Annotated in this window: 93 protein-coding genes, 3 tRNA genes and 1 pseudogene (2 of these 97 cut by a window edge); 37 read left to right on the forward strand and 60 right to left on the reverse strand. The window is 61.1% G+C overall.

Translation table 11 applies throughout. The features are described 5' to 3' along the window. The 3 genes from FY528_RS01340 to FY528_RS01350 all read right to left on the reverse strand — a co-directional run. Positions 1-1,234: the 5' portion of a type I restriction endonuclease subunit R gene (locus tag FY528_RS01340; RefSeq protein WP_149069186.1), read on the reverse strand. It extends 1,610 nt beyond the left edge of the window; only the first 1,234 of its 2,844 coding nucleotides appear in the window; the start codon lies at positions 1,232-1,234; its stop codon lies beyond the left edge, outside the window. 78 nt (positions 1,235-1,312) lie between these two features. Beyond that, complete coding sequence (locus tag FY528_RS01345) at positions 1,313-1,849, reverse strand: MOSC domain-containing protein (protein WP_149069187.1); 537 nt, start codon at positions 1,847-1,849, stop codon at positions 1,313-1,315. Between the two features lie 467 nt (positions 1,850-2,316). After that, a complete protein-coding gene (locus FY528_RS01350; RefSeq protein ID WP_149069368.1) occupies positions 2,317-3,018 on the reverse strand; it encodes a VIT1/CCC1 transporter family protein in 702 nt (233 codons plus the stop codon). Between the two features lie 105 nt (positions 3,019-3,123). On the opposite strand from FY528_RS01350, the gene FY528_RS01355 reads away from it, so the two are divergent. Further along, positions 3,124-3,780 (forward strand): Dps family protein, encoded by a 657-nt coding sequence (locus tag FY528_RS01355; RefSeq protein WP_149069188.1) that lies wholly within the window; start codon positions 3,124-3,126, stop codon positions 3,778-3,780. Positions 3,781-3,851: 71 nt separating this feature from the next. Here the strand turns inward: FY528_RS01355 and FY528_RS01360 are convergent, their stop codons facing one another. Continuing rightward, complete coding sequence (locus FY528_RS01360) at positions 3,852-4,316, reverse strand: low affinity iron permease family protein (protein ID WP_149069189.1); 465 nt, start codon at positions 4,314-4,316, stop codon at positions 3,852-3,854. A gap of 302 nt (positions 4,317-4,618) precedes the next feature. On the opposite strand from FY528_RS01360, the gene FY528_RS01365 reads away from it, so the two are divergent. After that, a tRNA-Leu gene (locus FY528_RS01365) sits at positions 4,619-4,700 on the forward strand. Between the two features lie 75 nt (positions 4,701-4,775). On the opposite strand, the gene FY528_RS01370 is transcribed toward FY528_RS01365, so the two are convergent. From FY528_RS01370 to FY528_RS01390, 5 genes are all read right to left on the reverse strand, one after another. Further along, positions 4,776-6,359, reverse strand: a complete 1,584-nt coding sequence (locus FY528_RS01370; protein ID WP_149069190.1) for an NFACT RNA binding domain-containing protein — start codon at positions 6,357-6,359, stop codon at positions 4,776-4,778. A 36-nt stretch (positions 6,360-6,395) separates the two neighbouring features. Continuing rightward, the gene (locus FY528_RS01375; protein WP_149069191.1) at positions 6,396-6,920 is read right to left on the reverse strand and encodes a hypothetical protein; all 525 of its coding nucleotides are present in this window, start codon (positions 6,918-6,920) and stop codon (positions 6,396-6,398) included. A gap of 92 nt (positions 6,921-7,012) precedes the next feature. Continuing rightward, on the reverse strand, positions 7,013-7,780 hold the full coding sequence (locus FY528_RS01380) for an MBL fold metallo-hydrolase (protein ID WP_149069192.1): 768 nt from the start codon (positions 7,778-7,780) through the stop codon (positions 7,013-7,015). A gap of 121 nt (positions 7,781-7,901) precedes the next feature. Then, on the reverse strand, positions 7,902-8,279 hold the full coding sequence (locus tag FY528_RS01385) for a response regulator (RefSeq protein ID WP_149069193.1): 378 nt from the start codon (positions 8,277-8,279) through the stop codon (positions 7,902-7,904). Positions 8,280-8,341: 62 nt separating this feature from the next. Then, positions 8,342-12,385, reverse strand: coding sequence for a PAS domain S-box protein (locus FY528_RS01390; RefSeq protein WP_149069194.1), 4,044 nt, complete (start codon positions 12,383-12,385; stop codon positions 8,342-8,344). Positions 12,386-12,523: 138 nt separating this feature from the next. On the opposite strand from FY528_RS01390, the gene FY528_RS01395 reads away from it, so the two are divergent. Both FY528_RS01395 and miaA read left to right on the forward strand, forming a co-directional pair. Continuing rightward, positions 12,524-13,660 carry a glycosyltransferase gene (locus FY528_RS01395; RefSeq protein WP_187631947.1) on the forward strand — a complete coding sequence of 379 codons (1,137 nt, stop codon included), beginning with the start codon at positions 12,524-12,526 and terminating at the stop codon, positions 13,658-13,660. Positions 13,661-13,671: 11 nt separating this feature from the next. Then, positions 13,672-14,619 carry a tRNA (adenosine(37)-N6)-dimethylallyltransferase MiaA gene (gene miaA, locus FY528_RS01400; protein ID WP_262383877.1) on the forward strand — a complete coding sequence of 316 codons (948 nt, stop codon included), beginning with the start codon at positions 13,672-13,674 and terminating at the stop codon, positions 14,617-14,619. A gap of 192 nt (positions 14,620-14,811) precedes the next feature. On the opposite strand, the gene pfkA is transcribed toward miaA, so the two are convergent. Then, positions 14,812-15,783 (reverse strand): 6-phosphofructokinase, encoded by a 972-nt coding sequence (gene pfkA / locus FY528_RS01405; RefSeq protein ID WP_149069197.1) that lies wholly within the window; start codon positions 15,781-15,783, stop codon positions 14,812-14,814. A gap of 268 nt (positions 15,784-16,051) precedes the next feature. Between pfkA and FY528_RS01410 the strand changes: the two genes are divergently transcribed. Further along, positions 16,052-16,453 (forward strand): tellurite resistance TerB family protein, encoded by a 402-nt coding sequence (locus FY528_RS01410; protein WP_232066344.1) that lies wholly within the window; start codon positions 16,052-16,054, stop codon positions 16,451-16,453. Positions 16,454-16,470: 17 nt separating this feature from the next. Here the strand turns inward: FY528_RS01410 and FY528_RS01415 are convergent, their stop codons facing one another. The 4 genes from FY528_RS01415 to FY528_RS01430 all read right to left on the reverse strand — a co-directional run bounded on the left by FY528_RS01415 (position 16,471) and on the right by FY528_RS01430 (position 19,310). After that, positions 16,471-17,682 carry an aspartate aminotransferase family protein gene (locus tag FY528_RS01415; RefSeq protein ID WP_149069199.1) on the reverse strand — a complete coding sequence of 404 codons (1,212 nt, stop codon included), beginning with the start codon at positions 17,680-17,682 and terminating at the stop codon, positions 16,471-16,473. A 100-nt stretch (positions 17,683-17,782) separates the two neighbouring features. Beyond that, positions 17,783-18,262: a hypothetical protein gene (locus tag FY528_RS01420; protein WP_149069200.1), complete on the reverse strand. Its 480-nt coding sequence runs from the start codon at positions 18,260-18,262 to the stop codon at positions 17,783-17,785. Positions 18,263-18,291: 29 nt separating this feature from the next. Continuing rightward, complete coding sequence (locus FY528_RS01425) at positions 18,292-18,726, reverse strand: hypothetical protein (protein ID WP_149069201.1); 435 nt, start codon at positions 18,724-18,726, stop codon at positions 18,292-18,294. Positions 18,727-18,764: 38 nt separating this feature from the next. Further along, complete coding sequence (locus tag FY528_RS01430) at positions 18,765-19,310, reverse strand: RNA polymerase sigma factor (protein WP_149069202.1); 546 nt, start codon at positions 19,308-19,310, stop codon at positions 18,765-18,767. A 426-nt stretch (positions 19,311-19,736) separates the two neighbouring features. Here FY528_RS01430 and FY528_RS01435 point away from each other — a divergent pair, with 426 nt between their 5' ends. Beyond that, positions 19,737-20,087, forward strand: coding sequence for a hypothetical protein (locus tag FY528_RS01435; RefSeq protein WP_187631948.1), 351 nt, complete (start codon positions 19,737-19,739; stop codon positions 20,085-20,087). A 75-nt stretch (positions 20,088-20,162) separates the two neighbouring features. Beyond that, positions 20,163-20,810, forward strand: coding sequence for a zinc ribbon domain-containing protein (locus FY528_RS01440; protein WP_222931772.1), 648 nt, complete (start codon positions 20,163-20,165; stop codon positions 20,808-20,810). A gap of 149 nt (positions 20,811-20,959) precedes the next feature. Here the strand turns inward: FY528_RS01440 and FY528_RS01445 are convergent, their stop codons facing one another. Next, the gene (locus FY528_RS01445; RefSeq protein WP_149069204.1) at positions 20,960-21,691 is read right to left on the reverse strand and encodes a DUF481 domain-containing protein; all 732 of its coding nucleotides are present in this window, start codon (positions 21,689-21,691) and stop codon (positions 20,960-20,962) included. 480 nt (positions 21,692-22,171) lie between these two features. Here FY528_RS01445 and FY528_RS01450 point away from each other — a divergent pair, with 480 nt between their 5' ends. After that, a complete protein-coding gene (locus FY528_RS01450; RefSeq protein WP_149069205.1) occupies positions 22,172-22,729 on the forward strand; it encodes a hypothetical protein in 558 nt (185 codons plus the stop codon). Between the two features lie 105 nt (positions 22,730-22,834). Here FY528_RS01450 and FY528_RS01455 read toward each other — a convergent pair whose 3' ends face one another. From FY528_RS01455 to FY528_RS01490, 8 genes are all read right to left on the reverse strand, one after another. Further along, the gene (locus FY528_RS01455) at positions 22,835-23,791 is read right to left on the reverse strand and encodes a transketolase family protein (protein ID WP_149069206.1); all 957 of its coding nucleotides are present in this window, start codon (positions 23,789-23,791) and stop codon (positions 22,835-22,837) included. 63 nt (positions 23,792-23,854) lie between these two features. Next, positions 23,855-24,529: a phytanoyl-CoA dioxygenase family protein gene (locus FY528_RS01460; protein WP_187631949.1), complete on the reverse strand. Its 675-nt coding sequence runs from the start codon at positions 24,527-24,529 to the stop codon at positions 23,855-23,857. A gap of 89 nt (positions 24,530-24,618) precedes the next feature. Further along, complete coding sequence (locus tag FY528_RS01465; protein WP_149069208.1) at positions 24,619-26,025, reverse strand: vWA domain-containing protein; 1,407 nt, start codon at positions 26,023-26,025, stop codon at positions 24,619-24,621. A gap of 89 nt (positions 26,026-26,114) precedes the next feature. Further along, positions 26,115-27,017: a transketolase gene (locus FY528_RS01470; RefSeq protein ID WP_149069209.1), complete on the reverse strand. Its 903-nt coding sequence runs from the start codon at positions 27,015-27,017 to the stop codon at positions 26,115-26,117. Positions 27,018-27,121: 104 nt separating this feature from the next. Continuing rightward, positions 27,122-27,571 (reverse strand): thioredoxin-dependent thiol peroxidase, encoded by a 450-nt coding sequence (gene bcp, locus FY528_RS01475; RefSeq protein ID WP_149069210.1) that lies wholly within the window; start codon positions 27,569-27,571, stop codon positions 27,122-27,124. Between the two features lie 84 nt (positions 27,572-27,655). Next, positions 27,656-28,240: a lipocalin family protein gene (locus FY528_RS01480; protein ID WP_149069211.1), complete on the reverse strand. Its 585-nt coding sequence runs from the start codon at positions 28,238-28,240 to the stop codon at positions 27,656-27,658. A 162-nt stretch (positions 28,241-28,402) separates the two neighbouring features. Then, a complete protein-coding gene (locus tag FY528_RS01485; RefSeq protein WP_149069212.1) occupies positions 28,403-30,409 on the reverse strand; it encodes a M23 family metallopeptidase in 2,007 nt (668 codons plus the stop codon). Between the two features lie 120 nt (positions 30,410-30,529). Further along, on the reverse strand, positions 30,530-31,144 hold the full coding sequence (locus FY528_RS01490; protein WP_149069213.1) for a fumarylacetoacetate hydrolase family protein: 615 nt from the start codon (positions 31,142-31,144) through the stop codon (positions 30,530-30,532). A gap of 199 nt (positions 31,145-31,343) precedes the next feature. On the opposite strand from FY528_RS01490, the gene FY528_RS01495 reads away from it, so the two are divergent. Further along, positions 31,344-32,138 (forward strand): M48 family metallopeptidase, encoded by a 795-nt coding sequence (locus tag FY528_RS01495; RefSeq protein WP_149069214.1) that lies wholly within the window; start codon positions 31,344-31,346, stop codon positions 32,136-32,138. Between the two features lie 15 nt (positions 32,139-32,153). Next, positions 32,154-32,726 (forward strand): hypothetical protein, encoded by a 573-nt coding sequence (locus FY528_RS01500; protein ID WP_149069215.1) that lies wholly within the window; start codon positions 32,154-32,156, stop codon positions 32,724-32,726. A gap of 154 nt (positions 32,727-32,880) precedes the next feature. Here the strand turns inward: FY528_RS01500 and FY528_RS01505 are convergent, their stop codons facing one another. Continuing rightward, a complete protein-coding gene (locus FY528_RS01505; protein ID WP_149069216.1) occupies positions 32,881-33,576 on the reverse strand; it encodes an alpha/beta fold hydrolase in 696 nt (231 codons plus the stop codon). A gap of 15 nt (positions 33,577-33,591) precedes the next feature. Next, entirely contained in the window at positions 33,592-34,977 is a 1,386-nt protein-coding gene (locus FY528_RS01510) for a UDP-N-acetylmuramate--L-alanine ligase (RefSeq protein WP_149069217.1), read from the reverse strand. 371 nt (positions 34,978-35,348) lie between these two features. Between FY528_RS01510 and dnaB the strand changes: the two genes are divergently transcribed. Continuing rightward, positions 35,349-36,965, forward strand: a complete 1,617-nt coding sequence (gene dnaB, locus FY528_RS01515; RefSeq protein ID WP_149069218.1) for a replicative DNA helicase — start codon at positions 35,349-35,351, stop codon at positions 36,963-36,965. A gap of 158 nt (positions 36,966-37,123) precedes the next feature. Here the strand turns inward: dnaB and FY528_RS01520 are convergent, their stop codons facing one another. Together FY528_RS01520 and gltB are read right to left on the reverse strand one after the other, a co-directional pair. Next, on the reverse strand, positions 37,124-38,599 hold the full coding sequence (locus tag FY528_RS01520; RefSeq protein ID WP_149069219.1) for a glutamate synthase subunit beta: 1,476 nt from the start codon (positions 38,597-38,599) through the stop codon (positions 37,124-37,126). A 33-nt stretch (positions 38,600-38,632) separates the two neighbouring features. After that, positions 38,633-43,183: a glutamate synthase large subunit gene (gene gltB / locus FY528_RS01525; RefSeq protein WP_262383878.1), complete on the reverse strand. Its 4,551-nt coding sequence runs from the start codon at positions 43,181-43,183 to the stop codon at positions 38,633-38,635. A 224-nt stretch (positions 43,184-43,407) separates the two neighbouring features. Here gltB and FY528_RS01530 point away from each other — a divergent pair, with 224 nt between their 5' ends. After that, complete coding sequence (locus FY528_RS01530; RefSeq protein WP_262383879.1) at positions 43,408-43,764, forward strand: winged helix-turn-helix domain-containing protein; 357 nt, start codon at positions 43,408-43,410, stop codon at positions 43,762-43,764. Positions 43,765-43,856: 92 nt separating this feature from the next. Here the strand turns inward: FY528_RS01530 and FY528_RS01535 are convergent, their stop codons facing one another. The 4 genes from FY528_RS01535 to FY528_RS01550 all read right to left on the reverse strand — a co-directional run bounded on the left by FY528_RS01535 (position 43,857) and on the right by FY528_RS01550 (position 47,864). Next, positions 43,857-44,594 (reverse strand): hypothetical protein, encoded by a 738-nt coding sequence (locus tag FY528_RS01535; RefSeq protein ID WP_262383880.1) that lies wholly within the window; start codon positions 44,592-44,594, stop codon positions 43,857-43,859. A gap of 131 nt (positions 44,595-44,725) precedes the next feature. Then, positions 44,726-45,487 (reverse strand): LytR/AlgR family response regulator transcription factor, encoded by a 762-nt coding sequence (locus FY528_RS01540; RefSeq protein WP_149069220.1) that lies wholly within the window; start codon positions 45,485-45,487, stop codon positions 44,726-44,728. A 159-nt stretch (positions 45,488-45,646) separates the two neighbouring features. Further along, the gene (locus FY528_RS01545; RefSeq protein ID WP_149069221.1) at positions 45,647-46,714 is read right to left on the reverse strand and encodes a sensor histidine kinase; all 1,068 of its coding nucleotides are present in this window, start codon (positions 46,712-46,714) and stop codon (positions 45,647-45,649) included. A 127-nt stretch (positions 46,715-46,841) separates the two neighbouring features. Further along, positions 46,842-47,864 carry a fasciclin domain-containing protein gene (locus FY528_RS01550; RefSeq protein WP_149069222.1) on the reverse strand — a complete coding sequence of 341 codons (1,023 nt, stop codon included), beginning with the start codon at positions 47,862-47,864 and terminating at the stop codon, positions 46,842-46,844. A 174-nt stretch (positions 47,865-48,038) separates the two neighbouring features. Here FY528_RS01550 and FY528_RS01555 point away from each other — a divergent pair, with 174 nt between their 5' ends. The 6 genes from FY528_RS01555 to FY528_RS01580 all read left to right on the forward strand — a co-directional run bounded on the left by FY528_RS01555 (position 48,039) and on the right by FY528_RS01580 (position 55,982). Next, positions 48,039-48,383, forward strand: a complete 345-nt coding sequence (locus FY528_RS01555) for a winged helix-turn-helix domain-containing protein (protein WP_149069223.1) — start codon at positions 48,039-48,041, stop codon at positions 48,381-48,383. Positions 48,384-48,479: 96 nt separating this feature from the next. Next, positions 48,480-51,050 carry a TonB-dependent receptor gene (locus tag FY528_RS01560; protein WP_149069224.1) on the forward strand — a complete coding sequence of 857 codons (2,571 nt, stop codon included), beginning with the start codon at positions 48,480-48,482 and terminating at the stop codon, positions 51,048-51,050. 205 nt (positions 51,051-51,255) lie between these two features. Continuing rightward, positions 51,256-51,828 (forward strand): Crp/Fnr family transcriptional regulator, encoded by a 573-nt coding sequence (locus FY528_RS01565; protein ID WP_149069225.1) that lies wholly within the window; start codon positions 51,256-51,258, stop codon positions 51,826-51,828. A gap of 287 nt (positions 51,829-52,115) precedes the next feature. Then, positions 52,116-52,655: a (2Fe-2S)-binding protein gene (locus tag FY528_RS01570; RefSeq protein WP_149069226.1), complete on the forward strand. Its 540-nt coding sequence runs from the start codon at positions 52,116-52,118 to the stop codon at positions 52,653-52,655. Between the two features lie 73 nt (positions 52,656-52,728). Then, complete coding sequence (locus FY528_RS01575; protein WP_149069227.1) at positions 52,729-53,751, forward strand: FAD binding domain-containing protein; 1,023 nt, start codon at positions 52,729-52,731, stop codon at positions 53,749-53,751. Beyond that, positions 53,748-55,982, forward strand: coding sequence for a xanthine dehydrogenase family protein molybdopterin-binding subunit (locus tag FY528_RS01580; protein WP_149069228.1), 2,235 nt, complete (start codon positions 53,748-53,750; stop codon positions 55,980-55,982). The genes FY528_RS01575 and FY528_RS01580 overlap by 4 nt, the downstream gene beginning before the upstream one ends. A gap of 136 nt (positions 55,983-56,118) precedes the next feature. Here the strand turns inward: FY528_RS01580 and FY528_RS01585 are convergent, their stop codons facing one another. Beyond that, positions 56,119-57,018, reverse strand: coding sequence for an alpha/beta hydrolase family protein (locus FY528_RS01585; protein WP_149069229.1), 900 nt, complete (start codon positions 57,016-57,018; stop codon positions 56,119-56,121). Between the two features lie 421 nt (positions 57,019-57,439). Here FY528_RS01585 and ygiD point away from each other — a divergent pair, with 421 nt between their 5' ends. The 3 genes from ygiD (at position 57,440) to FY528_RS01600 (ending at position 61,438) form a co-directional block, all read left to right on the forward strand. Next, positions 57,440-58,273: a 4,5-DOPA-extradiol-dioxygenase gene (gene ygiD, locus FY528_RS01590; protein ID WP_149069230.1), complete on the forward strand. Its 834-nt coding sequence runs from the start codon at positions 57,440-57,442 to the stop codon at positions 58,271-58,273. A gap of 45 nt (positions 58,274-58,318) precedes the next feature. After that, positions 58,319-58,504, forward strand: coding sequence for a hypothetical protein (locus FY528_RS01595; RefSeq protein ID WP_222931773.1), 186 nt, complete (start codon positions 58,319-58,321; stop codon positions 58,502-58,504). A 285-nt stretch (positions 58,505-58,789) separates the two neighbouring features. Further along, positions 58,790-61,438: an MGH1-like glycoside hydrolase domain-containing protein gene (locus FY528_RS01600; protein ID WP_149069232.1), complete on the forward strand. Its 2,649-nt coding sequence runs from the start codon at positions 58,790-58,792 to the stop codon at positions 61,436-61,438. Between the two features lie 128 nt (positions 61,439-61,566). Here FY528_RS01600 and FY528_RS01605 read toward each other — a convergent pair whose 3' ends face one another. Continuing rightward, positions 61,567-61,806, reverse strand: coding sequence for a hypothetical protein (locus FY528_RS01605; protein WP_149069233.1), 240 nt, complete (start codon positions 61,804-61,806; stop codon positions 61,567-61,569). Between the two features lie 266 nt (positions 61,807-62,072). After that, entirely contained in the window at positions 62,073-62,933 is an 861-nt protein-coding gene (locus FY528_RS01610; protein ID WP_149069234.1) for a hypothetical protein, read from the reverse strand. 104 nt (positions 62,934-63,037) lie between these two features. Here FY528_RS01610 and FY528_RS01615 point away from each other — a divergent pair, with 104 nt between their 5' ends. Next, entirely contained in the window at positions 63,038-63,991 is a 954-nt protein-coding gene (locus FY528_RS01615; RefSeq protein WP_149069235.1) for an ABC transporter ATP-binding protein, read from the forward strand. Next, positions 63,988-65,559 carry an ABC transporter permease/substrate-binding protein gene (locus FY528_RS01620; protein WP_149069236.1) on the forward strand — a complete coding sequence of 524 codons (1,572 nt, stop codon included), beginning with the start codon at positions 63,988-63,990 and terminating at the stop codon, positions 65,557-65,559. The genes FY528_RS01615 and FY528_RS01620 overlap by 4 nt, the downstream gene beginning before the upstream one ends. Positions 65,560-65,610: 51 nt before the next feature. Here FY528_RS01620 and FY528_RS01625 read toward each other — a convergent pair. The 8 genes and pseudogenes from FY528_RS01625 to FY528_RS01660 all read right to left on the reverse strand — a co-directional run bounded on the left by FY528_RS01625 (position 65,611) and on the right by FY528_RS01660 (position 75,793). After that, positions 65,611-66,394, reverse strand: a pseudogene (locus FY528_RS01625) (pirin family protein). A 188-nt stretch (positions 66,395-66,582) separates the two neighbouring features. Next, complete coding sequence (locus FY528_RS01630; protein WP_149069237.1) at positions 66,583-67,041, reverse strand: ankyrin repeat domain-containing protein; 459 nt, start codon at positions 67,039-67,041, stop codon at positions 66,583-66,585. A 105-nt stretch (positions 67,042-67,146) separates the two neighbouring features. Further along, complete coding sequence (locus FY528_RS01635; RefSeq protein ID WP_149069238.1) at positions 67,147-68,511, reverse strand: T9SS type A sorting domain-containing protein; 1,365 nt, start codon at positions 68,509-68,511, stop codon at positions 67,147-67,149. A gap of 103 nt (positions 68,512-68,614) precedes the next feature. After that, the gene (locus FY528_RS01640) at positions 68,615-69,661 is read right to left on the reverse strand and encodes a bile acid:sodium symporter family protein (protein WP_149069239.1); all 1,047 of its coding nucleotides are present in this window, start codon (positions 69,659-69,661) and stop codon (positions 68,615-68,617) included. Between the two features lie 101 nt (positions 69,662-69,762). Next, on the reverse strand, positions 69,763-71,055 hold the full coding sequence (locus FY528_RS01645; RefSeq protein ID WP_149069240.1) for a PepSY-associated TM helix domain-containing protein: 1,293 nt from the start codon (positions 71,053-71,055) through the stop codon (positions 69,763-69,765). Positions 71,056-71,165: 110 nt separating this feature from the next. Next, positions 71,166-73,721 (reverse strand): TonB-dependent receptor, encoded by a 2,556-nt coding sequence (locus FY528_RS01650; protein WP_149069241.1) that lies wholly within the window; start codon positions 73,719-73,721, stop codon positions 71,166-71,168. A 319-nt stretch (positions 73,722-74,040) separates the two neighbouring features. Then, positions 74,041-75,093 (reverse strand): LLM class flavin-dependent oxidoreductase, encoded by a 1,053-nt coding sequence (locus FY528_RS01655; RefSeq protein ID WP_149069242.1) that lies wholly within the window; start codon positions 75,091-75,093, stop codon positions 74,041-74,043. 58 nt (positions 75,094-75,151) lie between these two features. Continuing rightward, entirely contained in the window at positions 75,152-75,793 is a 642-nt protein-coding gene (locus tag FY528_RS01660) for a CatB-related O-acetyltransferase (protein ID WP_149069243.1), read from the reverse strand. Between the two features lie 269 nt (positions 75,794-76,062). Between FY528_RS01660 and FY528_RS01665 the strand changes: the two genes are divergently transcribed. Then, positions 76,063-76,833, forward strand: coding sequence for a sulfite exporter TauE/SafE family protein (locus FY528_RS01665; protein WP_149069244.1), 771 nt, complete (start codon positions 76,063-76,065; stop codon positions 76,831-76,833). A gap of 123 nt (positions 76,834-76,956) precedes the next feature. On the opposite strand, the gene FY528_RS01670 is transcribed toward FY528_RS01665, so the two are convergent. Then, complete coding sequence (locus FY528_RS01670; RefSeq protein WP_149069245.1) at positions 76,957-77,451, reverse strand: DUF4890 domain-containing protein; 495 nt, start codon at positions 77,449-77,451, stop codon at positions 76,957-76,959. A 349-nt stretch (positions 77,452-77,800) separates the two neighbouring features. On the opposite strand from FY528_RS01670, the gene FY528_RS01675 reads away from it, so the two are divergent. Beyond that, a complete protein-coding gene (locus FY528_RS01675) occupies positions 77,801-78,844 on the forward strand; it encodes an SDR family NAD(P)-dependent oxidoreductase (RefSeq protein WP_149069246.1) in 1,044 nt (347 codons plus the stop codon). A gap of 161 nt (positions 78,845-79,005) precedes the next feature. Here the strand turns inward: FY528_RS01675 and mutM are convergent, their stop codons facing one another. The 4 genes from mutM to FY528_RS01695 all read right to left on the reverse strand — a co-directional run bounded on the left by mutM (position 79,006) and on the right by FY528_RS01695 (position 83,807). Beyond that, positions 79,006-79,827, reverse strand: a complete 822-nt coding sequence (mutM, locus tag FY528_RS01680; RefSeq protein WP_149069247.1) for a DNA-formamidopyrimidine glycosylase — start codon at positions 79,825-79,827, stop codon at positions 79,006-79,008. A gap of 153 nt (positions 79,828-79,980) precedes the next feature. After that, positions 79,981-80,880 (reverse strand): PhzF family phenazine biosynthesis protein, encoded by a 900-nt coding sequence (locus tag FY528_RS01685; RefSeq protein WP_149069248.1) that lies wholly within the window; start codon positions 80,878-80,880, stop codon positions 79,981-79,983. Between the two features lie 119 nt (positions 80,881-80,999). Beyond that, entirely contained in the window at positions 81,000-81,884 is an 885-nt protein-coding gene (locus FY528_RS01690) for a M48 family metalloprotease (RefSeq protein ID WP_149069249.1), read from the reverse strand. 129 nt (positions 81,885-82,013) lie between these two features. Continuing rightward, on the reverse strand, positions 82,014-83,807 hold the full coding sequence (locus FY528_RS01695; RefSeq protein WP_149069250.1) for an ABC transporter ATP-binding protein: 1,794 nt from the start codon (positions 83,805-83,807) through the stop codon (positions 82,014-82,016). Positions 83,808-84,239: 432 nt separating this feature from the next. Here FY528_RS01695 and FY528_RS01700 point away from each other — a divergent pair, with 432 nt between their 5' ends. Continuing rightward, positions 84,240-86,021 (forward strand): glycoside hydrolase family 15 protein, encoded by a 1,782-nt coding sequence (locus FY528_RS01700; protein ID WP_149069251.1) that lies wholly within the window; start codon positions 84,240-84,242, stop codon positions 86,019-86,021. 508 nt (positions 86,022-86,529) lie between these two features. Here FY528_RS01700 and FY528_RS01705 read toward each other — a convergent pair. The 3 genes from FY528_RS01705 to FY528_RS01715 all read right to left on the reverse strand — a co-directional run bounded on the left by FY528_RS01705 (position 86,530) and on the right by FY528_RS01715 (position 89,160). Beyond that, positions 86,530-88,704, reverse strand: a complete 2,175-nt coding sequence (locus tag FY528_RS01705) for a bifunctional alpha,alpha-trehalose-phosphate synthase (UDP-forming)/trehalose-phosphatase (RefSeq protein ID WP_149069252.1) — start codon at positions 88,702-88,704, stop codon at positions 86,530-86,532. 200 nt (positions 88,705-88,904) lie between these two features. After that, positions 88,905-88,976: transfer RNA gene (locus FY528_RS01710), tRNA-Glu, on the reverse strand. A gap of 112 nt (positions 88,977-89,088) precedes the next feature. Next, positions 89,089-89,160 (reverse strand) — tRNA-Glu (locus FY528_RS01715). Between the two features lie 315 nt (positions 89,161-89,475). Between FY528_RS01715 and gap the strand changes: the two genes are divergently transcribed. The 4 genes from gap to FY528_RS01735 all read left to right on the forward strand — a co-directional run bounded on the left by gap (position 89,476) and on the right by FY528_RS01735 (position 92,465). Next, positions 89,476-90,483 carry a type I glyceraldehyde-3-phosphate dehydrogenase gene (gap, locus tag FY528_RS01720; RefSeq protein WP_149069253.1) on the forward strand — a complete coding sequence of 336 codons (1,008 nt, stop codon included), beginning with the start codon at positions 89,476-89,478 and terminating at the stop codon, positions 90,481-90,483. A gap of 107 nt (positions 90,484-90,590) precedes the next feature. Then, a complete protein-coding gene (locus FY528_RS01725) occupies positions 90,591-91,469 on the forward strand; it encodes a diacylglycerol/lipid kinase family protein (protein ID WP_149069254.1) in 879 nt (292 codons plus the stop codon). A 108-nt stretch (positions 91,470-91,577) separates the two neighbouring features. Then, a complete protein-coding gene (locus FY528_RS01730) occupies positions 91,578-91,922 on the forward strand; it encodes a translation initiation factor (protein ID WP_149069255.1) in 345 nt (114 codons plus the stop codon). Positions 91,923-92,036: 114 nt separating this feature from the next. Then, entirely contained in the window at positions 92,037-92,465 is a 429-nt protein-coding gene (locus tag FY528_RS01735) for a DUF1622 domain-containing protein (RefSeq protein ID WP_149069256.1), read from the forward strand. On the opposite strand, the gene kdsB is transcribed toward FY528_RS01735, so the two are convergent. Continuing rightward, positions 92,462-93,217 carry a 3-deoxy-manno-octulosonate cytidylyltransferase gene (kdsB, locus tag FY528_RS01740; RefSeq protein ID WP_149069257.1) on the reverse strand — a complete coding sequence of 252 codons (756 nt, stop codon included), beginning with the start codon at positions 93,215-93,217 and terminating at the stop codon, positions 92,462-92,464. The two genes, FY528_RS01735 and kdsB, sit on opposite strands and share 4 nt — an antisense overlap. Before the next feature lie 213 nt (positions 93,218-93,430). Between kdsB and FY528_RS01745 the strand changes: the two genes are divergently transcribed. From FY528_RS01745 to FY528_RS01755, 3 genes are all read left to right on the forward strand, one after another. Further along, a complete protein-coding gene (locus FY528_RS01745) occupies positions 93,431-94,501 on the forward strand; it encodes a LysM peptidoglycan-binding domain-containing protein (RefSeq protein WP_187631950.1) in 1,071 nt (356 codons plus the stop codon). 101 nt (positions 94,502-94,602) lie between these two features. Next, positions 94,603-95,361 carry a TIGR02757 family protein gene (locus FY528_RS01750; RefSeq protein WP_149069259.1) on the forward strand — a complete coding sequence of 253 codons (759 nt, stop codon included), beginning with the start codon at positions 94,603-94,605 and terminating at the stop codon, positions 95,359-95,361. Positions 95,362-95,589: 228 nt separating this feature from the next. Beyond that, the gene (locus FY528_RS01755; protein ID WP_149069260.1) at positions 95,590-98,013 is read left to right on the forward strand and encodes an endonuclease MutS2; all 2,424 of its coding nucleotides are present in this window, start codon (positions 95,590-95,592) and stop codon (positions 98,011-98,013) included. Between the two features lie 135 nt (positions 98,014-98,148). Here FY528_RS01755 and FY528_RS01760 read toward each other — a convergent pair whose 3' ends face one another. From FY528_RS01760 to FY528_RS01790, 7 genes are all read right to left on the reverse strand, one after another. After that, a complete protein-coding gene (locus tag FY528_RS01760; protein WP_149069261.1) occupies positions 98,149-100,446 on the reverse strand; it encodes a phospholipase D-like domain-containing protein in 2,298 nt (765 codons plus the stop codon). A gap of 231 nt (positions 100,447-100,677) precedes the next feature. Further along, positions 100,678-101,709, reverse strand: a complete 1,032-nt coding sequence (gene murB, locus FY528_RS01765) for a UDP-N-acetylmuramate dehydrogenase (RefSeq protein WP_187631951.1) — start codon at positions 101,707-101,709, stop codon at positions 100,678-100,680. A gap of 75 nt (positions 101,710-101,784) precedes the next feature. Then, the gene (locus tag FY528_RS01770) at positions 101,785-102,795 is read right to left on the reverse strand and encodes a Brp/Blh family beta-carotene 15,15'-dioxygenase (RefSeq protein ID WP_149069262.1); all 1,011 of its coding nucleotides are present in this window, start codon (positions 102,793-102,795) and stop codon (positions 101,785-101,787) included. Between the two features lie 101 nt (positions 102,796-102,896). Beyond that, the gene (locus FY528_RS01775; protein ID WP_149069263.1) at positions 102,897-103,670 is read right to left on the reverse strand and encodes a bacteriorhodopsin-like; all 774 of its coding nucleotides are present in this window, start codon (positions 103,668-103,670) and stop codon (positions 102,897-102,899) included. A 235-nt stretch (positions 103,671-103,905) separates the two neighbouring features. Next, entirely contained in the window at positions 103,906-105,303 is a 1,398-nt protein-coding gene (locus FY528_RS01780; RefSeq protein WP_197748861.1) for a sugar MFS transporter, read from the reverse strand. 50 nt (positions 105,304-105,353) lie between these two features. Further along, positions 105,354-105,932, reverse strand: coding sequence for a Zn-dependent protease (locus FY528_RS01785; RefSeq protein ID WP_149069264.1), 579 nt, complete (start codon positions 105,930-105,932; stop codon positions 105,354-105,356). Between the two features lie 45 nt (positions 105,933-105,977). Continuing rightward, a complete protein-coding gene (locus FY528_RS01790) occupies positions 105,978-106,646 on the reverse strand; it encodes an aquaporin (protein ID WP_149069265.1) in 669 nt (222 codons plus the stop codon). Between the two features lie 204 nt (positions 106,647-106,850). Here FY528_RS01790 and FY528_RS01795 point away from each other — a divergent pair, with 204 nt between their 5' ends. Further along, positions 106,851-108,035 (forward strand): THUMP domain-containing class I SAM-dependent RNA methyltransferase, encoded by a 1,185-nt coding sequence (locus FY528_RS01795; protein WP_149069266.1) that lies wholly within the window; start codon positions 106,851-106,853, stop codon positions 108,033-108,035. Positions 108,036-108,072: 37 nt separating this feature from the next. Here FY528_RS01795 and FY528_RS01800 read toward each other — a convergent pair whose 3' ends face one another. Continuing rightward, on the reverse strand, positions 108,073-109,251 hold the full coding sequence (locus FY528_RS01800; RefSeq protein WP_187631952.1) for a dienelactone hydrolase family protein: 1,179 nt from the start codon (positions 109,249-109,251) through the stop codon (positions 108,073-108,075). A gap of 180 nt (positions 109,252-109,431) precedes the next feature. Between FY528_RS01800 and FY528_RS01805 the strand changes: the two genes are divergently transcribed. Then, positions 109,432-111,324, forward strand: a complete 1,893-nt coding sequence (locus tag FY528_RS01805) for an alpha-amylase family glycosyl hydrolase (protein ID WP_149069268.1) — start codon at positions 109,432-109,434, stop codon at positions 111,322-111,324. Positions 111,325-111,489: 165 nt separating this feature from the next. Here the strand turns inward: FY528_RS01805 and FY528_RS01810 are convergent, their stop codons facing one another. Then, the gene (locus FY528_RS01810; protein ID WP_149069269.1) at positions 111,490-111,834 is read right to left on the reverse strand and encodes a four-helix bundle copper-binding protein; all 345 of its coding nucleotides are present in this window, start codon (positions 111,832-111,834) and stop codon (positions 111,490-111,492) included. Between the two features lie 158 nt (positions 111,835-111,992). Between FY528_RS01810 and recQ the strand changes: the two genes are divergently transcribed. Beyond that, complete coding sequence (recQ, locus tag FY528_RS01815; protein WP_149069270.1) at positions 111,993-114,263, forward strand: DNA helicase RecQ; 2,271 nt, start codon at positions 111,993-111,995, stop codon at positions 114,261-114,263. A 182-nt stretch (positions 114,264-114,445) separates the two neighbouring features. Continuing rightward, positions 114,446-114,575 carry the 5' end (the start) of a DUF2306 domain-containing protein gene (locus FY528_RS01820; protein WP_149069271.1) on the forward strand. 575 nt of this gene lie beyond the right edge of the window, so 130 of the gene's 705 nt are visible here — the first part of the coding sequence; the start codon lies at positions 114,446-114,448; its stop codon lies beyond the right edge, outside the window.

Genomic DNA, 114,575 nt, shown 5'->3' on the forward strand with positions numbered 1-114,575 from the left:
CTTCCCAGCGCTTCTTGCGGGTGAGGCGCTCCACGTGCTGTACCGGCAGGCCCTTTTCCACCGTGGCCCCCTGCTGCGACACGACGGTGCTGAGCAAGTAAATGTCAGAGCCCACGTTGACGCCGTCCACCACGGCGCGCTCGTGGCTGTACTCCATCACCAGGTTGCGGTTGAAGAAGCCGAAGGTCTGCTTGGCGGGCGTGGCCGTGAGGCCGATGAGGTGGGCGTCGAAGTACTCCAGCACCTGCTGCCACACGTTGTAGATGGAGCGGTGGCACTCGTCAATCACCACAAAGTCGTAGGTCTCGGGCGGAATGGCCGGGTTGTAGGCCACTTCCTTGGGCCGCACCGTGGCCATAGCCGCGGCTGACTCGAAACTCGACTCTTCCTCGTTGCCGGCTTCAAACTCGGCCTCGCCCCGCAGCATGGAGTACAGGCGCTGAATGGTGGTAATGGTGACCTTGCTGACCGAGTCGAGGCGGTTGGAGGTCAGGTTCTGGACGTTGTAGAGGTCGGTGAACTTGCGGCCGTCGTCGGGCGTCACGTACTGCTGAAACTCGGTCAGCGTCTGACGGCCCAGGTTGCCGCGGTCCACCAGAAACAGGATGCGCTTGGCCCCGGCAAACTTGATGAGGCGGTAGATGAGTGATACGGCCGTGAAGGTCTTGCCCGAGCCGGTGGCCATCTGAATCAGGGCCCGGGGCCGGTCGTGCTTAAACGACTCTTCCAGGTTGCGGATGGCTTCTACCTGGCAGTCGCGCAGGCCGGTAGTAGTCAGTGCGGGCAGGCTCTGCAGGCGGCGGCGCAGGGTCGTGTCGCCGTCGGCCAGCCAGGCGCGCAGGGTTTCGGGCCGGTGGAAGCTGAACACGTTGCGGGAACGGGGCTGAGGGTCGCGCCAGTCGCAGAAGCGCACCTCGTCGCCGTTGGCCTCGTAGCCGAAGGGCAGCTGGTCGGCAGCCCGCTGCACAAACTTAGTGGTGCTGGTTAGGTAGCGCACCGTTTGCTCGGCTACGGCCGTGAGGGAGGTGCCCTCGGGCTTGGCCTCGATAATGCCCACCAGCTTGCGGTCTACGAACAGGGCGTAGTCGGCTGGGCCGGTACTGGTCTGGAACTCCCGAATGGCTATGCCCGCACCCGCGCTGAAGTTCTGCTTACCGCTGTCGAAGATGTGCCAGCCCGCAGCCTGGAGCTGCTCATCAATAATCTGGCGGGCGCGTTGCTCGGGGGTAAGCATAGAAAGTAAGATAGGGTAGTCAGGATCCGCTTGGGGCAAGGAAACAAACTTACCGAACGGAAGCCGTAGTACCCACTTTTATTCCGCGGCTTTGTCGCCTGCCCCCACTACCCGCACCGCGTCGCCCACGCGCAGGGTGCCGCCTTGCACGATGCGGGCGGTGAGGCCCCCGTGCCCGCGCATAGCGTTGTAGCCCCCGGGGCCCAGCTCTTCTTCCATGCGGGAGCAGGGGTGGCACTCGCCGGTAATTTCGAGCACCACTTCCTCCCCCAACTGAATGCGGCGGTTTTTCAGGGCCAGCAAATTCAGCCCGCTCACCACCAGGTTGCGGCGCAGGCGGCCGGGGTCCACGGCCTGGGGCAGGCCCAGGTAGCCCGCCACGGCCGCCAGGTGCTCGTACTGGATGAGCGTAATCTGCCGCTTGCCGCCCGGCTTGGGCCGGGCGTGGTCGCCCACGAGGGAGCGGTCGGTTTCCACCATAGCTTCGGTTACGCTGAGCAGGGGCTCCCGCCGGGCCGGGCGCAGGCCAATCCACTCCACGCGGCCGGTTTGGGGCAGGGTCGCCAGCAGCTGGGCAATTTTCGATTTATCGTCGCCGAAGAAAGGGAAAGCCATGTGGTTAATGTGCTAATGTGATTTGAATGTGCTGATGTAGGTTGAATGTGGAAAATGTGGGTCGCTTCGCTAATGTGCTAATGTGATAAATGTGAGGCGCTAATGGGTTAGAAGCTAGAAAACTCCCCTCCTTTTGGAAGGAGGGGTGGCCGGAGGCCGGGGTGGTTGAGCTAGAATTAGAAAGCCAGCGTTAGTTGGTCGTCTATACAGGTTCTTAGCGCGGGCTGTTTAGTAGCTCCAGCTGTCGTTCTGAGGGCGGAACCACCCCGGCCTGCGGCCACCCCTCCTTCAAAAAGGAGGGGTGCTAACTTTTTAGCTTCTAGCCTTAGCCGTTCCCCACATCGATGCATCAGCACCTTAGCACATTTCTTACATTCTCCACCTTAGCCCATTAATCACATTAGCGAAGCGCCCCCACATTAGCACATCAGCCCATTAGCGAAGCGACCCCACATTAGCGAAGCCCATCACCCCCCAATCCAGCGGGCGACGAGGAAGGCGGCGCCGGCGGCCAGGGCCCCGATGCCGGCCATGCGCAGGGCCCCTAGTACGGGCGGCTGGCCGGTGAGGCGGCTTTTCAGGTAGCCAAATACCAGCAGGCAGAGCAGCGTAATCACCGCCGACCAGAGCAGCCCTTCCCGGGGCGTGGCCGTGAAAAAATAGGCCGTGAGGGGCACCAGTCCGCCCAGGGCGTAGGCCAGCCCAATGGTGAGGGCACTTTTGCGGGCCTGCTGGGGGTCGGGCTTTTCCAGGCCCAGCTCATACTTCATCATAAAGCGCACCCACTGGTCGGGGTCGGCGGTGAGTTCTGCTACGGCCTGGGCGCGGGTGGCGGGGGAGAGGCCCATTTCGGCCAGCAGTTCGTCTACCTCGGCGCGCTCCACGTGGGGCACTTCGGCTACTTCGCGGTACTCGCGGGCTAGCTCGGCCTGGTAGTGCTCTACCTCGGTGCGCCCGGCCAGGTAGCCGCCCAGACCCATGGCGATGGAGCCCGCCACAATTTCGGCCAGCCCCGCCGTAATGACCAAGCCCGACGAATCCACCGCTCCGCTCAGGCCCGCGGCCAGGGCAAAGGGCACCGTGAGCCCGTCGGAGAGGCCAATGACGATATCCTGGAGCATGGCCGAGCTGGTGAGGTGCTCCTCGGGGTGCGGGTGCTGGTGCTTCATGGCCGGAAAGTAAGCAGATTCGCTCAACCTCCCCGGAAAGCTTGCGTAAGAAAAGCTCGGCCGCCGCGTATCGTACCCGGCGCCTCTCATTCCCCGAACCCCATCATGGCAACCAAAACCACTGCTCCCAAAAAGCCCGCCGCCCAACAGAAAGCAGCTGCGGCTTCCTCGTCCGCCAATGGCCAGGCCGCTGCCCCCAGCGTGCAGCCCATCCTCAACCAGCAGTTCAACGCTCCCGCGCCCCTGCAGAAGTACGGCACCGTGTCGCAGCGCCTGCCCATCGGCCTCGACGCCAAAACCCGCCAGGAAAGCGTAGATATGCTCAACCAGCTGCTGGCCGATACGTGCTCCATCCGCGACATGTACAAAAAGCACCACTGGCAGGTAGTGGGCCCCACCTTCTACCAGCTGCACCTGCTCTACGATAAGCACTACGAGGAGCAGGATGCCCTGATTGACATGATTGCCGAGCGGATTCAGATCCTGGGCGGCGTGGCCGTAGCCATGGCTGCCGACGTAGCCGAGCTGACTACCATTCCGCGCCCCCCCAAAGACCGCGAAGAAGCTCCCGTGCAGGTGTCGCGCCTGTTGGAGGCCCACCAGATCATCCTCAAGAACTGCCACGACTACGCCAAAAAAGCCGACGACGCCGGCGACGACGGCACCAACGACCTGGTGGTAAGCAATGTGCTGCGCACCAACGAGCTGCAGGTGTGGTTCGTGTCGGAGCACGTGGTGGATACCCCGCTGGCCCGCTCGTAAGGGCGGTTCGCTTACGGCATAGCAAAAAGCCCGGCCATTGAGGTCGGGCTTTCTGCTTTTTTGGGGGCTGCTCAGGCCCGGTGGGCGGCGCGCTTTTCGGCGTGGTTTTCCTCGGCTTCCTCCACCGAGTGCGTTTTGCCTAGGTCGCGGTCGGCCTTGGCTTTTTCGGCCAGCAGGCAGAAGTACTGGTGCAGGAGCTGGATTTCGTGTTCCGTGAAGTCCTGGGCGTTGATGAGGCGGTTGCTGGCGCCCTTGGTGGCCGCCAGCAGCTCGTTCAGCTTCAGGTGCATGACCAGGGAATCCTTGTTTTGGGCGCGCTGGATGAGAAACACCATCAGAAAGGTGATGATGGTGGTGCCGGTATTGATGACGAGCTGCCAGGTTTCGGAGTAGTGAAACAAGGGCCCCGTGACGGCCCACACCAGCACCGTGCCCACGGCCAGGCAGAAAGCCAGGGTAGAGCCAACGAACTGGGTAATGTGTTCGGCCAGGCGGGCAAAAACGGACTTTGGCGCGGGAGTCTGGGGCGTAGGCATACAGCAGAAATAAAGGAAAAAGACAGAGCGAACTGCGGCGGGTAATAACGTGTCGCCGCTCAAAATGCCGAGTTAGCACGCGGGCATGAAAGAAAAATGAATAAAGGGATAGTCAGGGCTTGTGGCTGAGTATGAGCCGCAAGAGTCGGAAAAAGATAGGGTAGTGGCCCCTTTTCCCCAAAAAAAAGCAAGCCAGGCTTGCACTGGTATACCGCAGTGCCTACTTTTGCCCTCGCTTCGCCGCCTCACCGAAGCCGAAAACAACGGTTTTCGCCCTGCTTACCGACTTCGCCTATTCCTTTGCGCACGTGGTGAAACTGGTAGACACGCCATCTTGAGGGGGTGGTGCCTTCGGGTGTGGGAGTTCGAATCTCCCCGCGCGCACGCAAATAGTTACACGTCCCGCTTTGGCCCTGCCGAAGCGGGACGTGTTGTTTTACGTCAGTTCACCCCCGGCAGCTACTCCCGCTCAAAGGGGTTGGCGGGCACTACCAGCAGTACTTTTTCCCGCTCCACGGCCACCGAGCCTGCCACCGCACCTTTGGGCTTGCGCACAAACTTCTTGGGCGTGATGGTAACCGGGCAGAGCGAATCGTTCTTGCGGCGGGAGTACCAGGCGGCCAGCTGCGCGGCGCGCTCCTGCACGGGTTCCGGCACGGGGTGGCCCGGCCGCTGCCGAATCACGACGTGGGAGCCGGTTACGTCTTTGGCGTGCAGCCAGAGGTCGTCCTTGTGGGCGTAGCGCTGGGTGAGCAGGTCGTTATTCTGGGCATTGCGTCCCACCAAGATGGTAAAGCCGCTGTCTTCAAATACTTTGAACGGCAATTCCTGGGTGGGCTTGGCCACGGTGGCGGCATCTAGGCCGTGCTGCTTGCGCCAGGTGCGCAGAGTGCGCAGTTCATCGGCAGGTAAGGCGGCCAATTCCTCCAGGCGCTCCAAGGCCTCCAGCGCTTCGGTCTCGCGACGGTCGGCGCGCTCCTGTAGCTGGCGGGTTTCGAGCTGCTGGTTTTTGGCCTTGCGGTAGAGGTTCTGGGCGGTGCGCTGGGGTGTTTCGGTGGTTTTGAGCTTGATCGTGCGCGTCTCGCCGGTCAAGTAATCTTCGACCTCCACCTGAGCGGCCCCGGGCTGAATGTGGTGCAGGTGGGCCATAATCAGGTCGGCGGTGTGGCGGTAACCGGCCTCGTGCTCCAGGGCATGCAGGCGGCGGCGGGCATGGGCGGCGCTGGTGCTGGCCTCGTCGGCGCGCTTTTCGAGCAGCTGGCGCACCTGGCGCAGCTCCGTCTCGTAGGCCCGGCGGCCCTGCAGCAAGGGCACAAAGCGGCGCAGCGCTGCTATGGGGTTATCAGCCGGCAGCGTGGCTTCTACTTCGCCTACGGGCAGCAAGCTCAGGCGGGTGCGCCCGGCCAGCCGAATCAGGTAGAAAGCGGCGGGCTGCTCCAGCTCCGGTACCACCCGCTGCACCATGGCCCATTTTTCAGCTAAAGGTGCTTCGTTGTAGCCCTGGGCGCGCAGGTACACGGGCGGCAGGTCGCCGAGGCTGGGGTAGGCCTTCAGCGGGTTTGCCTCTGGGCCTTGGCTGGGCACTGTCACCGGGGTTTCTGCCGGAGTTGCAGCCAAGGGGTGCAGCTCCGCATCGGGGCTGTAGCGCTGATGAAACAGCTCGGCCGGGGCATCGGGCGCGGGGCGAAATACGGCGTTGGGACGGGTACTATACAGCTTGAAGAGGAGGGTGGCTCCGCCCCGGAAGTTGAACTGCAGCACGCGGTCCTGGGGCCAGGTCTGCACGGACTCCACGGCCAACCCCAGCAGGCCGGGCAGCAGATCTACCGAGTTCTGACGGGCGCGGTGAAAGGTTTCGGGCAAGGCCAGCAGGGGCCCGGCCGCCGCTAAGTGGGCTTTCAGCCAGAACTCCTGCGTGCCATTGGTCAGACCAATCACCAACTCATCCTTTTCCTGCGAAAAGCACGTGGCTACGGTATAGCCCGCTAGTTGCCGGGTAAGCGCCGGGGCCAATTGCCGCAGAAAGTAATAGTTAATGTGCATAAGTAGAGAAGAGCGGATCAGGCAGCCCGGCTGTTTTTAGCGGGGTAAGCCAAAATTTACGGGAAGAAATAAGGTGTCCTGGGTGGCGGCTGCGGCGAAACGTAACGTGCCGAGCGTACGGATAGTTGACTGCTCTAGTAAGCGGACAGATTCAGCTGAGTACTCGCTACCGTCCTTACTGAACTCTTTGCTAACCAGCGTAGCAGCTAAGGTGCCATCTGGTTTGATAATGAGCTGAAAAACGAACCGTGCGTAAGAGGCGAGGGATTCATACGTTTTAATATTCTGATACACGAAAGCATCCGGCAACCGTATTCGCCCGGATACCGAGTGCAGAAACGCTCGGTACTCCGCCAGCTGCTTGGCCGAATCGGCGGTTTGCCAGTAGCGGGGGAATAGCGCCAGCGCGCGGTAGGTATTAGAGTTGTACGGCGTAACGGGTTTGTGTACAATCAGCGGGGTGCCCGGGCTGGTATACATGCTTTCAGTAGGGCGTTGCGCCCAGCCGGAAAAAGTACAGCCAAGCAGGCTAATTACGAGGTATGCTGGTTTACCAAGCATGACTTTACTTGCCTAACGGTTGGCCGGGCAGAATCTTGCAGGAATTTACACTCGGCCCCACTGCTCTGGGCCCCAGCACTGATATTGCAGGGTTATAGGGCCAACCGCAGCCCGTCGTACGCCAGCCGGATAAACGAAGGCAACGTGGCTTCTACCTCGCGGTGGCGGCCCAGCTGGTGGCTGATGTGGGTGAGGTAAGCCCGCTTGGGCGCCAGGTCCGTGAGGATATCCACGGCTTCCTGCAGGGTGAAGTGCGAAATATGCTTTTCGTGGCGCAGGGCGTTGAGCACAATCACCTCCGAGCCGCGCATCTGCTCCAAAGCCTCGGGCGAGAGGTAGTTGGCGTCCGTCACGTACGTAAAGTTACCGACGCGAAACCCCAGCACCGGCAGCTTGTAGTGGAGGGCACGAATGGGCTCAAACGGCACGCCTTCTACCAGGAAAGTTTCCGTGTCGCTCAGAATGGGCTGCAGCTGCACCTGCGGGATACCCGGGTAGCGGTGCTCGGCGAAGATGTAGGCGTACTCCTGCTTGAGCTGCTCCAGCACCCGGGGCTCGGCGTACACGGGCATGTCCTGCTGCTGGCGGAAGTTGTAGGCCCGAATGTCGTCGAGGCCGGCGGTGTGGTCTTTGTGCTCGTGGGTGAATACCAGCGCATCGAGGTGCTGGATGTACTCGCGCAGAGCCTGCTGGCGGAAGTCGGGGCCCGAGTCGATGATGATGCTTTTGCCCTGTACCTGCAGATGCACCGACACCCGCAGCCGCTTGTCGCGGTAGTCGAGGGAGCGGCACACGGCGCACGGGCACCCAATCACGGGCACCCCCTGCGAGGTGCCGGTTCCGAGGAAGGTAATCTGCATACTGGAAAAATGGGGACTTGGGGTCTTGGGGACTTAGGGTCTTGGTTGACGTTCTGAAAAACAATGTTTCGTTGAACAGATACCAAGACCCCAAGTCCCCAAGACCCCAAGTCCCCGAAAACTAACCTACATACTGCTTCACCACGCGCACCAGGGCGTCGAAATCGAGGGGCTTGGGCAGGTAGTCCGTCACGCCGGCCTCGCGGAACTGCTCCATGGAGTAGTTGTTGGCGTTGCCGGTAATGGCAATAACGGGAATAGCGGCAATGCGCGGGTCAGTGTGCCGACGGATTTCGCGGGTGCACTCCATGCCGTCTTTCACCGGAATGTTGATATCCATCAGTACGCAGTCAATGTCCTGGGACTCGACCTGCTTCATTACTTCGCCGCCGTTCTTGGCGGATACAATTTTATATTTCTGTAATTCCAGAATTTTCTTGGTCAGATTCAGAATTACGGAGCTGTCTTCGGCAATCAGAATCGTCTTATAGTCGGCCATGAGAAAGAAAGAAGTAGGGGATGGGGAGAGGTGAGTGAGCGGGTCTTAGGTAACGGTATTGGCTACGCTACGCCGGTCAGGGTAACGTAGGTTTCTGCAAAATGGCGGAAAAATTCTTGAAGTAGTACAAAGTCCGATTTTACTTGGGATAAATGGCCCTGGCGGATGTCGTGCTCCAGCTTTTTGGCCATTTCCCCTAACTGATTCAGGCCAAGCGTGAAGCCCGTGCCTTTGAGCTGGTGTACGTGGGGTAAAATCTTGGAAAACTGGTCTTCCTGCAGCAGGGCTGCCGATTCTTCCAGCAGCTGACCGGCTTCCTGCTCGAAGTCGGCGTAGAGCTGGGCGGCAAACTCGGCGCCGCCCAGTTCCTGCAACTGCTGCAGGACTTCCACGTCCAGGGCCGCGGCCGCGGCTACTGCGCCCGTAGGCTCGGGCCCGGCTACGGCTACCGGTACGGGGGGCTTTTCGCCCGGGGCGCGCCAGCGGACCAGCACGCTGTACAAGTCCTGCGTTTTCACCGGCTTCGATACGTAGTCGTCCATGCCTTCCTGCACGAAGCGTTCGGCATCTTCCTTCATGGAATAAGCCGTCATGGCCACCACGGGCGGGCACTGGTCGCCCAGCTGCCGCCGAATTTCGCGCATGGCCGTTACCCCGTCCATTTCCGGCATCTGGATGTCCATGAAAATGAGGTCGTAGCGGGTGCCGCCGGTGGCGCGGGCAATGGCCTCGAACCCGTCGCCGGCCACATCAATGCGGCAGCCCAGTTTTTCGAGCAGGCGCTCGGCCACTTTCTGGTTGATGGGGTTGTCGTCGACGAGCAGGACCTGCGGGGCCGTGGCAAACCGCTCAATTTCCAGCTGGCTCCGGTCGCGGGAAGACAGGCGCTGCTGCACAATTTCTTCCTCGTTGAGGGCCACCTGGCAGCTGATCTCAAACCAGAAGGTGCTGCCCTTGCCCAGGCGCGACTCCACCCCAATCTGCCCGCCCAGCATCTCGGCCAGCTGCTTGCTGATGGCCAGGCCCAGGCCCGTGCCGCCAAAGGCTTTGGTGGCGCCGTTGTCGAGCTGGGTGAAGTTGGTGAACAGCAGCTTGGCATTTTCCTCCGTGATGCCGATGCCGGAGTCCTGCACCTCAAACCGCAGCGTGTAGTCGTCCCCGGTTTGGGCGCGGGTGGTCACGGCAATGTGCACCCCGCCCTCGGGCGTGAACTTGATGGCGTTGGAGGTCAGGTTGCTCAGCATCTGCAGCAGGCGCGTTTCATCCGTCCGGATAAAGCGGGGCGTATCCTCGCTCACGTGGTAGGTGAAGAGCAGGTCCTTCTGCTGGGCGCGGTTCGCAAACAGAGAGTGAATCTTGTCGAGCGTGTAATACAGGTCGATGCCAGTGAGGTGAAGCACCAGCTTACCCGCCTGGATTTTCGACAGGTCCAGAATGTCGTTCAGGATGGCCAGCAGCGCGTCCGAGGATTTGCGCAACGTATCCACGTAGTCTTCCTGCTCGGGCGAGGACACCGTCTGATGGAGCAGGTCAATCATGCCAATGATACCGTTCATGGGCGTGCGCAGCTCGTGGCTCATGTTGGCCAGAAACTGCGTTTTGGCGTGCAGAGACGTTTCGGCCTCGTCCTTGGCGCGGCGCAGGTCGTCCTGCATCTGCTTGAGCTCGGAGATGTCGCGCCCAATGCCCTCAGTGCCCGCCACGCCATCCTTCACCCGCCGGGCATTGATGAGCACACTGACCGGGTAGCCGGTTTTGTGGCGCATATCGATTTCGTAGTTGCGCACTTCGTTGAGCTCGGCAATGGCCTTGAGCAGGGCCGCCCGGTCGTTGGCATCCATGTAATAGTCCATGATGGGCGTGCCAATCACCTCCTCCGGGGTGTAGCCCAGCATGTCGTACACCGAGGGGCTGACCAAGGTGAGAATACCCTGTCCGTCGGTGCGGTAGTACACATCCTGGAACGACTCGAAGATGGCGCGGAACTTCTCTTCCTGGGCCACCAGCTCCAGCTGGGAGTTTTTCTTGTCGGTGATGTCGTGGGCAATGCCCGAAATTTCCTCGAACGTGCCATCGTCGAGGTAGATGGGGTTGAGGTAAATCTCGCGCCAGGATTCCTGCCCCCGGGCGTCGCGCAGCTGCACCTCAAAGCGGCGCGGCTGCCCCTGAAAGGCCTTGCGGTAGTTTTCCACGAACGCCGAACGGGGTGCCGAGTCCATCATCGTCACGTCGGCCTGCATCAGGTTCACGTTCAGGGTGGGGTATACGCCGTTGCGCCGCAGGAAATACGCAGCGTAGTTGCGGTTGAAGGAGGTAAGGCGGGCCTGCATATCCACCGACCACATCAAGTGGTTGCCGCTCTCGAAGATGGCGTTCAGGCGGGCGTTCTGCTTGTTGATCTGCACCTCATTGCGCTTGCGCTCAATGGCCAGGGCCACCTGGTTGGAGATAAAGTGCAGAATCTCGATGTCCGAGGAAGCATACGCGTCGGCTTTCTGGTAGTCCTGCACGGCAATGATGCCGATGATCCGCTCGCCCACGCTCAGCGGGGAGCAGAGCATTACCTCGGGCATGGAGCCAAAGGCCGTGATGGTGCCGTTGCTGATCAGGTTCTGCAGATCCTCGCGCAGCAGGTACTGGGGCCGGCCCGTGCGGATGATGTACTCGGAAATACCCGAGGAAAACGGCCGCGACATCAACGCCTTTTCGCCCTGGGTAAACTGGTCGACGAAGTAGGCAAACTGCAGCTGCGTGCGGTCGTCGTCGCAGAGGGCAATGTAGAAGTTGTTGGTTTCAATGATTTTGCTCAGCTCCCGGTGGATGGCCCCGTACAGGGAGTGCAAGTCCTTGGCGCTGATGGCTAGGTTGGCAATGCTGTAGTACACTTTCTGGAGCCGCTCAGCCTTGATGCGCTCCGTGATATCGTGCAGGATGGCGCGGGTAGCCACGGGCTCATCGTCCTGCCAGGAGCAGGAAATGGAGCCGATGAGGTGCACGGGCTTGCCGGTTTTGGTCAGAAACACGGTTTCCAGCTTGTTCACCTTTTCGCCCTTGTACAGGTTGCGCAGCTGGTACATCAGCTTGGCCTTGTAGTAGGGGTGCACTACATCGGCGAGGGTGAGGCTGGGCAGGTCTTCGTCCTCGTAGCCCAGCTTTTCCTTCCAGGCCTTGTTCACGAACAGGAAGCGGTTGTCCACGCTCAGGTTCTGAATCAGGTCGTGGGCATTGTCGAGAAAGTCCTGGAGGCGGTTGCGGTTGTCGCTCAGGGCGCGGGCCGTAATCTGGCGGTCCGTCATGTCGCGGCCCACCAGGAACACGCCCGTAATCTGCTCGGCCGCGTCGTACACAAACTCGGCGTGCCAGAACACCATGCGCTGCTGCCCCGATTTGGTGGGAATGGCCCGCTCGTAGTAGTCCTGCAGGCGCCCGGAGCGCATACTGGCTTCAAACGTTTCGAGACGCATGGACCGCTCCTCGGGCAACGCAAAAAAGTCGTGGTAGAGGCCGCCCAGCACTTCGGCCCGGGTGTACTCGGTGTATTCCAGGAAGTAGTCGTTGACGTCCAGCACCCGGCCATCGGGGGCCAGCAGCACGTAGCTCAGGCCCGCCCGGCTCAGTAGGTCGCGCAGCTGCAGGCGGCTATGCTCCCGCACCAGGGCGGGATTTGGGGTGGGCGGCTGGCCTTCCCCGGTCGACAGGCTGCGCAAGGTGAGCTGCACGCGCGGGCCGGTGGGCAGCTCTACCCGGTGCAGGGTGGTCCAGGTGGTCAGCTCCGAATGGTCGGCCCGGTGCCCCTGCCAGCTTTTAGAAAACGGCTGCCCCGTTTGGGCCGTGGTCAGAATAGCCTGCCGGAGTTCCTCGGCCGACGACCAGGCATTTTCCGGCCCATTTTCCCGGCTGGCCATGAAGCCCACGAGCCCCGAGGAAAGCAGCACCGGTCGGGTGGTGCCCAGCAACCCCAGGGCAGTCCGGTTGCAGTCTACCAGCGTGGCCTGCTCGTCGTAGAGCAGAATAGCATCGTTCGCGCCATCGAAAAGAGCCTGATACAGAGGCTCCTGGTCGGGGGCTGAGGCAGCCAGGGCAGCGGACGGAGGACGGGTGGCCATGCAGGAAAGAAAGGTCAGAAGAGCAGCGTGGGTGAACTGGGCGCTGTGCGGGAGTGGTTGACTGCTTAAATTTGTCAAAATATCCCGAATCCGCCGTGTGCGGCCGCCGAATAATGCGGAGTCTGGATGAGTTCCGCCATGCCCCGTCTCCTTTTTGCCGTCACCACCGACCTGAACTACGACCAGCGGATGCAGCGCATCTGCGGCTCCTTGGCCGGGCAGGGGTATACGGTGCTGCTGGTGGGCCGGGCACTGCCCCAGTCGTTGCCGCTCACCCCGCAGCCGTACCAGCAGCACCGCCTGCGCTGCTGGTTTACCAAGGGGAAGCTGTTTTACCTGGAATTTACCTTGCGGCTGCTGGCGTACCTGCTTACCCAGCGTGCGGCAGTCTGGTGCGCCATCGACCTGGACACGGCCCTGCCCGTGTGGCTGCGGGCCCGTCTGGGCGGACAACCTTTCGTATACGATGCCCACGAGCTGTTCACGGAAATGCCCGAAGTGGTGCGCCGCCCGGCCGTGCAGTGGGTGTGGCGGCAGGTAGAAAAGTTTATTGTGCCCCGGGCCTCGTTGGCCTATACGGTGGGGCCGGCGCTGGCCGCCGTTTTCCGGCAGCGCTACGGGCGTACTTTCGAGGTGATTCGCAATATCAGCCGCCTCACGGTGGAGGCGGCTCCGCCCGTGCCCAACAACAGCCTGATTCTGTACCAAGGAGTATTAAACGAAGGCCGAGGGCTGGAGGCGCTGCTGGAAGCCATGCCGAACGTACGGGGTCAACTGGTTTTGTGCGGGGAGGGCGACTTATCGGTGGAGCTGCGGGCCCGCGCGGCGCAGCTGGGTTTGCTGGCCAGCGGCAAAGTTTCCTTTCGCGGGTATGTGCTGCCCGCGGAGCTGCGTCAGCTTACCCGACAGGCCCGGGTAGGGGTGCTGCTGCTCGAAAACCGGGGGCTGAGCTACTACTACTCCCTGGCAAATAAGTTTTTCGACTACCTGCACGCCGGCGTACCGCAGGTGGTTATCGACTTCCCCGAGTACCGGGCCCTGAACGCCCAATGCCCGGTAGCCGATCTGGTGCCCGACCTGCAACCCGCCGCCCTGGCCGCTGCCCTTACCCGCCTCCTGCCCGGCGGCGACGAGGCGCACTACCAGGAGTTGGCCGATAATTGCCGCCAAGTGCGCACCACGCTCAACTGGCAGCAGGAAGAAATGCACCTACTGGCCTTATACGACGCGCTGCTGCCGGGGCAGGTCCCACTCACATCGACCAGAAACTCCTGATGCCAATTCCCGTGCTGCCACAGAAAGAAAACGCCCCTGCCCAACCTACTCTACTGGTTATTTCCGGCCCTACGGCGGTGGGCAAAACGGCCTTGTGCGTGCGCCTGGCCCAGCAGCTGAAAACGGAAATTGTGTCGGCCGATTCGCGCCAGTTCTTTCGCGAGCTGACGATAGGCACGGCCAAGCCCACGCCGGCCGAGATGCAGGGCGTGCCCCATCACTTCATCGACTCGCACTCCATTCTGGAGGACTACAACGCCGGCCGCTACGAGCAGGATGCCCTGGCGGTACTGGACCGGCTGTTTGCGCTGTACCCGGTCGTTATCCTCACGGGCGGCTCCGGGCTGTACCTGCAGGCCGTAACCGAAGGCTTCGACGATGTGCCGAAGGTGGCGCCGGAAGTACGGGAGCAGCTGCACCAGGAGTTGGCGGCGCAAGGGCTGGAACCTTTGGTGGCCGAGCTGGCCCGCCTCGACCCCATCACGTACCAGCGTATCGACCGGCAAAACCACCAGCGGGTGGTACGGGCCCTGGAGATATGCCGCGGCACCGGGCAGGCGTTCAGCTCCTTTCATCAGGCCGGAGCCGCCCCGCGGCCTTTTCGTACGGTGAAGGTGGCACTGACCCGGGAGCGGGAGGAACTGTACCAGCGCATCGACGAGCGGATGGACCAGATGCTGGCCCAGGGCCTGGAGGCCGAAGCCCGTGCCTTGTACCCGCACCGCCACCACAACGCCCTGCAGACCGTGGGCTATAAGGAGCTGTTCGACTACTTCGACGGGCACTATGACTACGCCGAGGCTGTGCGCCTGCTCAAGCGCAACACGCGGCACTACGCCAAGCGCCAGCTCACCTGGCTGCGCCGGGATACCGACTACCAGTGGCTGCACCCGGATCAGGCCGAAGCTGCCATTGGGCCAATGCTGATGTCTGCCTCTAATCTCCCCGCCGGCTTGTAGTCGGCGTGTTACAGCCAGCGGAGGGCGCTAGGCCAACCCAGCGCGGTTCTGCTGTTCAACGTTAGCGCCAAGGTCTCACGCATGCTTGACATAGCTCGAAATAGCTAAGACGAAGCCTGAATATTGAAAAGTCAGTTGCATGACTGCTCCCAATATTCAGGCTTCGCCTTGGCTATTTCGCGAAAGCAGAATCTATACGCTCAGGATATCCACCATGCGCATAAAGCTTTGGTTGATGAGTTTCTTCTTGTAGATGGTGTCTTTGAAAGGCGTGTACACCAGCTTGCGGTCCACAATACCGGCCATGACGTTGCGCATGCCGTTCATCAGGCCTTCCACGGCGGCAATACCGATCTGCGAAGCCAGCATACGGTCGGCGGCGGAGGGGGCACCGCCGCGCTGGATGTGGCCAATGATGGTTACGCGGGTGTCGAGCTGCGGAATAGCAGCCTTCACCTGCTGGGCGACCAGGTGGGCGTTGCCTTCCTCGTCGCCCTCAGCCACCACTACGATAAATGAGGTCTTGGACCGGTCCCAGCTGGTGCGCAGGCTGTCGATGACGGCTTCGGTGGACAGCTTGGTTTCGGGAACCATCACAATTTCGGCCCCGCCCCCGATGGCGCAGGGAATAGCAATGTAGCCTGAGTCGCGGCCCATTACTTCCACAAAAAAGCACCGGTCGTGCGAGTCGGCCGTATCCCGGATTTTGTCGATGGCCTCCAGGGCCGTGTTTACGGCCGTGTCGTAGCCGATGGTGTAATCGGTGCCGTACAGGTCGTTGTCGATGGTACCCGGCGCGCCCACGGTGGGAATGCCGAATTCTTCCTCGAAAAGCGTTGCCCCGGTAAAGGTGCCGTTGCCACCGATGGCCACCAGGCCCTCAATGCCGTTGTTGACGAGCTGGTCGAAGGCCTGCTGGCGGCCTTCCTTGGTCATGAACTTCTGCGAGCGGGCCGATTTGAGAATGGTGCCGCCCTTCTGAATGGTATTGGACACCGAGGCCGAATCGAGGCGGACAAACTCGCCTTTAATCATGCCGCTGTAGCCGCGCATGATGCCGTATACTTCAATTCCGTGGTAAACGGCCGTGCGGACCACGGCGCGGATACAGGCGTTCATGCCCGGCGAATCGCCGCCGCTGGTAAAAACTCCTATTCGTTTCATTGTTCAGGTGCCAAGTACTAAGCAGATGGGCCAGGCAGTCAGGCCACGCAAATGCTGCGAAGTACGTTAAAATCAACTTGGAAATTGTAGAGTTAGCTATTTTTTCAGCAATTGCGTATTGCTTGCTGACGGCCGGACTGCTATATTCCCCATCCTGTCCTATGCCTGTTGCAGCCGTCTAGTCTTCCTCATTTTCACCGTTTTAAGCATTCCCACTGCTATGTTTGGTTTTTTCGAAAGCGAACAGACAAAAAAAGTCAAAAGCCATTTGGCCAACCTGGCTGCGCTGGCCAAAGCCGATGGTCACATCGATGAGCGCGAGATGAACTTCATTGTGGCAGTGGGGAAGAAAAACGGCATGCGCGCCGATGATGTACGCTCCATTGTGGCCAGCGCCACCGACCGCGCCATGCTGGTGCCCGACAATGATTCGGAGCGGTTTGACCAGATTTTTGACCTGGTAGACATGATGCTGGCCGACGGCGTGGTGGACGACCACGAAATGGACTTTTGCATCGATATGGCCGAAAAGCTGGGCTTCCGCAAGGCTATAGTAGGCGTGCTGGTGCGCAAGATTTCCCTGGGCGTGAAAGATGGCCTGCCCCGCGACCAGATCAAGGAAGAGTCGCAGAGCTTTCTAAACTACAACGAAGGTCTGGGCCAGCACTAAGCTGGCCCGTAGCTGCCTTACGCAGCCCCCTGCTCTTGGCCCGTAACGAAGGATACGGCGCGGAGTAGGGCCACGCAGGCCTGTTCTATTTCCGCGTGGGTGATCGTAAGCGGGGGAGCAAGGCGCAGAGAGTTGTCGCAGAACAGAAACCAGTCCGTGAGGATGCCCTCTTGGGCCAGGGCACGGTCGATAATCGGCTTGAGCACGGCAAACGAATCGAATTCCACGGCCATCAGCAGGCCACACCCGCGTACTTCCCGAATGGCCGGGTGCCGCATAAGCCGCCGAAACAGGGCGGCTTTTTCCGTTACGCCCGCCAGCAGTTGCTCCTCCTGAATCACGCGCAGCGTGGCCAGCGCCGCCGCGCACGATACCGGATGCCCCCCGAACGTAGTCAGGTGCCCCAAAATGGGGTTGCTCTTGAAGCCGGCCATGATTTCCTGGGGCGCAATGAAGGCCCCGATGGGCATGCCGCCGCCCATGCCTTTGGCGGTGAGCAGAATATCGGGCTCAATGCCAAACTGCTCGAAGGCCCAGAAGGTACCGGTACGTCCAAAGCCACACTGAATTTCGTCCAGAATCAGCAGGGCGCCCACCGCCGTGCAGCGCTGGCGCAGCGCCGTAAGGTAACCGGCCTCTGGTACCCGCACACCCGCCTCTCCCTGCACCGTTTCCACAATCACGGCTGCCGTGTGCTCGGTAATCAGCTGCAGGCCTGTCAGATCGTTAAACTCGATATGCTGCACGTCGGGCAGCAGGGGACGGTAGCTGCGCTTGAAGTCTTCGGAGCCCGTGACGGACAGCGCCCCCTGGGTAGAGCCATGGTAGGCGCGGTGGCAGCTGACCAGACCGGTGCGGCCGGTATGGCGCTTGGCCAGCTTGAGGGCCCCCTCCACGGCTTCGGTGCCGGAGTTGGTGAAGTAAACGGAGTCGAGGCGGGCCGGCAGGGTTTGGTGCAGGGCGTGGGCCAGCTCGGCCGGCGGGGCCTGCACCAGCTCCCCGTACACCATCAGGTGCAGGTACTTATCGAGCTGGTGCTGGATGGCCTCTAGCACGCGGGGGTGGCGGTGCCCCACGTTGCTGACGCCGATGCCGGAAATTAAATCCAGGTAAGGCCGCCCGTCGGGGCCGTACATGAACACGCCTTCCGCCCGCTCAATTTCAAGCAGCAGCGGAAAGTCAGAGGTTTGGGCCTGATGACGCAGGAATAATTGGCGTGGGGTGAGCATATGGAAGTAACAGCGTGGGGCCGCAAAGGTACACCACGACTGACCGGGACCCGAAAAAGGCTGCCGAGGCAGCCTTTTTCATGTTTTCAGTAACGTTAGCTTATTCGTCCAGACCACCCGGTGGCGGCCCGGGCCGCCCGCCACGCCGGTCGGCCACGCGCTGCAGCACTTCCTTGGTGAACTGCCGCTCGGCAATAAACAAACGGGCCGTTTGCCGGAGGCTGATGACCTTCTGAAACCGCTCCACGTAGTCTTTCTCCAGGTCGACTTCCTGCTGGCGCAGGGCCAGCACCTGCCGGATATTGTCGCGCAGCTGCTGGTCGGTGAGGGCATCGGGGTTGTCGGTGCGCAGCTGGCGCTGGCGGCGGTTCAGGTCCCGGCGCTTGTCGCTGTACTCGTTGTACACCGGCCAGAAGCGCTGGGCCTGGTCCTGGGTAAGGGCCAGCTTATCGGTGAGGTAGGCAATTTTAGCGTTTTCCAGCTGACTAAGCCGCTCGCCGCGGCGGCCGGTCTGCGCCTCCGATGCCAGCGGCAGGATCAGCAGCGTCAGGGCCAGAGTAAGGTATTTGAGGTAGCTCATGGGGTGAGAGGCAAGTTGGAATGAGTAACTTATAGATAGGCTTCGTCGATGGGAAGGGCGTCCAGTTCGCGCTGTACCTCGGCCGGTGTAGCCTCCAGGTAAGCGGTGTTGCTGACGGCCACGGCGGCCGGTAACTCGGCCAGGTCGGCCAGGGTTAGGCGTTGGTCAGTTGCCAGCAGGTATTGGACCAGCTCTTCCTGGGGAACCTGAGCCAGCGACGACGTTGCCGCAGGTGCCGGGCTCAGAAAAAAGGATGCGGCAAAGCCACCCAGCACCACTACGGAAGCCAGGGCCGTGCGCAGCGGCGCCGACAAGGCCGAAAGCCAGCCCCAGGCCGGGGCCGAAGCCGGCTGCACGCGCTGCATCAGGCGGGTGGGCAGCTGCTCAAAATAGCGGTCTGGGGGAGGCGTTAGCGGCGGGTGGGGCCGGCGCCGGTGTTCGTCCAAACGGAAAGGCGTGTTCATGGGCGGTTAGAGAGGCGAAAGGCCCCGGGGTTTAATCGTTAAGAGAAATGTTCGTTCACGTACTGCTCCACTTTTTTGGCGGCATGGTGATACGAGGCTTTGAGCGCGCCTACGGAAGTGCCCGTTACGTCGGCCATCTGCTCGTAGGGCATTTCATCGTAGTAGCGCAGGTTGAAGACCAGCCGCTGTTTGTCGGGCAGGCGCAAAATGGCTTTCTGCAGCTTCAGCTCCACTTCGTCGCCGGCCAGCTCTTCGTCGGCTTCCAGCTTTTGCGCCAGCTCGGCGCCTACGTCGTTGAGGGGCAGAAAGAATTTGCGCCGCTTGCTTTGCAGAAAGCTCAGACACTCGTTGGTAGCAATGCGGTAAATCCAAGTATACAAGGAGGCATCTTGGCGAAAGTTCTCCAGGTGGTTCCACACCTTCACGAAGGTATCCTGCACCAGGTCGTCGGCATCCTCGTGGTCGACCACCATTTTGCGCACGTGCCAGTACACCTTGCTTTGGTACTTGCGCACCAGCTGGTTGAAGGCCACGTTGCGGGAGGCCGGGTCATGGAACTTGCTGAGGATTTCCTGGTCTTCCAAGCAGGTGAAGGTAGGGGAGAGATGGCGGAGCGTGGGGGTTAGAGACGGTTGATGGGAGTGGGTTTAATTCGGTTAAGTAATTTTTCAGAGGCTTGACTAGATATTGCCCGCTTCGGACCATCTTACACGGGATAGTATTTACTCGAATAATACGCCGCAAAGGTATTCTATGAGCCTGCTTGCTTGCTGCTTTCGCTACTTAGGCACCGTTAGCCTATTGCTGCTAACTTTTCACGTTGTAGCGCAACCTGCCTTACTCAACAGCCTGCCTTCAGCTCCGGCGCAACAGCAACTTGTGACGACTGCCCCAGCTGGAATTCATTGGTACCATGTGACCAAGATAGAAATTGAGGATGCCCGACCGCAAGTATCTGCCCGGCAGTTGAAGTTGCCCCTGTTTTCGATGCCTGGCCAATTGGACCAGGTATGGCCCGTCCTAACACCCGACAACAGGCTCGTATGCAAACGTTGTTGCGCAATGGCTTTCACGGCGACGCTGGCACTCCTGCAACTACCTTGCGGTGTCATATCCGCGAAGCCTACCAACTATTTGGAGCTACACTTATAAGCGAAAATTTAGAAATACGAATAAGTATCCAGTTGGATCTACTGGACGCTGAGGGCAAGCTTATCCAAAGTGTTATCAGGGATGAAAGTGTATTCCGTCGCCTTAATGATGTTAAACATAAGCCCTTAGAACAATTATACCAGCTGACGCTGGACGCCGCCGCATTTAATGGTCTCAAGCTTTTGTTGGTACAAACCCAACCTGAGTAAACTAGTGTGCCCAGCAATAGAACAGGCTGAAGGGAATCCGTATTTTCGCCCCGCCTACTACTTCTACCCACTGCTATGAGCAATATGATTCAGTTCGTCGCCAATCACGACGACCTCAGCACCGACAAGGGCTTCCAGTTTAAATTTTACTGCGACAAGTGCCGCAACGGTCACATGTCGCGGTTTGTGCCCAACAAGGTGGGCATTGCCGGGGAGTTGTTGCGGGCAGCGGGCAGCTTATTCGGGGGCCATTTCTCCGATGCCGGCAACGCGGCCTACCATGTGCAGCGCGCCATCGGCGGCAAGGCCCACGACGACGCCCTGGAAACGGCCGTACAGGAAGGCAAAAATCACTTCAAGCAGTGCACCCGCTGCGGCCACTGGGTGTGCCCCGATGTGTGCTGGAACCACTCGGCTGGTCTATGCGAAGACTGTGCCCCCGACGAGCAGGAAGAGCTAACCGCCCAACAGCGGCAGGCGGCCCGGGAACAGATTCACACCAAAACCCGGGAGCAGGACTACACCAAAGACCTGGATTTCCTCGGTCGCGCCAGCCTAGTACAGTGCCCCAAGTGCAGCGCCAAGCTAGCCCCTGGCCAGAAATTCTGCCCCGAGTGCGGCACCACCAACGCGGCGGCCACCAAAGCCAAGTTCTGCGGCGACTGTGGCGCCGCCGTCAAAGCCGAACAGCGCTTCTGCGCCGAGTGCGGGGCCAAGCAGTAAGGATAAAATAAACTGAGTAGTCATGCAGAGGCCGGAGGCGGAGGCGAAGCATCTCGCACGCTGACGTTGTGGAGGTAATCCATATATCAGCACCCAAGATGCATCAGCCTCCGGCCTCTGCATAACGATTACTACTTCTATTGTTCAACCTATTTCGTGCTGTAGGCCACGCCCACGGTCACGTTGGTATTATCGTTGGGTTTGCCTTCCAGCACGCGGCTTTCAAAAGTATAGTTGTAGGTGCCCGTGATGGCGAAGCGAGGAGTGAAGCGCAGGGCTAGCGTCGTGAGCTGGCTGAAGCGGTAGTCGTCGAAGTTCTGCAGGTTGGGCAGGTAGAACGTGTTGGCCGTGAGGCTGAAGATATGGTAGTTGTATGCCACCTTCAGGCGGGCCGAGCTGCGCGTGACAAAGCGGCTGGAGTTGTCCTGAAAATACGTGGCCTCCCGAATGATGAGGTTGCTCAGGGCTACCTCGCGCCCTAGTGAATCCTGGTAAAACGCCCAGCCGGGCCCGGCACCCAGCTGCGTGCGGTTATCGATGCCGCGCAGGTTGCTGCGCTCGTAGCCCCCGATGCCGTAGAAGCGGAAGTGGCCTTTCCAATAGTAGGGCGTGGCGTTGAGCAGAAATTCCCGCTCCTTGAGCCGCCGGTCCTGCTTGCCGAAGGCAAAGCTGCCTATCACCGGTGCTCCGAAGTGCATGCCGCGCAGCAGCGTCACATTGTGCACCGTCGAAAACAGCGCCCGGTTCACGCCCCCCGAGGTGTACTGGCCCGTCAGCTGCCCGCTGTAGCGGATGATGGTAGTGTCGGGCCGTTGGGCTAGGGCGGGGGAGGCCGCACCACTAAGTAGCAGCAGGAAAGTAGTAAACAAGTAAAAACGCATCGGAGGGCAAGCCGCAAGAGAGGCTTGTCGGCAAAGGTAGCCTTGGGCGGAATGGCCTTTACTACACGGTGGAAAAAGTCAAAAAGTCTGGGCTGATTGCTCGCTCATCTATTTGTTTGAAGGACCGTGATTAGTAGGGCCGAACAGGGAGCGTAGCTTACGAATAGTTCGCCCAGGCCGCTCACCGGGTAGGCATCTGCCAGCCCGGTCAGGCTGCATTATTTTCCACCATTCTGAAAGCGAGTACGGATTTATTCGACGTTTGCTGGGGTACAGTAGCCCCACTCAACTCGTGGGTCTCTGCTGATTAACTACTTTGTGGGGCACGCTGCTGTATGTTTGCTTTATGCAAGTACATTGCGCACTAAAGAGCGGTTTACGAAACGTGTATACGACTGTATCCTCGTATATACAGCTGTTATCGTTTGGGTATAAATCGGTTAATCAGGCAGTCTAAAATCGGGTTACATGGACAAGAGGATGTTCTTTAAGATTCGTTTATATAGTACAGCAATAGTAACATTTGCGATATGGTCGCTCTTAGCTTGGGATTATTCTCATGGCGGAGTACCAAGCCATCATATTTTGAACAATAAAGACTTGCCGGGAATCTCAAATTGGTGGGGCGGACTGTTACTGCCTTGTTTAACCTGGTTTCTGGTATACCGTGTTCAAAAAATGATTACTCATCAAAATGAGCCCTATGAAACGTCGGATTATCAACAGTATGTACTTTACAGGTTCGCTGGTGCGCTAATATTCGGCGTGCTGCTATCTGTCTTTTTTAGCTTTGGCTATACAGATCTAGCAGGCAACATGATTCTGCTGCTTTTCCCGGCAGCACTGTTCTTTCAACTTTATCGGGCAGAGTGTCTTCTTGGCTTTATTATCGGAATGACCTATACCTTTGGTGGGGTTCTTCCAGTTGGTATCGGTTTGATATTTGCGTTAATAAGTGCAGTATTATATTTATTGATTCGACCTGGAGTGTTATATATAGCAATGAATGTTGCTCGGAAATTATCGGCGAATAAATAAAACTCCTGAAAGGAAGGAATATTCTTTAAAAGGAATATTCTTTAAAAAAGAGGATCCTGCAATATAAAATAGCAGGATCCTCTTTTTTAAAGAAGCCGTACTAGCTTATTTCCGGCGGGCCATTACTTTTTCTACGGCGCGCACGATGGCGGCTTCGTTGAGCTCGTACTTTTCCATCAGCTGGTCGGGCGTGCCGGACTCACCGAAGGAGTCGTTTACAGCCACCATTTCCAGGGGCAGGGGCTCCTCGCGGGCCAGCAGTTGGGCAATGGAGTCGCCGAGGCCGCCGTTCATCTGGTGCTCTTCGGCCGTTACCACGCAGCGCGTCTTGCGCGCCGATTCCAGCACCAGCTGCGCATCCAGGGGCTTGATGGTGTGGATGTTGATGATTTCGGCGTTGATGCCTTTCTCCGCCAGCAGCTTGCCAGCCAGGATGGCCTTCCAAACCAGGTGGCCCGTGGCGAAGATGCTCACGTCGGCACCTTCGTTCAGCACAATGCCCTTGCCGATTTCAAACTTCTGGTCGGCGGGGGTGAAGTTGGGCACTACGGGGCGGCCAAAGCGCAGGTACACGGGGCCTTCGTGCTCGGCAATGGCCAGCGTGGCCGCCTTGGTCTGGTTATAGTCGCAGGGGTTGATGACGGTCATGTGGGGCAGCATCTTCATCAGCCCGAGGTCCTCCAGAATCTGGTGGGTGGCGCCGTCTTCACCCAGCGTAAGGCCCGCGTGCGAAGCGCAGATCTTCACGTTCTTGCCCGAGTAAGCAATGCTCTGGCGGATTTGGTCGTACACGCGGCCGGTGCTGAAGTTAGCGAAGGTACCGGTGAAGGGAATTTTGCCCCCGATGGTGAGGCCGGCAGCCAGGCCCATCATGTTGGCCTCGGCGATGCCTACCTGGAAAAACCGCTCGGGAAAGTCCTTCACGAAGGCATCCATCTTCAGGGAGCCAATGAGGTCGGCGCAGAGGGCTACCACATTGGGGTTGGTTTTGCCTAGCTCGTGCAGGCCCGCGCCAAAGCCGCTGCGGGTATCTTTCGATTCGGTGTAGGGGAAGTCTTTCATTGAGTTGGGACTTGGGGGCTTAGGGACTTTATTTTGTAATGGTTGACGCGCATTGCGCAGGGTTCAGGATAAGGGCAGCTCTTCCCGCCACTGCAAGCCTGCGGGCAGTTCAGCGGCGCTGAACTCCAGATGGATGACCCGGCGGGGGCGGGAGCTGGTGCTGCGGTTGGACGCGTGAAGCGTAAGGGGCTGCATCAGCATAACGCCACCTGCGGGAACGTCGCAGGTTACGGCGTGAGGCGTAAAAGCAGGGTGCTGGTCGTTGGGAATGACGCCGTGGCGGTGGGAGCCGGGCACCACGCGCAGAGCGCCATTGGTGGCGTCACAGTCGTCGAGGTGCAGGCGCAGGGTGATGATGCTTTCCAGGATTTCGCGCGGTGGCAACACGGTGGTTTTACCACTTTTCGTGCTCCAGGGGCCAAATCCAGGTAAGTCAAGCCGTCGGTCTACGGCTACCATCACATCCTGATGCCAGGCCACCAGCCAATTGGAGTCAGCCGGTTTATCAAAGTAAATGGCCTTAACGAGGTGTGGTACCTGATCGGGAAACAAGGAAGCCAGCACCGTCCGAAGCTGGGGCGTCAACAGTAGCTCCTGTAGCTGGGGCAGTTCGCCCAGCAGGTTGCGGATGGCAAATACATCCTGGCTGCGGCGGAAGTTGGGAGAGGACGCTTCGGCCGCTTCAATGTGGCGAAGCAGGACCGCTATTTCCTCGGGAGAGAAGACGTTCGGCAGCATAGCATGGCCAGCCGTAGCAAGTTGAGCGGCCACTTCAGCTGCCTCAGATTCAGTTGAGCTACTGTTCGCTATTTCCTTTAGCTGCACGCTCATTTTCCGAAAATGCTAACCGACGTGGTTTGGCCGGATTTGATGGTGAAGGAGCGCGTGTCGGTGAACTTGCTGCCGGTGGCCGTGCTGGTGCGGAACACCAAGCGGTAGGTGCCCGGCTGCATGGGTAGGTTGATTTTGCTGCTGGCGCCCTCGGGCAGGTTGTAAAGCCAGGTTTGCGTATCGTCGGAGTTCAGGCGGTAGATGCTGCCGTAGCCTTTCAGGTCGCTGATGATGTTGAGTGTGCCGGGAGCGTCGTAGGTAACCACCGTTTCGCGGCCCTGGGTGATGGTGACGCGGCGCAGCTGGCGGGGCAGCGTGAGCAGTTCAACCTCGTAGTTGCCGGCCAGCAGCTTCTGGCGGGTGCCAAAGGAGCGGGAAATGAGCGTGGCCGGGTTGCCGGCCTGCCGCACCACGGCCTGCACGCGCCCGTAGGGGTTGGGCGTGAGCTGGGGACCTTGCAGCACCAGCGTGCCCTGAGGAACTTTGAAGTTAAGCACGTTGGCCTTGCCGGGCTTGATGGCCAGATTCTGGTGACGCACGGCGGGCACGGTGTTAATCACCAGGTCGTAGCTCTGCAGCGGGTCCACGTCCAGCACGTCGGGCTGGCCTTTCTGGTCGCGCCAGTGAATGTAGTTGTACTCCGGCGTTTCCGTCACGTTGTTGATGAACGTCATATTCACGTTCGACTCCACGCCCCGGCCCAGGTCGTCGGTCAGGTTCACGGCCACAGTGGTGCGGGCTAGTGTCTGGGCAATGACGTCGTTGAGAATCGTGCGGAACGTCTTCACGTCGGCGGCATTGTAGTAGGTGCCCAGGCACTCCAGCTGCTTGCCAAACTCCCGCTCGGCCCCAATGCCAATTACGAAAGGCTTGAGGAAGATGCGCTTGCGCTGCAAAGCCAGGGACGTAGCGCACGGGTCGCCCTTGCACGACTCTAGCCCGTCGGTAATCAGGATAAGCACGTTGCGGGCGGCCTTATCGGCCGGAAAGTCACCGGCCGACTGCTGCAGAGAGTAGGTGATGGGCGTGTTGCCCTGGGGCTTCAGCTGCTGCAGCCGCTGCTTGATGGCCCCCGCATTTTTGCGCGCAAACGGTACTTCCAAGCGCGAGTCTTCGCAGTTGTTTTCCTTGTTGTCGTGCTGGTGCCCGTAGGCTCGCAACGCCAGCTCCAGGTTGGGGTAGGCGTTCAAGGAGTCCACCATCTTGGAGAGCAGATCCTTGGCAATGTCCCAGCGCTGCTGCCCTTCCCAGGGTGCCTGCATCGAGCCCGAGGCATCCAGCACAAACAGGATGCGGGTGGTGCGGGGCTGGGTGGAAGGCGGCGCCTGCTGGGCACGCAGCGGCCCGGCCAGCCACAGCCAGCCAGTGAGCAGCAGGAACAGGGTGCGAACGGGGTGGGACATAGGGCTACGAAGCGCGGCAAACGGTGGCGGAAGCAGCAGAAGCCCGGCTTGGCTTCTGCTGCCGCTCAGAAAGCAGTGTCTACAAAAAACTAGTAGTCCCCGGCCTTTTCTACAGCCAGCTGCTGCAGGGCAATTTCCAGCTGCTCGTTGTTGGGCGCTACGCCGTGCCACTTATGGGAACCCATCATGAAGTCGACGCCAAAGCCCATCTGCGTATCCATCAGCACCAGCACGGGCTGGCCCTGGCCGAGCAGGCTTTGCGCTTCTTCAATGGAAGGCAGCAGCTTCTCGAAGTCGTTGCCGTCGGTTTCGAGCACGCGCCAGCCGAAGCTTTCGAACTTGGCGCGCAGGTCGCCGAGGTGCATTACCTTGTCCGTAGGGCCGTCAATCTGTTGGCCGTTGCGGTCTACGAAGGCAATGAGGTTATCGACTTTGTGGTGGGGCGCGTACATGGCCGCTTCCCACACCTGGCCTTCTTCCAGCTCGCCGTCACCCATCAGCACAAATACCGTCCGGTCGTCGCCATTCAGCTTCTTCGCCTGGGCCGCGCCGGTGGCCACGCTCAGGCCCTGGCCCAAAGAGCCCGAGGCGATGCGCACGCCGGGCAGGTGCTCGTGGGTGGCGGGGTGGCCCTGCAGGCGGGAGTTGAGCTTGCGGAACGTAACCAGCTCGCTTACCGGGAAGTAGCCCGAGCGAGCCAGCACCGAGTAGAACACCGGCGAAATGTGCCCGTTCGACAGGAAAAACAGATCCTGGTTGCGGCCATCCATGTCAAACGGCTGGGGCGTGTGCTTCATCACCTTGAAAAAGAGCGACACCAGCAGGTCCGTGCAGCCCAGGGAGCCGCCGGGGTGGCCCGAGTTGACGGCGTGCACCATGCGCACGATGTCGCGCCGCACCTGGGCGGCAATCTGTTTCAGCTCGGCTACCGAAGTGCTGGCCGAGGGGGCGGAAGTGGCGGATGAAGCGGCGAAAGACGTATCCTGCGACATGGGGTCGGGTTGAGAAATGGGGTTAGGAAAGCAAAGGTAGGAAGTTGGCCCGGCTGGGCCACGCACAAAAAAAGCCCCACCAAACGGGCGGGGCTTTCAACAGATTATAGGAGCTGAGCCGTGTGGTTTTTGGTGTCGACTTTCGTCAATACTTTTTCAATGCGGCCCTCTTCATCAATGACAAACGTGTAGCGCATGGTGCCCATGTACTTGCGGCCATACATGGATTTCTCCTGCCACACGCCATAGGCTTCTACCAGGCGCTTATCCTCGTCGACCAGCAGCGGGAAAGGCAACTCGTACTTGGCCGCAAACTTCTGGTGCGACTTTTCCGAATCGATGCTCACGCCCAGCACCTGGATGCCGGCCGCCAGCAAAGCGGGGTAGTTGTCGCGCAGGTTGCAGGCCTGAGCCGTGCACCCGCTGGTATCGTCCTTGGGGTAGAAGTAGAGGGCCACTTTGCGGCCCGCGTAGTCTTGGAGGCGGTGCAAGGCACCGTGTTGATCTTTGGCTTCGAAGGCGGGAGCCCGCTCGCCAACTTGGGGTACTGCCATGCCACGAAGGTAGGGCAGAAGATTGGCTTTTGCCAGCCGCCGGCTGACTTCGCCCCCTGGCTACGGCGTGGGCCATTGGTAAATCTAGGGTTTGCCGGCTACGGGCTGGGGCGTATAAATCAGGTTCTCCACTGGGAAGCCCAACTCTTTAGCGCGGGCGACAAGCTGGTCGCGGAGGTTGCGCTCCAGGTGGGGCGTGCGGCTCAGCAGCCACAGGTTTTTGCGGCTGGGTTCTCCCACCAGGGCATAGCGGTAGTCGGAGTGGTCGAGGGCCAGTATCCAATAGTCGCCCTCGAAGGGCCAGAAGAACTGCACCTTCAGGCGGGCATTGCTGGAATCTACGGCGCGGGCCACGGCCGTAGCCGTTTCCGCCGGCCCGTTCAGCCCTTCTTTGTGGCAGGTATTGCGCACGTTGACTTTGCCATCGGGGCGCAGCTTGTACTCGGCCGTCACGTGTTGGCAGCCTTTCTCGAAGCGAGTGGGCAGGCGTGCAATTTCGTACCAGAGGCCGGCGTAACGGTGCAAGTCTACGTGGGCCACGGTGGGCAGGGGCGGGTGCAGCTTGCGGCGGGCGTAGGCATACACGGCAACTCCGGCAGCAATAGTGGCAGCCGCGCCAGCTAATAACACAGGCTGACGGCGTTTGGGGAATTTGGGAATCGAAGCCATAGACGCAGAATGAATCAGAGCCCAACTATACGCAGAATCGGACGGGAAGTAAAGCTTGGCTTTCGGTCAGCCTGTTAGCAGTCTGTTTCTACAAGACGGAGCAGCATACAAAGCAAAGGGGCCGCATTATGTGCGGCCCCTTTACTGATTCCTGACGGGCTATTACAGCGTCATGCTAATGACTTTTTCATTGCCGGCCATATCCCGCAGGGTGAGGGTAGCTGGGCCGCGCAGGGGCGGGCCCAGCTTGTCGTCGCGCTCCGAGAACAGGGTGGAGTTCTTGTGCTCAAAACGCAGCATCCGAAACTGCCCATTTACTTCCAGCCGGTAGCTGGCCAGGCCCGAGAGGTCGTCGCCAACCTTGAACACGACGCCCGCCGCGCCCTTGCTGACCAGCCGACCCGAGGGCGGCGTCTTATCGGTCACCAGCTTAAACTGGCCGAAGATGCGGGTGTTGAAGCTAAACTGCTCCCCGTCCCACTGGCCACTTTGCCAGATGCGCGCGTTGCCCCGAATCAGGCAGGCCGCCGTGCGGGCTTTGTCGGCTACCGGGGTTTCGGGTTTGAGCGTGACGCGCATGGCTTCCTGCACGGGCGTCACGGCGCTTTGCACCCGCCACAGTCCGTCTTTGTACGTCGTTTGCAGGTAGAGCGTATCATAGGTGGTGCGCGGCCCAAACGCGAGGTTGATGTAGGGCGTGGCAAACAGCTGCTCCTGTCCGGCCGGAATGGCCGCTACCCGGTCGAAAACCTGAGGCCGCCGCAGGCCGGGGAAGTTGATGGAATCGGGGAGGCCGGCGCGCAGGTCGTAGAGGTACACAGTGCGGCTCTGGTCGGTGTAGCTGGGGCGCAGCTGGCGCTGCCGGCTGCCGCGGGTGAGCGTGACGTTGGGGGCCTGGCGGGAAGTATCATCCACGGTCACGCGCAGAATATTGCGCAGCACGTCGTAGCGCAGGGTGGGCTTGCGCACAGCGGCACTGCGGGTTTGCCAGTATTCGGGTTCCTGGCCGCGCAGCACCAAGTGCAGGGGCGTGGCATTGCCGTAAGCATCCTCCAGGCGCATTACCACGTCGTACACCTTGCCGGCTTCTACCCGCAGCTTGCCTTTGCCCGGGCCGGTTTTGTAGATGCGCATCTGGTTGCCGTCATCCACCCACAGCTTTTCCAGGGTGCGGCGCGAGGTCATCAGGTACTCGTAGTCGATGTGCTGGTTGACTTCCCGGGTTTCGGTGGGAAAGCCTACGCCGTTGATGACGTGGAAATAGAAAGGCTGGCCGTTCACGCTCACGGCCACGCGGTACAGGCCATTCTTGTTCCAGGCCTGGTCGAAGCGGTCAAACGCCTGCAGCAGCAGCCCGACGGTGCCGAAGGCCGGAATGGTGTCGGGCACTGTATAGCCCGCGCCGGGGGTGCCGGTGGGCGTAAACAGGCGCTTCTCAAACCGGCCCTGCACCCGGGCATCGATGCTGAGGGGCTCCACGGCAGCGGCCACCACAGTAGGGGAAACGTGGTCCTGAATTTCGGAAAAGCCGCCCCACTGCAGGGGGTTCAGCTGGTTGTCCTGGGCGTCGCGCACTTCCCAGTGCAGGTGGGGGCCCGCCGAGCCGCCCGTGTTACCGGATAGGGCTACTACTTCCCCCCGCTTCACCGCAAACTGGCCCGGCTGAAAGAACAGCTCCAGCTCGTAGGTCTGCTTCTGGTACTGCTGGCGGCGGAGCTCATCGGCTACCGGCCCCCGAAAATGGTTGAGGTGCCCGTACACCGTGGTCAGCCCGTTGGGGTGGGTGATGTAGAGCACATTGCCGTAGCCAAAGGAGCTTTGCTTGAGGCGGGAAATGTAGCCGTCGGCGGCAGCGTACACGGGCAAATCCACGCGCCCATCGGTTTTGATGTCGAGGCCACCGTGGAAGTGGTTGGGGCGCAGCTCGCCCATGCTGGCGGCCAGAAAGTTTTGCTGGCCGGGCTTGATGGGCAGCAGGAAATAGTCTTTGGCTACTGCCACGGCGGTAGGCGCGTCCACTGCCCCGGGTGCGGTGGCGGCTGGCTTGGGCTTTTCGGTAGAATCGGGCTCCTGGCCACCGCAGGAAGATGGGCGCAGGCCCATCAGCAACAGAAAAGGCAAGGCCACGCCCAGCAAGCGGTGCGACCGGGAAGTCAAGAAATCAGGCATTCAAGCAATAGGTAAGCGGCTCGCACAAAGCAACCCGGGTTTGGGGCTTCAACGAAAAAAACGGCGGAATAGGATACAGAAGGCCGCCTGGTCCCAGAAAAAGTCCCAGGCGGCCTGCCCTTATTTCACGGCCAGATCAAACATCTTCTCTTCCCCGATAAACCCGGCCAGCTGGTCGCCGATGCGCACCGGGCCAACGCCGCTGGGGGTGCCGGTGAAAATCAAGTCCCCCATTTTCAAGGTGATAAACCGGGAGATGTAGCTGATGATCTTGGAGAAGTCGTGTAGCATCAGGCCGGAGTTGCCCTGCTGGCGTACCTCGCCGTTCACCTCCAGCCGGAAGGCAATGTTCTTTAGGTCGGGGAAGGCGGCCACGGGTTTGAACTCCTGGGAAATGGGGGCCGAGCCATCGAAGCCCTTGGCCAGCTCCCAGGGCAGGCCTTTGCTTTTGAGCTTGCTTTGCAGGTCGCGGGCCGTAAAGTCGATGCCCAGGCCGATGGCATCGAAGTAGGTAGGGGCAAATTTTTCTTCGATGTTCTTGCCGTTTTTGCAGATGCGCAGCACCAGCTCCACCTCGTGGTGAATGTCCTGGGAAAAGTCGGGCAGGAAGAAGGGCTGGTTGCGCTGGAGCAGGGCCGTATCGGGCTTGGCAAAGATGACGGGGGCGTCGGGCGTTTCGTTTTGGAGCTCGGCTATATGTTCGGCGTAGTTGCGGCCAATGCAAAGGATTTTCATATCGGAGGACTTGAAGTCGGGGGAAAGCCAATAAACGAAGGTATCAGAACGAAAGGCAAGACCCTAAGCCCCTAAGCGCCCAAGACCCCTAAATCAAACATTTTGCCCGCTGCTTCACGTATAGCACCCCACGAAACCCAAGGGCCCGCAACGGGGTACCCGTCGGGCTTCTTTCCACGCTTTTCCTAGCTTCGTTCCCATGTTTAAGAAAATTGCTTTGGCCGGGTGCCTGTTTATGGCAGCCGCCTGCTCCACTGTTCCCATCACCGGCCGCCGCCAGCTCAGCCTGGTTTCTGAAACGGAAATGAATACCATGGCGGCCCAGGAGTACCAGAAAGTATTGGTTTCCAGCCGAGTGGTATCCAGCGGCGCCCAGGCCGCTATGGTGAAGCGCGTGGGCCAGCGCATCCAGCAGGCCGTGGAGCAGTACTTCCGCCAGCAGGGCCAGCAGGCCCAGCTTGAGGGCTACGCCTGGGCGTTTAACCTCATCGACGACAAGCAGGAAAATGCCTGGTGTATGCCCGGCGGCAAAGTAGCCGTGTACACGGGCATTCTGCCCATCACCCAGGACGAAAACGGCCTGGCCGTGGTTATGGGCCACGAAATTGCCCACGCCGTAGCCCGCCACAGCTCCGAGCGGATGAGCCAGCAGATGGCCGCCCAGGGCCTGGGCACGGTCGTGTCCACGGCCGTAGGCCAGAATCCCTCGGCCACGCAAAACGTGTTTCTGCAGGCCGTCGGCGTTGGCGGCCAGATTGGGCTGCTGAAGTTTGGGCGTAACCAAGAGTCGGAAGCCGACCACCTCGGGCTGATTTTCATGGCCATTGCCGGCTACAACCCTGATGGGGCCGTGCAGTTCTGGCAGCGCATGGATGCCCGCGAAAACTCTGCTTCGCCGCCCGAGTTTCTCTCTACGCACCCTTCCAACGGCACCCGCATTGCCGACATTCAGAAGGAGCTGCCCGAGGCCCGCAAGTATTACACCGCCCGCTAATTGCCGCCCGCTCACATGTACGTTCCTTCCTTCGGTCACACTACCCGGCTCTTGACGGGTTTGCTCCTGCTCTCGGCGGGCCTGCTCAGCAGCTGCGAAACTTCCCGGCGGCAGGCCTTTCCCGAGGTCAGCTCTCCGGTGAACGACCCCACCAAAACCGAGCAGCGCCAGCTGGAAGCTACTAGCAAGCTGGTGGCCGAAATTGCCGAGGGCAAAACCCAGTACTCCGTTCCGCGCGACCAGCTTACCCGCAACTTCATCCGGGAGTTTGGCGATGGTACGGTGGTCGACAAAGTGGTTATCCGAAAAGTGCAGGAGAAGCCCAAGGATGCCCCGATATACTATCTGGTGGGCCTGGGTTTGAAGGATGGCATGTTCCGCGGAATGGCCATTCCTCTGCGGAAATCTACCGACAACTCTCTGTACTTAAGCTCGAACACGGAGCGGTATATTCTGCAGGGTACGGGCTGTACGTTCTGCTTTTTCAACTTCCAGGGCAATAAAATCGTGGGTACTACCTGCGAGGAAAACACCGGCGGCTCCTCCTGCGACCTGACGGTGAAAGACAACAACACCTTTTTCCGCTAAGCCATGCTCAGCCGCAAATGGATTCTGCGCCTTTCGCTCACGGCGTTGGCTCTGCTCGTCACCACCGACAAGCGCCGGCCCAAGCCCGGACCAGTGACCGATAAATAAAGAAGGCCCGCCAATTGGCGGGCCTTCTTTATGCAGCAACTTAAACCTAAAACTGCCCGGCAAACTGCGCCACGCGGGAAGCCAGCAAATCGGGGTTTACCTTCTCCAACGGGTGCGGCGTGTTCATGATGATTTCGAACGCGGCCTGGGGCAGGTAGCTGGCGAACTGCTGGGAGGTATCTACCCCGGCCGTGGTATCCAGCTCACCCACCAGCACCTGCACGGGCACTTTCAAGGTACTTAAGTTAGCCTGGGTGAGTGGGGGCGCGTCGCCGAGGCCCCGCATGAGCGCGCTGGTGGCTTCCAGCAGCGCAGGCAGGGAAGTAGGCGCGTGCAACTCCTCTAAATGAGCCGCGTACTGCGGCACCTTCGCGCGCATCTTCCCGGCATCCAGAAAAGCCGTAGCCTGCGCGGCCATGGCTGGCGACCAGCCAAACGTAGTTCCCAGCGTAGTGATGCTGCGAAAGCGTGCCGGAGCCTGAGTGGCCGCTACCAACGCCGCGTAGCCCCCCATGCTGTAGCCGAATACGTGGGCCGCCTCCCAACGCTGCTCGTCCAGAAATCGAAGGATTTCGTCGGCGAAACCAGCCATAGAAAATGTGCCGGCTTCCAGCGGCTGGCCGCCGTGCCCACTGAAGCTGAGCGTGCGTACGTCGAAGGCCGCTGCCAGCTGGCGGGCCAGGGGTTTCAACTGCTTTTCCGAGGCCAGGGCACCGTGCAGCAGGAGCAGGGAAGGTTTCATGGGGGCGGGTAGCAGTTACTTGGTGACTTCAGCGGCTAGCTGATTCAAATCCAGCCCATCAAACGTGCCCGAGGACATCATCAGCAGGTTGGCGTTTTGCCAGTTCTGGGCATGCAGGAAGGCGGCCAGCTCCCGGCTGTCGGTAAACACGCGCAGGTCGGGGCGCTGGAAGGCCTGTTGCACCGCCTCGGGCGGCAAGGCGGGCAGGCGCTTGTGCTCCAGCACGTGGGGGTTAAAGTACACCACCGCCACGTCGGGCGTGTCGAAGGTGTGGGCGTACTGGGGCAGAAAGGCCGGGTTGAGGGAGCTGAAGGTGTGCAACTCCAGGCAGGCCACTAGCTTGCGCTCCGGGTACTGCTTTTTGAAGGCTGCCGCCGTGGCTTTCAGCTTGCTGGGCGCGTGGGCAAAGTCCTTGTACACTACCGAATCGTGGCCTTCCTTCACCAGCTCCAGCCGCCGGGCCGCGCCTTTAAAGGTGCCCAGGGCCTCGTAAAACTCCTTGGCCTTAATGCCCAGCTGCTTGCACACTTCCTTGGCCGCCGAGATGTTGCGCAGGTTGTGCTCCCCAAACACCTGGATGGGTACTTCCTCGTCCTTTTTGTTGAGCAGGAAGGTTTTGCCGTTGCGAATCACGTGCTCGTGCGGGCCGTAGCCGATGTACTTCACGTCGGGTGAGCTGGGCACCGTCACCAGCTGCACCTGCTCGTCGTCCTGGTCGTAGATGAGCACGCCGGCCTTGGGCGTCATCTCGGCAAAGATGCGGAACTGCTCCCGGTACACTTCCTCCGTCGGGAACACGTTGATGTGGTCCCAGCTGATGCCGGAAATCACCCCGATGTGGTGCTGGTACAAGTGAAACTTGGGCCGCCGGTCGATGGGCGACGACAGGTACTCGTCGCCCTCGATGATAATGATGGGTGCGTCGTCGGTGAGCTGCACCATCAGTTCGAAGCCCTCCAGCTGGGCCCCCACAGCGTAGTCGAATTTGCGGCCGTGGTAGCGCAACACGTGCAGGATAAGGGACGTAATGCTGGTTTTGCCGTGGGAGCCGCCAACGACGATGCGCTGCTTGTCGCGGCTGGCTTCGTAGATAAACTCGGGGAAGGAGTACACCCGCAGCCCCAGCTCCTGGGCGCGCAGCAGCTCGGGGTTGTCGGGGCGGGCGTGCATGCCCACAATCACGGCGTCGAGGTCGGCCGTTATCTTTTCCGGAAACCAGCCTTCTTGGGCCGGCAGCAGGCCGGCGTTGGCCAGGCGGCTCTTGGCGGGCTCAAAAATCTCGTCGTCGGAGCCCGTTACGTGGGCGCCGCGCTGGTGCAGGGCCAGGGCCAGGTTGTGCATAATACTGCCCCCGGTGGCAATCAGGTGCAGGCGTTGAAGCGAAGAAGGAGTGTCGGCCATGCGCTAAGCTAGTGGAATAGGGCGGCAAAGGTAAGCGGTGGCCGGGAACGGGTAACGAGGTGCCAGGCGATAAGGTGATGGGTAGCCCGCCACCCTGGCGGCAGACTTGGGCAGCTTGGCTGGCGCGTCTGCCCGCCGCAGGGGAGAAGCCCGTCGCCTGACTGGCAGCCGCCAGCAGCAGCCAGCCGGCCACGCCGCGCCCCAACGCATCACCGCATCAGCATAGAAAAAAGAAACCTTTCCCACCTGTTCCGGATTGTAGAACCCAGCCGTTAGCTTTGTACCCCTTTGGGGTAAAATTCGGGCCGGGAACAAGAAATTCCGGCCGGAACCGGCCCAACCTGCTTACCTTGTAGTGCTACTTTTTAGTGATGAACGACCGGATGGATGACCGCCTGAAACAAGCTGGCTCACGAGCGAAAGCCGCCTGGAACAACCGCCCGCCGGTGCTGCCCATCAGCGGGCCCGCCGGCAAGCTGCCGCCCCAGGCCCTGGAGCTGGAATCGGCCGTGCTGGGTGCCCTCATGTTGGAAAAAGACGCCCTCACCACCGTTATCGACCTGCTCAAGCCCCAGAGCTTTTACAAGGATGGGCACCAGCGCATCTTCAAGGCCATTCTGAATTTGTTCGACAAATCGGAGCCGATTGACATTCTGACGGTGACGCACGAGCTGCGGGAGATGGGCGAGCTGGAAGCCGCCGGCGGGGCGCACTACGTGGCCAACCTCACCTTTAAGGTGAACTCGGCGGCCAACATCGAGTACCACGCCCGCATCATCACCGAAAACTCCATCAAGCGGGAGCTGATCCGCATCGCCTCCGACATCCAGCGCGACGCCTTCGAGGATACCACCGACGTATTCAACCTGCTCGACAGCACCGAGCAGTCATTGTTTGAGGTGTCGGAATCCAACATCCGCAAGAACTTCGACGACATGCGCAGCCTGATGGGCAAGGCCATCAAGGAGCTGGAAGAGAAGAAGGACCAGAAGGACGGTCTCACCGGCGTGCCCTCCGGCTTCTCGGCCCTGGACCGCGTCACGTCGGGCTGGCAACCGTCTGACCTGGTGATTATTGCGGCGCGCCCAGGTATGGGTAAAACGGCCTTCGTAGTCTCGGCCATGCGCAACGCGGCGGTGGAGTTCAAGAAGCCGGTGGCCATTTTCTCGCTGGAAATGTCCTCGCTGCAGCTCGTGAACCGTCTGATTTCGGCCGAAGCGGAACTGGACTCCGAGAAGATCAAGAAGGGTAACCTGGCCGACTACGAGTGGGCCCAGCTCAACCACAAGATTTCGGGCCTGTCGTCGGCGCCCATCTACATCGACGATACGCCCGGCCTCAGCATCCGGGAGCTGCGCACCAAGTGCCGCCGCCTCAAGGCCCACCACGACATCCAGATGATCATCATCGACTACCTGCAGCTGATGACCGGCAACACCGACGGCAAAGGGGGCGGCAACCGCGAACAGGAAATTGCCTCGATTTCGCGGGCCCTCAAGGGCATTGCCAAGGAGCTGAACGTGCCCGTGTTGGCGCTGTCGCAGCTTTCGCGCTCGGTAGAAACCCGCGGCGGCGACAAGAAGCCCCAGCTCAGTGACCTGCGCGAATCGGGCTCCATCGAGCAGGACGCCGACATGGTTATCTTCCTGTACCGTCCCGAGTACTACAAGATTACGGAGGACGAAATGGGCAACCCTACCCAGGGTACCGGCGAGGTCATCATTGCCAAGCACCGGAACGGCTCCCTGGAAACCGTGCAGCTCAAGTTCATCGGCAAGTTCACTAAGTTTGCCGACCTCGACGGAGGCGGGGGCTTCGGCGATGCGGGCTTCAACCCCGGGGCCTTTCCCACCAGCACTTTCGACGACGATACGGCCAACTTTGCCCCGAACACCATCCGGCTGGGCTCCCGCATCAACAACGACGGCCCACCCCCGGCCCAGCCCTTCCCCCGCAGCACCTTCGACGACGGTCCGCCGCCATTCTAGAGTTAGGGAAAACCAAAACGCCCGCTACTGCTAGCGGGCGTTTTACGTTTAAAATCTGTCATCCTGAGCAAAGCGAAGGACCTTATCACTACCGCACAATTCGTGGCAACGTGATAAGGTCCTTCGCTGCGCTCAGGATGACAGTTGTAAAATATCGTCTACCCAAACATACCCACCGCGTCCTTGCTGGGCAGGGCGGTTTTGCCAGTCAGAAAAATGTCTACCTGGCGGGCAGCTTCGCGGCCTTCGGAAATGGCCCACACGACCAAAGACTGGCCCCGGCGCATGTCGCCGGCCACGAAGACGTTGGGCCGGGAAGTGTGGAAGTCATTGTCGGAGGTGGTGCGCACGTTGCCGCGCTCATCGAGGGCTACGCCCAGCTGCTCCAGCAGGCCTTCGTACTGCGGGGAGGCGAAGCCCAGGGCCAGCAAAGCCAACTGGCAGGGAATTTCCCGCGCCGAGCCTTCTACCTCGCTGAAGGCCAGGCGGCGGCCCAGCACGTCGGTTTCCCAGGTCACGTCCGTCACCAGCAGGGCGCGCACGTGGCCGTTTTCGTCGCCCAAAAAGGCCTTGGTGTTCACGCCCCAGTAGCGCTGGCAGCCTTCCTCGTGGGAGGTGCTGGTGCGGAACATAGCGGTGGGGTAGTGTGGCCAGGGCTCGAAGTTGGGCCGCTCGGGGGTGGGTTGGTGCATGAGGGCAAACTGCGTGACGGAATGGGCCTGCTGGCGGTTGGCCGTGCCCACGCAGTCGGAGCCCGTGTCGCCACTGCCAATCACCACCACGTCTTTGCCGGTGGCCAGCAGCTCCTGGTCGGCTATGGGCAGGTCACTCACGCGGCGGTTATGCTGGGTGAGGTAGTCCATGGCGAAGTGAATGCCCGCCAGGTCGCGGCCGGGAATGGGCAGGTTCTTCGGCACCAGTGCCCCGCCGGCAAGCACCACGGCATCAAACTGCGCGGCCAGTTCCTGGGCCGGAATATCCCGGCCGATTTCCGTGTTGCAGCGGAACTGCACCCCATCTTCCTCCAGCACTTGAATGCGGCGGTCAATCACCCATTTATCCAGCTTGAAATCGGGGATGCCGTAGCGGAGCAGGCCACCGGGCCGGTCGTCGCGCTCAAACACCGTGACGGCGTGGCCGGCCCGCACCAGCTGGGCTGCCGCTGCCAGCCCGGCCGGGCCCGAGCCTACCACGGCCACCGTTTTGCCGGTTTTGAGCACCGGGGCCGTGGGCTGCACGTAGCCCTTGGCAAACGCCGTTTCGATAATGTGCCGCTCGATTTCCTCAATGGCCACCGGCGTGGCATGAATCCCCAGCACGCAGGCCGACTCGCAGGGGGCGGGGCAGATGCGCCCCGTGAACTCGGGGAAGTTGTTGGTGGAGCTCAGGATCTGGTAGGCCTGCTCCCAGTCCTGGCGGTACACGGCATCGTTGAACTCGGGGATGATGTTGCCCAGCGGACAGCCCGAGTGGCAGAACGGAATGCCGCACTCCATACAGCGCGCCGACTGCTGGTGCAGCTGCGTGTCGGTGTATTGCCCTACAAACTCGCGGTTATGCGCCACCCGCTCCTGCGGGGCGGCTTTGGCGGGTAGCTCCCGCTGAAATTCCTTGAAACCGGTGGTATTACCCATGATACTGCTTGTTCTGTAGTTGATAGCCTGGCCTTACTGTACCTTCTCGAAGCGCGCCTTCTGCAGTACCTTCTTGTACTCGCTGGGGAACACCTTCACAAACTTGCCGACTTCCTCGGGCCAGTTGCTGAGCAGGAAATGAGCCAGCTGGCTGCCGGTCAGTTCGCTGTGCTGGCGCAGCAGGTGCTGGATGTGGGTTTCGTCGTCGGCGTCGAGGGGGTCGAGCTCCACCATTTCGGGGTTGCAGTTCTGCGGGAAGGTACCGTCGGCGTCGTACACCCAGGCAATGCCCCCGCTCATGCCCGCCGCGAAATTGCGGCCGGTGGGCCCCAGAATGAGGGCCCGGCCGCCGGTCATGTATTCGCAGCCATGGTCGCCCACGCCTTCCACCACGGCCGTGGCCCCGGAGTTGCGCACGGCAAACCGTTCTCCGGCCTGGCCGCGCACGAACAACTCCCCGGAAGTAGCCCCGTACAGGGCCACGTTGCCGATGATGATGTTCTGCTCGGGCACGAAGCTGGCGTTGGCCGCCGGGTAAATAATCAGCTGGGCCCCGCTCAGGCCCTTGCCCACGTAGTCGTTGGCCTCACCTTCCAGCCGGAACGACAAGCCCCGCACGCTGAAAGCCCCAAAACTCTGCCCCGCCGATCCGCGGAATGTGTATTGGATGGTACCCTCGGGCAAGCCGGCGGCGTGATGACGTTTGGTGATTTCGTTGGAGAGCAGCGTGCCGATGGTGCGGTCGATGTTGCGCACCGTGAACTCGGCCTGCACGGGCTGCTGGTATTCCAGCGCCGGCTGGGCCTGCTCCAGCAGCTGCCAGTCCAGAATGCCCCGCAGGCCGTGGTCCTGCTCCTCGCTTTTGTGGAGGGTGCTGCCCGGCTCCGGCGACGTCAGGTAGAGCAGGTCGCGCAGGTCGAGGTGACGAGCTTTCCAGTGCTGGATATTGGGGCGGGGCTTCAGGAACTGGGCCCGGCCCACCATCTCGTTGATGGTGCGGAAGCCCAGCTCGGCCATGATTTCGCGCAGCTCCTCGGCCAGGAAGCGGAACAGGTTCACGATGTGCTCGGGCTTGCCGCTGAACAGGCGGCGCAGCTCGGGGTCCTGGGTGGCCACGCCCACGGGGCAGGTGTTGAGGTGGCACTTGCGCATCATCACGCAGCCCCCGGCCACCAGCGCGGCCGTGGCCACGCCCCATTCCTCGGCCCCCAGCAGCGTAGCCACGGCCAGGTCGCGCCCGGTTTTCAGCTGGCCATCGGCCTGCAGCACCACCCGGCTGCGGAGCTGATTGCGCACCAGCGTCTGGTGAGCTTCGGCCAAGCCCAGCTCCCAGGGCAGCCCGGCGTGGCGGATGCTGCTCAGGGGCGAGGCGCCGGTGCCGCCGTCGTAGCCCGCAATCAGAATCACGTCGGCGTGGGCCTTGGCCACCCCGGCCGCAATGGTGCCCACGCCCGCTTTGCTCACCAGCTTCACGTTGATGCGGGCGGCGCGGTTGGCATTTTTGAGGTCGAAGATTAACTGGGCCAGATCCTCAATGGAGTAGATGTCGTGGTGGGGCGGGGGCGAGATGAGGCCCACGCCGGGCGTGGCGTGGCGCACTTTGGCAATCCACTCATCCACCTTGTGGCCGGGCAGCTGCCCGCCTTCCCCGGGCTTAGCGCCCTGGGCCATCTTGATTTGCAGCTCGTCGGCGTTGGTGAGGTAGTGGGCCGTCACGCCGAAGCGGGCCGAGGCCACCTGCTTGATGGCCGAGCGCATGGAGTCCCCATTTTCCATCACCTCGTAGCGCAGCGGGTCTTCGCCGCCCTCCCCGGTGTTGCTCTTGCCCCCGATGCGGTTCATGGCAATGGCCAGGGTGCTGTGGGCCTCGTGCGAGATGGAGCCAAACGACATGGCCCCGGTGGCAAAGCGCCGCATGATGCTTTCGGCCGGCTCTACCTCGTCCAGGGCAATGGCCGGACGGTGGTGGGCAAAGTCGAGCAGGCTGCGCAGGCTGGCCGCCCCCTTGCCGGGCGCGTTCACCAGGCGGGCGTAGCGCTGGTAGGTTTCGTAGGAGCCGGTGCGGGTAGCGTGTTGCAGCAGGTGCACGGTTTCGGGGTTGAACTGGTGCGCCTCGCCCCGGCGGCGCCACTGGTACACGCCGCCCTCGGGCAGCAGCAGCTGTTCTTCCAGGGTGCTGCTCCGGAAGCCCTGGAAGTGCTTAAACAGGGTTTCGCGGGCAATTTCATCCAAACCCAGCCCGCCGATACGCGTCACGGCCCCGGCGAAGTAAGCATCTACCACCTCGCGGTTGATGCCCAGAATCTCGAACACCTGCGCCCCGTGGTAGCTCTGCAGGGTGCTGATGCCCATCTTGGAGAAGATCTTCAGCAGCCCGTCGCACACGGCCTTGATGTAATTGGCCTCCAGCTTGGGCACGGCCAGCCCGCTACGGAAACGCCCCTCGTAGTGCATCGTGCGGATGGTGCTGAGCGCCAGGTAGGGGTTAATGGCCGTGGCCCCGAAAGCCAGCAGGCAGGCAAAGTGGTGCACTTCCCAGGCGTCGCCGGCTTCTACCACCAGGCCCACCGAGCCGCGGTAGCCCTTGCGGATGAGGTGGTGGTGCACCGCCGACACGGCCAGCAGCGACGGAATAGCCGCGTGCTCCGAGTCCAGGGCCCGGTCGGAGAGAATCAGCACCTCAAAGCCGTCGTCCACGGCATCCTCGGCGTAGCGGCAAAGACGGTCGAGGCCGGCCTGCAGGGCGCCAGGCTTGCCATCGGCCCGGAAGTAGGTGTTGATGGTTTTGGCGTTGAACAGCCCCGTATCGATGCTACGTAGCTTTTCCAGCTCGTGGTTCGTGAGGATGGGCTGGCGCAGGGCCACGCAGTGGCAGTGCATCTTGTCCTCGTCGAGGATGTTGCCGTTGTTGCCGATGAAGGTAGCCAGGCTCATCACCAGCCGCTCCCGAATAGGGTCGATGGGCGGGTTGGTGACCTGAGCGAAGAACTGCTTGAAGTAGCTGCTCAGGTGCTGGGGCTGGTCCGACAGCACCGCCAGCGGCGAATCCACGCCCATGGAGCCGATGGGCTCCTTGCCCTCCAGGGCCATGGGTGTCAGAATCGTGTCGATATCCTCGCGGGTGTAGCCGAACACCTGGTGGTACTTAAACACCGATTCGGCCGCCAGGTCGGTGAACACGAGGCGGGGCTCGGGCAGCTCCTCCAGCTTAATCTGGTACTCGCTCAGCCATTGGTCGTAGGGCTGGCGCGTGGCGGCCTGGGCTTTCAGTTCCTCGTCGGTGATAATCTGGCCGGCAACGGTATCGATGAGCAGCATCTTACCGGGCTGCAGGCGGCCCTTGCGCACCACGCTGGCCTCGGGCAGTCCGGCGCCCAGTACCCCCGCTTCCGAAGCCACCAGCACCCGGCCGTCGTCGGTGAGGGCGTAGCGCAGGGGGCGCAGGCCGTTGCGGTCGAGCATGGCCCCAATCATGCGGCCATCGGTAAAGAGCAGGGCCGCCGGGCCGTCCCAGGGCGCCATGAAGGTGGCGTGGAACTCGTAGAAAGCCTTTTTGAGCGGGTCCATCTGCTCGTTGCCGTCCCAGGCCTCGGGCACCAGCATCATCATCACGTGGGGCAGGCTGCGGCCGCAGTGCAGCAGCAGCTCCACAATGTTGTCGAGGCAGGCCGAGTCCGACTGGTTGGCGTCGATGACGGGCAGCAGAATCTCCATTTCCTCGGCCGAGAAGTAGGGCGAGAGGTAGGAAGGCAGGCCGGCGTAAAACCAGTTGAGGTTGCCGCGCAGGGTGTTGATTTCCCCGTTGTGGGCCATCAGCCGGAAAGGCTGGGCCAGCCGCCAGCTGGGGAAGGTGTTGGTGGAAAAGCGCGAGTGCACCATACCCAGGCCCGAGGTCACCCGCTCGTCGGAGAGCTCGGGGAAGTAGCCGCGCACCTGATACGTGGTCAGCTGACCTTTGTAGATGATAACGCGGCAGGAGAGGGAGGTGAAATACACTTCCTCCTCGGGCACGCTGGCGGCTACTTCGCGGCTGATGAGACGGCGCAGCACGTAGAGCTTGCGCTCAAAGTCCTCGGGCGTGGCTACGCCGGCCGGCCGGCCCACAAACAGCTGCTCAATGGCCGGCTCGCCCGACAAAGCCGTGTGGCCAATGCCGGCGGGGTTGACGGGCACCGGCCGGTAGCCCAGCACCGGGAAGCCCAGCTGGGCCGCGGCCGCGTTGATGAGGTCGCGGCAGACTTGGCGCTGGCCGCTGTTTTTGGGCAGAAAGACCATGCCCACGCCGTACTCGCCCGGTTCGGGCAGGCGAATGCCGAGCGTGGTACATTCTTCCAGAAAAAACCAGTGGGGCAGCTGCAACAGCAGCCCCGCTCCGTCGCCGGAGTCGGCGTCGCAGCCGCAGGCACCGCGGTGCTCCATATTTTCCAGAATAGTCAGCGCATCGGCTACTACCTGGTGCGATTTACGTCCGTCGACGTAGGCTATAAAGCCGGTGCCACAAGCATCGTGTTCAAATTCGGGGCGGTATAGGCCCTGGGGCGCAGCTAGCTCCATGGGGAGACGCAGAGTACAACGGTGAAACATGACCTCCGGCAGTAGGTCCGAAGTAGCAACGTACCACACCATTATTGCCCAAACCAGCCGTTAAAGGCATTTTTTCCGGTTTCTAACCCGGACGGCCTTTCCCGAAATTTGCGGGTGGAACCGGCTAAATCTGCGTATTGACGTAGGTTAGCCCCTGCCGCGCCCGGTAATCCAGGCGGCCACCACTACAATTTCAAAACGGTCCAATCACCGATATTTAAGGTATGAAAAACCTGCTGCGCCCCGACCTGACCTTCCGCCTGACCGGCCGCCTCTGGATAGAATCCGCCGACGACCGGTTTATGGGCATCGGGCGGCTGGAACTGCTTGGCCTGATTCAGCAACACGGCTCCATCTCCCGGGCGGCGCAGGAAATGGGCATGTCGTATAAGCGAGCCTGGGATTTGGTCTCGTCGCTGAACGCCCAGAGCGCCCAGCCGCTGGTGCTCACCCAAACCGGCGGCAAGCGCGGCGGTGGCACCGTGGTAACGCCCGAGGGCGAGGCACTGATTGCGGCGTTCGAGGGCCTGCAGGCCCGGTTTCAGGCGTTTCTGGCGGCGGAGGCGAAGCAAATTTTGTAGCTGACGTTAGTGCCAGCGAAGCTGGCACCGCTGATTTTCAGGCCTGAAGCGGCGAACGGAGGCTGCGGGCGCCGATTGGCCGGTTGTTGCGCCTAAAAGGCGAAACCGGCCCGTATGGCAATCCGCTCGAAGGTGACGGGTTCTGGGGGCGTGGCTTCGCGAAGCAGCGTAGTGCGCTGGGTGCGGTAGCCTACGCTTAGCAAGAAGCCGGTATTGTTGTTGAACAGGACTTTCATACCGACGCCCAGTGCCCAAAGGGAGCCTCCTTCGTAGGTGACGGGCTGAGTCAGGGTATTGTCGCGGCCGGTGATGTTGAAGCCGTAGCCGACATCCAGGAAGTAAAACGGCAAAATGGTGCCCCGGCGTGTGAAGTCGCCCCGCACGCTGGCAAACACTGGTACAATGCTTTGCGTGGCATATAAGTCGGCACCCACGCCCAGGCCGGTATATAGCCACTGGTTGAACTTGTAGCCATTCACCGTCTGGAATGAAAAGGCCGACGTGTTGACGGAACTGCTGGTGTTACGGCCGGCCAGGGCCCCCAACTCGGTATAGTGCCCGAAGCCCCGGGACTTGTAGGCTGCATGCAGGCCGCTTTCTACGGGCTGGTACCGCTGCCGCAGCGAGTCCACCTCAGCTTGCCGAAACACAAACTCATTGCGGTCGGCGGTTTGCAGGCGCAGCGGGTCGGCAGTGGGAGCCGTGAGCAGCTGGCCCCGCAGTATCCAGCCGTTTTTAAGGTAAAGTACCTGCTCGGTGGGGCGTTGGGCCCAAGCCGGGCCGGCACACCGGAGCAGGAGCAGCAGAAGCAGTAGAGGGAATCGAATCATAGCGGCGGCAGGCAGTAGGGGTGAAGCTGTAAGTTGCAGATAAGTTGTGCACGAGTACAGCCCGCTTCCCCGGCCTGAACGGGGCCGGGGCATTGCTCGGAAAGCCGCGCTGCCCGCGGCCGGGCTGGGGCTTAGTGGTCGAGCCAGGCTTTGAACTCGGCCACCCGCTCCCGGCTGATGATGACTTCCGTGAGGGGGGTGGGCAGCAGCAGCACCCGCAAACGGCCCCCAGTGTAGATCCGTATTTCCTTCACGGCCGTCAGGCTGACGATGTACTTGCGGCTAAGCCGGAAAAACTGGCGCGGGTCGAGCAGGCCTTCGAGCTGTTCCAGCGTGTAGTCTACCAGAAAGCGGCGCTGGTCCAGGCCGACCAAGTGCACAAACTTACCGTCGGCGCAGAAAAAGGCAATTTCTTCGGTGGTTTTAAACTGAATTCGGTCGTTGAAGCGGGCCAGGAAACGGGTTTTATACGCTTTCTGCATTTGCTGGAACACCTGCGCCAATTGGTGCAGGTTCACGGCGGGCGGCGAATAATCGGTGGTCAATAGCCGCAGCTTCTCCAGGGCCCGGTGCAAGTCGGCGTAGGCAATGGGCTTGAGCAGGTAATCAATGCTGGTGACCTGGAAGGCCCGGATGGCGTACTGATCGTAGGCGGTAGTGAAGATGATGGGGCAGCGGATGCTCACCTGCGGGAAGATGTCGAAGCACAGCCCATCGGCCAGCTGCACATCCAGCAGCACTAGGCGCGGGGGCGGATTGTGGGCAAACCACAGCACGGCGTCTTCCACCGAATCGAGCCGCTCGATAACCTGAATAGCCGGGTCGTAGCGCGCCAGTAGGGCCATCAGGCCATCGGCCGCTGCGGCTTCATCTTCAATCAGCACAACATGCATGCACAGGCAGCTGGTAAGTGGGTAAGGAAGAAAAATACGGTGGTCGGTCAGAAGCAAGTGGCCAACATACGGTAGAACAGATATTCATCGAAATAGTCACTCTAGGTCCTGCCTTGCTGCTCCATAATATTCGTAGCAATGGATGTAAGACGTTTATTATCAATGTGTCTCTATAGCTGCTCCGCTTTTCTCCTCGCCCACCCGCAACAACGGCAGGCGCACGGTGAAGGTGTGGGCATCGCGCTCTACTTCCACCGGGTGCGGACTCACAAAACTGTAGCGCCGCCGAATGTTTTCCAGGCCCAGATTAGTAGACGCTTCCACGGCCGGCTTGGGCTGCAGCGTATTGCGCACCACCAGCTGCTCTTGGTTGGGGGTGGTAAACACGTCAATCAGCAGGGGGCGGCTGCGGGAGCTGATGTTGTGCTTGAGGGCGTTTTCCAGCAGCATTTGCAGGGCCACGGGCACCGTGTAACGGGTTCGTAGGGCGTCGGCTACGCTGATGGTGATGCGCAGGCTGCCCCGGAACCGGGCCCGCAGCAAATACACGTAGGACTCCATAAACTCCAGCTCGGCGGCCACTTCTACCACTTCCTTTTCCTGGTTCTGGAGCACGTAGCGGTACACTTTGGAGAGCTGCTGCAGAAATTCGGCGGCCTGGCCTACATCTTGGTAAAGCAGCGCCGACAGCACGTTGAGGTTGTTGAACAGGAAATGCGGATTCACCTGGTCCTTGAGGCTCTGGAACTGCGCCTGCAAACTGATTTTCTTGAACTGCTCGGCTTCCAGCTGGCTTTGGCGCAGCTCGCGCAGTAAATACACGGCGGTGTTTATAGTGTTCAGAAACAGATTGATACGGAAACCAACGGCCAACAGCAGCTTGAGGCCCAGCTGAAACTTGGCCGGCGGCAGCGGCTGCACGTAGCGCCCCAGCAGTAGCGCCGGCCCCGCCACCGCCACCAGCGTAACGGGCAGGCTCAGCAGAAACGAGAGCAGCAGCGGATGCAGCCGCAGCCCCAGCCGGCGCCGGACAGCGGGCAGCCCACGCTCAATCAGACGGTTGCCTTCCCAGATCAGCGTCACGCACACCAGAAACAGCACCAGTACGTAGCCGCTGTTCACCGGCAGGCCATAAAAGGGCAGCGCCTCCATCAGCAGCACGTTCACGAACGTGTACGCGCCCAGCCCCAGCATGTATATGTACCGCAGACGAGTAGAAAACAGCATGACCGGAAGGTGAGAAAGGAGAAATAGAAAAGTAAGCAGTAAAAGTTGGCGGCTGCGGTTCGCTATCAGACGGCACCCGCAACTTCAACTTTTACTGCTTACTTCTCAATTTTTACTAGATGGAAAACTAGGGCTGAATCACCTGGTCGATGATGTGGACCACGCCGTTGGTAGCCAGGATGTTAGCCGTGGTGATGTTGGCGGCAGTACCCGTGCCGCCCCGTACCGTGAAGCCGGTACCTGCGGCCGCAACTGTTACAGAGCCGGCGAGGGTGGGTACCGTTCCGGGAGTCAGATCTGACGAAAACACGCGGCCCGTAGCAATTACGTGGCGCGACAGGATAGCCGTCAGGTCGGCGTCGGATACGGAGCTGAGGGGGGTGTTGCCCAGCAGCGCTTGGAAGGCAGCATCAGTGGGCGCAAATACCGTTACGTTGGTGCTTTGAGTGCCGGCAGCCGTCAGGATAGCCGCAGCGGCCGGGCGCTGTAAGGCCTGGAGCAGCAGCGTAAACTCGGGGTTGGTAGCGCGAGTGGCGTTGGCCACTACAATTTGCGCAATAGTCTGCGAAGGTGGCATCAATACGTTATCAATAGCGTGGATGGTGCCGTTGCTGGCCGCTACGTCGGCCGTTACCACGCGGGTACTACCGTTGATGAATACCCCCGTACCATTCTTGGTCAGGTATAACGTGTTGTCGTTGAGGGTAACTCCGCCTACCGTGCTCTGGGGGCGGGCCGTGGTGGCGCTGCTGCTGCCGTTGGCAATATCAGCGGCCTTCACGTTGGCTGGCAGCACGTGGTAGAGCAGGATACCCCGCAGCGTGGCAATCTGAGCGGGGTCTGTGATGGCCGTGATGCTGGCGGCTGTGTTGAATGGGGCCGACAGCTTAGCAAAAGCGGCGTTGGTAGGCGCAAACACCGTAAATGGCCCCGTGCCGCTGAGCGTGGTGGTCAGGTCGGCTTTCACCACCGCCGCTACCAGAATGGAAAAGTCGGGGTTGCCCTGGGCTACTTGCACGATGTTCTGGGCGGGTGGGGTAGTTACCTCATCGTCGTCGTCGTCGCAGCTGGTGGCCGTGAAGCCAACCAGCATCACGAGGGCCAGCAATAGCCGCCGCCAGAGGGGAAATGTAGCTTGGGAATGGAACATGAGCGAACAGAGGTTAGGAGTGAAAGATGAATTAGTTTCCCCTTAAACTGCCCGTTTGCTCCCGCTGATGTGCTGCCCGGCACCAGTCGGCAGATAACCGGAGTGAACTCCCATATAACCGGAGTGAGTTGTAGGCGAACACAGCGGCGCGGAGTTATTCATAAGATTGCGCCCATGAAAGACCTGTTGCGTCCCGACCTTGTCTTCCGCCTGACCGGCCGCCTCTGGGTGGAATCCGCCGCCGACCGGTTTATGGGCATCGGGCGGCTGGAGCTGCTGGGCCTGATTCAGCAACACGGCTCCATCTCCCGGGCGGCGCAGGGAATGGGCATGTCGTATAAGCGGGCCTGGGATTTGGTGTCGTCCCTGAACGCCCAGAGTGCCCGGCCGCTGGTGCTCACCCAGACCGGTCGGCGGCACCGTGTAACTGCAGAGGGTGAAAGGTTGATTGCGGAGTTTGAAGCCCTGCAGGCCCGGTTTCTGGCGGCGGAGGCGGCGGAGGCTGAACGGTTGTTCTGACGTCGGTTCCCGCAGCGGACGCCGAAGGACGACCTCCGCGTCCGCTGCGGGAAACCTGGGTGCGCCTTGTTCGTTATGTTTGGAAAAATATAACGCATGAAACACGTTACGCCTGCTCTGTTGCTGCTTCCGATACTGGCCCACGCCCAGGCCCCCGCCGATACCACGCGGCTGGGTGAGGTGGTGGTGACGGCCTCGAAGGTGGAGGAAAGTATTCTACAGTCGCCCGTAACGGTGGAGAAGCTCAACGCCCGCCAACTGCGGCTCACGCCCGCGGCCTCGTTTTTCGATGCCATTGAGCACCTGAAGGGCGTGCAGATGCTAACGCCCAGCCTGGGGTTTCGGGTGCTGAACGCCCGGGGCTTCAGCAACACCACTAACGTGCGCTTCGCCCAACTCGTGGACGGCATCGACAACCAGGCCCCGCACATTGGCGGGCCCATCGGGAACGTACTGGGGCCGAGCGACCTGGATATTCAGGCCGTAGAGCTGGTGCCGGGTACGGCCGCGGCGCTGTACGGGCTCAACGCCATCAACGGGCTGGCCAACTTCAGCACCCGCAACCCGTTTCGCAGCCCCGGCCTGAGCGTGCAGCAGAAAACGGGCATCAACCACCTCAACGACCCGGCCACCGGCGCGCATGCCTTTTCCGAAACCAGTGTGCGCTACGCCCGGGTGCTGGGCCCGAAGTGGGCGGTGAAAGTGAACGGCACCTACCTGCGCGGCTACGACTGGATTGCCCGCGACCCAACCGACATCAACCCCAACGGCAACGCCACCACCGGCCTGCTGGGGGCCGATAACCCGGCCCGCGACCCGGTGAGCAGCTACGGCAACGAATCGTCGAACCGCTCGACGCTGACGCTGGGGGGCAAAAGCTACCAGGTGGCCCGCACCGGCTACCGGGAGCAGGACGTGACCGACTACCAGCTGCAAACCCTGAAGTACGACGCGGCCCTGCACTACAAGCTCACCGACAAAACGGAGCTGGCCTACACCTACCGCGGGGCCAACTTCGACAACGTGTACCAGCGCAGCAACCGGTTCCGGCTCGACAACTACCACCTGCAGCAGCACGCTCTGCAGCTCACCGGCCCCGTGGTGCAGGCCCGGGCCTACTTCACCCAGGAAAACACCGGCCGCAGCTACAACCTGCGCAGTATGGCCGAAAACCTGGACCGCAGCTTCAAGCCCGATGCCCGCTGGAACCAGGACTACACCGCGGCCTGGAACGCCGCCGCACAGGCCGGCCAGTCGGTGGCCCAGGCGCACGCCACGGCCCGCGCCGCCGCCGATGCCGGCCGCTTGCAGCCCGGCACGCCGGAGTTCCAACAGCGCCTGCGCGAACTGGCCGACATCAACAACTGGGACCAGGGCGCGGCCCTGCGCGTCCAGGCCGATTTGCTGCACCTGGAAGGCCAGCTGAACCTGGGCGAAGCCCTGCGCCGGGGCGGCGGCAAAGCCCTGCCCGCCTGGGCAGACGTGCTGCTGGGCCTCGACCACCGCACCTATTTCATCCAACCTGACGGTAACTACTTCATCAACCCCGAAGCGGGGGAGGACCCGTACAGCACGCTCACCTACGGCAAAACCGGCGGCTTCGTGCAGGCCGGGGCGCGGTTGTGGCAGGTGAAAGTACGCCTGACAGCCACGCTGCGGGCCGACAGGAACGACTATTTCAGTGCCCGCTTCAACCCCCGCCTCACGGCCGTGTACTCGCCTACCCAGCGCCACAACTTCCGGGTGAGCTACCAGAGCGGCTACCGGTTTCCGAGCTTGTTCGAGGGGTTTTCCAACGTGAACAGCGGGCAGGTGAAGCGCATAGGGGGGCTCCGGGTGATGTCGGACGGGGTGTTTGAGAACAGCTACCTGCGCAGCTCCATTGATGCCTTCAACGCGGCCGTAACGCGGGGCGTGAACACCGGCGGCCTCTCGCGCAGCCAGGCCATCAGCCAGAACCAGGGCCTGCTGCAGAAAAACCCCTACACCTACCTGCGGCCCGAGCACATCAACTCCATTGAGCTGGGCTACAAGGCGGCCCTGCTGCCCGGCGGCCGCCTACTGGCCGACGTGGATTTTTACTCTAACACCTACCGCGACTTTATTGCCCAGGTAGAAGCCTACGTGCCCCTGGATGCCACCGGCCAGCCCCTGCCCCCCGGCTCCGACCAGAACGCCGTAGCCACCGCCCTGAGCGCCCGCGCCGGCCAGGCCCGCTACCGCCTCTGGACCAACTCCCGCAGCCGGGTGTACAACTACGGCGGCTCCCTGGGTTTGCGCTACGAAGTGGCCGGCGGCTACCTGGCCGGGGCCAGCACCACCTACGCCCGCCTGCGCCGCACCGAGTCGGGCGACGGGCTGGAAGATGGCTTCAACACCCCGCGCTGGGCCGCCAACGCGAGTCTGGGCAACGAAAACGTGGTGAAAAACTTCGGTTTCGGCCTCAACTACCACTGGCAGCAACGCTACTACTCCCAAACCTTCCTGGTAACCGGCTACGTGCCCGCCTACGGCACCCTCGACGCCCAACTCAGCTACCGTCTGCCCGAGCCCAACCTGCGCTTCAAGTTAGGAGCCAGTAACGTGCTCAACCACTACTACGCCAGCTACCTCGGCGGCCCCAGTGTGGGCGGGCTCTACTACCTGCAGGTTACGTATGGGTTGTAACTTACCGCTGTCATCCTGAGCATGTCGCGCATCAAGCCAGGAAGAAGGACCTTATTACTACAGAACTACTCTGCGTCCTCTGCGGAAACCTCTGCGCCCTCTGCGGGCTAAAAAAACCAAAGAAGCAACCGTGCATTCGTGACAAGGTCCTTCTTCCTCGCTTGATGCGCGACATGCTCAGGATGACAATTCCCATTCTCACGCCATGCTCGACGCCCTCCGTGCTTACTTCCACCACAAGCTTCCGCTGACCGAAACCCAGTTTGCTACCCTGGCTGGCCTGCTCACGCCGCGGCAGCTGGCGAAGGGGGAGGTGCTGGGGCGGCAGGGCGAGCCGGCGCGGTTCGGGGCGTTTGTGGTGCGGGGGTGCCTGCGCAGCTACGTGACGGATGCCCGGCAGAAAGAGCACATCCTGCAGTTTGCGCCCGAAAACTGGTGGATTGCCGACCAGCACAGCCTGCGCCACCACGCGCCGGCGTTGTTCACCATTGAGGCGCTGGAAGACTCGGAGGTGCTGCTGTTTGGGGCGGGACTGTACGGGCAGCTGTTGGCGTTGGGGCCCGGGTTTCAGGCATTTTTCTACGAGCTGCTGCAGAACAGCCTGGTAGCCATGCAGCGCCGGCTGATTGGGGTGCTGAGCGCCCCGGCCGAGGCGCGGTACCAGGAGTTTCAACAGCTGTACCCCACGCTGGCCCGGCGGCTGCCCCAGCGCCACATTGCCGCCTACCTGGGTATCACGCCGGAGTCGTTGAGCCGGCTGCGGGCCGGGCGGGGGTAGCGGGCGGGATTTTCGCTATATTGGGAATAATATAACGATAGAGGGAATAGGCAAGGAGCAATTGAATTTCAAATAGTTGAGCTGTTTAGACAGAATCCGGATAAACAGCTAATGGGCTGATCAATAGGCAGCCGGTGAGGAAGAAAAGCAAGGATAGGATTTTGTACAGGTGAAATACGCCGCAAAGCATAACGCCCAAGCGCTTGGCCTCGTAAGCCGATAAGCTACTGGCGAGCTTAGCCCTTGCTGGTCTCCGCCTATCCACTCCATCACCTCAACTTCTTTCTATGACCCAGCAACCGACCAACTCCGCGGCCCGTGCCGGCGGGGTGGCCGCACCGCCGCCTACCGGCCCGGTTCGCCTCACCATCAACGGCCAGCAGCATACCCTCCAGCTTGCCCCCTGGACCACGCTGCTCGATGCCCTGCGCGAGTACCTGCACCTCACCGGCACCAAGAAGGGCTGCGACCATGGCCAGTGCGGGGCCTGCACCGTGCTGGTAGATGGCAAGCGCATCAACAGCTGCCTCACCCTGGCCGTGATGCACGAGGACAAGGACATCACCACCATTGAAGGCCTCGGCACGCCCGAAACCCTGCACCCCCTGCAGCAGGCCTTTGTCGACCACGACGCCTTTCAGTGCGGCTACTGCACGCCCGGCCAGATCTGCTCGGCCCAGGGCCTCCTCAACGAAGGCCGTGCCCACACCGAGGCCGAAATTCGGGAGCACATGAGCGGCAACGTGTGCCGCTGCGGCGCCTACGTGGGCATCCTCAACGCCGTGAAGGAAGTGGTGGACAGGAAGAGCTCAGAGCATAGAAGTTAGAGCTTAGCTAGTTCTGTTTCCGGTATGCCCTGCCTATTCTAAGCTCTAAGTTCTTCCATCTAAGCTCTTCAAAATGAACTCATTTACTTACCAACGCGCTACGGCTGTTGCCGATGCCGTGCGCGAGCAGTCGGGGCGACCCGACGCGGCCTATATAGGGGGCGGCACCAACCTCATCGATTTGATGAAGGAAAATGTGGCGCGCCCTACCCATCTCGTGAGCGTGGGCAAGCTGCCCCTGTCCGATATCGAAAACCTGCCCGACGGCGGGCTGCGCCTGGGCGCCACGGCGACTAATGCCGACACCGCCTGGCACGAGGAGGTGAAAAGCCGCTACCCACTGCTGAACCAGGCCATTCTGGCCGGAGCTTCGCCCCAGTTGCGCAACATGGCCACCAACGGCGGCAACCTCATGCAGCGTACCCGCTGCTACTACTTCTACGACCTGGCCACGCCTTGCAACAAGCGGGAGCCGGGTTCGGGCTGCTCGGCCATCGGGGGCTACAACCGGGTGTGCGGCATCCTGGGCACCAGCGAGTCGTGCATTGCTACCCACCCTTCGGACATGTGCGTGGCCCTGGCGGCGCTGGCTCCCACGGTGCGCGTGAGCGGCCCCAACGGGGAGCGGAGCATTGCCTTCGACGACTTCCACCGCCTGCCCGGTAACCAGCCCGAAAAGGACAACACCCTGGAACCCGGCGAGCTGATTATGAGCATCGACCTGCCCACAGAAGGTTTCAACAAGAACTTCAGCTACCTGAAGCTGCGCGACCGGAGCAGCTACGCCTTTGCCCTGGTATCGGTGGCGGCGGCGCTGGAGCTGGACGGCAACACCATCCGGGATGCTCGTTTGGCGCTGGGCGGCGTGGCCCACAAGCCCTGGCGCGACCAGGAGGCCGAGAACCTGCTCAAGGGCCAGCCCGCTACCGTGGAAACCTTTGCCCTAGCCGCCGCCAAAGTGGTGGCAAACGCCCAGGGCTACGGCTCCAACGACTTCAAGATTGAGCTGGCCAAGCGCGCCATTGTGCGGGCCCTCAAGCAGGCCGCCGAAGGCTCGCAAACCGCATCCGACGTCTTTGTAAACTCGAATCCATGAGCACGACCAACCACATAGGCAAGCCCACCAGTCGCGTTGATGGTCCGGCAAAAGTAACCGGCACGGCCCGGTACGCGGCCGAGTACGCCGTACCCGATCTGGCCTACGGCTGGGTAATCAGCAGCCCCATTGCCAAGGGCAAAATCACGAAGATCCACGCCGATGAGGTGCTGGCCCTGCCGGGTGTGCTCCAGGTATTCTCGCACGAGAACGTACCGTCGCTGGCCTGGTTTGATAGGAGCTATAAGGACCAGGTGGCTCCCGGCGGCTCGCCCTTCCGGCCCCTGCACGACAACGAAATCAAGTTCAGCCAGCAGCCCGTGGCCCTGGTGGTGGCCGAGAATTTTGAACTGGCTCGGTATGCGGCTTCCTTGCTGCGCATCGAATACGAGCAGGAGAAGCACGAAACCAGCCTCGAAACCAAGCGCGAAGACGGCTTCGAGCCGGGCCGGGGCAAAACCGGCTATATGCCGCCGCCCCCGCCTCGTGGCAACCCCGACAAGGCCTGGGAGGAAGCCCCGCACCGCATGGAGGCTGAGTACGTGCACGGAGCCCAGCACCACAACCCCATGGAGCTGTTTGCCACCACCGCCGAGTGGCGCGGCGAGGGCAAAATCACGGCTTATGACAAAACCCAGGGCGTGTACAACGTGCAGCAGTACCTCACCAAAATCTTCGGGCTGAAGAAGGACGACTGCCGGGTGGTGAATGAGTACATGGGTGGGGGCTTTGGCTCGGGGCTGCGGCCCCAGTACTCGGTGTTTCTGGCCGTTATGGCGGCGCTGGAGCTGAAACGCTCGGTGCGCCTCACGCTCACGCGCCAGCAGATGTTCTCCTTCGGGCATCGGCCGCACACGCTGCAGTACCTCAAGCTGGCCACCAACGCCGATGGTACCCTGGCTGCCCTGCAGCACCACGCCCTGCATGAAACCTCCCGGTTTGAGGACTACACCGAGAACGTGGTGAACTGGAGCGGCATGCTCTACCAGTGTGACAACGTGAAGCTGGGCTACCAGCTGGCCAAGCTCGACGTGTACACCCCCCTCGACATGCGCGCCCCCGGGGCGGCTACCGGCTCCATTGGGCTGGAAATTGCCATGGACGAAATGGCCTACGAGGCCGGCCTCGACCCGCTGGAGTTCCGCCTGCGCAACTACGCCGAGCGGGACCAGAACCAGGACAAGCCCTTTAGCAGCAAAAAGCTGCGCGAATGCTACCACCAGGGCGCGGCCAAATTCGGCTGGGAGAAGCGCACCCAGGCCCCGGGCTCCATGCGCGACAAAGACGGCAAGCTCATCGGCTGGGGCATTGGCGGCGGCGTGTGGGATGCTACGCAGCAGAAATCGGCTGCCAAGGCCAGCATCACCGCCGATGGGCACCTGACGGTATCCAGCGCGGCCGGCGAAAATGGCACGGGCACCTACACCATCATGACGCAGATTGCGGCCGAAACGCTGGGCCTGCCCATCGAGGCTGTCACCTTTAAGCTCGGCGACACCGACCTGCCCGAGGCCCCGCTGCAGGGCGGCTCCTGGACGGCTGCTTCGGTAGGCACGGCCGTGAAGAACACCTGCGAGGCCCTGGGCGAAAAGCTGCTCAAGCTAGCCCAGAAGATGGAAGGCTCCCCCCTGAAAGGTGCCAAGCTGGAAGACGTGGAGTTCGTGAACGGCCAGATCCGGCTGCGCTCCGATGATACGCAGGCCGTGGTGCTGCGCGACGTGCTACAGGCCAGCGGCGAAACCAAGGTGGAAGCCGACAGCTCGGCTATGCCCAACATGCTCAAGCAGCAGCAGTACTCCCTGCACTCCCACAACATTGTGTTTGCGGAGGTGAAGGTGGACGAGGAACTGGGCACCGTGCACGTAACGCGCGTGGTGAATGCCGTGGCTGCCGGCCGCATCCTCAACCTCAAAACAGCCCGCTCTCAGGTATTAGGCTCGGTGGTGTGGGGCATCAGCATGGCGCTGATGGAGGAAACGGTGATGGACCACAAGTTCGGCCGCTATATGAACCACAACTACGCCGAGTACCACGTGCCCGTCAACGCCGATATCCACGACATCGACGTGCTGTTTGTGGAGGAGGAAGACGACATCGTGAACCCGCTGGGCGTGAAAGGCATCGGCGAGGTGGGCATGCTGGGCGTGGCTGCCGCCATTACCAACGCCGTGTTCCACGCCACCGGCAAGCGCGTCCGCGACTTACCCGTGATGATTGACAAGCTGTTGTAACCGCCGCCGCTTGCCGTAACGCAAACCGCCCCGTAACCGTGAGGTTGCGGGGCGGTTTTGTATGTAGAAAAGGGCCGGATTAACGCTTTGGTATTGGGAACGAGCGTATTTTATTGTAAACATCAGTAGGCCTATTTTATTTTGGTTCTTTAAACTTATTGATATTCAAAAATTTCTGCTTTACCCACTGGATTGAAATATCGAAAGGCGTTGTGTTGCTGTCGAATGCGGTATTATGACCCAATGCGGGGAATAGGACGTATTCGTAGGCTTTTCCTTTTGCTTTAAAGGTATTTAATTGATCTATGCACAACTTCACAGGGATTTGTATGTCTTGTTCTCCAAAAATCCAAAGTCCGGGAATCGGAAGGATATCCAGATTGACTTTTGGATCAGTGGCAATAAATTGATACTTGTCCGGGTCATTCTTAGTGTGTTCCTGAGCATCTGCTTCTGTGTGATTTTCCCAGAAATTATTATTGCCATTTGTGTAAAACTGGAATCGCAGCTGTTCTAAAGTTGTAATCGTAGGACCACTAAATAAAATCATAAATTGTATCTGTTTGTTTCTGCTAGCAGAAATTGGGATGATCCATCCTGCTTGACTAAACCCGACTAATCCAATTGGTGTTTTTTTGTCTTTTAAATACTTTTGAAGTGTTATTGCGGCCTCATTTGCATCGCGGGACAATAGGTTAAGATTGGTGGTGTCAATATTGTTCGTGCCAACAAACGGACCTACGTACACTCCCCCAGATTCTCCTACTCCACGCTTATCGTATGTTAGTACGGCAATGCCTTCTCTAGCAATACGCTTTGCGAAATCCATTTCTCTCTTCACAGGGTCAGACCCGTGAACAATTACAACTGCTGCAAACGGATTCTTAGGTTTTAGAATTGATCCAGCAAGCGTAATGCCTTGGCTTTTAAATTTTATATCTTGAATTGTAAACTCTGCTGACTGAGAAAATACCGTAAATGGCAAGCTTATTAATAATAGCCAAATGAATGACTTCTGGAGATATTTTCCTTTCATTTTTGAATTGCTTTAAAAGTGTTTCGAACGCCCTCGTTCAGCTTTGATTTCAGTATTCCTATAGCCGTAACTGTCGACTAGTTTCATTTACCTAGCTTACAGGCTAGCTGTAGCTATAGGCTTACCCGTCAGCAATATACCCTGGGTTTAATCTGTATTGCTACCCGCTGCCCTTGCCACATCGCCTACAGCGCCGGGCCAATGGCCAGCGGCCGCAGCAGTTGAGGCGGTAAGCGCGGAGCCAGCCAGCCGGTGAGTTGCACACTGTAGATGGCTAGGGTCAAGGTAATGCATCATTTCTTATCCTATATCAAGGCGACACCGCACGACGCTGGGTACTTTTGGGTTCTTTGAAACCGATAACCTCATGCAGCGCCGCCAGGCTCTTCAACTTCTTGGTTTGCTGCCCGTTGTTTGTGCCATGAACTCACTGCAAGACCTCCATACTACCGCCAGCAGCTTCCAGAAAACCGCCAAGATGCCCGTACTGTTCGTGGGGCACGGCTCGCCTATGAATGCCCTGGCCGATAACCCGTTCACCCAAACTCTGCGCCAGCTGGGCCTCGATATCCGCAACCGCCAGCCGCCCCGGGCCATCCTGGTGGTGTCGGCGCACTGGCTTACGCGGGGCACCTTCGTGGCCGTGAACGAGCGGCCCGAAACCATCCACGACTTCGGGGGCTTTCCGCAGGAGCTCTTCAACATGCAGTACCCCGCGCCCGGCGCCCCAGACGTAGCACAGGAAGTGCTCCAGGCCCTGCCCGATGCACATCCTACCGACGAGTGGGGCCTCGACCACGGCTCCTGGACGGTGCTGCACCACCTTTTCCCGGAAGCGGATATTCCGGTGTTCCAGCTCAGCATCGACTACTACAAGCCCATTACCTACCACGCCGAGCTGGCCCGGCAGATGCAGTTTCTGCGGCAGCGCGGGGTGCTCATTCTGGGCAGTGGCAACATCGTGCACAACCTGCGACAGAGCATGCCCAAGTTCATGCAGGACGATGCCACGCCCTACGCTTGGGCACAAGAGTTCGACGAGTGGGCCAAAGCCCGCATCGACCAGCGCGACCTGCTGGCCCTGGCTCACTACCAGCAGGCCGGCGCCAGCGGCCCCCTCGCCGTACCCACCCCCGACCACTACATTCCCATGCTCTACAGTCTGGCCCTGGCCGAGCCCGACGACGACATCCGCCACGCCTACGAGGAAGTAAGCTACGGCGGTATGAGCATGCGCACCTTTGTGGTAGGATAAAGATGAGCGCTGACTGATATGAGAGATAAAGCGAGAATAAAGCCTATGATCGAGAAGCTGGAGCAGCTCTGGCTAGACCATCCTGATTTTCGGCTGGGGCAACTTCTCATGGTGGTAGCCATGACTGGTGAGCACAACCCAAAGCTCTTTTATCTGGAAGATGACCGGATGCTAGGACTGTTAGAGGAGAGAATGGAGCAGCTGGCTAAGGCACGAAACCCTACGCTCTGACTTTTTACGGGACTGGGATTGAGAGAATAAAACCGGTTTCAAACAAAGTGTTATTGATGCTGTGTTAGCATATTTATGTAAAGCTCGTGCGTGAGCCATGCACGCACCAGATGTGGAAAATGAAAGCTATATCTACTCGGATTAGCTTACTTGCCAGTTTGCTGTCGAATAGATTCTAGTCTAAAGACTAGTAAATAATAGCAAAATATAATATGTCAATACGGCACCACTTCAACCCCTGAGCGCATCCCGCGTATCTTGGCGCTTGGAGCCAGTGCTACGCTTATGACGCAGGAACAACAACGCCTACAAGACACCACTACACACCTTATTCCTTGGAAGAAATTCGGACCCTACCTGACCGAGCGGCAGTGGGGCACCGTGCGTGAAGACTACAGCCCCGATGGCAACGCCTGGGACTACGTATCCCACGATATGGCCCGCAGCAAGGCCTACCGCTGGGGCGAAGAAGGCCTCGGGGGTATCAGCGACGACCAGCAGCTGCTGTGTTTCTCGGTAGCCCTCTGGAATGGGGTGGATAAGCAGCTGAAGGAGCGCCTGTTTGGCCTCACCAACGGCCAGGGCAACCACGGCGAAGACGTGAAAGAGCTGTACTACTACCTCGACAGCACGCCCACGCACTCCTACATGAAAATGCTCTACAAGTATCCGCAGCGGAAATTTCCGTACCGGAAACTGATAGAAGCCAATGCCCGCCGCAGCCGCCAGGAGCCGGAGTTTGAGCTGCTCGACACCGGCGTGTTCGACAAGAGCCGCTACTTCGACGTGTTTGTGGAGTATGCCAAAGCCGGGCCTGAGGACATCCTGATAAAGGTGACGGTGCACAACCGCGGGCCCAAGCGCGCCACCGTGCAGGTGTTGCCCCAGCTCTGGTTCCGCAACACCTGGAGCTGGGAATATGGCGCCAAGCGCCCCCACATGCACCAGTCGCAGCCCGGGGCCGTGCACGCCGAGCATCCCTTGCTGGGCCACTACCACCTCTATTGCGACGACGCGCCCCGGCTACTCTTCTGCGACAACGACACCAACGGAGCCCGCCTGTATGGGCAGCCCGCTGAGGCCGAGGGCCACTACTTCAAGGACGGCATCAATGACTTTGTGGTGGAGGGCGACGAGGAAGCCATCAACCCTGAGCAAACCGGTACCAAAGCCGCGGCTCAATACGTGCTGAGCGTGGGCGCCGGCGAGGCCCGCACCGTGCGCTTGCGCCTCAGCCAGCCCTGGCAGGACGCACCCTTTGCCGACTTCGACCACCTGTTCTGGACGCGCCAGCAGGAAGCCAACGAATTCTACGACTGCCTGCAGGAAAGTCTCCCCGCCGAGGCCGGGGCCGATGCCCGCAACGTGCAGCGGCAGGCTTTTGCGGGCATGCTCTGGAGCAAGCAGTACTACTACTACGACGTGAGCAAGTGGCTCGATGGCGACCAGGCCGGGGAGAATGTGTCGGGGGACTACCGGCGGCGGGGGCGCAACAGCAACTGGCGCCACCTCTACAATGCCGACATTATCTCCATGCCCGACAAGTGGGAGTACCCCTGGTACGCGGCCTGGGACCTGGCTTTCCACTGCGTGCCGCTGGCCATGGTGGACGCCGAGTTTGCGAAAAACCAGCTACGCCTGCTGGTCCAGGACCGCTACATGCACCCCAGTGGGCAGCTTCCGGCGTATGAGTGGAACCTGAACGACGTGAACCCCCCCGTGCATGCCTGGGCTACGTGGCGGGTATACAAGATGGACGCCAAGCTCAACGACGGCCGCGGCGACCGGGCCTTTCTGGAATCGGTCTTCCATAAGCTGGCCCTCAACTTCACGTGGTGGGTAAACCGCAAAGACCGCGACGAGCGCAACATCTTCGAGGGCGGCTTTCTGGGGCTCGACAACATTGGCGTGTTCGACCGCTCGGCCCCGCTGCCCACCGGCGGCAAGATTGAGCAGAGCGACGGTACTAGCTGGATGGCCATGTTTGCCCTGAACATGATGCGCATGGCCCTGGAGCTAGCCAAAACCAACCCGGTGTATCAGGAAATGGCCGGCAAGTTTTTCGAGCACTTCCTCTACATCGCCGATGCCATGACGCGCGGCGGCGACGGGCGCTTCAACCTCTGGGACGAGGAAGATGGCTTCTACTACGACGTGCTGCACACCCCCGACGGGGCCCGCACCCGCCTGAAAGTGCGCTCCATCGTGGGGCTGATTCCGCTGTTTGCGGTGGAAGTCATCGACGAAGAGCTGCTGAATTCCATGCCCGAATTTACGGAGCGGGCCCGCTGGCTGATCGACAACCGGCCCCATCTGGCGCAGCTGGTCAGCCGCTGGCAGGAGCCCGGCAAGGGGGCCCGCCACCTGCTGGGGCTGCTGCGCCGCTCCCGTCTCAAGCGCCTACTGGCCCGCATGCTCGACGAAACCGAGTTTCTGGCCGATTATGGCATCCGGGCGCTTTCCCGCTACCACCAGGAGCACCCCTACATCTTCAGCACCGCCGAGGCCGACTTTACCGTGCAGTACGTGCCCGGCGAGGCCGAAAGCAGCATGTTTGGGGGCAACAGCAACTGGCGTGGCCCTATCTGGTTTCCTATCAACTACCTCATCGTGGAGTCGTTGCAGCGCTACTTCTTCTACTACGACAACAAGTTCAAAGTAGAGTGCCCCACGGGCTCGGGCAACTACCTGAACCTCCAGGAAGTAGCCATGGAGCTGGCCAGTCGGCTAACTAAAATTCTGCTCAAGGACGAGAAAGGCCGCCGCCCCGCCTTCGGCCAAGACGAGCTACTGCAAACCGACCCCAATTTCAAGGACTACCTGCTCTTCCACGAGTACTTCCACGGCGACGACGGGCACGGCCTGGGCGCCAACCATCAAACCGGCTGGACCGGCCTGATTGTGCGCCTGCTCCAGCAGCGGGCTTATTCATAGATGTGGTGGTAGCCGAAAACGCAAAAACGCCCGGCAGCGCAGGCTGTCGGGCGTTTTAGGTAGGTGGGGGTGATAGGGTGACACCGGCGACTCCGGCAGAAAAGTAGGGGTAGCTACATACAAGAAGGTTAGTTCTGCTGATGGACCAAGTAGCGCAGGCTTGCGGCCGACTCCGGGGAGCCGCGAAAAACCAGTTGCCCGTTTCGCAGGCCGCCGGCGTATACCTCCACTTCCGAGGCACACTGGGTTACAAATACCCGCACCACTTCGCGGGAACCGGTCCGTACGTAGGTAGTACCGGGTTTTTCGTTCGTTTCAGGCCAGGCTATTCGGTAAAATCCCGCATTAGCTAGCTGCATGTCAAGCATATAGAGGTGGGTAAATGTTTGGCTGCAAAAGCCAAAGGTCAGGTGGATAGTTCCTGATACGCGTATTATTTGGGTTAAGAATAGATGAAATTAGATGTTGGCGGGAGTTAGGAAGGTAAAATCCTAGCTGCTAAGCCAATAAAAAAATCATGATGTCGGCCAAAAAATGTCTTTCCTATGGCTTGAAATCATCTTTTAGTGAACCGGGGCCTCTGTTCCCTGCGCCCGTCCTGGCTCCGCTAGCACCAAGCCGGCGGGGCCATTCCTTATTTCACGGAAAGTGCGCAATCGAGGGCGGGGGCCTGAGCCGGCACGTGGTTGCGGCCTACCACGGCAAACACCCGCTGCCCGGCCCGGGCCTTATCGGCAATAAGGCGGTACATGTACAGGTTGCGAAACTCGCTGGAGGCCCGGTTGATGTCGTTGGTGAACTTGCCCCCGGTGCTGGCCGATGAGGCCATGGGGTCAAACCAGGCCGCGGGGGCCTCCCACCAGTTGCCGCCAGCGGGCCAGTACTTCTGGTAGGCCGCTGCCAGCTCCGGTACAGTCCGGATTACTTGGTCGGAGCCGGGCAGCATCTGGGCACTTTTGGCCAGCAGGGTTTCCATGGCCTTGGTAATTTGCTCGGGCGAGGCCTTGGTGCGGGTGCGCAGCCGCTGAGCTTCGCGCAACAGGTAGAACAGCTTCAGCTGCTCCAAGTCAAACTTGCTTTTCAGGTACTGATACTCAGCCACGGGGTTTTCGAGCGACTCCACCGGAAGGTTTTGCTGCTTGGCCAGAAAGCGCACGTACCCCGATTCCCCGAGCCGGGCAATGGTAGCCGTTTCGGTAGAATCGGCCCCGCGGTTGGGCCCTTCGAATAGCACAACGGTGGGCTTGGCCTGTGCAAAGGCTTCCTTAATGCGCGCAAACTGGGCGTGCGCGGCATCCTGGGAGTGCTCCGCCCCGAAGTAATACACGCTGCCGCCCGCTGGCAGAGCCCGCGTGTACGTCCAGGCGGGTTTGGCCGGCAGGGGAGTGGCGTAGCTCCGCAGCTGCTGGTCGCAGGGCTGCGGCGTGGTGATTTGGGCCAGCGCCGCCGTAGCGGGCCACAGGGCTGCTAAAAGCAGCACAACCGGTTGTTTCATAGCAAAGTAGAAGAAGAACAGAGCGGCAAGTTGCGAAAAATCACTTCGCCCTGCCATCACATAAGGATGTGAACAGACACCCCGGTGTATCTTGCTGCCCTGCTATGGCTGAATCTGATGCTGCTCCCGTTATCCGCGCGGCGGGCCTTACCAAACGCTACGGTTCCCACACCGTAGTCCAGGATGTTTCCTTTGCTGTATCTGCCGGCGAAACGCTGGTGCTGCTGGGTCCAAGCGGCTGCGGCAAAACCACCCTGCTCAAAATGCTCAACCGGCTGGTGGAGCCCGATGCCGGCACCGTAGAAATAAACGGGCAGGAAGTGCGCGGGCAGCAACCGGAAGTGCTGCGCCGTGGCATGGGCTACGTTATTCAGCAGGTGGGTTTGCTCCCGCACTACTCCGTGGCCGACAACGTAGCCACAGTGCCGCGCCTGCTCGGCCACGCTCCGGCGGCCATAGCGGCGCGCACCAACGAACTGCTCCACCGCCTGCATTTACCGCCCGAACGATTTGCGGCCCGCCTGCCGCACGAGCTGTCGGGGGGGCAGCAGCAACGGGTGGGCTTGGCCCGGGCCTTGGCCGCCCAGCCGCCCATTGTGCTGCTTGATGAACCCTTCGGCGCCCTCGACCCCGTCACCCGCGTGCAGATCCGCCGCGACTTCCGGGAGCTGGAGGAGTTGCGCCGGACCACAGTGGTGCTGGTGACCCACGACGTGGTAGAAGCCTTCGAACTGGCCGACCGGATTCTGCTGCTCGATGCCGGGCGGGTGCAGCAGCTGGGTTCGCCCGGGGAACTGCTTTTCCGACCAGCGAATGAGTTCGTGCGCCGGTTTTTTGCGGCCGAGCGGCTGCAGCTGCAGCTGCGTACCCTCACACTGGCCGATGTGCAGCCTTTTCTGCCCAGTTCGGTACCAAACCCATTCCCCCCGCACACCACGCTGCAGGCTGCCCTGGAGCAGCTGACCGCAAACGCCAATCACCAGCCAAGCAAGGCCGGCCTCGGCATCGGTGCCCTCATGCAGGCCTTCGAACAAACCATCCAAACGCAGCAGGCATGAAAACGCTAACCGAGCTGCTGACTTTCTGGCAATTGCAGGCAGGCAAGCTGGGCGAGCAAACCCTGCAACACATTGGCCTCACGGCGGCGGCGCTCCTGCTGGCAGTGCTAGTGGGCGTGCCGGTGGGTATTGGCCTCACGCGCCGGCCGCGCTGGGCCCCGGCGGTGCTGGGGCTAGCCGGTATCCTGCAAACGGTGCCCAGCATTGCCCTGCTCGGCTTCCTGATTCCGCTGCTCGGCATCGGGCCCCGGCCGGCTATTCTGGCCTTGCTGCTGTATTCCCTGCTGCCCATCATTCGCAATACGGTGACCGGCATTCAGGGTGTAAGCCCGGCCGTGGTTGAAGCGGCCCGGGGCCTAGGCTTTACCGATTGGCAGGTGCTGCGCCGGGTAGAGCTGCCGCTGGCCTTGCCGGTGCTGTTTGCCGGCATCCGCACGGCCACAGTGATTGGGGTGGGGGTGGCCACGCTGGCGGCCTACGTAGCGGCCGGTGGGCTGGGTGAGTTCATCTTCGGCGGCATTGCTCTGAACAACCCGGTTATGATTTTGGCGGGCGCCTTGCCGGCGGCCGCGCTGGCGTTGGCGTTTGATGCCGCGCTGGCCAGTCTGCAAAAACTCACCACTCAGCGTTTGGCGAAGGTGGGCGCGGGGCTGCTGGTATTGCTGCCGCTGCTGGGCGCCCTCTACCTGCTGCCCCGGGCCACAAGCCGGCTGCAGGCAGGCTTCAGCCCCGAGTTTGTGGGGCGGGCCGATGGCCTGCCGGGCCTGCAGCGCGCCTACGGGCTGCGCCACCTGGCGAGCGTGGTGCTGGCCCCGGCGTTGGTCTACGAGGCCGCGCGCCACGCCGACGTAGACGTGATTGATGGCTACTCGACCGATGGCCGCATCCGGGCCTACGGCTTGCAGGTGCTGCGCGACAACAAACGCGTGTTCCCGCCTTACTACGCGGCTCCGGTGGTGCGCCCGGCCCTGCTGCGGGCCCACCCGGAACTGGGCGCCATTTTTGACCGACTTACGGGACAACTCACCGATTCGGCCATGACGGAGCTCAACTACCGCGTAGACTACCTCCATCAGGAACCCCGCACGGTGGCCGAAGCCTTTCTGCGGCAGCGCGGCCTCTGGCGGGCCCCAAGGCCTGCCGTACCGGGCGCGGCCGTGGTGCGACTGGGCTCTAAGATTTTTGCGGAGCAATATATTCTGGTAGAAATGTACGCGGCTCTCATTCGGGGAGGCACCAATCTAGCCGTGGAAACCAAGACCGGCCTGGGCGGTACAACCATCTGTTTCGAAGCCCTACGCAGTGGCGCCATCGATATGTACCCCGAGTACACCGGCACGGGCCTGCAGGTGCTGCTGCAACCCGCCCCGGCAACTATCGACTCGCTGGGGGGCAAGCCCGCGGCAGTATTTGCCTACGTGCAGCGGGAGTTTCGGCGGCGCTACGGGCTGGAGTGGCTGCCGCCTCTGGGTTTCAACAATACCTACGCCTTGCTGATGCGCCGCCGCCAAGCGCAGGAGCTGGAAATTGAGTCGTTGTCGGATTTAGGAAGCTACCTGAGTCACTAATTGAGGCGCTGCTATGCCAGTCTGCTTCCTGGTTCCTTACCGCCAGCGGTGTCAGGAAAGCGGCTGCGGGGGTGGGGTGGAGCCGGCCGGTCGGGTGCGGTCCTGGGGCAAGGGTACAAACGCGGCGTTGTCGTTAGGCGGCAGGGCAATGCGGCCGGCTTGCCAGTCGGCTTTGGCTTGCTCAATACGCTCACGCCGGGAAGAAACGAAGTTCCACCAGATAAACCGTTCCCCCAGGGACTCACCACCCAGCAGCATGAGCGTGCAGGCCAAACCGGGCACCCGGCTGCAGCACCACGTGCAGATAAAACAGCGGAGAATGGGTGCGTACTTGGTTATGCAGACCGAAGGCGTCGCCGGCAATCAGCCGCATCCAAACCCCGCTATCCGTGAAGATGGGCAGCTCCTGGGGCTGGTAGTTGGTAAACGACGGGGCACTTTCCTCATCGGCCTCGGGCAAAGCTACCCAGGTCTGAATCATTTCGAGGGCGCCGCCGGCCAGGGTCGCCGGGTCTTCAAACCGCTCGGAGTGGGCAATGCCGCTGCCCGCCGTCATCCAGTTTACCTCACCCGGCCGGATGACCTGCTCCACGCCCAGACTGTCGCGGTGCGTTACCTGCCCCCCGAAAAGGTAGCTCACGGTGCTCAGGCCAATGTGCGGGTGGGGCAGCACATCCAGGTTGGGCAATTGCTCCGGCGCGAGGTGTACCGGGCCGGCATGGTCCATGAAAATGAACGGGCCTAGCATCCGGCGCAGCCGGTAGGGGAGGATGCGCCGAACTTCAAAGCCGGCACTGAGGGCCGCGGGGCGCGCATCAATCACTAAGTCCAGCATCACACATGGGCGTAAGGAAACGGAGAATCAGGCGTTAGTCGCTACGCCAGTTGCCTTGCCAAGGGCGCAAGCAAAGCTGAAATAACGGTTTTTCGCGTAGAAACGCAGGCGCCACCCGCCAAAAAAACGCCCGGGCCGGACTACCTAGTCCGGCCCGGGCGGTGGTAGGCGTACGCAGCAGCAAACAGCTAGCTGGCTTTCAACTTTTGCTCGATTAAGGCAATTACCTGGGCGTTGCCGCCCTCTTTGGCACTGGCCAGCACATCTTTGCCGTCTTTGTCTTTGGCTCGGGGGTTGGCACCATTGGCCAATAGGAAGGCAACGACCTCTAAGCTGCCATTGGCTGCGGCGGCCATCAGAGCCGTGGCCTGAAAGGAGTCGGGCTTGTCTACCTGGGCTTTGTGCTTTACCAGGGCTTTTACGACTTCTAAATGGCCACTGCCGGCCGCCATGATCAGGAAGGTGGTCGGGAAGCCGGGCATCATCTCCACGGGTGCATTGGCATCGGCCCCGGCGGTCAGCAAGGCGTCGGCGTCGGCGGGCTTGTTCTTAATAACGGCCGTGAACAATTCCTTGGAGTGCGACTGAGCCTGCGCGAAGGTGATAAAGCCAAAAAATAAGGCGAAAAGAAGAAAGACTTTTCTCATGCCGGGAAAATGAAGTATAGAAGTGAAACAAGCTTCAAAAATACACAGAAGCCTGTTTTGGGCTGCATTCCAGGCTGTAAAAATATGACCTGCTGCCTCAGGGTTTTAGTACTGTTTCAGGATACGCTGCTGGGAAGACTTTCCATTGGAAAATAGAACAGAAACCAGATACAGGCCCGGCGACAAGCCGGCAAGACTCAGCGCCTGCGCTGCTTGAAGGGCAGCGGCCCCGTAGGTTCTTGCCTGGTGCCCCTGGGTATCGAAGAGCACCACCTGCTGCACCGATTGTCCGGTGCGGTTATCCAGCCGAATAACGCTGGTGGCCGGATTGGGATAAAACGAAAGCTGACCGCGCTGAGGTCGGGCCGTAGCCGTTACTACACTCGCATCGGTCCAGTACACCCGCTCATCCATATCCTGCACCATCAGAATTTTACCATCGGAAGCCTCCACGAAGGACTGGGGCAGTCGGTAATTGTATTGGGTTAGGCCCAGGCCCGCCGCTACCTTCGTCCAGGTCTGGCCCCGGTCCTTGGAAACCAACGTGGCACCCGTATTTAGGCTGCCTTTGCAGGAGCTGTACCAGTCGCCGTTGCGGGCAAAGTGCATATTGGTGAGCAAGGCGCTTTCCCACCAGTGGGAGCTACCAATGGCCCGGTGCACCGTCCAGGACACGGTCGCATCCGTTAGGTCCGACAGGCGTTTGCTCAGGTTGAGGCTAACGGCAAAGTTGCCGCCGGAGCCCTCAAAGCTCACCAGCAATGAGTCCTGGGGGCTCACGGCCAGGGCGGTAATCTGGTAAGGGGTCAGGGTGCCCTCGAAGCCCTTGACACGCAAGGGCACAAACTGCCACTGCTGGCCGTGGCTGGTGGAGACGTACAAGCCCGGCTGCCGGGCAGAGGTTTCGTCCGTAATGCTCAGGTACCAGCGGTCCGCGCCATCGGCCGCTAGGCGGTTCACGTACCGGCCCGTCCCCAGGCCCACGTTGCGCGCTTCCCAGGTCTGCCCATTGTTCGTGGAGTGAAAAACTCCGCTACCCAGGTAGCCTTGGTCAAAGTCCAGCATGCCCGTGCCCGCCAGTAGCTCGCCCGGGGCCGGCTCTAGCAGGGTGCTAATGGGGTAAGGCGTAGCCAGAGCTACTGAATCCCAGGAAGTGCCGGCATCGAAGCTACGGTAGACTTTGCCCAGGCCGCCGGCCAGTACCACTCCGGCGCGGGTCGTATGCAGGCAGTAAACGGGGCGGGCAGTGCGCAGCGCCAGGGCCCAGCTGCGGCCCTGGTTGGTGGTGCGCAATACACCTGCTGCAACGGCTGTGAACAGGGTGGAATCGTTGGTTGCTATTAAACCCGTTTTGGGGCCGAGGGGAAAGTCGCGGGTGGTAAGCCAGAAGCGCTGAGCCTGGACGGAGCCGCCAAGCAGCAGTGCCAGTACCACGAGCGTGCATCGATAAGCGGCAAGAAGGGGGTTCATAGCAAGGCAGGAATGCAGAAGGAAGCACAAACCTAGCCATCAGCTAATCAGTAGAAAACACATGTACATGTGAACCCGCGCCGTGCAACCATCCGGCCCCCGCCTAACTCGGGGTGGCTTCCGGGCGGCCCATGCGCTGGGCCATCATGCTGGCCAGAATGATTTGCAGCGCGTGGTAGAGCATTAGGGGCAACAGCAGCAGGCCCGTGCCCGCCGCCGCTGGAAACAGCAGGCTGGCCATGACGCTGCCGTGCACCAACGACTTTTTGGAACCGCAGAATAAGGCCGTAATCCGGTCTTCGCGCGAGAAGCCCAGCAGCTGGCTCAGGCCCCACACGGCCCCAAAAATGAGCAGGTACAGCGCCACCATGCCCAAGCCGAGCAGCCCAATGTCGCGGGCCGCATAGCTGCGGAAAATACCTTCCGCAAACGACTCGCAAAAGGCCGTGAAAACGATGAGCAGAATCACCACCTGATCAGAGAGGCGCAGGGCGCCTTTGTGCTTTTCGGCAAAAGCCCCCCAGCGGCGGTTAAGCAGCACCCCGGCTACGACCGGCAGGATTACCTGCCAGGTGAGGCTGAGCGCCAAGCCCCAGAGGTGGCCGCCATCGGCGGAGGTGTGCAAAACAAAGCTGGTCCAAAGCGGGGTGAGTACGATGCCCAGCAAGCTGCTGATGCTGGCGTTGAAAATGGCGGCTGGCAGGTTACCCCGCGCTATGCTCACCATCACCACCGAAGTAGAAACCGTGCTGGGCAGGGTACACAGGAAAAAGATGCTTTGCCAGAGCTGTGCGCCTTTCTCTCCCCCGAAAAGTGGCTGCACGGCCAGCGCCAACAGCGGAAACACCAGAAAGGTAATGGCCTGCACCACCACGTGCAGCCGCCAGTTGCGCAGGCCTGCTTTCAGCTTGTCGAGGCTAAGCCGCAGGCCATAGAAAAAAAAGATCAACGCCACGCCGCCCTTGGTGATGATAAACCAGGGAATGGGGCTGGCTTTGCTGCCGGCTTCGGGAAGAAGATAGGCCAGCCCTACGGCCCCCAGCAGCCCCAGCAGAAACCAGTCGAGCAGGCCAGCGCGGCGCAAAAGGGCCACCAGGTAGTTTTCGGCGGAAGCGGGCGGGGTGGCAATGGGAGCAGCGGGTTCGGGCATGGCAGAAAGCAACAGAAAAGCGCCGGGCAGGGCCGCCCGGCGCTTTCAAAAGTACGATGCGCGGCCGGGTAGCGGTTGCTGCCGGCCCCAGTAGCCGGGCTTTAGGCCGCCACCAGCTGCTGCTCCTTGCGGCGCTGCTTGCGCAGGCGGTTCAGCCACAGAATAGTACCCGTAATCGGGAACGTGAAGCCCAGCACGCACACCACCAGGCTGATGATCTTGGAAGGCCACCCGAAAATAGCGCCCGTGTGCACCGGCTTAAACATACCCCGCACCCGCTGTCCCAGATTACGCTGCTCGTAGGTCTGCTGGCGGAGCACCTGGCCACTGTACTGGTCGAGGTACACTTCATCGGTGGCGTTTTCGTAGGTGGCGTCCGGCCGCAGGGTGGCCACCCGAATGCTGCTGGTGGCGTCTTTGGGCAGCTGCAGAGCGTAGTACACTACATTGGGGGCCAGCTGCCGGGCGCGGACCATAGCCGCCTCAACTGATAGCGCGACGGGCGCCCCTGGGGTGGCGGGGGTAGCGGGCGTTGCTACTGAAACCGGTGGCTCGGGGCGCTGCATGGGCGAGTTCGTGACGGCGTAGATACCTTTGTTGAACCACTCAAACGACCACGCCAGCCCCGTAAAGGCAAACACGAACAAAAACAGGGCTGCGTAAAAGCCCAGCACGATGTGTAAATTGTGGTTGAGGCGCTTCCAGCCGCTGCCCCACTTCACGCGCAGCCGCTGCTTAAGGGCCTTGCGCGTAGCCGGCCACCACAGCACCAGCCCCGTCCCGATAATGAACAGGAACATCACGGTGCTGATGCCCACGATGAGCTTGCCGATTTCGCCGCCGACCATGCCGCGGTGCAGGGCCATCATGGTAAAGAAAATGGTTTCGCGGTAATTCAACTCCCCAGTCACGGCGGCTGTGTAGGGGTTCACGAACACCACGGGGCCGCGGCCCCCTTCGCCGCCGCCTTTTTCCCCGCCTTTGCCGCTCCGTTCCTTCTTACCGCCCTGGCCTTCTTGCGATTGACTGGCTGGACCGGCACTTTCCCCGTGCGCGCCCTCTGCCGGGCGGGCGCCCTCCCTTTTTCGGTCACCATTTGGCCCGCTAGGTGCACCAGCTAGGCTAAACTCCACCGTTCGGACGGGGTCGGTGTATACTTTCACCCCCGTGATTTTGGCGTCGGGCTTGTAGGCGCGCACGGCGTCCATCAGCCGGGCCAGGGGCAAAGGCGTAGCGGCTGGTGCTGGGGCCGCCACGTAGTAGCGCTCCGGGTGCCAGGCCTGCTCCAGTTCTTTCTCAAAAACCAGTACGGCGCCCGTGAAACACACCACGGCAATAACCAGCCCCGAAACCAGGCTGAGGTAGAGGTGAATATTACGAAAGAAGATGTTCATCGAAACCGAGAAAGGAGGTAGGCGAAGGGCGGCAGAAAACCCGGAAGTCAGTCGGTTGCAGCCGATATCCTTCCGGGCTTTCACCTCACTCACCTGGCGTTGATAACGAATTACAGTTTGTAGTGCAGCGTGGCCGAGAAGTTGCGGGGCGCTATGGGATTCACGCTGTTGTCGTCGTGCAGGTTGTAGCTCAGCTCGTTGAGGAGGTTGGCCATTTTCAGGCGCAGCGCAAACCGCTCGTAGGTGTAGCCCAGCGAAGCATCGAAGAGCGTGTAGTTGGGAATGGCAATGAACTTGTTGGCGTCCGACCCGTTGGGCCAGGGCTGGCCGTTGGGCTGTACCTCGCGGGGGTTGCGGCCCGCCAGCTTATCACCCACGTAGTAGGCCGTTATGCCGGCAGTAAGTCCTTTCAGGGCGCTGCTGTGCAGCGTATAAAACAGGCTGAGGTTGGCCGTATGGGCGGGGTTATAGCGTAGGCGGCTGCCGTTTGTGTAGATATTGCTGTTGGTATAAGCCGTGTTGTTGTAGCTGTAGCCGGCTACCACAGACCAGCCCAGGTAAGGCTTGCTCTGCACATCTACCTCTACTCCCTTGCTCGTTACTTCCCCAGCCAGTTCCTGCGGGTTGATTTTGTTGACAGCCGTTTCGATGCGCGGGTCATTCAGGAGCACACTCTGCACTTGGTTGCTGTTGACGATGCGGTAAGCCGTTACGTTAGCTGAGAGGGCACCCTGGAACAGGTCATTTTTGAGGCCTACCTCATACTGATCAATAAGAGACGGAGGCAACGGCTGGCCGTTGAGGTCCGTGGCCGTGTTGCTCTGCGGCGTGAAGGAGTTCGAGTAGGAAGCAAAAACCGACGTTGCCTTCAAGGGCTGGTAGACAAGCCCCAGGCGGGGCGAGAAGGCGTTGTCATAGCGCCGGTTCTGCTTGAGTAGGCCGGCGTTTTTAGCCTCGATGTTGGCTACGGTTGAATAGTAGTAAATGTCGCTGGGCGTTTCCTGGTAGCTCCAGCGCAGGCCAGCCAGCACCTTCAGCTTTGCCGAAATACTGATCAGGTCCTGCGCGTAGAAGCCAGCCCGACGGGTATTGCCCTGCGTCAGTTGGCTGCGCACCAAATCATAAAAGCCGGTGAGGCGTTCAGCTGGTTGCGCAATTTCTTTGTTGGGGTCCAGGATGTTGATGATGTCGTACGCCGAAATAGCCCTTTTGGCATTCAACGGCGAGGTAGGATTGCCGTAGGCTAGCGTTTCGGTCTGGTACTGATCGGCATCGGCGCCGACGAGCAGGGTGTGGCCCAGGAAGCCAGTGCGGAAATTGCCCGTCAGATCCAGTTGCGCCAGGAAATAGTTTTCGTTTGTTTGCGTGCGTTGCAGGCCGCGGGTAATGTTGCCGTAAGTGTCTCCGGGCGTACCATTACCTACCGGCCGGGACGCTGAGCGTAGCTCGTTATCGTAGCGCTGAAACCCGGCCACGGCCCGCACCTGCCACACCTCCGTGAGCTGGCTGCTGAGCGTGGCGGTGGCGCTGGTTTGGTTGGTGGCATTGTTGGCGCCGGCCACGTTCAAAAAGCGCGTGCGTGACTCCTGAATCTCGTAGTTGATGGCCCCGATGCCGTAATCCGGCGTACGGCTGTCGTTGAGGTAGTCACCTTCCAGCACCAGCGTGGTTTTGGGCGTGAGTTTGAACAGCAGGGAAGGGTTGAAGTACACCCGCTCCGACTGCACCTCGTTGCGGTAGCTGTTGCCGCGCTCATAGGTGGTATTCAGGCGGTACGCTACTTTGTTGCTCTGGCCCACGGCTCCGTACACATCCACCATTGGCTTCCAGAACCCAAACGAGCCCACGCGCAACCCCAGGGAGCCGCCGCGCTCAAACTTCGGCTTTTTCGTGACCAGGTTCAGCACGCCGCCGGCCGCCACGTTGCCATACAGGATGGCCGCGCTGCCTTTCAGCACTTCCAGGCTTTCCAGGGAGCTGGCCTCGGGCATGATGCCATTGTTAAAGCGCACCCCGTTCTTAAAGGTGTTGTTGGAGCCGTAGGCAAACCCCCGGCTGCCCAGCTCTTCCTGGGTGCCGCCGGTTGTGCTGGTCACGTAAATGCCGCTTACGTTCACGATAGCGTCGCTCAGACGCAGTACCTGCTGCTGCTCCAGCGTCTGCTGGCTCACCGTTACCACCGCCTGGGGCAGATCCATCGGCCGGATGGGCATCTTGCCCACGGTAGTAGGCTGCTCGTTCAGGGTGCGGCTGCTGGTGACCAGCACGCCGGCCAGCTGCTGGTCGGTTACTGCCAGCGCTATGGCCGGCACCAGCACGGTTTCGCCGGCAGTTACCTGCACCGCCTGCTCCTGGGTGCCATAGCCAATGTTGCTGACTACCAGTTGATAAGAGCCAGCGGGGGCGGTAAAGCGGAAGCTGCCCTGGGCATCGGTCGTGGCGCCGTAGGTGGTGCCTTTCAATGCTACCGTTACGCCTTCCAGCGCCTGGCCGGCGGCCGAGCGTACCTGGCCGGTTACCCGGCCGCGCTGGGCGGTGTCGTCTCCTTCGTGCTTAAAGCGTGGGCGGGCTGGTACAAGCTCAGCAGTTCGGTTGGCAGCCACGGCAGCCGGGCACAAGGCAAATGGGAAAGAGGCAAGCAGGAGCAAGCGGAAAGGTCGGATCATAGCTCAGCGCGTTTCAGGAAGGTTGATGATGAATAATGCGCTGCAAAGCTGTGGTCTATTTAGAAAGATTCAAAATAATATTTAGAACAATTTTAAATAAGCGTCTTTATCCTGAAGCATCTGCCGACGCTTATGGCTGACAATTAACTGACTTGTAACAGCTTGGGTCCGCAGGGTAAGTAACCCGCTGGTGTTTTGCCCAGATAGGTTGCATGCTCAGTTCAAGCTGACTTCATGTCGGCGGCAGGCATAAAAAAACCGAAGCCGCGCGGGGAGGCGGCTTCGGTTATGGGGAAGAAGGGCTAACGGAACAGAACGTTTACGCCAGCATTTGCTGCACCGGGTTCAGGGCAAAGGCCTCGGCCAGCAGCTGGTAGGAGCGGAGCCGGTCGTCGTAGTCGTGCATGATGGACACGGCCACTACTTCGTCTACGCCGTAGCTGTCAGCCAGGGCAATTAGCTCCGCTTTCACTTTGTCCGGCGTGCCGCTCACAATGCGGGTGTGGTGATAGGCTAAACGGGTCTGAAGGTCGGGCGAAAGGGCACCCACATTCACCTGGGAGAGAGGCTCCATGGGCGTAAACTGGCCGGTCTCCAGCTTCAGCATTTGCAGAGCCAGGTTGTCGGCCAGGGCGCGGGCGTGGCTTTCGGTATCGGCGCAGGCCACGAAGATGGCCACGTTGGCCTGGGGCGCTGCCAGCTCCGGCGAAGGCCGGAACCGTTCCTTGTATAGCTGCACCATCTTGGGGCCGCCATTGGGGTTGATGAAGTGCGCAAAGGAAAACGCCGCGCCCACGTGGGCCGCAAACAAGCCGCTTTGCCCACTGGAGCTCAGCAGCCACATTTCGGGCACGGTGTCGGCGAAGGGCGCCGCTTTCACCTTGGCGTGAATGGTATCGGCTACTACGTCGTCGCGCAGGAAGGCCCGCAGATCCATGAGCTGCTCGGCGAAGTCCTCGTCGCGGAACTGGTTGTGAGGGTTGAGGGCGTGCGCCGTGATGCGGTCAGTGCCGGGTGCGCGCCCAATGCCCAGATCAATGCGACCAGGGTAAAGGGTTTCGAGCAGACGGAAGTTCTCCGCCACCTTCAGGGCGGCGTAGTGGGGCAGCATCACTCCACCCGAGCCCAGGCGAATGCGCCGGGTTTCGGCGCCCAGGCGGGCCAGTAGTACCTCCGGGGCCGAGCCCGCCAGGGTGTTGGTGTTGTGGTGCTCCGATACCCAGAAACGGGTGTAGCCCAGGTTGTCGGCCAGCCGGGCCAGCTCGATGGTATGGAGAAGGGCTTCGCGCGGAGTACGCCCCAGCGGCACCGGCGACTGGTCGAGCACGCTCAGGCGTAGGGGGGCAGGGGAAGTCGAAAAGTCAGGATTCATAGCGGCTATAACCACGGCAGCGGCCAGGAAGTTTACTGGGGCAGCTAACGTTGGCAAGCTACTCGGCCTGTTCCAGGGCCGCTACGTCGGTGGCATTAAGCAGGGCCAGGTGGCGGGTGATTTTCTCGGCCGGCCAATGCCACCAGGCTAGCTGCTGGAGGCGGGCAATGGTTGGCTCATCAAACCGAAACCGCACCACCTCGGCGGGGTTGCCGGCCACTATGGCGTAGGGCGGCACGTGGCGCGTAACCACGGCCATGGTTGCTACAATGGCGCCGTTGCCGATATGCACTCCGGGCATAATCGTCGCCTCGTGTCCGATCCAGACGTCGTGGCCCACTACGGTGTCGCCCTTGGAGGGGTACTTCTCCTGGATGGTTTGCCCGGCCATGAGCTGCTCCCAGCCACCCCCAAAAATGGCAAACGGGTAGGTGGAAACCGGGGCCGTTTCGTGGTTGCCGCCGTTCATAATGAACTTCACCCCCGAGGCCAGGGCGCAGAACTTGCCGATAATGAGCCGGTCGCCGATGAAGTCGAAGTGGTAGAGCACGTTGCGCTCGAAGTTGGCCGGGTCCTCGAAGTCGTCATAATACGTGTACTCGCCTACCTCGATGTTGGGGCGGGTGATGAGGTTTTTCAGAAACACCAAACGCCGGTGGTGGGGCAGCGGATGCAGCGTGTTGGGGTCGGGGCCGTGCATAGGGAAGTAGTTGAGAGAAGGAGAAACGCTTTAACGCACTTTACATCAAAGGACGTCATGCTTGATCTGGCGTCCGCGAAGTCGAAGCCTCTCTCCCGCTTCGTTGCCAGGCTATCGGATTAGCCAGCGGTAGAGATGCTTCGTCAAGCTCAGCCTGACGGGCACTTCCACAACAACAGTACGCGAGATGCCTCGCTACTCGCTATAGAACGTTCTTTATCGGCCACTTTCCTTGCGAAAAGCCGCCTCAAACTTACCTTCGCCGCCGCATGATATCAACGCTTACCATTGCCCTCTTGTGCGGAGCCGCTTTTCTGGCCGGGCTGGTCGATGCCATTGTGGGTGGGGGCGGTCTTATTCAGCTGCCGGCTATGCTGCTTTTGCTGAAAGGCACCCCCGTCCCGACTATTCTCGGCACGGGCAAAGTCTCTTCGTTGATGGGTACGGCCGCGGCGCTACGGCGCTACGCGGGGCAGGTGCCTTTACAGTGGCGGGCCGTGGGCACGGCCGCCGCGGTGGCGGGGCTATTTTCGTTTCTGGGGGCGCGGGTGGTGAGCATGCTGCCCCAGGAACTGCTGCCCCCGCTGGTGCTGGGCCTGCTGGTCGTTATTGCCCTCTACACCTTCTGGCGCAAGGATTTCGGCTCCCTGCACGCCCCGCGCCTGACGCCCAGCCGGGAAATGCTCTACGGCGTGCTTATTGGCAGCCTTATCGGTTTCTACGACGGGTTCTTTGGGCCAGGCACGGGCTCTTTCCTGCTGTTTGCCTTCGTGGGGCTGTTTGGCTACGACTTCATCACCTCTTCAGCTTCGGCTAAGCTGGTGAACGTGGCCACCAACCTGGCGGCCCTAGGCTACTTTGCCTACACCGGCCAGATTCTCTGGTCTGTAGCTCTGCCCATGGCCGTCAGCAATATCCTGGGCTCTACCCTGGGGGCGCACCTGGCCTTGCGCCACGGCACCGGCTTCGTGCGCGGGCTGTTTCTGGTGGTGGTCAGCGCCTTCATCATCAAGCTGAGTATGCAGGTGTTTGGCGGGTAGTAGCTGGCGCCAACCAAACGTCAGAAACAACATTTGCTGCTTGGCGCCGGAGGCACAACTAAACAAAAATAAGGCGCGAGCTACAAGCTCGCGCCAGTTGAGGCCAAGGCTAACCCTATGTATCTACTCCCCACCCGGCAAACCGGGGGCGGGGTTGCCCTGGATGCCTTGGGAGTTGGGTACGCCCATTTTCTCCTCCCGCTTGCGCTGGTACCGGTCGAACTGCTGGGGCGACAGCACGTCTTTGAGGGACGCCAGGCGCGACTGGCCCACGTCGTCGATAACGGAGGCCATTTTGCGCACGTCCTGTCGGTACTGCAGGCGGGCAGTTTCCACGGCTCGCACGCTGTTCAGGTTGATTTGGCGCACCTTCTCCACCTGCTGCGGATTCAGGCCCAGGGCCTTTTGCATGTTGTCGGTGAGGGCGTTGGCGCGGGCCTCTACTTTCTCGGCCGGGGGCGTGGGCACTGGGCGCGGGGCAGGAGCCGGGGCCACCGTGGTTTTGGCTTTGGTGGTGCCGGCGGCAGTTTTAGTTTTGGCTTTGACGGTAGTGCTTTGGGCCATGCTCAGGGCGGGCAACGCCAGAAAAGCCAGGGCAAAAAGACAGGATTTATTCATAGCAGGGGAAAGGCAGAGGAAAAGAATCGGCCGCGGCTGGGCCTGTAAATATGATGCCAATTACGGAAAGTGCCGGCGCTATAACGCCGCTAGCGGCCGGAAACGTGCCTATGGGGCTACAAATCGGCGGCGCGTGTCCGCTGTCCAGAAAATTAAAAGAACGTCATGCAGAGCGTAGCGAAGCATCTCGCTAGCGTTGTAGTCAGACTACCACGCCTACGTCCGCAAGCGAAATGCTTCGCTCCGCTCTGCATGACCGGACTGCCTTAGCAGCCTCAATCCCGCATCCTTCATTCCTCGTTAAGTAAAGAGCGTGTAACCTTTCCCGGGCCATTGCATACAACCTCCTATGAAGCGAGAAAACCGAAATAACTGGCTCACCGCCCTGGGCGTGGGCGCTCTGGTAACGGCCGCCACTCTCTGGAGCAACCGTCGCGGCTCGTATGATTTGCAGGGCCGCGTGGTGCTCATCACGGGCGGCTCCCGCGGGCTCGGCCTTATTCTGGCCCGGCAGGCCGTGGCCGAGGGCGCCAACGTAGCCATCTGCGCCCGCGATGCCGACGAGCTGGAGCGCGCCCGCCGGGAGCTAACGACCGGCGGTGCCCAAGTCATGACGCTGGTGCGCGACCTCACCAGCCCCGAGGAAGTACGCACCCTGGTAGCCGAAGTACAAAACCAGCTGGGTCCCATCGATGTGCTGATCAACAACGCCGGCATTATTACGGCCGGGCCGCTGGAGCACATGGACGAGCGGGACTACGAAGAGTCGATGCAGGTACATTTCTGGGCACCATTCCATACCATGCAGGCCGTGCTGCCCACTATGCGCCGCCGTGGCGAGGGGCGGATTGTGAACATAGCCTCGGTGGGCGGCAAGGTGGCGGTGCCGCATCTGGCGCCCTACTGCGCCAGCAAGTTTGCACTGGTAGGCCTGTCGGAAAGCTTCCGCGCCGAGCTGCTGCAGTATGGCGTGAAAGTCACAACCGTGTGCCCCGGTTTGCTGCGCACGGGCAGCCAGGGGCATGCCATAGTTAAGGGCCAGCACGAGCGGGAACACGCTTGGTTTAGCCTCGCCGATGCTATGCCCGCCCTTTCCATGGATGCCGACCGCGCCGGCCGTGAAATCTGGAACGCCTGCCGCCGCGGCGACGCCGAAGTGATTCTCAGCCTGCCGGCCAAGCTGCTTTCTGCCTTCCACGGCCTGCTGCCCGGCACAACTGCCGATGTGCTCAGCTGGGTAAACCGCACCCTGCCCGGCCCCACCGATCAGCTTGGTGACGAGCGGCGCCGCGGGGCCGAGGCAGAAACCTCCCTTACGCGCTCCTGGCTCACAACGCTCACCCAACAAGCCGCCCGCCGCAACAACGAAACCGGCTCCAGGCCAGCGCTGTAGAAAAGCCCGTCATGCAGAGCGGAGCGAAGCATGACGGGCCTTCTGTGTTCTGCCAAATACCTGTTAGCGTCTCCTCGTTGAACGACCGAAACGCGCCGTACACACACCATCAGCAACGACGAGACGCGAAGTGCCGCGTCTCTACATCATGCTGGAAACTATCAGGTTGCCAGAAGCTGACAGCTTGGGCAATGGTAAGTGGCCCGTCCGCCCACGTAATGCTTGCCGATTTCAACTTTCGGGTGGCGGGGGCAAAAGCGGTGCGCCTCCGTGCCCGGGGTGGCCGAGTCGTCCCACTCACGGGCGTGAATAAGGAAGGAGGCCGGAAAGTGGCGGTATACCGCCTCATGCTCGATGGCCGTGCGCAGCACTAGTTGGATGGCCGCGTGCAGGGCCTGAAACTCCTCAGCGGTAAGTGTATTGGCCAGCCGCTCCGGGTGGATTTGCGCCTGAAACAATACCTCGTCCACAATCCAGTTGCCCAGGCCGGCGGTAAGGCGCTGGTCAAGCAGGGCAGGTTTGATCAGGGTTTTCTTCTTGCCTAAGCCTTGCTGCATCTCTTCGGCGGTAATAGCCAACGCATCCGGCCCTATCTTCTTGGCGCGCTGAAACTCGGCTATACTGCCGGCCAGGCGGATGCGCCCAAATTTACGCGGGTCGATGAAGGCCACGCGCAGACCATCGGCCAGGTGAAAGGCTACGCGGGTGAAGCGGGGCCGGTCATGGTCGTGGCGGTAGGCGCCAACGTCGCCGGTCATGCCAAAGTGCAGGGCCAGCACCTGACCAGTGGAGAGTTCCAGAAAGCAGTTTTTGCCTAGCCGGTGGGTAGCCGTGACGGTAGCACCTACCACGGCCTGGCGCAACTCGTCTTCCGGTACGGCCAGCACGTGGGCGTCCAGCACCTCCAGGGTCACTAACTGCTGCTGCACCAGTAATTCGTCGAGTAAGCGACGGTAAGTTTCTACTTCGGGTAATTCGGGCACGGACTAGAAAGATATCAGTGGGAAAGTTGACGGAGGGGCCAAGGCAAGGAATAACCTTCCAGCCTAACTCAGCTATAACCAACACCCGACTACCCGAAGAAGTTGCCCGGCCTGGTGGTTTTAACGGGCCTGTTGCCTACCTGCCATCCTGTATCAAATGGTAAGCCCGCCTTCCACTACTACCACGCCACTGCCTCCAATCTGGACGGCTTCAATAGCGTGGCGCGGGCCGCTGATCTGTACGTTTACTTGCCCGGGCCGGCCCAGCCAGTGGCCCTGCTCGGCCACAAACCGCGGCTGCTCCAAATATCCGTAGTGCCAGAGGTAAGCGGCCATGCCCCCGGTAGCCGAGCCCGTAACCGGGTCTTCCAGAATATCAGGCGGGGTGCCGAAATGGCGGGCAAACGTTTGGCCCGTAGGGGTGGCGCCGCCCAGGCAAAACACGTGCGGACTGAAAAAGTCAGACCCGGCGCGGTACCGGTTGTAGGTGGCCGGTTCCGGCGGCGCTGCCCGCCGTAGCGCTTCGTGGCTGCGCACGAACAGCATCAGCTGCGGGGTGCCGGTGCTCACAGTTTGGATAGGTGCGCCGGGCACCAGGTCTGCTGGCGTAAGGCCAAAGAGCGGGGCTACCACGGCCGGGTCATGCAATTGCCCAAATACCGGCGGCCGCTGCGTCATGAGTACCTGCGCCTGCGGATTGTCGGCCGAGGGGGCCACTACGTCAATCTGAATAGGGCCCTCAAGCAATGCCAGGGAAAGGATGGTGCCAGTAGCGGGCAGGGGCAACCGCCCCGTATGCAACAGCGCCGTGATGGAGGCAATGGTGGGGTGACCCGCCAGGGGAAGTTCCTCGGCCGGCGTGAAGAAGCGCACCCCGAACCCGGCCTCCGCCGACCCAGATACAAACGCCGTTTCCGACTGATTGAATTCCCGGGCCAGGGCCTGCATCTGCGCGTCTGTCAGCCCAGCGGCATCCAGCACCACGGCACAGGGGTTGCCCCCCAGCGCGGTCGGGGTGAAGGCATCAATCAAGAGGAAAGGAAGAGTGGGCATAGTGTCAAAGCGAACGGGAACCGAAAACTACGCTCGTTTACGGAAAGTCGACCGACCCCACACGCAAAACGCCCGCTACAGGAAGGCAGCGGGCGTCTGAGGACTAAGAAGGTCAATACTTACGAGGGGTCGGAAACCAGACCTACTTGCTGACCGCGGGCGTTGTATACCCCCCCCTGGGCACTCACGTAAAGGCGCCGCTCCTGGCCATCTACCAGCACGTAGGGAAAATGCTGGCTGTCGGAGCGGGTGAGGCGGCCCACTACCTGCGCGGTGTGGTCGTCGCCGAGGCGTACCACGTTCAGGCGGCTGGTGAGGTAGTAGGGCTCATCGGGGTTGCTACGGAAGGTGATGCGGCCCACCACGCTCACCGGCGTAGCGGCGGCTACCGTGCGCACGGGCATGGCTTGTGACTGGGTATTCAGGGCAACGGGTTTGGCCGAAGGAGCCGTGGCGCGGGCGCTGCTGGCAATTTGTCCATCGGCCCGCTGCCAGCCTGCCCCAATAGAGCTGAGCCGGTTGCGGCGGCCGGGGTGAGTAGCCGAGCCGGCATCGTCGCCGGCTACGGCCATAGCGGCCTGAGCTTCGGCCAGGCTGGCGCCCATCTTGCGCAGCACAAAGCCCGAAAACTCATCAGCCTCCAGCTCATCGGCAGGTTGGGAGCCCCCGGGGCGCAAGGTGTGACCGTTGAGGTGGTGGCCCATTTCGTGGGCCAGAATGCTGATGCCCGCCCAGTCGGTGTGGCCAGCGCGGTTCACGGCTGCTAAAAACTGCGGGTTGTAGAGCAGGTAGCGGTGGCCGTTGTACACCACGGCAGCGGCGTTTTCCACCTGGGAAGTGGCCCGCAGCTCAAAGCGCGGCTTCAGGCCCACCACGTCGGTAATTTCCTGGATAACGTCGCGGTTGGCGGGCGCAGCGGTTTGGGCCGAAGCGGCCGAAGAAATCAGAAGCCCGCCTGCCAGACACAAGCCAGCAATGCGGCGAAAAATGCGGAGGTGAGTCATGAAAATATCCGGTAGTTGGATGAAGGCAATGTCAAGAATCCTGCCAACGCGGCCAGCTTTTACCAGCACCCGTTCACAGTATCTCAACGATATTCCGCCCGTTTTCGTGCGCGTTTCCGCCGAAGATTTCTATATGGCTACCGGCCGCTGCAGCGCCGCTTTGGGCGCGGGCCGCTCGCCAATCTGCTGGCGCCACATGGCGTAATACAGCCCTTTGCGCTCCAGCAGCTCCTCGTGCCGGCCGGCCTCGGCCACGTGGCCGCGCTCCAGCACGAAGATGCGGTCGGCGTGCAGAATGGTGCTGAGGCGGTGGGCAATGAGAATGGTGATGTGCTGGCGGGAGCCCGACAGCTCGCGCACCGTCTGGCTGATTTCCTCCTCCGTGAGCGAGTCCAGAGCGGAGGTGGCTTCGTCGAATACCAGCAGGGTAGGGTGGCGCAACAGGGCCCGGGCAATGCTCAGGCGCTGCTTTTCTCCGCCCGATACTTTCACGCCGCCTTCCCCAATCACGGTATCCAGGCCTTGGGGGGCACGGGCCAGCAGGGAGTCAGCCGCCGCTTGGTGCAGGGCCTGCAGGCACTGCTCGTCGGTGGCTTGCGGAGCCACAAAGCGCAGGTTCTCCCGGATGGTGCCGGCAAACAGCTGGGTATCCTGGGTCACGAAGCCGATTTGCTCCCGCAGCGCGTCGAGGTCCAGCTCCGGGCCGGGAATGTTGTTGTAGAGAATCTGGCCCTGGGCGGGCGGGTACAGGCCCACCAGCAGCTTTACCAGCGTGGTTTTGCCCGAGCCCGAGGGTCCCACGAAAGCTATGGTTTCGCCCAGCTTGGTCTGGAAGGAAATGCCATCCAGGGCCGGGGCGCTGGCCGAAAGGTGCTGAAAATGTACCTCGTCGAAGGCCAGGGTTTCCAGCTTCTGAATGACTTTCGGGTGCTGGGGCTTCACCTCCCGGGGCGTGTTCAGAATCTGCTGGTAGTTGGCCAACGACGCCTCGGTTTCGCGGTACACGTTGATGATGGTACCCATTTCCTGTAGCGGCCCGAAGATGGCGAAGGAGTAGATGAAGAACGAGAAAAACTCCCCTACGGTAATAACCTGCTGCACCACCAGAAACAGCAGCATCAGCAGAATCACGTTGCGCATCAAATTCACGAACGTGCCCTGTACAAACGACAAGGAGCGGAGGTAGCGCACTTTCTTCAACTCCAGTTTCAGGATCTTATCGGTGGTGGAGTTCAGCCGCTCGGTTTCCTGCTGGGCCAGGCCCAGGCTTTTGATCAGCTCGATGTTGCGCAAGCTCTCGGTGGTGGAGCCGGCCAGGGCAGTGGTTTCGGCCACAATGGTCTTCTGAATCACCTTGATGCGCTTGCTCAGAAACAAGCTCAACGAGCCCAGCAGCGGAATCGTGAGGAAGTACACCACCGCAATGGGCCAGTACACGCTGATGGCGTACCACGTGACGAACACGATGCCCACCACCGAAATAAACAGCACGTTTACGAAGCTCTGAATCAGCTTCTCCACGTCGGTGCGCACTTTCTGAAGCTTGCCCAGGGTTTCGCCGGAGCGCTGGTCCTCAAACACCTGGTAGGGCAGATCCAGGGAGTGCCGCAGCCCGTCGGAGTACAGCTGCGCGCCCAGGCGCTGGGTGATGACGTTGACGTAGTAATCCTGGAAGTTCTTGGCAATGCGCGACACCATGGCCACGCCCATGGCCTGCAGAATCAGCAGGCCCGCCCCACTCTGCAGAAACGACCAGAACCCGTCGTGAAAGGCCGTGGAGCCGGCTTTCACCACGTGCCGGTCGATGATCTGCCGGAAGATGTACGGGTCGAGCAGGGAAAAAATTTGGTTAATGGCGGCCAGCAGCAAGGCCAGCGCCAAAAGCCCCCAGTAGTTGCGGAGGTAAGCGTACAGTAGTTTCATGCGGGAAGGGTAGGGGCCGGTACGGGCCTGGTTAGATACCGAGAGCCCGCCGAATAGTTTTCGGGGCCCGGCAAGGTAGGGGCCAAAGTGTCAGGATTTCAAGATTAGAACGTCATGTTGAGCGCCGCCGAAGCATCTTGCTAGTGTGGTAAACGCAACGAAGCGGTAGAGATGCTTCGGCTGCGCTCAGCATGACAGTTGCGTTAGCAACGTCAGCACGCGAGATGCTTCGCTGCGCTCTGCGTGACGTTCTACGGAAGCGGTAGAGATGCTTCGACTGTGCTCCGCTTCGCTCAGCATGACGCCTAAAATACTGGCTTACCCCAACCCGCCGGCCGGCCCGCCGGGAACCCCAGCGGCCCTACCGTAGTACACCCACTAAGTGAAAACGGCGGCTGCCCCGCGTTGGCAGCCCCCCAAACGTGCTCCTTTATGCAGAAACACACCTATAACCTGGGCCTGATCGGCAACTGTGCTTTCCTGGGCTTGATTGATACCGACACCGCCGTGCGCTGGCTCTGCTGGCCCCGCTTCGACAGCTCCTTCGTCTTTGGCTCCCTGCTCGACGACGACAAGGGCGGCGAGTTCAGCATCAAGCCCGCCACCGGCACCTGGGAGTCGCGGCAGTGCTACCGCACCAATACCAACGTGCTCTGCACCGAAATCACCACCGCCGACGGCCGCTACCGCGTCACGGACTTTGCCCCGCGCTTTTCCCAGTACGAGCGGTACTACAAGCCCCTCATGTTTATCCGCAAGGTAGAGCCCCTGGAAGGCTCACCTCGCGTGCGGGTGGCCTGCCGGCCCGTGGGCCAGTACGGGCAGCTGGCGCTCAACCGCCGCCGCAGCTCCAATCACATTGCCTTCCTGGGCCTGGAGGAGGAAATCCGCCTCACCACCAACATCCCGCTCACCTACGTGCTCGACGAGGAAGACTTTGCCCTCAACGACACCAAGTACCTCGTGCTCACCTACGGCGCGCCCCTGGAAGCCCCCCTGGAAAGCACCGCCGAGCGGTTCCTGCTCAGCACCCTCGACTACTGGCGGCGCTGGGTGAAAAGCACCAGCATCAGCGCCTTCCATCAGGATCAGGTCATTCGCTCGGCCCTGGCCCTCAAAATCCACCAGTACGAAGACACCGGCGCCATCATTGCGGCCAGCACCACCTCCCTGCCCGAGGCTCCCGGCAGTACCCGCAACTGGGATTACCGCTACTGCTGGATGCGCGACACCTACTACATCCTCACGGCCTTCAACAACATCGGCCACTTCGAGGAAATGGAGCGGTACTTCCACTACATCGCCAACATCTCCACCAAGGTCAAGGACAAGTACCAGCCGCTCTACGGCATCAGCGGGGCGTCCGACCTCATTGAGGAAGAGCTGCCCCTGGCCGGCTACCTCGGCAACCAGCCCGTGCGCATCGGCAACGACGCCTACACCCACATCCAGAACGACGTGTACGGCCAGGTACTGGTGGCTTTGCTCCCGCTCTACGTGGACTGCCGCTTCCTCGACCCCGAGCGGCCCAACCCCGAAAAGCTGGTGCTGGAAGCCCTCAACCTCATCGAAACAACCATGGATCAGCCCGATGCTGGCCTCTGGGAGTTCCGCAACCTGGCCCAATACCACTGCTACACCTACCTGTTTCACTGGGCCGGCAGCCACGCCGCCCGCAAAGTGGCTCATTCTATTGGCAACCGCGACATGGAAGCCCGCGCCGAGCGGCTCATCCAGGCGGCCACCGACCGGATTGAGCAGTGTTTCAACCAGGAGCGCGGCGTGTATACCAACGCCATCGGCTCGCCCCACCTCGATGCCAGCACCATGCAGCTCATCCTGATGGGCTACCTCGATCCGGCCTCCGAAAAAGCCGCCCACCACCTCGTAGAGCTGGAAAAGGAGCTGAAAACCCCCGAAGGCCTGTTCTACCGCTACCGCCACGCCGACGACTTTGGCACCCCCGAAACCACCTTCCTCATCTGCTCTTTCTGGTACGTGGAGGCCCTGGCCTGCGTGGGCCGCGTCGACGAAGCCATCCGGGAGTTCGAAAAGCTTACCACCTACACCAACCACCTAGGCTTACTGTCGGAGGACGTAGACGCCAAAACCGGCTCCCAGTGGGGCAATTTCCCCCAGGCCTACAGTCACGTGGGCCTCGTAAACGCCGCCTACCGCATTGCCCAAAAGCTCAACAAACCCAACTTCCTATAAGAAGCGGCTGGTTGGCGCCCCTAAGGCATCTGTCATCCTGAACGCAGTGAAGGACCTTATCACGTCAGAACAGCAGACGTGATAAGGTCCTTCACTGCGTTCAGGATGACAGATACCGCTCAACTGCTTACCGCATACAGTCAAGATCTTTAACTCGATGAATCACTAGCACAAGTGTCAAGTGCTATTGCGCCTCTGACAAAGCCTTCTGCGCTCTTGACAAAGCCTTCCGCGCCTCTGACAATGTCTTCCGCGCAGTTGACAGAAGCTTCCGCGGCATCGACAAAGTCTTCTGCGCCCTTGACACAGGCCTCCGCGGTATTGACACAGGCTTCCGCGCGACTGACACAAGGCATTGCGGCATTGACAATGCCTAGTGCGCAGCTGACAGCGGCTATTGCACCCTCGACAAAGCGTATAACAAGCACATCAGCCCATAAAACAGGCCCGTAATGCTACATTACGGGCCTGTTTTAGGTAGTGACGTAGGTAAGTGATGAGGCCGCTGCTACAGCAAGCTCCGCAGCAGCTTGCGCACATCCGTCGTGGAGGCCACGCTGAAGCGCGCCAGGGAGCGGGGTGTGCTGCCCACCTTCACCGTGTACGCCTCTGGGGGCATGGCCCGGAACGTGTCTTCATCCGTCCGGTCGTCGCCGATGGCCAGGGTGAAGCCGGGCTGGTAAGTAGCCAGCCACCGGGCCGCCGCCGAGCCCTTGTTGATGCCCGCCGTTTTGATTTCAATCACCTTGTTGCCCTCCATCACCTGCAGGTCGCTGTTGGAGGTCATGAAAGTGAGGTGGTTGAGCAGGTCGCGGGCGCGCATGGCTCCCAACTCAGCGTCGGCGCGGCGGTAGTGCCACACCAGCGAGTATTCCTTATCCTCAATGAAGGAACCGGCCGTACGCGCCACGTATAGCTCCAGAATGGGCCTAATATCGCGCATCCACTCGTTGTTTAGGGTCTGAAACAGCTGCCACTCCTCGCCGGCCGGCCGCAGCCACACGCCATGCTCGGCAATAAAGTCGATGGGCAGATGCCCCAGCCAAGCCTCCAAGGTGTGCCGGTCGCGCCCACTGATAATCACCACTCGGTTCTGCGGAATATCGGCCAGGGCCTGTAGCAGCAGGCGCAGCTCCTGGTCGGGTTGGGCGCGCTGAGGGTTCGTATTGAAGGGGGCCAGCGTCCCGTCGTAGTCGAGCAGCAAGAGGCGCTGCTGGGCATCCTGGTAGTGGACCCGCAATTGTTGCAGCACGGCTGGGGTCAGCATTTCGGTGGCTAGCGTGTGCTGTTTGATTTTAGTGTACGCCAGCCGATCCATGAACAGCTTAGCCCAGGCAAACACATTGTACTGGCTTACCAACGCCTGCATAGCCCCCATGCGCAGCTGCTGCTCGTCCTCGGGCATCACCAGGGCATCGTGCATGGCCTCGGCTAGCTGCCCGGTATCCGTCGGGTTGATGATGAGGGCATCCGACAGCTCCCGGGCCGCCCCGGCCCGTTCGCTCAGGATTAACACCCCGTGCCCGTCGGCCTTGCTGGCCACAAATTCCTTGGCTACCAGGTTCATGCCGTCGCGCATGGGCGTCACCAGCGCCACCTCCGCCAGGCGGTAGAGCGAGGCCAGCTCCTCCAGCGGAAAGGAGCGGTAGAAGTAGTGAATGGGCGTCCAGCCAATGGTGCGGTACTGGGCGTTGATGCGCCCCACCAGCTCATCGATTTCCTCCTTGAGGGCCGCATACTGGGCCACCTGGTCGCGGGAGGGCACCACCACCATAATCAAACTCACCTGCTCGCGCCACTCCGGGTAGCGCTGAATCAAGAGCTCAAAGGCCCGCAGGCGCTGGGCAATGCCCTTGGAGTAGTCGAGCCGGTCGATGCTCAGAATCACGCGCACCTCGCGCAGCGCCTCCCGGTACACCGCCTCGTGCTGCACCGCCGCCGCCGAGGCCGCCGCCTGCACGTACCGCTCGTAGTCGATGCCCATCGGAAAGGCATCCACCAGCACCGTGCGGGCGCCGGTTTCAATCTGCCCGTTCTGGGAGGAAAACCCCAGCAGCTGCGACACCGCACTCAGGAAGTGGCGCATGTAGCCAAAGGTGTGAAAGCCCAGCAAATCGGCCCCCAGCATGCCTTCCAGCAGCTCCTTGCGCCAGGGCAGCACCCGGATCAGCTCGTAGGACGGGAAGGGAATGTGCAGAAAGAAGCCGATGGTGGCCTCGGGCCGCGCCTGCCGCAGCATTGCCGGCAGCAGCAGCAGCTGGTAGTCGTGCACCCAGATGGTGTCTTCGGGCCCGGCCAACGCCAGCACCGCCTGGCAGAATTTCTCGTTCACGGCCACGTAGGCTTCCCAGTGGCTCTGCTCGTAGGTGGCGTACTGCGAGAAGTAGTGGAAAGTAGGCCAGAGCGTGGAGTTGCTGAAGCCCTCGTAGAAGTCCCGGATTTCGGGCTCCGTCAGAAACACGGGCACCATGCTGTCGTCGCGCAGCTGCTCGCGCACGTACTCTTCTTCACTGGCATCCTCCACGAACAGTCCCGGCCAGCCTACCCATACGTTACCCTGCTGGCGGTAAATAGAGCCCAGGCCGGTAGCCAGGCCGCCTTCGCTGGGTTGAAAGGTGAGGCTTTCCTCGGTGCGCAGAACTTTGGTGGGGAGTCGGTTGGAGACAATAATCGTTCGGGACATACGCCGTGACGGGATGGTGGACCCCTAGACGTACGCGAGAAAATGTCAAATAGCCAATATTTTCTTCCTGACCTTCTGCCAACGGGCACGTAAGGTGGACCTTGCGCGTGACCCGACGAGTACCCCGTTTGCCGCAGGGAGTGCCCGCTGCGGAAAATCAAAAGCCCGCCCCGGATTATCCGGGGCGGGCTTTTAGCGAGTAGTCCGTAGGGGAATCGAACCCCTGTTGGTAGAATGAAAATCTACTGTCCTAACCCCTAGACGAACGGACCATATGGGCACTATGGGTGCTGAAGGCGCGTTTGCCAACTCAGCCTGGATAAAAAAACCGCCCTGGTAGGTGCCGGAGCGGTTTTTAAACCAACTATCAAAGCGGAAGGCGAGTAGTCCGTAGGGGAATCGAACCCCTGTTGGTAGAATGAAAATCTACTGTCCTAACCCCTAGACGAACGGACCAGATAATGTGGCCTTTTCCGTTTTGATGGTGCAAAGATAGGAGGCGAAACATTGAGCGCAATACCCCGCACCGAGAAAATTGCTGGGATAAGGGAAAAACAGCTGATTTTCAGCCTGGAATTTTTTCTTGAGGCCGACCTGACTGGAGTTTGCCGCCCGGAAAACGAAGGTACTTGGGCTAGGCCGGCGAATTTTCGCGGTTGATAATGCGCTCCGGCAGGAAATGATTTGGCGATGTTACCCCGGCCCTGTACCTTCGCTCCGCGTTTGCACCAGGCCCCGCGTGGGGGCCGTTAACCCCATTCCTTTTATACCATGGCAAAAATCAAAGTCGCCATCAACGGCTTCGGCCGCATCGGCCGCCTGACGTTCAAGTCGTTGCTGGGCCGCGACAACGTAGAAGTGGTGGCCATCAATGACCTGACCGACAACAAGACGCTGGCGCACCTGCTGAAGTACGATTCCGTACACGGCCGTTTCGATGGCACCGTGGCCTACGACGAGGAAAGCCTGACCGTAAACGGCCAGCGCATTCATGCCCTGGCTGAGCGTGACCCCAAGCTGTTGCCCTGGGGCGACATGGGCATCGACGTGGTACTGGAATCGACCGGCCGCTTTGTAGATGAAGCTGGTGCTGGTCAGCACATCACCGCTGGCGCCAAGAAAGTGGTGATTTCGGCCCCCGCTACCGGCAACATTCCTACGGTAGTACTCGGCGTGAACGAAGACATCCTCACCGGCGACGAAACCATCATCAGCAACGCGAGCTGCACCACCAACTGCCTGGCCCCGATGGCTAAGGTACTGGACGAGGCGTTTGGCATCGAGAAAGGCTACATCACCACGGTGCACGCCTATACTTCTGACCAGAACCTGCAGGACGCGCCCCACAAAGACCTGCGCCGCGCCCGCGCCGCTGCTTACAGTATCATCCCCACCAGCACCGGGGCCGCCAAAGCCGTAGGCTTGGTGCTGCCCACGCTGAAAGGCAAGCTCGATGGGTTGGCCATGCGCGTGCCCGTTCCGGATGGCTCGATGACCGACCTGACCGTGATTCTGAAGCAGGAGGTAACCAAAGACCAGATCAACGCTGCGCTGAAGTCGGCCGCTGAAGGTTCGATGAAAGGCATCATTGAATACACCACCGACCCCATCGTGAGCATCGACATCGTCGGCAACAAGCACAGCTGCATCTTCGACTCGGAGCTGACCTCGGCCAGCGGCACGCTGGCGAAGGTGATTGGCTGGTACGACAACGAAACCGGCTACTCTACCCGCACCGCTGATCTGATTCAGCAGCTGGGTGAGAAAATGAACGGCTAAGCCCTTCGGCTGCCCGTATACGGAAAAGCCCGGCCGATTTCGGTCGGGCTTTTCTGTGCCCGGCCGCGTACCTTGCGCCGCCATTCCCTGTTGAATTCTGCCGGAGTATGCCCGCTGCCCTGCGTATTTGCTTTTTACTTAACCCCACGTCGGGCACCAACCGGCGCCTGGATCTGCCCGCGCTGCTAAGCCAGCACTTGGATGCGAACCTAGTAAGCTACGAGGTGGAGGAAACGCAGTATGCCGGCCACGCCGTAGAGCTGGCCCGCGCGGCCGCGGCCCGGGGCTGCCGGGTGGTGGTAGCGGTGGGCGGCGACGGCACCGTAAATGAAGTAGCGCGGGGGCTGCTAGGCACACAGGCTGCGCTGGGCATTTTGCCACGCGGCTCCGGCAATGGGCTGGCCCGCCACCTCAAGGTGCCTATGGAAATAGTTGCGGCCATCAAGCACCTAAACCAGCCTACGTTTCAGCGCATCGACGTAGGCAGCATCAACGGCCGGGAATTTTTCTGCACCGCGGGCCTGGGGTTTGACGCGCACGTGAGCAAATGCTTTGCTGAGGCCGGCACGCGCGGGCTGGCCACCTATGCCCAGGTAGCCCTACGCGAGTACCGCCGCTTCCGGCCCGTGCCCATCACCGTAGCGCTGGCCGATACCACGCTGGAAACGGACTGCTACGTGCTGGCCTTTGCCAACGCCGCCCAGTACGGCAACAACGCCTACATTGCGCCCCGCGCCGACATTCAGGATGGTCTGCTGGATTTGTGTTTGATTGATTCCATGTCGGTGGTGCGGGCGGTGCGGGTGGCTTTGTCCCTGGCCCTTGGCGACCTGCCCGAATCCGGGGCAGCGGTGTTTCACACGGCCCGGCAGGTGCAGGTAGAGGCCGCCAGGCCGCTGGGCTTCCACGTCGATGGCGACTACGTGGGCACCAGTACCCACTTCAGCGTGGAGCTCCATCCACTTGCTCTGGAAGTAGCCGTATAGTGGGACGTTACTGATTTAGCGAATGAGTGAGTAGCTCAGAGAGTCGGCAATGCTGTTTCTTTGCTAGCTGAATAGCGCCTACGCGCTAAACTACCAACGCACTACCGTATGAAAGCCGATAAAAAGCACCGCGAGGGGGTCGTGTACTCCACCAACCCCGATTTTGAGTACCAGCACGACGGGGCGGAGGAAACGGCCACGCTGCCGCCCCAACAGCAAAACTTGCGCGTACAGCTTGATAAGAAGTCCCGGGGCGGCAAGCAGGTAACCCTCGTTACCGGCTTCGTGGGCCAGGATGCCGACCTGCAAATCCTGGGCAAGCTGCTCAAAACCAAGTGCGCCGTGGGCGGCAATGCCAAAGACGGCGAAATCATCATCCAGGGCGACTTTCGCGACAAAGTGCTGGCCGTGCTGCTAGCCGCCGGCTACAAAGCCAAGAAAGCGGGGGGCTAAGCCAGGCACAAGGGAAAGGCAGTTGCCGCGCACGGAGGCGGCGTACCCATCGGGTAGCCGTACGTATGTGAGTAACCTTTCCTCGGCCTTGTCCTTCACCATTGCTTCTTTCCTATGCCCGCTTCCGCCCCCACAACCCTCCATGCCCTGGCCGAACACGGCGTGATTGAAGCGGTGCTATGGCTGAAGCTGAGCGTGGAAACCATTGGCGCGGTTATTATCGCGCTGGGTATTTTTGGCGCGGGCTGGCTCTTCCTGAAGGCCTTGCTGCGCCGGCAGACGGCCGATTTTACGGCCATCCGCCTTACCCTGGCCCGCTATCTGGCCTTGGCCCTGGAGTTTCAGCTGGGGGCCGATATTCTCTCCACGGCTATAGCGCCCAGCTGGGAGCAAATTGGCAAGCTCGGGGCCATTGCCGTCATTCGGACGGCGCTCAACTTCTTTCTGTCCAGGGAGATGAAGGAGGAAAAGCTCGATTCCGCCGAGCAGCACGTAACGGCCAAAGCAGCGGGAGCCAGCCCGCCACCAGGCGCAGAGGGCTAAAGCAGCTTAGCCTGCAACAGAAAGTCCCGGGCCCTGACGACATCCTCGGGCGTATCGATGCCCAGCGTGGCCTCCGCGGTTTCGGCCGTACGGATGCGGTAGCCGTGCTCCAGCCAGCGCAGCTGCTCCAGGCTTTCGGCCAGCTCCAGGGCCGAGGGCTGCAATTGAGTAAGCGCCTGCAGTACGGCCGGCCGGTAAGCGTAGAGGCCAATGTGGCGCAGGTAGCGGTGATGCTCCAGCCACTCCCAGGTAGGATGCTGGCGCTGGTAGGGCAGGGGGTGGCGGCTAAAGTACAGGGCCTCCTGCTGCTCGTTGAGCACCACTTTGGGCAGGTGTGGGCTAAACAGCTCCTCTTCGCTAATGACCGGCTTTACCAGCGTGGCAATCTGCGTATTGGCGTCGTCGAACAAATCCAGCAACGTATTAATCTGGGAGGGCTGAATGAACGGCTCGTCGCCCTGGATGTTCACCACGCAGTCGGCCGAAATGCCTAGCTGCTGGTAGGCGTCCCACACCCGGTCGGTGCCGCTGGGGTGGGTGGGGGAAGTGAGCACCGCCTCGCCGCCGAAGCGAAGCACGTGCTCCAAAATTCGTTCATCATCGGTAGCCACCACCACCCGGCTAAGGCGGGCCTGCCGGGCCTGGCCCACCACGCGCTGAATCATGGACTGGCCTCCTAGGTCAATAAGGGGTTTACCCGGCAGGCGGGTAGAGGCGTAGCGGGCGGGGATAATGCCAATAGCAGAAAGCATAGAAAGAGCGGACAACGGTGTAGCGGGTAAAGGTAGAAGAATACGGCCGCCGAGCGAGGGAAAAGAAGGCTTGAATTCAGCCAAAAAGCCATTTTGCTGGGGAAAAAGTGGTACTTGGGCAGGATAATTTTTTATCTTTCGGCACTAATTATGCAAAGGGGCGCCCGACATCGTTTTGTGTCTGCTTTCCTCGCCTCTGCTTTCCATTGCTTCATGATTCGCTTTAGTTTTTTCCTGGCTGCCTTGCTGTGTGCGGGTGTGCTGGCGGAGGCTGCGCCCGGCCCCGTCGCTCCTCCCGATTCCATCGGAGTAGAATACCGCAACAATACCGCCCTGATCCGGCACCGCGTAGCGCCCGGCGAAACCCTCTATGGCTTGGCAAGGCGGTACAAAGTGCCGGTAGATAACATTGTGGAGGCGAATCCGAAAATTAAAGGTGCGCTGCTCTCGGGGCAGATTGTGCTGGTGCCCCGCACCCGCGTGCTGCTGACCCCGGCCGCCAGCCCCGCTGGCAAAAGCACGGTAACGCCGCGGCCGGCCACAGCCGCCGGGGCCACGGCCGCCGCCCTGGCCTTGCCCCGCGACGCCCGCGGCAACCACATTTACGTGGTGAAGCCCGGCCAAACGCTTTTTGCCATTGCCCAGCGCTTCGGTGTCAGCTCCAACACTCTGCTGAAACAAAATCGGCTAGGCGCCGGGGGCAAAGTGCTGGTGGGCCAGAAGCTCATTATTGTACCAGCCGGGGGCGAAGCACCCGTTGCCAGCAAGCCGGCAGCCCCGACCCGCAAGGCGGCTCCTTCGTCGGTACCGGCGCCCGAGCCTGTAGAGGCCGTGGCCGCTACCACGCCCAAACCTTCGGCACCCCGTCCTGAGCCTGTGCGGGAAACACCGCCTCCAGCTCGGGAGGAGCCCAAACCGGTGGCCCCGCGTGAAACACCCAAGGAAACGGCTAAGGACGATGCGGACGACGACAAGCCAGAGGAAAACCGCGGCCCGGCCCGGGCCAGCGAAGTGGTAAAGCGTGTGACGGAAAGCGGCCTGGCCGCCGTTATTCCCAATGCCAATACCGTGAAATATCTGGCCCTGCACAAAACAGCCCCAGTGGGCAGCATTGTGGAGGTGCGCAACATCATGAACAACGTGTCCGTGTTTGTGCGGGTAATCGGGCCCTTGCCCGATACCGGCGAAAACAGCAACATTCTCATTCGTCTCTCGCCCCGGGCTGTGCAGATGCTGGCCACACCCGATCAGCGCTTCCGGGTAGAAACTTCCTACCTGCCGTAAGAGCGTACAGCAGCTAAATCATGACAAGTGCCAGGTAAAAGCAGTTTTATCTGGCACTTGCTCTTTTAACCTTGGCTTCCTTCACCTGAACACCGCCATCCATGAACCGCAACCAGGTGCTTGAGCTGCTGGAGGAGCAATACCAGCGTTACGATCAGCCCGCCTTCATTGGTCCCGACCCCATCAGCATTCCGCATAGCTTCCGGGAGCGGGCCGATATTGAAATCAGCGGGCTGTTTGCGGCCCTGCTGGCCTGGGGGCAGCGCCCCACCATCATCAGCAAGTGCCGGGAGCTGATGCGCCGCATGGACGATGCCCCCCACCAGTTTGTCCTGCACCATTCCGACGACGACCTCCGGAAGCTGTTGGGTTTCTGCCACCGCACGTTCTGCGACACCGACCTGCTGTACTTCGTGCACTGGCTCCGCTGGTACTACCGCCAGCACAACTCCCTGGAGGACGCCTTTTTGCAGGGTAGCACGCAGAAAGAGCGGCTCGAGAATTTTCACTCGCTGTTTTTCTCCCTGGATGACGCTCCCCAGCGCACCCGCAAGCACGTGGCTACTCCAGCCCGTGGCTCGGCCTGCAAGCGCGTGAATATGTACCTGCGCTGGATGGTCCGCCCGGATCAGAACGGCGTCGACTTCGGCCTCTGGACGCGGATGCAGCCCACCGACCTGATCTGCCCCATCGATGTGCACGTGGAGCGTGTGGCCCGTGGTTTGGGCTTGCTCCAGCGCCCCCAGGTTGACTGGCAGGCGGCCGAAGAGCTAACGGCCAACCTCCGGCAGTTTGATGTCCAGGACCCCGTGAAGTATGACTTTGCCTTGTTCGGGCTGGGCGTGGCGGGGGAGCGGTAGCATATGCGTTAGCCTGTCCAAAGCTCGGATGATGTGCGGAATGCGCCATTGAAATGACTTCCGGTTAGCTACTTTGCCGGGAGCCTTGGCCTCCCTTTGCTGCATTTTTTACATTTTATTCATTAACTACATTCTGCACATTAAAGAATGTGAATCTTTCCCCGCCTGAATGCTGTTTACTTTCGCATCCTCTTCCGATTCCCGCTTACTTCGTTTCGCCTTTCTGATTTGATTCTTCCCAACAACTTCGAGCAAAAAATTGGCTTCACGCAGCTGCGTGAAATGCTGGACGGCCTCTGCCTAAGCACCCTGGGCCGCCAGTTTGTGGCCAAGATGAGCTTTCAGACCAATGCCGAGCAGCTCCAGAAGCTGCTGCTGCAAACCGACGAGTTTCGGCAGCTGCTCAACAGTGGGGCCGACTTCCCTAGCGCCCACTACCACGATGTAAACCCGCATCTGGTGCGGGCCGCTTTGCCGGGTGCTTATTTGGATGTACCGGCCTTTTTTGCCGTGAAGATGAGCCTGCGCACCATTCGGGAAGCGCTGGTTTTCTTCACCCACGCCGAGGAAGGTCTCTACCCCACGCTGCGCCTGCTGGGCATTGGCGTGCAGGTGGACCGCAACCTGCTAGCATCTTTGGACAAAGTGGTGGATGATGAAGGGCAGGTGCGCGACGATGCCTCCCCGCTGCTGCGCCAGATCCGTCAGGAACTCATCAACCGTCAGGGTATGCTGCGCAAGCAGATTGCCGGCATCCTGCGCCACGCCCGCCAGGAAGGCTGGGTGCCCGAGGGCTCCGAGCCCACCATTCGGGGCGGCCGCTTGGTGCTGCCCGTCATTGCCGAGCACAAGCGCCGCGTAAAGGGCCTGATCCACGACGAATCGGCTTCGGGCCAGACGGTGTTTATCGAGCCGGAAGCCGTATTTGAGCTGAACAACGACATCAAGGACCTTGAAAATGCCTACCAGCGCGAGTTGGTGCGCATTCTCACGGCCCTCACCGACCAGCTGCGCCCCCACATTCCGGATTTGCGCAAGGCCTACCAGTACTTGGGCCTGCTCGACTTCATTCGGGCCAAGGCCCGGCTGGCCCGCGAGCTGGAAGCCACCCTTCCCGCACTCAGCGCCCGGCCGCTGGCGCACTGGAAGCAGGTGCGGCACCCGCTGCTGTTCCTGACGTTTAAGGAGCAACCGAAAGAAACGCGCCGCGTGGTGGTACCCCTCGATATCGAGCTCAACCCCGAGCAGCGCATTTTGCTGATTTCGGGGCCGAATGCCGGCGGTAAGTCGGTGGCTATGAAGACGGTGGGCCTGGTGCAGTACATGCTGCAGTGCGGCCTGCTGATTCCGGCCGGCGAAACCTCCGAAGCGGGGATGTTCGATGATATTTTCCTGGATATCGGCGACGAGCAAAGCCTGGAAAACGATCTGAGCACGTACTCTTCGCACCTGCTCAGCATGAAGCAGTTCGTAACCTTGGCCGGCAAGCGCAGCCTGGTGCTGATTGACGAGTTTGGCACGGGCACCGAGCCCGCTCTGGGTGGGGCCATTGCCGAAGCCGTGCTGGAGCAGCTCAACCGCGCCCGGGCGTTTGGCGTCATTACCACCCACTATACCAACCTGAAAAACTACGCCGAGCGTACGCCCGGCATCGTGAACGGGGGCATGCGCTACGACCCCGAGCAGCTGCAGCCACTCTACCGCCTCGAAATCGGAAAGCCGGGCTCCTCGTTTGCTATCGAAATTGCCCGCAAAATCGGCTTGCCCAAGCAGCTGGTAGAGCGTGCGTCGCAGTTGGTAGGCAAGGATAAAATCCGCTATGACCGGCTGCTGGAAGGCTTGGAGAAAGAGAAAACGGAGCTGGAACAGCGCACTGCCGAAGCCGCCAAGGCCGAGCGCCGCCTGAAGAAAGCTGCCCAGGAATACCAGGACCTGAAGCGCTACCTCGACGAAACGACCCTGGACGTGCTGCGCGAGGCCAAGCAAAAGGCTAAGCTTCTGCTCAAGGACACCAACCAGCAGATCGAAAGCACCATTGCCGATATCCGCCGCTCCCAGGCGGGCAAGGAGGAAACCAAGCAGGCCCGGGAGAAGCTCGACACCTTTGTGCGCGAAAAGCTGCAGATAGAGCCGCCCAAGCCCCGCCCCACCCGCGAGCTGGCCGAAGCTGGTACCCTTAAGCCCGGCGACAAAGTGGCCCTGATTGGGCAGGAAGGCCACGGCGAGCTGATGAGCGTAAAAGGCAAAACCGCCGAGGTGTCCTTCGGGGGCATGAAGACGCTGGTGAAAGTCAACCAGCTTGAAAAGCTCAGCCGCTCCGAAATTCGGGAGCGGGAAAAGGAAGCCAGCCGCAAGGCTCCGGCCCAGTATGCCGGCCTGGGCCTCGATATCACGGGGCGCATGTCGGGCTTCAACACCATCCTGGACTTGCGCGGGGAGCGGGCCGAGGATGCCCTCACCAAGGTCATGGCCTACGTAGACGACGCCGTGATGCTGGGCATTTCCGAAATCAAGATCCTGCACGGCCGCGGCAACGGCGTCCTGCGTCAGATCGTGCGCGACTACCTGCGCAGCCAGCGCACCGTAGCCAGCGTAGCCGACGAGCACGCCGACCGCGGTGGCGACGGCGCGACGGTAGCGGTGCTGAAGTAGCATTTGCTTTTAGCTGATGGCTATTAGCTGTTAGCGGCTGCACCACTCCAAAATAGTAAGAGCGGCTCCCGGAAGGAAGCCGCTCTTGTCTTATGCCCGAAGCTATTAGCTAACAGCCATCAGCTAAAAAATGCCTTACTGCACTACCACGCGGCTTACCTGCGTAGCCTCGGGCGTTACCACCTGCACCAGGTAGAGGCCGGGGCGCAAGCCCGTGGCGTCCACCGTCAGGTCCTGGCCGGCAGCCAGAGGCTTGGTCAAGGTCAGCACTTCGCGGCCGGTGGCGTCGCGCAGAGTGATGGTGGCGGTGCGGGCTTTCGACTGCGTCAGCTTCAGGCTGAAGGCGCCCCGGGCGGGGTTGGGGTACACCTGCAGGCCCTGCTGCTGAAGCTTGCCGGCGCGGGTGCCCGTTACGACAAAATCACACAAGGCAACTTTGGTGGTCTGGCCGGCCATACGAGCGGCAAACTCCTGGTAGTACTGGTTCGTAATGAGGTTGTCGTGGATGACGAGCGTATTTTCGTCGTTGCCGTTGGCGGCCGAGTTACTCCAGTTGTGCGAGCCTACCCAGGTAGTCGGATCGGAGTCGGGGGCACCGGCGTCCACGAGTACGTACTTGTGGTGGAAGATGCCTTGCTGAGTTTGGGAGTATACCTGAGCCCGGTCGCCGAGCAGAGCCGTAAGAGCGGCAAACTGGTCGGGGCCGTCGGTATTATTGTCCACCAGCACTTCCGTGCAGTCCTTGATGCCGTTGGCTTCCACCCGCTCCCGAATGGCATTCACCAGGTCGGAGCGCGTGATGAGCATGGTGCCTACGTGCAGGTCGTGGTCGGCGGTGCCGATGGTTTCGAGCAGGCGCGTATTTACGTTATCGGAGGGGCTGAAGTACTGCTCAACCTGGCGGCCGCCAATGAGGAAGTGATGGGGCGTATTGTCCTGCTTATCGGGGCCGAACTTGCCGGCGCCGGGCTTGTCGGTGCTGGAACCGAACATTTCCTCGAACTCAATCTGGTAGGTACGGGCCAGAGTCTGGTCCTGCACAATCACGGCGGAGTTGGGGTCGGTGTTCATCTGGCCGCCGGTCAGGTTCATCGAGCCCGTCCACACAATAGCCTTGTTGGGGTTTTCGTCCTCGGCGTCGAAGATCAGAAACTTGTTGTGCATGATGTTGCGGGCCGTATTGCGGCCCAGCTTGCCAATACCCGCGTTCAGCGCCAGAATACCTTCGGGGGCGGCGCCGCTTTCCGTGTTGTACACCACGCGCACCCGCACACCCCGGGCAAACGCCGCGTTCAGCGCCTCCGGAATGTTCTTGATGCCGGTCATATTGAAGCTATAGGCCGCCACGTCGATGGTTTTGCGGGCCCGCTCAATGTACTTGATCAGCGTATCGTCGTTGGCCAAGAGAAGCTGCTTAGCAGCATTGTTCGGCAGAGCCTTGGTTACGTCCACGGAGCGGTTGAAGTAAACCTTGATGTCGCCGGTGGAGTTCGAAACCGTGGCCATGGGCACGATGCTCGACGTGGTAGTACCTACGGCATTGGTGGAAGAAACGCGCACGTAGTAGATACGGCCGGCTTCCAGATCGGTGAGGGTGGTGCTGTGGGTGGTGGTAGCCGTGGTGGTTTCTACTTGCTTGCCCAAGGTAGGCGTCAGACCGTATTCTACCTTGGTAGAGCCGGGGTTTTCGGTGGAGAAAACCACCGTGAAGCCCGTTTTGGTGAGGCTCGTAGCCATGGGCTGGGCCGTGAGGTTAGGCGTGCCGCCCAGGCGGAAGTCGGCGTAGAGGCGCGGCAGCAGCTGGTAGCCGCCCGAGCCCGACGACGTAAACTGGCTCATGATGCCGATGACATCGAACTGCCCGGCCGGTGCGGGCTTGCCCACAATGCCGGTGGTGCCAGTAGACGCGTTGTTGACGCGGAAGGCCAGGTTGCTCTGGCCGTTGAGGCGGTAGTTGGTGTTGCCGCCGAAGGTGGCAAACGTGGCTCCGGCCAGGGTCTGCACGCTGCTGTTACCATCAATGCGCACCAGCCGCGACTCGTAGGCCTCGGCAAATACGGTGGCGGCCTGCGCGGCCGATACCGTAACGGGCGTTACGGTTTTGCCCGAAGCCAGCTTCTCAACCTTGGTTACCGGGTCCATTTCCAGCAGGCCGTTGTAGTCCTTCAGCGTACCGGTAATTTCAATACTGTCGCCGGGAACCAGGGTGTTGAAGCCCGCGGCCGAGGCCGAATACGCGGCCAGGCCGGCTTGTTTGTCCTGGAGGTAGCGAATGACGCCCAGCTCCGGTCCGTTGGTCACAATGCCGCGTACGGTCACGGTTTTGCCGACGCCGCCCGCGCGGGCTTCAGCAATGGTACTTACGCTTTGTGCCAGCAGGGGCTGCGAGGCCAGCCCGCCGCACAAGAGCGCCAGAAGAGTAAATTTTTTCATGAAAGGAGGAAATGAGTGCAGAAGAACCCGGACAGAAAATCAGGCTTCAAATATCCACACTTTCCAGTAAACTCCCGTCAGGCTGAACGCTTTGCCCGGTAAAGATTTTGTTATATTCTATTTCAGCCCGCCAGGCGCCGGGCACGGCAATGAGCCCGAACAAGGTGAATATTCGGGGGGGTGAATACAATTGCGGTCGGGTTGTGAGGGTTGTTCTGCTGCCCGCAGCACCTACAGAATGTTCACCTCCGGATGCAGTTCCACGCCGAACTTCTCGCGCACGGAGGCAATGATTTCAAATGCCAGGTTGCGGATATCCTCGCCCTGCGCCCCGCCGTGGTTCACCAGCACCAGCGCCTGCCGGTCGTGCACGCCGTGGGCACCCAGGCGGCGGCCTTTCCAGCCACACTGCTCAATCAGCCAGGCGGCGGGCACCTTCACACCGCCGGGCAAGGGGTAGCCGGGCAGGTCGGCGTACTGGGCTTTGAGCTCGTCATATTTCTGCTGGGAAAGCTCGGGGTTTTTGAAAAACGAGCCGGCGTTGCCAATTTCGGTTGGGTCGGGGAGCTTGCTGCGGCGGATGCTCACCACGGCCTCGCTCACCTGCCGGGGCGTGGGCTCGGGCCCGATGCCCATGTCGTCGAGGGTAGTGCGGATGGCCCCGTAGCTGACGTTGGCCTGGTGACGGCGACGCAGGCGCAGGACCACCCCCGTCACGATATAGCGGCTTTTCAGCGGCCCTTTGAATACCGACTCCCGGTAGCCGAACCCGCACTCGGCGTGCGAGAAGGTGCGCAGCTGGCCAGTGGCAATTTCCAGCGCTTCCAGGTGGTCGAAGGTGTCTTTCAGCTCGGCCCCGTAGGCGCCGATATTCTGCAGCGGCGCGGCCCCCACCGTGCCCGGAATCAACGACAGGTTTTCGATGCCGCTGAGTTCCTGCTCCAGGGTGTATTGGACCAGGCCGTGCCAGCTTTCCCCGGCTCCGGCCCGCACCAGCGCCGTGTCCTCGTCCTGACTGATGATGTCCAGCCCGTTGATTTCGTTTTTCAGCACCACGCCCTCAAAGTCCCGGGTAAACAGCAGGTTGGAGCCGCCACCCAGCACCAGCTTCTCCGCCTGCTGCACCGCCGGAAGGGCCAGCAGCGCCTGCAGCTCCTCCACCGACCGAAAGCGGGCAAACAGCCGGGCTTTCACTTCAATGCCAAAGGTGTTGAAAGGGCGCAGAGAAACGTTGTGGTCAAGGGTCGGGGCCGGCGTCAGCATCGGGCGGAGAGAATGGTTTCCGGCAAAGGTAAGGGGTTGCGGCCGGCTCCGGCGTGGTAATACCGATACGCCGGCTCAGGCGGCCGGGCGCCGTCGCTGAGGCGCATCCATCACCAGCGTAACCAGCAGGGCGTGGGGCAGCGTCACGATGGAGGCAACCACCAGCGCCAGGCTAAACCAGGCAGCAGCGTCGGGGAGGTGGCTAGCCAGCAGGCGGCCCAGCACCAGCAGCGCGGCGCAGCTTACCAGCAGCAGCGGCGCGGCCCGGCGCAGAAAAAAAACTAGCTGCGGCAGCAGGGTTCGGCCTATTGGTAGCTCCTGGGGGCCATAGCCCAGCCAACCCGTCAGGCGCAGCGCGTGCTGCAGGCTGTGCCAGAACACAAAGTACACCGCCACCGACCAGCGCGGCGGCAGCAGCAGCAGCAGGCCAGCCAGGACCAGCAGCTCCACCAGCTCCCGGCTCAGCAGCGCCCAGCGCCGGTTTCGGGCATACCAGAGCCAGAGGCCCACATGCCCGGCCGCCACGGCAGCTCCCATCCACCCGGCCACCGTTCCAAACGTATGCGCTGGCACGGGAGTGGCCCCGGTGAAGTGCAACAAGTCGTTTACAATGCTGGCCGTTTCGGCGGGCCACCAGGCAGCGGGCACCGCAAACAGCAGCATGCCCCGCAGCAGGCTATGACTGAGCCAACCAGCTACCGGCACCAGCGTAGGCGGCGGCGCATCGGCCGAGCCCCAGTGCCACATAGTGAGCAGAAAGAACAGGGCAACGGTAGCGCCCGGCCACTGCCACCAGCCCAGGCCCACAACCGCCGCCAAGCCGAGGTAGCCCGCCAGAAACCGCACCCAATAGCGCCAGTTGCGCAGCGGGTGGGCGGCGGGGGCCGCCGCCGGCACAATCAGCTGGTCGCAGGCGCCGTGGGCCACGCCCAGCACCACCATGCCTACGGCCAGTGGTACGCCCAGTACCAGTCCGGCGTGGGCCGGCGCCAGTCGCCCCAGCCCGATGAGCAGGCCTACGGCCGCGTAGGAGTAATAGCGCGCGGGCCAGGGAGGCGCCGCCGCGGAAGAAGGTTGCCGCTGCATACGAAGGGAGGGGAAGGCAAACAGGCTGCGCGACCCGGGGTTGGGCAACGCAGCCTGCCAGCCGGTGAATTCCAGAAAGTGCGGGGAAGAGCGAGCGGCCGCTATACCACCAAGGTGGCGCTGGCCGGGGCTACTTTCACCGCCGATTCGCTGCGGGCAATGCCGTATACCACCAAGCCAAAGCCGATTTTATTGATGGCATCCGCAATGTTGTACAGCAGGTCCAGGTCGTGGGGGCGCAGCAGGCCGGCACCATCGGGCCCGAGCCAGCCGCCGGGCATGGCCATGTAGCCAATGGGGTAAATAGCCCAGCCCACCAGAATAAACCAGGCCAGGGCCCGTACGCCCTTCTGCACGGCTACCGAGTTGGAGGCTGCCGCCAGCTGGGCCACCTCACCCATCCAGGCCGAGTACAGAATGTACACATAGCCCACCGTGGAAAGCGTGCCCCACAGTACGGAGTGGCTCATGGAGCCATCGGTAAAGGCTTCCCCGATGTAGCCGAACACCAGCATGATGACGGCCGCCAGAATCAATTTCCAGAGCAGGGAGGCTTTGGCCCCGGCCGCCCGTACCAGCAGGTAGAATTCCACCACCATGAGCGGCACGGTCAGCGTCCAGTCGATGTAGCGTAGGGCAATAGGCGTTTCGTGGGTAGTTACGTAGTAGTCGCGCATGTAGTAGTAATGCACGGCGGCGATGCCCGTAATCAGGCCCGAAACCAGCAGCGACGTTTTCCACTTGTCCGTAACAGTGCTGCGCTCAAACAGGAAGAATACCGAGGCCGCGGCCATGGCCATGTACCCCGTGAAAAAGGTAAACGCCACTGGGTCGTCTACGGGAATGCGCATGATGTCGAGTAATACCGTTTGCATGGGGTAAAGGGTTGAGGGTGAGAAAGAATTTACCCTACATTAAGAAAGTAGTATGTTTTAATGTTTAACCTTTTGCTGTAAAACATTCAACAAAAAAATAAAATAAGCTCCGCAGCCGGTGCCACGGTAATTTTCGGGCTTCGGCGGATGGAGTTTGCCCTACACAAAAGCGGGTCAGAACCAGCCATTGCCTGGTTCTGACCCGCTTTTGTGTAGGGCCGGCTACTTAGTTTTGCTACCGCACCCGGTAGCCCCGCAGGGCGTAGTATAGCAGATAGGCGTAACACAGGGCCGGCAGCACGAAAGCCACCCGCAGGCCGCCCCCGTGGGTAGCTACCCAGCCCATGAGCAGGGGGACCACAGCCCCGCCTACAATGGCCATAATCAGGTAAGAGGAGCCCTGCTTGGTGAGTGGCCCCAGCCCTTTGATGGCTAGCGGGAAGATGACGGGCCACATAATGGAGTTCATCAACCCGCAGAGCACAATCAGCCACAGGGCGGCCTCGCCCTGGGTGGCAATGGAGGCCAGCACCAGCCCCACGCCGGCGGCGCATACGGCCACGAGCAGCTTGCGGGCATCCCAGCGGCTGAGCAGCGGGATGCCCACCACCCGGCCCACCAACGAGCCAAACCAGTAGGAAGCCACCAGCACGGCGCCTACGGCCTTGGTGAAGCCCGCCGTGGTATCGATGGGAGCGGGGGCCTGGCCGAGCAGCACGGCAATGAAGTTGACGGCCACGTTGAGGCCCCGCACCAGGGCCTGGGTGAAGCCGCTCAGCTGGCTGATGCCCTGGGCCTCCCCGTAGCGGATAAGAAAGGACCCCAGCCCTACTTCCACGCCCACGTACAGGAAAATAGCTACTACCCCCAGCACCAGATGCGGATATGCCAGGGCCGAACGGCGGCCGGCGGCAGCTGGCAGCACGTCGGCTTCTTCATCGGCAAAAGTTTCCAGCTCGGGCAGCTTCAGCAGGGCAAAGGTGCCGGCCAGCACTGCCAGAAACACGGCCAGCCCGATGTACGGGCCTTTTACCAGAGTGGCTTCCTCGGCCAGGCGCTGGGCAGCGGGCATAGCGGCCAGCTTGGCTTTGAGGGCCACCGAGCCGCCAAACAGCAGTATGCCGCCCAGCAGGGGCGAGAGGGTGCCCCCGAAGTTGTTGGCCACGCCCACCACGCTCACCCGACTGGCGGCCCGACTGGCCGGCCCCAGAATGGATACGTAAGGGTTGGCTGCTACTTGCAGGAGGGTAATGCCCGCGCCCAGTACGCTTAAACCCAGCAGAAACATGCCAAACGTGCGCGAGTTAGCGGCCGGCACAAACAGCAGCGCCCCGGCGGCCATCACCAGCAGCCCCAACACAATGCCGCGCTGGTAGCCCAGCTTGCGCAGCACGTAGCCCGCCGGCAACGACATCAGGAAGTAAGCCCCAAAAAACGCGAACTGCACCAACGACGACTGCAGATCGGTGAGCTGGCACACGTCCTTGAGGTAGGGCATGAGCACGTCGTTGAAGTTGGTGACGGCTCCGAACAAGAAGAACAAGCTCGTCATGGCCAGCATGGGCAGGGCGTAGGAGCGAGCCGGCGCGGTAAGGGTGGAGGCGGAAGCAGAAGAACGAATGGGAGCAGCCATGCAGGGCGTAGTTGAAAGGAAAAGCCGGCCTGCAGGCCGGCTAAGCAATGCTACGGAGTTTTTGGGAGAACTAGGCTTTGACTAGCCAGTTTCCAGCCCCGGCTTTGCAAGTGCCCGGTACAGGCCCGGCAGAAGCTGGTTTCCTCGTCCGTGGGGTTGCCTCCTTCGGCATCACGCATAAAGCAGGTGCGCGTGGTGCAGTGCGGCAACCCCTGCGTGTGACCGATTTCGTGCAGGACGACCTTGTAGAACTGCGTGCTTAGGTTGCGCCGCTTCAACCGGAAGCTGGAAATTACGCAGGCGCGGCCCGGGCAGTAGCCCAGGCCCATCACCCCCCAGTCGCGCACCTCGTTCTTGGTGGTGCTGATATCCTGCTGGGTCAGGCCAATGACCACGGTATCGGGCTGGTGCCGCCCAACCAAAAAGTGCAGCAGGGAGTCGGCGCGGTAGCGGTGGCGTGGGGCATAGTAGGCCGACCTGGGCAATGCCGCCGCCGGCCGTTGCACTACCAGTGGATACAGGCGTTGGATCTGGCGGTGAACGGAGTCGAAGAGTGGGCTGGGAAAGCCCCGGAACGGCTGCAGAACCAGCACCGGCCGGGTAGAGGGCCGCAGTCCGCAGCTGCTCATCAGCAAGCAAATGATGACTGGGAAAAGAACAGCAGGCCGCACGGACTATGCCTCAGCAGAAAAAGCCGCCGGCCGCAGAAACCGCCAGATAAGCACCGCCCCCAGTGCCCCGGCCGTTGGAGCCACTACGTAAAGCCACAGGTGCTCCAGGTGGCCCGACACCAGGGCAGGGCCGAAGGAGCGGGCCGGATTCATGGAAGCCCCGCAGATGGGGCCCGCAAACATGGCTTCCAGCAGCACCACCGCCCCAATAGCCAGTCCGGCAAACAGGCCCTGCTCCCGGGAGCCCTGGGCCACGCTCAGAATCACCAGCATCAGCAGAAAGGTAAGCACCAGCTCCAGCACCAACGACTGCCCCACGGGCCCGGCCGGCAGGGTGGCGCCCAGCAGAGCATTACCGGGAAATAAGTAGCGCAGTAGGGCACTGGCCAGGGTGGCTCCGGCCAGCTGGCTCCCGATGTAGGGCAGCACCTGCCCCCACGCAAAAGTGCGGGCTGCGGCAAAGGCTACCGTTACGGCTGGGTTGAAGTGTGCTCCTGAGATGCCGCCCAGCGCGTAAATCATGGCCATGACGATTAGCCCGAAGGTAGTAGCCACACCCACGTGGGTGATGGCGCCGTGCGTTTCCTGGTTGATGACGATGGCGCCGGTACCGCAGAATATAATGGCAAAGGTGCCCAGCGCCTCGGAAACGTATTTCTGCGGAAAACTCATGCGGCAAAGGAAAAAGTAAAGCAGTGCTAACCTGGGCAGGGAGAGGAAGCGCCGGGCCGCGGGAACGGCGAAACGGCTCGGCAGCGGCCGGAAGATACTGCCGCCGCTGGTTCTTGCGCTGCCCCGCCCCGGCCCTCGGTGCTGGGTTGCTGGGCAACAATGCCGACCTTTGCCTTATCGTTTCCCCTTTTTCCTCCGCAATCAATGGCTGACAACCGCCGCTCCGCCCCGTTCTATATGACTGCCACCACCCAGTTTGGGCTGGAAGAAGTGCTGGCCCAGGAGCTGCGGGACCTGGGCGCTAAAGTTGAAAAAGTAGGCACGCGGGCCGTGGAGTTCACCGGCAACAAGCAGCTGCTCTACGAAGCCTGCCTGTGGTGCCGCACCGCCATGCGCATCCTGCGGCCCTTCGCCGACTTCTATGCCCGCGACGAAAAAGCCCTGTACCGGGAAGTAAGCCGCCTGAACTGGCAGGACTACCTCCGGCCCGATCAGACCTTCGCCATCACGGCCGTGGTGAACAAGTCGTCGTTTGAGCACTCCCTGTATGTGGCCCAGCTTACCAAGGATGCCATTGTGGACCAGTTCCGCAACCGCCTCGGGCACCGCCCCAGCGTGGACGTGAAAAACCCCGACATTCGCCTGCACCTGCACATGATTGAGAACGAGGTGGTGCTCAGCCTCGATGCCTCCGGCGAATCCCTGCACAAGCGCGGCTACCGCCAGGGCACCAACGTGGCCCCGCTCAACGAGGCCCTGGCCGCCGGCCTCATCCTGCTCAGTGGCTGGGACGGCCGCAAGCCCTTCATTGACCCCATGTGCGGCTCCGGCACCCTGCTCACCGAGGCGGCCCTCATTGCCCAGCGCATTGCGCCCGGCCTCTACCACCAGGGCAAGTTTGGCTTCGAGAACTGGCCGGACTTCGACGCGGCCCTCTGGGAATCGGTGCAGCTGGACGCGCGCCAAATGCGCCTGGAAGACCCCCAGGCCTACCTGGCTGGCTCCGACCTGAGCCGGGAATACATTGAGCTGGCCCGCGAAAACGTGGCCGCCGCCGACCTGGAAGACTTTATCCGGCTGGGCGTGCGCGACGTGAAAGAGGCAAAAGCGCCTGCTAAGGAAGACCCCGGCATTGTAATGATGAATCCGCCCTACGGGGAACGGATTGGGGAGGAAGCGGAGATGGAAGCCCTCTACAAAACCATCGGCGACACGCTCAAAACCGGCTTCCAGGGCTACGACGCCTATATCTTTACCGGCAACCTGGAGGCCGCCAAGCGCATCGGCCTGAAAACAAGCCGCCGCATCCCTCTCTACAACGGCCCCATCGACTGTCGCCTGCTCAAGTACGAGCTCTACCAAGGCACCCGAAAGGTAAAGCAGGAGTAATGTGTCAAAGGGAAGGTAGCCCGAAATCCAACCCGTCTTAGCGGGCTGGTCGCTGCATTATCTGGGCCAATACCATGTCCAGCAGGGCCGGGCCTTCGGGGGCGTAGAGGAAGCTGTGGCCGCCGGTGGGCTGGGACAGAAAATGCCACTGCCGGGCCTGGGCCTTGTGCTGCGCGTAGATGGCAGCCACCTTTGGGTAGGTGTACAATTGGTCGTCCTCGGCGTGCAGGGAATACAGGGGGGAGCCGCGCCGCAGCTGCCGGAAGTTCAGTGGCCCCAGGGCGCTAACGGGCAGCGCCGAGAGGGCAAAGAAACCGGCAAAGCCCTTGGGCGACTGGCAGGCAAACCAAAAGGCCGCCGTGCCGCCGTTGGACATACCGCCCAGGTATACGCGGCGGCTATCCACGTGGTAACGCTGCTTTACCTGGGCTATCATCTGATGCACGTTGTCCAGAGCTGCCCGCTGCTCCAGCCAGCCAAAGGACTGGCGGCCGAAGGGGTACAGCACCAGGGCGTTTCGGGTGGCAGCAATGGCAAAAATGGGTTCCTGGGCCACACCCGGGTCAGCAGCCTGAAACTGGGTGGTAGTGGCCACGCCGCCGTGCAGATACACAATGAGGTCGGTGCGGCGGTCTGGCTGATAGGTGGCGGGCACGTAGACCAGGTAGGGTACCTGCACGGTATCGACGGGAGCATAGTACAAGGCAAAACCGGGCCGGGCGGGTACAAAAACACCTTGCTGCGCGGGCACGGGCAGCGCCTGGCCCCGGGCCGTGCTTTGCCACACGGTGGCTACGCGCTGTGTTTCGGTGGTGTGGCGCGCGGCGGCTTGCCGCATATTGGTCAGGAAGCGGGGCCAACCAGGCAGGGTGTGCAGGCTGCGCAGGCTTTCTTCCCGGGCCATGTTGTCCACGTCGCGGGTGCTGATGGAAAGGTGGGGCTGCCGCGAGAGTAGCAGTAGCCAGCGCATAGCCTGGGGTTGCCGGCCGGGGCACTGGGCTGCGGTGCCGGCGCCGGCGTACAGGTCGAACGGGCCAGCCTGGGTGCTGTCGGCAAAGGCCTGGGCAAAGGTGGCAGTGGCCTCGCAGTAGTTTTTCTGACTGAGCTGCCGGGCGGCCGTTTCCAGCATCTGGGCGTAGGAAACTGATTGGGCGCGTACGCCCGGGGTGAACAACAGCAGGGCCAGCAGAACGCCAGCGGACAGAACACGGGGCATATGCATAAAGGAAGGGTTTATAGACCTCAGATGCCGCCCGGGCAGCCGCCGTTGCCTGTCGCGCCAGGAATTTGCGGCCGCGGAAAGCTTGCCGTTAGGCCGGAAGTCGTTTCCTGAACGGCAGTTTTCCGGTAACCATCCGCTAACTTGCCCGTTCCCGTCAACATCCCCTTACCCATTATGAGCAAAACCCTGTTTTACCGGCTCCTGCTGGCGGCCCTGCTGCTGCCGCTCTGGGCGGCAGCCCAGGCTCCGGCCATTACGCGCGTGAACCCAACCAACTGGTTTGTGGGCATGAAAAACCCCAACGTCCAGCTGCTGGTGTACGGGCCCAATGCGGGCACGCTTACCTATACCATCACCTACCCCGGCGTGAAGCTGACGAAAGCCAGCACCGTCGAAAACCCCAACTACGCCTTTCTGGACCTCACCATTGCCGCCACGGCCAAGCCCGGTAAGGTGAGCATTGTGGGCAAAAAAGGCGCGCAAACCGTGACGCGCACCTGGGAGCTGCTTCCGCGCAACCCCGCCGCCAAGGGCCAGGGCGTTACGCAGGCCGATTTCATTTACCTGGCCATGCCCGACCGGTTTGCCAACGGCGACCCCAGCAACGACAAGGTGGCCAGCATGGCCGACCCCAACGCCGACCGCACCAACCCCTTCTACCGCCACGGCGGCGACCTGCAGGGCGCCGCCCAGCGCATCGGCTACCTCAAGGACTTGGGCGTGACGGCCGTGTGGTTTACGCCCGTGCTCGAAAACGACCAGCCGCTCACCAACGAGGGCGGGGCCATGCGCTCGGCCTACCACGGCTACGGCTTCACCGACCACTACCAGATAGACCGCCGCCTGGGTGGCAACGCGGCCTACAAAGCCTACGTGCAGCAGGCCCACGCCGCCGGCCTGAAGGTGGTGCAGGATGCCGTGTACAACCACGTGGGCATCAACCACTGGTTTGTGCGCGACCTACCCATGAAAAGCTGGCTGCACCAGTGGCCCACCTACACCAACACCAGCTACCGCCAGCAGCCCATCACCGACCCGCACTCCGCCTACATCGACCGGAAGGTGACCCTGGATGGGTGGTTTGTGCCCTTCCTGCCCGACCTCAACCAGCAGAACCCCTACGTGGCCAACTTCCTGATTCAGCACGCGCTGTGGACGGTGGAGACCTTCGGGGTGGATGCCTGGCGCATCGATACGTATATGTACAACGACCAGCCTTTCATGAACCGCTGCAACGCGGCGCTGCTGCAGGAATATCCCAAGATTCACATCTTCGGGGAGTCGGCCGTGAATAACGTGGTGGACCAGGCCTACTATGTGCGCAACAAGGTGGCTTTCCCGTTTAAGTCCAACCAGCCTGGCGGACTTGATTTCGTGGTGGAAAACGCCATGCTGGCCGGCCTGCGGGAAGTAGGCGGCAAAGATGCCACCGGCTGGGACAACGGCACCCAGCGCCTCTACCAGGCCCTGGCCCAGGACGGCCTGTACGTAGCCCCCGAAAAGCTGGTCACCTTCCTCGATAACCACGACCACAACCGCTTCCTCTCCGAAGTAGGCGAGGACATCAGCAAGTTCAAGATGGGCCTTACCTGGCTGCTGACCACCCGCGGCATCCCGAGCATGTACTACGGCACGGAGATTCTGATGAAGAACTACAAAGACCCCAGTGATGCCGAGGTACGCCGCGACTTCCCCGGCGGCTGGCCCGAGGACAAGGAAAACAAGTTCACCGCCGCCGGCCGCAACGCCGCCGAAAACGACGCCTTCAACTTTGTGCGCACGTTGGCCACCTATCGCAAAACCCACCCGACGCTTAGCTCGGGCAAGCTGATGCAGTACCTGCCCGAAAATGGCCTTTACGCCTACTTCCGCTACGATGCCACCGGTACGGTGATGGTGGCCACCAATAGCACCGACAAACCCGCTACCCTGCCCACGGCCCGCTTCTCGGAGCGTATGAAAGGCTTCACTAAGGCCCGCAACGTGCTGACGGGCGAAACCCTGAGCGACATCAAAACCCTGCAACTGCCCGCCAAAACGGCCGTGGTGCTGGAGCTGCTGAAGTAGTAAATAACTGCGCCGTCATGGCGCGGTGGCCGGCCTGATCGACGTCTCAGTGTTCTTTTACCAGAAAGCCCTTTTCCGTGAGCAACGGAAAAGGGCTTTTTACTTCCAGGCGGCTGGGCGCCTTACCGGATGGATGGATGTGTCCTCGCCGGGACAACCTGTGTCTTACCCCGCGTAATGCTGGCAGGCGGCCACGCAGGCCCGGCAGGCTTCGGCGCATTGCTGGCAGTGGTCGTGCTGGTGCTGGCCGCACTCGTCGGCGCACTTCTGGCAGATTTCGATGCACTCTTTCAGCACGTGCTTGGCGTGGTCGGAGCCGCGGGCAATGAAAGCGGCGGTGAGGCGGCAGATGTCGGCGCAGTCCCGGTCGAGGCGAATACAGGACACCATCATGTGCACGTGCTCCTCTTGCAGGCAGGCAGTGGCGCATTGCTCGCAGGCGGCCGCGCAGCGGCTTAGGGCATCGAGCACGGTTTGGTTTTGGGGAGCGGAGGCAGGGGATGTAGTCATAAGGCAGGTGAAAATTAGGGAAATGAATACCTCCTCCGTTGTACGGGGCTGAGAGCCAACCGGCCGTGCAGGATTTGCGCGCCAAGGTGCACCATTCCCGCCCGGCTGTGGTTATCTTACGTCTTTCACTCCGCCTCGATTAGCCGTATCTTTACCCCATGTTATTTGCTGCCGAACCTCTCGCTCCAACCCTCGACTCTGCCCGTCGCGTCCTCAAGCAATACTACGGCTACGACACGTTCCGGCCTATGCAGGAGGATATCATCGGGCACATCATGGCGGGGCAGGATACGGTGGTGCTTATGCCCACCGGCGGGGGCAAGTCGGTGTGCTTCCAGGTGCCGGCCGTGGTGCAGGAGGGCCTCTGCGTGGTGGTTTCGCCGCTCATTGCCCTGATGAAAGACCAGGTGGAAGCCCTGAAAGCCAACGGCATTGCGGCGGCCTACATCAACAGCAGCGTGGGCCAGAGCGAGCAGCAGGCCATTACCGGCGAGGCCCTCAACGGCTACCTCAAGCTGCTGTACGTGAGCCCCGAGAAGCTCTTGTCGGAAGGGTTCTTGACGTTTATGAAGCGCCTGCGCATTAGTATGTTCGCCATCGACGAGGCCCACTGCATTTCCAGTTGGGGCCACGACTTCCGGCCCGAGTACACCCAGCTGCGGGTGTTGCGGGAGCAGTTTCCGCGGGTGCCCATCATTGCCCTCACTGCCACCGCCGACCGCCTCACCCAGCGCGACATTCAGACGCAGCTGCGTCTGCAGGAGCCGCGCGTTTTCCTTTCCTCCTTCGACCGGCCCAACCTCAACCTGATTGTGCGCCCGGGCCAGGACCGCGTGGGCGGCATCCTGGAGTTTCTGGAGCGCCACCCCGGCGAGGCCGGCATCATCTATTGCCTCTCGCGCAAGCAGTGCGAAACCCTGGCCCAGAAAATTCAGGCCAAGGGGGTGAAGGCCGGGTACTACCACGCCGGCATGACGCCCAACCAGCGTGGCGCCGTGCAGGAAGCTTTTCTGAAGGATGATTTGCAGGTGATTGTGGCCACCATTGCCTTCGGTATGGGCATCGACAAGAGCAACGTGCGCTGGGTGATTCACTACAACCTGCCCAAGAACATTGAGGGCTACTACCAGGAAATCGGGCGGGCCGGGCGCGACGGCAGCCCCGCCACGGCCGTGCTGTTCTACTCCTTTGCCGATGTGATGAGCTTGCGGGAGATGTTGTCCAAGGACGACCCCAAGCTCACCCAGCTTAACCTCACCAAGCTGGAGCGTATGCAGCAGTTTGCCGAGGCCGCCAGCTGCCGCCGCAAAATCCTGCTCAACTACTTCGGCGAAACCCTGCCCCAGGACTGCGGCAACTGCGACATTTGCCGCAACCCGCCTACTACCTTCGATGGCACCGAGCTGGCCCAGAAGGCGCTGTCGGCCGTGGTGCGGGGCCGGGAGCGGATGAGCCTGACCCTGCTCATCGACGTGCTGCGCGGCATGCGCAACCAGGCCGTGCTCAGCGGCGGCTACGACCAGATCAAAACCTATGGCGCCGGCCGCGACCTGCCTTACCTGGACTGGTACAGCTACATCCACCAGATGCTGAACGACGGCCTGCTCTACATTGCGTATGAGGAAGGCTACGCGCTGAAAATTACGGACTTGGGCCGGGAAGTGCTGCAAGCCCAGCGGCCCGTGCCCATGAAGAAGTTTCAACCCACCGAAAAAGCCGAGAAGCCCACCAAAGGCCGTAAAGGCGCTGCGGCTGCCGCGGCCAAAGCTGCTCCCGCCACGCGCGAGGCCCAGCTGTTTGAAGCTCTCCGTGCCCTGCGCAAGCGCATTGCCGACGAGCAGGGCGTGCCCCCCTACGTTATCTTCACCGACTCCACTTTGCAGGAAATGGCCGTGGAGCGCCCCGTCAACCGCACAGCTATGCTCGCTATTTCGGGCGTGGGTATGAAGAAGTTTGAAACCTACGGGGAAGCCTTTATCCGGGAAGTGCTGGCCCACGGGGGAAACCCCGCCGCCCTGGCCGAGCTGGACGAAGACGCTGAGGAATTTGAGGCTGAGCAGCCCAAAGCGCCGCGTGCCCGTCGCAAGAAAGAGCCCGCTCCCGAGGAACCGTCGTCGGATGTAAATGGCACCATGGAAACCACGTTTCAGTTGCACCGCATGGGCCTGAGCGTAGAAGCCATTGCCGAGCGGCGCGGGTTGGCCGTGGGCACTATCCAGACTCATCTCTCCACCCTTTACAGCCGTGGGTATGAGCTGCGCATAGAGGACTTTCTGAAGCCGCAGGAGCTGGCTGAAATTCAAACAGCCCAGGCTCAGTTGGGAGCCAACCTCATGCTGCGGGACCTGTTCGACCACCTGCGTGAGAAGTACGACTATTTCCGCCTGCGTTTAGCTTTGATGTATTTTAAGAAGCTGCGCGGGGAGTAGGCACCAGCAGCTAAGTTAGGCGCGGGCCTCACCACCAATAGGCAGTAGTCTACCAGCAGAATGAGCGTCGGCGCGGGGCGTAAACAGCCCGCACCGATGCTCAAAAAATATTTGCTATATCCTATCATAAGAATATACGTGCTGCGTTATGCACCAGCATACCGGCTTAGCCACCTATATCTATGTTGCCACCCGTTTCCGTTGCGCGAGTTATGCAGCTCCTGGCGGGCGCGGGCGTGGTGGCCTTCACGGTGCTGATGGCGACCAAAGTGTGGCCCTATTTATCCTTGGAGCCGGGCATTCACTTTCTCA

This window comes from Hymenobacter lutimineralis (genome assembly GCF_008271285.1).
GTDB lineage: Bacteria > Bacteroidota > Bacteroidia > Cytophagales > Hymenobacteraceae > Hymenobacter > Hymenobacter lutimineralis.

Excerpts from the sequence above, each read along its gene's own strand:
- FY528_RS01345 (WP_149069187.1), bottom strand. The coding sequence starts at position 1,849 with ATGGCTTTCCCTTTCTTCGGCGACGATAAATCGAAAATTGCCCAGCTG.
- FY528_RS01350 (WP_149069368.1), bottom strand. The coding sequence starts at position 3,018 with ATGAAGCACCAGCACCCGCACCCCGAGGAGCACCTCACCAGCTCGGCC.
- FY528_RS01355 (WP_149069188.1), top strand. The coding sequence starts at position 3,124 with ATGGCAACCAAAACCACTGCTCCCAAAAAGCCCGCCGCCCAACAGAAA.
- FY528_RS01360 (WP_149069189.1), bottom strand. The coding sequence starts at position 4,316 with ATGCCTACGCCCCAGACTCCCGCGCCAAAGTCCGTTTTTGCCCGCCTG.
- FY528_RS01370 (WP_149069190.1), bottom strand. The coding sequence starts at position 6,359 with ATGCACATTAACTATTACTTTCTGCGGCAATTGGCCCCGGCGCTTACC.
- FY528_RS01375 (WP_149069191.1), bottom strand. The coding sequence starts at position 6,920 with ATGCTTGGTAAACCAGCATACCTCGTAATTAGCCTGCTTGGCTGTACT.
- FY528_RS01380 (WP_149069192.1), bottom strand. The coding sequence starts at position 7,780 with ATGCAGATTACCTTCCTCGGAACCGGCACCTCGCAGGGGGTGCCCGTG.
- FY528_RS01385 (WP_149069193.1), bottom strand. The coding sequence starts at position 8,279 with ATGGCCGACTATAAGACGATTCTGATTGCCGAAGACAGCTCCGTAATT.
- FY528_RS01390 (WP_149069194.1), bottom strand. The coding sequence starts at position 12,385 with ATGGCCACCCGTCCTCCGTCCGCTGCCCTGGCTGCCTCAGCCCCCGAC.
- FY528_RS01395 (WP_187631947.1), top strand. The coding sequence starts at position 12,524 with ATGCCCCGTCTCCTTTTTGCCGTCACCACCGACCTGAACTACGACCAG.
- pfkA (WP_149069197.1), bottom strand. The coding sequence starts at position 15,783 with ATGAAACGAATAGGAGTTTTTACCAGCGGCGGCGATTCGCCGGGCATG.
- FY528_RS01415 (WP_149069199.1), bottom strand. The coding sequence starts at position 17,682 with ATGCTCACCCCACGCCAATTATTCCTGCGTCATCAGGCCCAAACCTCT.
- FY528_RS01420 (WP_149069200.1), bottom strand. The coding sequence starts at position 18,262 with ATGAGCTACCTCAAATACCTTACTCTGGCCCTGACGCTGCTGATCCTG.
- FY528_RS01425 (WP_149069201.1), bottom strand. The coding sequence starts at position 18,726 with ATGAACACGCCTTTCCGTTTGGACGAACACCGGCGCCGGCCCCACCCG.
- FY528_RS01435 (WP_187631948.1), top strand. The coding sequence starts at position 19,737 with ATGGCCCGTCCTAACACCCGACAACAGGCTCGTATGCAAACGTTGTTG.
- FY528_RS01440 (WP_222931772.1), top strand. The coding sequence starts at position 20,163 with ATGAGCAATATGATTCAGTTCGTCGCCAATCACGACGACCTCAGCACC.
- FY528_RS01445 (WP_149069204.1), bottom strand. The coding sequence starts at position 21,691 with ATGCGTTTTTACTTGTTTACTACTTTCCTGCTGCTACTTAGTGGTGCG.
- FY528_RS01450 (WP_149069205.1), top strand. The coding sequence starts at position 22,172 with ATGTTCTTTAAGATTCGTTTATATAGTACAGCAATAGTAACATTTGCG.
- FY528_RS01455 (WP_149069206.1), bottom strand. The coding sequence starts at position 23,791 with ATGAAAGACTTCCCCTACACCGAATCGAAAGATACCCGCAGCGGCTTT.
- FY528_RS01460 (WP_187631949.1), bottom strand. The coding sequence starts at position 24,529 with ATGCTGCCGAACGTCTTCTCTCCCGAGGAAATAGCGGTCCTGCTTCGC.
- FY528_RS01465 (WP_149069208.1), bottom strand. The coding sequence starts at position 26,025 with ATGTCCCACCCCGTTCGCACCCTGTTCCTGCTGCTCACTGGCTGGCTG.
- FY528_RS01470 (WP_149069209.1), bottom strand. The coding sequence starts at position 27,017 with ATGTCGCAGGATACGTCTTTCGCCGCTTCATCCGCCACTTCCGCCCCC.
- bcp (WP_149069210.1), bottom strand. The coding sequence starts at position 27,571 with ATGGCAGTACCCCAAGTTGGCGAGCGGGCTCCCGCCTTCGAAGCCAAA.
- FY528_RS01480 (WP_149069211.1), bottom strand. The coding sequence starts at position 28,240 with ATGGCTTCGATTCCCAAATTCCCCAAACGCCGTCAGCCTGTGTTATTA.
- FY528_RS01485 (WP_149069212.1), bottom strand. The coding sequence starts at position 30,409 with ATGCCTGATTTCTTGACTTCCCGGTCGCACCGCTTGCTGGGCGTGGCC.
- FY528_RS01490 (WP_149069213.1), bottom strand. The coding sequence starts at position 31,144 with ATGAAAATCCTTTGCATTGGCCGCAACTACGCCGAACATATAGCCGAG.
- FY528_RS01495 (WP_149069214.1), top strand. The coding sequence starts at position 31,344 with ATGTTTAAGAAAATTGCTTTGGCCGGGTGCCTGTTTATGGCAGCCGCC.
- FY528_RS01500 (WP_149069215.1), top strand. The coding sequence starts at position 32,154 with ATGTACGTTCCTTCCTTCGGTCACACTACCCGGCTCTTGACGGGTTTG.
- FY528_RS01505 (WP_149069216.1), bottom strand. The coding sequence starts at position 33,576 with ATGAAACCTTCCCTGCTCCTGCTGCACGGTGCCCTGGCCTCGGAAAAG.
- FY528_RS01510 (WP_149069217.1), bottom strand. The coding sequence starts at position 34,977 with ATGGCCGACACTCCTTCTTCGCTTCAACGCCTGCACCTGATTGCCACC.
- dnaB (WP_149069218.1), top strand. The coding sequence starts at position 35,349 with ATGAACGACCGGATGGATGACCGCCTGAAACAAGCTGGCTCACGAGCG.
- FY528_RS01520 (WP_149069219.1), bottom strand. The coding sequence starts at position 38,599 with ATGGGTAATACCACCGGTTTCAAGGAATTTCAGCGGGAGCTACCCGCC.
- gltB (WP_262383878.1), bottom strand. The coding sequence starts at position 43,183 with ATGTTTCACCGTTGTACTCTGCGTCTCCCCATGGAGCTAGCTGCGCCC.
- FY528_RS01530 (WP_262383879.1), top strand. The coding sequence starts at position 43,408 with ATGAAAAACCTGCTGCGCCCCGACCTGACCTTCCGCCTGACCGGCCGC.
- FY528_RS01535 (WP_262383880.1), bottom strand. The coding sequence starts at position 44,594 with ATGATTCGATTCCCTCTACTGCTTCTGCTGCTCCTGCTCCGGTGTGCC.
- FY528_RS01540 (WP_149069220.1), bottom strand. The coding sequence starts at position 45,487 with ATGCATGTTGTGCTGATTGAAGATGAAGCCGCAGCGGCCGATGGCCTG.
- FY528_RS01545 (WP_149069221.1), bottom strand. The coding sequence starts at position 46,714 with ATGCTGTTTTCTACTCGTCTGCGGTACATATACATGCTGGGGCTGGGC.
- FY528_RS01550 (WP_149069222.1), bottom strand. The coding sequence starts at position 47,864 with ATGTTCCATTCCCAAGCTACATTTCCCCTCTGGCGGCGGCTATTGCTG.
- FY528_RS01555 (WP_149069223.1), top strand. The coding sequence starts at position 48,039 with ATGAAAGACCTGTTGCGTCCCGACCTTGTCTTCCGCCTGACCGGCCGC.
- FY528_RS01560 (WP_149069224.1), top strand. The coding sequence starts at position 48,480 with ATGAAACACGTTACGCCTGCTCTGTTGCTGCTTCCGATACTGGCCCAC.
- FY528_RS01565 (WP_149069225.1), top strand. The coding sequence starts at position 51,256 with ATGCTCGACGCCCTCCGTGCTTACTTCCACCACAAGCTTCCGCTGACC.
- FY528_RS01570 (WP_149069226.1), top strand. The coding sequence starts at position 52,116 with ATGACCCAGCAACCGACCAACTCCGCGGCCCGTGCCGGCGGGGTGGCC.
- FY528_RS01575 (WP_149069227.1), top strand. The coding sequence starts at position 52,729 with ATGAACTCATTTACTTACCAACGCGCTACGGCTGTTGCCGATGCCGTG.
- FY528_RS01580 (WP_149069228.1), top strand. The coding sequence starts at position 53,748 with ATGAGCACGACCAACCACATAGGCAAGCCCACCAGTCGCGTTGATGGT.
- FY528_RS01585 (WP_149069229.1), bottom strand. The coding sequence starts at position 57,018 with ATGAAAGGAAAATATCTCCAGAAGTCATTCATTTGGCTATTATTAATA.
- ygiD (WP_149069230.1), top strand. The coding sequence starts at position 57,440 with ATGAACTCACTGCAAGACCTCCATACTACCGCCAGCAGCTTCCAGAAA.
- FY528_RS01595 (WP_222931773.1), top strand. The coding sequence starts at position 58,319 with ATGATCGAGAAGCTGGAGCAGCTCTGGCTAGACCATCCTGATTTTCGG.
- FY528_RS01600 (WP_149069232.1), top strand. The coding sequence starts at position 58,790 with ATGACGCAGGAACAACAACGCCTACAAGACACCACTACACACCTTATT.
- FY528_RS01605 (WP_149069233.1), bottom strand. The coding sequence starts at position 61,806 with ATGCTTGACATGCAGCTAGCTAATGCGGGATTTTACCGAATAGCCTGG.
- FY528_RS01610 (WP_149069234.1), bottom strand. The coding sequence starts at position 62,933 with ATGAAACAACCGGTTGTGCTGCTTTTAGCAGCCCTGTGGCCCGCTACG.
- FY528_RS01615 (WP_149069235.1), top strand. The coding sequence starts at position 63,038 with ATGGCTGAATCTGATGCTGCTCCCGTTATCCGCGCGGCGGGCCTTACC.
- FY528_RS01620 (WP_149069236.1), top strand. The coding sequence starts at position 63,988 with ATGAAAACGCTAACCGAGCTGCTGACTTTCTGGCAATTGCAGGCAGGC.
- FY528_RS01630 (WP_149069237.1), bottom strand. The coding sequence starts at position 67,041 with ATGAGAAAAGTCTTTCTTCTTTTCGCCTTATTTTTTGGCTTTATCACC.
- FY528_RS01635 (WP_149069238.1), bottom strand. The coding sequence starts at position 68,511 with ATGAACCCCCTTCTTGCCGCTTATCGATGCACGCTCGTGGTACTGGCA.
- FY528_RS01640 (WP_149069239.1), bottom strand. The coding sequence starts at position 69,661 with ATGCCCGAACCCGCTGCTCCCATTGCCACCCCGCCCGCTTCCGCCGAA.
- FY528_RS01645 (WP_149069240.1), bottom strand. The coding sequence starts at position 71,055 with ATGAACATCTTCTTTCGTAATATTCACCTCTACCTCAGCCTGGTTTCG.
- FY528_RS01650 (WP_149069241.1), bottom strand. The coding sequence starts at position 73,721 with ATGATCCGACCTTTCCGCTTGCTCCTGCTTGCCTCTTTCCCATTTGCC.
- FY528_RS01655 (WP_149069242.1), bottom strand. The coding sequence starts at position 75,093 with ATGAATCCTGACTTTTCGACTTCCCCTGCCCCCCTACGCCTGAGCGTG.
- FY528_RS01660 (WP_149069243.1), bottom strand. The coding sequence starts at position 75,793 with ATGCACGGCCCCGACCCCAACACGCTGCATCCGCTGCCCCACCACCGG.
- FY528_RS01665 (WP_149069244.1), top strand. The coding sequence starts at position 76,063 with ATGATATCAACGCTTACCATTGCCCTCTTGTGCGGAGCCGCTTTTCTG.
- FY528_RS01670 (WP_149069245.1), bottom strand. The coding sequence starts at position 77,451 with ATGAATAAATCCTGTCTTTTTGCCCTGGCTTTTCTGGCGTTGCCCGCC.
- FY528_RS01675 (WP_149069246.1), top strand. The coding sequence starts at position 77,801 with ATGAAGCGAGAAAACCGAAATAACTGGCTCACCGCCCTGGGCGTGGGC.
- FY528_RS01685 (WP_149069248.1), bottom strand. The coding sequence starts at position 80,880 with ATGCCCACTCTTCCTTTCCTCTTGATTGATGCCTTCACCCCGACCGCG.
- FY528_RS01690 (WP_149069249.1), bottom strand. The coding sequence starts at position 81,884 with ATGACTCACCTCCGCATTTTTCGCCGCATTGCTGGCTTGTGTCTGGCA.
- FY528_RS01695 (WP_149069250.1), bottom strand. The coding sequence starts at position 83,807 with ATGAAACTACTGTACGCTTACCTCCGCAACTACTGGGGGCTTTTGGCG.
- FY528_RS01700 (WP_149069251.1), top strand. The coding sequence starts at position 84,240 with ATGCAGAAACACACCTATAACCTGGGCCTGATCGGCAACTGTGCTTTC.
- FY528_RS01705 (WP_149069252.1), bottom strand. The coding sequence starts at position 88,704 with ATGTCCCGAACGATTATTGTCTCCAACCGACTCCCCACCAAAGTTCTG.
- gap (WP_149069253.1), top strand. The coding sequence starts at position 89,476 with ATGGCAAAAATCAAAGTCGCCATCAACGGCTTCGGCCGCATCGGCCGC.
- FY528_RS01725 (WP_149069254.1), top strand. The coding sequence starts at position 90,591 with ATGCCCGCTGCCCTGCGTATTTGCTTTTTACTTAACCCCACGTCGGGC.
- FY528_RS01730 (WP_149069255.1), top strand. The coding sequence starts at position 91,578 with ATGAAAGCCGATAAAAAGCACCGCGAGGGGGTCGTGTACTCCACCAAC.
- FY528_RS01735 (WP_149069256.1), top strand. The coding sequence starts at position 92,037 with ATGCCCGCTTCCGCCCCCACAACCCTCCATGCCCTGGCCGAACACGGC.
- kdsB (WP_149069257.1), bottom strand. The coding sequence starts at position 93,217 with ATGCTTTCTGCTATTGGCATTATCCCCGCCCGCTACGCCTCTACCCGC.
- FY528_RS01745 (WP_187631950.1), top strand. The coding sequence starts at position 93,431 with ATGATTCGCTTTAGTTTTTTCCTGGCTGCCTTGCTGTGTGCGGGTGTG.
- FY528_RS01750 (WP_149069259.1), top strand. The coding sequence starts at position 94,603 with ATGAACCGCAACCAGGTGCTTGAGCTGCTGGAGGAGCAATACCAGCGT.
- FY528_RS01760 (WP_149069261.1), bottom strand. The coding sequence starts at position 100,446 with ATGAAAAAATTTACTCTTCTGGCGCTCTTGTGCGGCGGGCTGGCCTCG.
- murB (WP_187631951.1), bottom strand. The coding sequence starts at position 101,709 with ATGCTGACGCCGGCCCCGACCCTTGACCACAACGTTTCTCTGCGCCCT.
- FY528_RS01770 (WP_149069262.1), bottom strand. The coding sequence starts at position 102,795 with ATGCAGCGGCAACCTTCTTCCGCGGCGGCGCCTCCCTGGCCCGCGCGC.
- FY528_RS01775 (WP_149069263.1), bottom strand. The coding sequence starts at position 103,670 with ATGCAAACGGTATTACTCGACATCATGCGCATTCCCGTAGACGACCCA.
- FY528_RS01780 (WP_197748861.1), bottom strand. The coding sequence starts at position 105,303 with ATGGCTGCTCCCATTCGTTCTTCTGCTTCCGCCTCCACCCTTACCGCG.
- FY528_RS01785 (WP_149069264.1), bottom strand. The coding sequence starts at position 105,932 with ATGAGCAGCTGCGGACTGCGGCCCTCTACCCGGCCGGTGCTGGTTCTG.
- FY528_RS01790 (WP_149069265.1), bottom strand. The coding sequence starts at position 106,646 with ATGAGTTTTCCGCAGAAATACGTTTCCGAGGCGCTGGGCACCTTTGCC.
- FY528_RS01795 (WP_149069266.1), top strand. The coding sequence starts at position 106,851 with ATGGCTGACAACCGCCGCTCCGCCCCGTTCTATATGACTGCCACCACC.
- FY528_RS01800 (WP_187631952.1), bottom strand. The coding sequence starts at position 109,251 with ATGCCCCGTGTTCTGTCCGCTGGCGTTCTGCTGGCCCTGCTGTTGTTC.
- FY528_RS01805 (WP_149069268.1), top strand. The coding sequence starts at position 109,432 with ATGAGCAAAACCCTGTTTTACCGGCTCCTGCTGGCGGCCCTGCTGCTG.
- FY528_RS01810 (WP_149069269.1), bottom strand. The coding sequence starts at position 111,834 with ATGACTACATCCCCTGCCTCCGCTCCCCAAAACCAAACCGTGCTCGAT.
- recQ (WP_149069270.1), top strand. The coding sequence starts at position 111,993 with ATGTTATTTGCTGCCGAACCTCTCGCTCCAACCCTCGACTCTGCCCGT.